This window comes from Morganella sp. Je.2.23, assembly GCF_051129855.1.
Lineage (GTDB): Bacteria > Pseudomonadota > Gammaproteobacteria > Enterobacterales > Enterobacteriaceae > Morganella > Morganella sibonii.
This window is the reverse complement of record NZ_JBCPSQ010000008.1, coordinates 57672-160843: the sequence shown is the minus strand read 5'-3', so window position 1 is coordinate 160843 and position 103172 is coordinate 57672. Positions and strand designations below refer to the sequence as shown.

The 103172-nt window shown below is 52.0% G+C and carries 87 protein-coding genes, 2 riboswitches and 1 other annotated feature (1 of these 90 only partly in view); of the genes, 54 read left to right on the top strand and 33 right to left on the bottom strand.

All coding sequences use genetic code 11. The features are described 5' to 3' along the window. On the bottom strand, positions 1-212 hold a 212-nt coding region (locus AAZR23_RS19130), incomplete at its 3' end, for a hypothetical protein (RefSeq protein WP_434694361.1). On the opposite strand from AAZR23_RS19130, the gene AAZR23_RS19125 reads away from it, so the two are divergent. Further along, positions 202-756 (top strand): recombinase family protein, encoded by a 555-nt coding sequence (locus AAZR23_RS19125; RefSeq protein ID WP_434694359.1) that lies wholly within the window; start codon positions 202-204, stop codon positions 754-756. The two genes, AAZR23_RS19130 and AAZR23_RS19125, sit on opposite strands and share 11 nt — an antisense overlap. Positions 757-798: 42 nt before the next feature. On the opposite strand, the gene AAZR23_RS19120 is transcribed toward AAZR23_RS19125, so the two are convergent. After that, positions 799-1083 (bottom strand): DinI-like family protein, encoded by a 285-nt coding sequence (locus AAZR23_RS19120; RefSeq protein WP_052928043.1) that lies wholly within the window; start codon positions 1081-1083, stop codon positions 799-801. Between the two features lie 49 nt (positions 1084-1132). Here AAZR23_RS19120 and umuD point away from each other — a divergent pair, with 49 nt between their 5' ends. The 4 genes from umuD (at position 1133) to trpR (ending at position 5923) form a co-directional block, all read left to right on the top strand. Then, the gene (gene umuD, locus AAZR23_RS19115; protein ID WP_052928044.1) at positions 1133-1549 is read left to right on the top strand and encodes a translesion error-prone DNA polymerase V autoproteolytic subunit; all 417 of its coding nucleotides are present in this window, start codon (positions 1133-1135) and stop codon (positions 1547-1549) included. Beyond that, positions 1549-2811, top strand: coding sequence for a translesion error-prone DNA polymerase V subunit UmuC (umuC, locus tag AAZR23_RS19110; protein WP_434694357.1), 1263 nt, complete (start codon positions 1549-1551; stop codon positions 2809-2811). Before umuD ends, umuC begins: the two co-directional genes overlap by 1 nt. 770 nt (positions 2812-3581) lie before the next feature. Then, on the top strand, positions 3582-5507 hold the full coding sequence (gene sltY, locus AAZR23_RS19105; protein WP_434694356.1) for a murein transglycosylase: 1926 nt from the start codon (positions 3582-3584) through the stop codon (positions 5505-5507). 110 nt (positions 5508-5617) lie between these two features. Beyond that, entirely contained in the window at positions 5618-5923 is a 306-nt protein-coding gene (gene trpR / locus AAZR23_RS19100; protein ID WP_004237105.1) for a trp operon repressor, read from the top strand. A gap of 1 nt (position 5924) precedes the next feature. Here trpR and AAZR23_RS19095 read toward each other — a convergent pair whose 3' ends face one another. After that, positions 5925-6788, bottom strand: a complete 864-nt coding sequence (locus AAZR23_RS19095) for a helix-turn-helix domain-containing protein (RefSeq protein ID WP_166706944.1) — start codon at positions 6786-6788, stop codon at positions 5925-5927. 169 nt (positions 6789-6957) lie between these two features. Here AAZR23_RS19095 and AAZR23_RS19090 point away from each other — a divergent pair, with 169 nt between their 5' ends. Next, the gene (locus AAZR23_RS19090) at positions 6958-7500 is read left to right on the top strand and encodes a GNAT family N-acetyltransferase (protein ID WP_434694353.1); all 543 of its coding nucleotides are present in this window, start codon (positions 6958-6960) and stop codon (positions 7498-7500) included. Between the two features lie 64 nt (positions 7501-7564). On the opposite strand, the gene yjjX is transcribed toward AAZR23_RS19090, so the two are convergent. After that, a complete protein-coding gene (gene yjjX / locus AAZR23_RS19085) occupies positions 7565-8101 on the bottom strand; it encodes an inosine/xanthosine triphosphatase (protein ID WP_004242112.1) in 537 nt (178 codons plus the stop codon). Between the two features lie 187 nt (positions 8102-8288). Here yjjX and gpmB point away from each other — a divergent pair, with 187 nt between their 5' ends. Beyond that, entirely contained in the window at positions 8289-8936 is a 648-nt protein-coding gene (gpmB, locus tag AAZR23_RS19080; RefSeq protein ID WP_107680494.1) for a 2,3-diphosphoglycerate-dependent phosphoglycerate mutase GpmB, read from the top strand. 73 nt (positions 8937-9009) lie between these two features. On the opposite strand, the gene robA is transcribed toward gpmB, so the two are convergent. After that, complete coding sequence (gene robA / locus AAZR23_RS19075) at positions 9010-9930, bottom strand: MDR efflux pump AcrAB transcriptional activator RobA (protein ID WP_166706946.1); 921 nt, start codon at positions 9928-9930, stop codon at positions 9010-9012. A gap of 211 nt (positions 9931-10141) precedes the next feature. Here robA and creA point away from each other — a divergent pair, with 211 nt between their 5' ends. Continuing rightward, positions 10142-10633 (top strand): protein CreA, encoded by a 492-nt coding sequence (creA, locus tag AAZR23_RS19070; protein WP_349417454.1) that lies wholly within the window; start codon positions 10142-10144, stop codon positions 10631-10633. Positions 10634-10711: 78 nt separating this feature from the next. Here creA and arcA read toward each other — a convergent pair whose 3' ends face one another. Then, positions 10712-11428 carry a two-component system response regulator ArcA gene (gene arcA / locus AAZR23_RS19065; RefSeq protein WP_004237112.1) on the bottom strand — a complete coding sequence of 239 codons (717 nt, stop codon included), beginning with the start codon at positions 11426-11428 and terminating at the stop codon, positions 10712-10714. A 615-nt stretch (positions 11429-12043) separates the two neighbouring features. Between arcA and thrL the strand changes: the two genes are divergently transcribed. The 4 genes from thrL (at position 12044) to thrC (ending at position 16914) form a co-directional block, all read left to right on the top strand. Further along, entirely contained in the window at positions 12044-12130 is an 87-nt protein-coding gene (thrL, locus tag AAZR23_RS19060; protein WP_127378175.1) for a thr operon leader peptide, read from the top strand. Continuing rightward, positions 12069-12187, top strand: a sequence feature (Thr leader region). (Overlaps the previous gene by 62 nt.) A gap of 29 nt (positions 12188-12216) precedes the next feature. Next, positions 12217-14676 (top strand): bifunctional aspartate kinase/homoserine dehydrogenase I, encoded by a 2460-nt coding sequence (gene thrA, locus AAZR23_RS19055; RefSeq protein ID WP_166706947.1) that lies wholly within the window; start codon positions 12217-12219, stop codon positions 14674-14676. Positions 14677-14679: 3 nt separating this feature from the next. Then, on the top strand, positions 14680-15612 hold the full coding sequence (gene thrB / locus AAZR23_RS19050; protein WP_434694349.1) for a homoserine kinase: 933 nt from the start codon (positions 14680-14682) through the stop codon (positions 15610-15612). 9 nt (positions 15613-15621) lie between these two features. Next, positions 15622-16914: a threonine synthase gene (gene thrC, locus AAZR23_RS19045; protein ID WP_434694348.1), complete on the top strand. Its 1293-nt coding sequence runs from the start codon at positions 15622-15624 to the stop codon at positions 16912-16914. A 91-nt stretch (positions 16915-17005) separates the two neighbouring features. Here thrC and yaaA read toward each other — a convergent pair whose 3' ends face one another. Then, complete coding sequence (gene yaaA / locus AAZR23_RS19040; protein ID WP_166706950.1) at positions 17006-17788, bottom strand: peroxide stress protein YaaA; 783 nt, start codon at positions 17786-17788, stop codon at positions 17006-17008. Positions 17789-18109: 321 nt separating this feature from the next. Here yaaA and tal point away from each other — a divergent pair, with 321 nt between their 5' ends. The 6 genes from tal to AAZR23_RS19010 all read left to right on the top strand — a co-directional run bounded on the left by tal (position 18110) and on the right by AAZR23_RS19010 (position 25382). After that, on the top strand, positions 18110-19063 hold the full coding sequence (tal, locus tag AAZR23_RS19035; protein ID WP_004237118.1) for a transaldolase: 954 nt from the start codon (positions 18110-18112) through the stop codon (positions 19061-19063). Positions 19064-19168: 105 nt separating this feature from the next. Then, a complete protein-coding gene (mog, locus tag AAZR23_RS19030; RefSeq protein WP_052926315.1) occupies positions 19169-19753 on the top strand; it encodes a molybdopterin adenylyltransferase in 585 nt (194 codons plus the stop codon). Positions 19754-19874: 121 nt separating this feature from the next. Next, positions 19875-21173 (top strand): MFS transporter, encoded by a 1299-nt coding sequence (locus AAZR23_RS19025; protein ID WP_434694345.1) that lies wholly within the window; start codon positions 19875-19877, stop codon positions 21171-21173. A gap of 327 nt (positions 21174-21500) precedes the next feature. After that, complete coding sequence (gene dnaK, locus AAZR23_RS19020) at positions 21501-23423, top strand: molecular chaperone DnaK (protein ID WP_107680754.1); 1923 nt, start codon at positions 21501-21503, stop codon at positions 23421-23423. Between the two features lie 102 nt (positions 23424-23525). Further along, a complete protein-coding gene (gene dnaJ / locus AAZR23_RS19015) occupies positions 23526-24671 on the top strand; it encodes a molecular chaperone DnaJ (protein WP_107680755.1) in 1146 nt (381 codons plus the stop codon). A gap of 132 nt (positions 24672-24803) precedes the next feature. Beyond that, a complete protein-coding gene (locus AAZR23_RS19010) occupies positions 24804-25382 on the top strand; it encodes a hypothetical protein (protein WP_434694342.1) in 579 nt (192 codons plus the stop codon). A gap of 12 nt (positions 25383-25394) precedes the next feature. On the opposite strand, the gene AAZR23_RS19005 is transcribed toward AAZR23_RS19010, so the two are convergent. Next, complete coding sequence (locus AAZR23_RS19005) at positions 25395-26237, bottom strand: DMT family transporter (RefSeq protein WP_218427360.1); 843 nt, start codon at positions 26235-26237, stop codon at positions 25395-25397. A gap of 252 nt (positions 26238-26489) precedes the next feature. On the opposite strand from AAZR23_RS19005, the gene nhaA reads away from it, so the two are divergent. Next, complete coding sequence (nhaA, locus tag AAZR23_RS19000; RefSeq protein WP_052926318.1) at positions 26490-27668, top strand: Na+/H+ antiporter NhaA; 1179 nt, start codon at positions 26490-26492, stop codon at positions 27666-27668. A gap of 90 nt (positions 27669-27758) precedes the next feature. Continuing rightward, entirely contained in the window at positions 27759-28688 is a 930-nt protein-coding gene (gene nhaR, locus AAZR23_RS18995; RefSeq protein ID WP_046894114.1) for a transcriptional activator NhaR, read from the top strand. Positions 28689-28749: 61 nt separating this feature from the next. Here the strand turns inward: nhaR and rpsT are convergent, their stop codons facing one another. Further along, positions 28750-29010 (bottom strand): 30S ribosomal protein S20, encoded by a 261-nt coding sequence (gene rpsT, locus AAZR23_RS18990; protein WP_015422441.1) that lies wholly within the window; start codon positions 29008-29010, stop codon positions 28750-28752. A gap of 351 nt (positions 29011-29361) precedes the next feature. Here rpsT and ribF point away from each other — a divergent pair, with 351 nt between their 5' ends. The 9 genes from ribF to AAZR23_RS18945 all read left to right on the top strand — a co-directional run bounded on the left by ribF (position 29362) and on the right by AAZR23_RS18945 (position 42708). Next, positions 29362-30306 (top strand): bifunctional riboflavin kinase/FAD synthetase, encoded by a 945-nt coding sequence (ribF, locus tag AAZR23_RS18985; RefSeq protein WP_166706954.1) that lies wholly within the window; start codon positions 29362-29364, stop codon positions 30304-30306. Positions 30307-30333: 27 nt separating this feature from the next. Continuing rightward, positions 30334-33147, top strand: coding sequence for an isoleucine--tRNA ligase (ileS, locus tag AAZR23_RS18980; protein ID WP_434694340.1), 2814 nt, complete (start codon positions 30334-30336; stop codon positions 33145-33147). 3 nt (positions 33148-33150) lie between these two features. Beyond that, a complete protein-coding gene (gene lspA / locus AAZR23_RS18975; RefSeq protein ID WP_434694339.1) occupies positions 33151-33672 on the top strand; it encodes a signal peptidase II in 522 nt (173 codons plus the stop codon). A gap of 222 nt (positions 33673-33894) precedes the next feature. Further along, complete coding sequence (fkpB, locus tag AAZR23_RS18970; protein ID WP_046894117.1) at positions 33895-34326, top strand: FKBP-type peptidyl-prolyl cis-trans isomerase; 432 nt, start codon at positions 33895-33897, stop codon at positions 34324-34326. Between the two features lie 112 nt (positions 34327-34438). Further along, positions 34439-35389 carry a 4-hydroxy-3-methylbut-2-enyl diphosphate reductase gene (gene ispH, locus AAZR23_RS18965; RefSeq protein ID WP_218427364.1) on the top strand — a complete coding sequence of 317 codons (951 nt, stop codon included), beginning with the start codon at positions 34439-34441 and terminating at the stop codon, positions 35387-35389. Between the two features lie 177 nt (positions 35390-35566). Continuing rightward, positions 35567-36382: a 4-hydroxy-tetrahydrodipicolinate reductase gene (dapB, locus tag AAZR23_RS18960; RefSeq protein WP_166706957.1), complete on the top strand. Its 816-nt coding sequence runs from the start codon at positions 35567-35569 to the stop codon at positions 36380-36382. A gap of 435 nt (positions 36383-36817) precedes the next feature. Further along, positions 36818-37957 carry a glutamine-hydrolyzing carbamoyl-phosphate synthase small subunit gene (carA, locus tag AAZR23_RS18955; protein ID WP_218427368.1) on the top strand — a complete coding sequence of 380 codons (1140 nt, stop codon included), beginning with the start codon at positions 36818-36820 and terminating at the stop codon, positions 37955-37957. A 15-nt stretch (positions 37958-37972) separates the two neighbouring features. Next, positions 37973-41200, top strand: a complete 3228-nt coding sequence (carB, locus tag AAZR23_RS18950; RefSeq protein ID WP_218427370.1) for a carbamoyl-phosphate synthase large subunit — start codon at positions 37973-37975, stop codon at positions 41198-41200. A gap of 206 nt (positions 41201-41406) precedes the next feature. Then, positions 41407-42708: a YadA-like family protein gene (locus AAZR23_RS18945; RefSeq protein WP_434694336.1), complete on the top strand. Its 1302-nt coding sequence runs from the start codon at positions 41407-41409 to the stop codon at positions 42706-42708. 311 nt (positions 42709-43019) lie between these two features. On the opposite strand, the gene dkgA is transcribed toward AAZR23_RS18945, so the two are convergent. The 3 genes from dkgA to AAZR23_RS18930 form a co-directional block, all read right to left on the bottom strand. Then, positions 43020-43844 (bottom strand): 2,5-didehydrogluconate reductase DkgA, encoded by an 825-nt coding sequence (dkgA, locus tag AAZR23_RS18940; RefSeq protein ID WP_434694334.1) that lies wholly within the window; start codon positions 43842-43844, stop codon positions 43020-43022. Positions 43845-43872: 28 nt separating this feature from the next. Then, entirely contained in the window at positions 43873-45030 is a 1158-nt protein-coding gene (gene yqhD, locus AAZR23_RS18935; RefSeq protein WP_046894124.1) for an alcohol dehydrogenase, read from the bottom strand. A gap of 180 nt (positions 45031-45210) precedes the next feature. Beyond that, the gene (locus tag AAZR23_RS18930) at positions 45211-45909 is read right to left on the bottom strand and encodes a DedA family protein (RefSeq protein ID WP_107680194.1); all 699 of its coding nucleotides are present in this window, start codon (positions 45907-45909) and stop codon (positions 45211-45213) included. 375 nt (positions 45910-46284) lie between these two features. Here AAZR23_RS18930 and exbB point away from each other — a divergent pair, with 375 nt between their 5' ends. Together exbB and exbD are read left to right on the top strand one after the other, a co-directional pair. Next, positions 46285-47193: a tonB-system energizer ExbB gene (gene exbB, locus AAZR23_RS18925; RefSeq protein WP_434694332.1), complete on the top strand. Its 909-nt coding sequence runs from the start codon at positions 46285-46287 to the stop codon at positions 47191-47193. Between the two features lie 6 nt (positions 47194-47199). After that, positions 47200-47622: a TonB system transport protein ExbD gene (gene exbD, locus AAZR23_RS18920; protein ID WP_046894127.1), complete on the top strand. Its 423-nt coding sequence runs from the start codon at positions 47200-47202 to the stop codon at positions 47620-47622. Positions 47623-47659: 37 nt separating this feature from the next. On the opposite strand, the gene AAZR23_RS18915 is transcribed toward exbD, so the two are convergent. Together AAZR23_RS18915 and AAZR23_RS18910 are read right to left on the bottom strand one after the other, a co-directional pair. After that, the gene (locus AAZR23_RS18915) at positions 47660-48838 is read right to left on the bottom strand and encodes a multifunctional CCA addition/repair protein (RefSeq protein WP_434694330.1); all 1179 of its coding nucleotides are present in this window, start codon (positions 48836-48838) and stop codon (positions 47660-47662) included. A gap of 31 nt (positions 48839-48869) precedes the next feature. After that, complete coding sequence (locus AAZR23_RS18910) at positions 48870-49487, bottom strand: TIGR04211 family SH3 domain-containing protein (protein WP_182106474.1); 618 nt, start codon at positions 49485-49487, stop codon at positions 48870-48872. Between the two features lie 228 nt (positions 49488-49715). Here AAZR23_RS18910 and AAZR23_RS18905 point away from each other — a divergent pair, with 228 nt between their 5' ends. From AAZR23_RS18905 to hldE, 3 genes are all read left to right on the top strand, one after another. Further along, positions 49716-50684 carry an inorganic triphosphatase gene (locus tag AAZR23_RS18905; protein ID WP_243846684.1) on the top strand — a complete coding sequence of 323 codons (969 nt, stop codon included), beginning with the start codon at positions 49716-49718 and terminating at the stop codon, positions 50682-50684. Between the two features lie 46 nt (positions 50685-50730). Then, a complete protein-coding gene (glnE, locus tag AAZR23_RS18900; protein WP_434694328.1) occupies positions 50731-53559 on the top strand; it encodes a bifunctional [glutamate--ammonia ligase]-adenylyl-L-tyrosine phosphorylase/[glutamate--ammonia-ligase] adenylyltransferase in 2829 nt (942 codons plus the stop codon). A 90-nt stretch (positions 53560-53649) separates the two neighbouring features. Next, positions 53650-55077 (top strand): bifunctional D-glycero-beta-D-manno-heptose-7-phosphate kinase/D-glycero-beta-D-manno-heptose 1-phosphate adenylyltransferase HldE, encoded by a 1428-nt coding sequence (hldE, locus tag AAZR23_RS18895; protein WP_434694326.1) that lies wholly within the window; start codon positions 53650-53652, stop codon positions 55075-55077. A gap of 46 nt (positions 55078-55123) precedes the next feature. Here the strand turns inward: hldE and ubiK are convergent, their stop codons facing one another. Beyond that, positions 55124-55384, bottom strand: coding sequence for a ubiquinone biosynthesis accessory factor UbiK (gene ubiK, locus AAZR23_RS18890; protein WP_046894132.1), 261 nt, complete (start codon positions 55382-55384; stop codon positions 55124-55126). A gap of 141 nt (positions 55385-55525) precedes the next feature. Beyond that, a riboswitch (FMN riboswitch) is annotated at positions 55526-55671 on the top strand. A 167-nt stretch (positions 55672-55838) separates the two neighbouring features. On the opposite strand from ubiK, the gene ribB reads away from it, so the two are divergent. After that, on the top strand, positions 55839-56492 hold the full coding sequence (ribB, locus tag AAZR23_RS18885; RefSeq protein WP_046894134.1) for a 3,4-dihydroxy-2-butanone-4-phosphate synthase: 654 nt from the start codon (positions 55839-55841) through the stop codon (positions 56490-56492). Positions 56493-56678: 186 nt separating this feature from the next. Next, positions 56679-57458: a 4,5-DOPA dioxygenase extradiol gene (gene ygiD / locus AAZR23_RS18880; RefSeq protein WP_434694323.1), complete on the top strand. Its 780-nt coding sequence runs from the start codon at positions 56679-56681 to the stop codon at positions 57456-57458. Positions 57459-57534: 76 nt separating this feature from the next. Here ygiD and AAZR23_RS18875 read toward each other — a convergent pair whose 3' ends face one another. The 3 genes from AAZR23_RS18875 to tolC all read right to left on the bottom strand — a co-directional run bounded on the left by AAZR23_RS18875 (position 57535) and on the right by tolC (position 61044). Further along, a complete protein-coding gene (locus AAZR23_RS18875) occupies positions 57535-58695 on the bottom strand; it encodes a glutathionylspermidine synthase family protein (protein WP_434694322.1) in 1161 nt (386 codons plus the stop codon). A gap of 5 nt (positions 58696-58700) precedes the next feature. Then, positions 58701-59375 (bottom strand): DUF1190 family protein, encoded by a 675-nt coding sequence (locus AAZR23_RS18870; RefSeq protein ID WP_107680186.1) that lies wholly within the window; start codon positions 59373-59375, stop codon positions 58701-58703. 304 nt (positions 59376-59679) lie between these two features. Then, a complete protein-coding gene (gene tolC / locus AAZR23_RS18865) occupies positions 59680-61044 on the bottom strand; it encodes an outer membrane channel protein TolC (protein ID WP_434694319.1) in 1365 nt (454 codons plus the stop codon). Between the two features lie 219 nt (positions 61045-61263). Here tolC and nudF point away from each other — a divergent pair, with 219 nt between their 5' ends. The 7 genes from nudF (at position 61264) to ftsP (ending at position 70196) form a co-directional block, all read left to right on the top strand. Further along, positions 61264-61902 carry an ADP-ribose diphosphatase gene (gene nudF, locus AAZR23_RS18860; RefSeq protein WP_052926330.1) on the top strand — a complete coding sequence of 213 codons (639 nt, stop codon included), beginning with the start codon at positions 61264-61266 and terminating at the stop codon, positions 61900-61902. Positions 61903-62009: 107 nt separating this feature from the next. After that, positions 62010-62843, top strand: a complete 834-nt coding sequence (gene cpdA / locus AAZR23_RS18855) for a 3',5'-cyclic-AMP phosphodiesterase (RefSeq protein ID WP_052926331.1) — start codon at positions 62010-62012, stop codon at positions 62841-62843. Then, positions 62843-63424: an esterase YqiA gene (yqiA, locus tag AAZR23_RS18850; protein WP_046894141.1), complete on the top strand. Its 582-nt coding sequence runs from the start codon at positions 62843-62845 to the stop codon at positions 63422-63424. Before cpdA ends, yqiA begins: the two co-directional genes overlap by 1 nt. 92 nt (positions 63425-63516) lie before the next feature. Next, entirely contained in the window at positions 63517-65412 is a 1896-nt protein-coding gene (gene parE, locus AAZR23_RS18845) for a DNA topoisomerase IV subunit B (RefSeq protein WP_166706970.1), read from the top strand. A gap of 41 nt (positions 65413-65453) precedes the next feature. Next, positions 65454-67715 carry a DNA topoisomerase IV subunit A gene (gene parC, locus AAZR23_RS18840; RefSeq protein WP_218427382.1) on the top strand — a complete coding sequence of 754 codons (2262 nt, stop codon included), beginning with the start codon at positions 65454-65456 and terminating at the stop codon, positions 67713-67715. Between the two features lie 79 nt (positions 67716-67794). Beyond that, on the top strand, positions 67795-68541 hold the full coding sequence (locus AAZR23_RS18835) for a 1-acylglycerol-3-phosphate O-acyltransferase (RefSeq protein WP_434694316.1): 747 nt from the start codon (positions 67795-67797) through the stop codon (positions 68539-68541). A 227-nt stretch (positions 68542-68768) separates the two neighbouring features. Further along, positions 68769-70196, top strand: coding sequence for a cell division protein FtsP (gene ftsP, locus AAZR23_RS18830; RefSeq protein ID WP_166706973.1), 1428 nt, complete (start codon positions 68769-68771; stop codon positions 70194-70196). Positions 70197-70251: 55 nt separating this feature from the next. Here ftsP and AAZR23_RS18825 read toward each other — a convergent pair whose 3' ends face one another. Both AAZR23_RS18825 and AAZR23_RS18820 read right to left on the bottom strand, forming a co-directional pair. Next, entirely contained in the window at positions 70252-71004 is a 753-nt protein-coding gene (locus AAZR23_RS18825) for a nucleotidyltransferase domain-containing protein (RefSeq protein ID WP_243846686.1), read from the bottom strand. An 11-nt stretch (positions 71005-71015) separates the two neighbouring features. Continuing rightward, complete coding sequence (locus tag AAZR23_RS18820) at positions 71016-71630, bottom strand: LysE family transporter (protein WP_046894146.1); 615 nt, start codon at positions 71628-71630, stop codon at positions 71016-71018. Between the two features lie 171 nt (positions 71631-71801). Between AAZR23_RS18820 and folA the strand changes: the two genes are divergently transcribed. Next, positions 71802-72296 (top strand): type 3 dihydrofolate reductase, encoded by a 495-nt coding sequence (gene folA, locus AAZR23_RS18815; protein ID WP_046894147.1) that lies wholly within the window; start codon positions 71802-71804, stop codon positions 72294-72296. 95 nt (positions 72297-72391) lie between these two features. On the opposite strand, the gene apaH is transcribed toward folA, so the two are convergent. The 6 genes from apaH to lptD all read right to left on the bottom strand — a co-directional run bounded on the left by apaH (position 72392) and on the right by lptD (position 79149). Further along, entirely contained in the window at positions 72392-73225 is an 834-nt protein-coding gene (gene apaH / locus AAZR23_RS18810; protein WP_434694314.1) for a bis(5'-nucleosyl)-tetraphosphatase (symmetrical) ApaH, read from the bottom strand. 6 nt (positions 73226-73231) lie between these two features. Next, a complete protein-coding gene (gene apaG, locus AAZR23_RS18805) occupies positions 73232-73609 on the bottom strand; it encodes a Co2+/Mg2+ efflux protein ApaG (RefSeq protein ID WP_004237169.1) in 378 nt (125 codons plus the stop codon). 10 nt (positions 73610-73619) lie between these two features. Further along, the gene (rsmA, locus tag AAZR23_RS18800) at positions 73620-74432 is read right to left on the bottom strand and encodes a 16S rRNA (adenine(1518)-N(6)/adenine(1519)-N(6))-dimethyltransferase RsmA (RefSeq protein WP_004237170.1); all 813 of its coding nucleotides are present in this window, start codon (positions 74430-74432) and stop codon (positions 73620-73622) included. Next, on the bottom strand, positions 74429-75427 hold the full coding sequence (gene pdxA, locus AAZR23_RS18795) for a 4-hydroxythreonine-4-phosphate dehydrogenase PdxA (protein WP_046894149.1): 999 nt from the start codon (positions 75425-75427) through the stop codon (positions 74429-74431). The genes rsmA and pdxA overlap by 4 nt, the downstream gene beginning before the upstream one ends. Further along, positions 75411-76709: a peptidylprolyl isomerase SurA gene (surA, locus tag AAZR23_RS18790; RefSeq protein WP_218427388.1), complete on the bottom strand. Its 1299-nt coding sequence runs from the start codon at positions 76707-76709 to the stop codon at positions 75411-75413. Before surA ends, pdxA begins: the two co-directional genes overlap by 17 nt. 70 nt (positions 76710-76779) lie before the next feature. Continuing rightward, entirely contained in the window at positions 76780-79149 is a 2370-nt protein-coding gene (gene lptD / locus AAZR23_RS18785) for an LPS assembly protein LptD (RefSeq protein WP_434694310.1), read from the bottom strand. 179 nt (positions 79150-79328) lie between these two features. On the opposite strand from lptD, the gene djlA reads away from it, so the two are divergent. Continuing rightward, positions 79329-80150 (top strand): co-chaperone DjlA, encoded by an 822-nt coding sequence (gene djlA / locus AAZR23_RS18780; RefSeq protein WP_046894152.1) that lies wholly within the window; start codon positions 79329-79331, stop codon positions 80148-80150. A 236-nt stretch (positions 80151-80386) separates the two neighbouring features. Here the strand turns inward: djlA and rluA are convergent, their stop codons facing one another. The 6 genes from rluA to thiB all read right to left on the bottom strand — a co-directional run bounded on the left by rluA (position 80387) and on the right by thiB (position 89941). Then, on the bottom strand, positions 80387-81037 hold the full coding sequence (gene rluA / locus AAZR23_RS18775) for a bifunctional tRNA pseudouridine(32) synthase/23S rRNA pseudouridine(746) synthase RluA (protein ID WP_046894153.1): 651 nt from the start codon (positions 81035-81037) through the stop codon (positions 80387-80389). 56 nt (positions 81038-81093) lie between these two features. Next, positions 81094-84000 carry an RNA polymerase-associated protein RapA gene (gene rapA / locus AAZR23_RS18770; RefSeq protein ID WP_434694308.1) on the bottom strand — a complete coding sequence of 969 codons (2907 nt, stop codon included), beginning with the start codon at positions 83998-84000 and terminating at the stop codon, positions 81094-81096. A 213-nt stretch (positions 84001-84213) separates the two neighbouring features. Beyond that, on the bottom strand, positions 84214-86589 hold the full coding sequence (locus tag AAZR23_RS18765) for a DNA polymerase II (protein ID WP_434694306.1): 2376 nt from the start codon (positions 86587-86589) through the stop codon (positions 84214-84216). Between the two features lie 60 nt (positions 86590-86649). Continuing rightward, a complete protein-coding gene (gene thiQ / locus AAZR23_RS18760; RefSeq protein WP_434694305.1) occupies positions 86650-87360 on the bottom strand; it encodes a thiamine ABC transporter ATP-binding protein ThiQ in 711 nt (236 codons plus the stop codon). Further along, complete coding sequence (gene thiP / locus AAZR23_RS18755; protein WP_434694303.1) at positions 87357-88967, bottom strand: thiamine/thiamine pyrophosphate ABC transporter permease ThiP; 1611 nt, start codon at positions 88965-88967, stop codon at positions 87357-87359. The genes thiQ and thiP overlap by 4 nt, the downstream gene beginning before the upstream one ends. Then, a complete protein-coding gene (gene thiB / locus AAZR23_RS18750) occupies positions 88943-89941 on the bottom strand; it encodes a thiamine ABC transporter substrate binding subunit (RefSeq protein WP_208323238.1) in 999 nt (332 codons plus the stop codon). The genes thiP and thiB overlap by 25 nt, the downstream gene beginning before the upstream one ends. An 81-nt stretch (positions 89942-90022) precedes the next feature. Further along, positions 90023-90131: riboswitch (TPP riboswitch) on the bottom strand. A 180-nt stretch (positions 90132-90311) separates the two neighbouring features. Between thiB and rppH the strand changes: the two genes are divergently transcribed. The 3 genes from rppH to lgt all read left to right on the top strand — a co-directional run bounded on the left by rppH (position 90312) and on the right by lgt (position 94106). Further along, the gene (gene rppH, locus AAZR23_RS18745) at positions 90312-90845 is read left to right on the top strand and encodes an RNA pyrophosphohydrolase (RefSeq protein ID WP_015422452.1); all 534 of its coding nucleotides are present in this window, start codon (positions 90312-90314) and stop codon (positions 90843-90845) included. A 9-nt stretch (positions 90846-90854) separates the two neighbouring features. Then, positions 90855-93101 carry a phosphoenolpyruvate--protein phosphotransferase gene (gene ptsP / locus AAZR23_RS18740; RefSeq protein WP_046894158.1) on the top strand — a complete coding sequence of 749 codons (2247 nt, stop codon included), beginning with the start codon at positions 90855-90857 and terminating at the stop codon, positions 93099-93101. A gap of 108 nt (positions 93102-93209) precedes the next feature. Beyond that, a complete protein-coding gene (gene lgt, locus AAZR23_RS18735; RefSeq protein ID WP_166706983.1) occupies positions 93210-94106 on the top strand; it encodes a prolipoprotein diacylglyceryl transferase in 897 nt (298 codons plus the stop codon). Positions 94107-94184: 78 nt separating this feature from the next. Here the strand turns inward: lgt and thyA are convergent, their stop codons facing one another. Further along, positions 94185-95120 (bottom strand): thymidylate synthase, encoded by a 936-nt coding sequence (gene thyA, locus AAZR23_RS18730; RefSeq protein ID WP_434694300.1) that lies wholly within the window; start codon positions 95118-95120, stop codon positions 94185-94187. A 500-nt stretch (positions 95121-95620) separates the two neighbouring features. Here thyA and AAZR23_RS18725 point away from each other — a divergent pair, with 500 nt between their 5' ends. The 6 genes in view from AAZR23_RS18725 to ptrA are tightly spaced (at most 10 nt apart) and all read left to right on the top strand, a layout consistent with a single transcriptional unit that may run on beyond the window. Beyond that, complete coding sequence (locus AAZR23_RS18725) at positions 95621-96100, top strand: prepilin-type N-terminal cleavage/methylation domain-containing protein (RefSeq protein ID WP_434694298.1); 480 nt, start codon at positions 95621-95623, stop codon at positions 96098-96100. Then, the gene (locus AAZR23_RS18720) at positions 96094-96681 is read left to right on the top strand and encodes a prepilin peptidase-dependent protein (protein ID WP_046894161.1); all 588 of its coding nucleotides are present in this window, start codon (positions 96094-96096) and stop codon (positions 96679-96681) included. Before AAZR23_RS18725 ends, AAZR23_RS18720 begins: the two co-directional genes overlap by 7 nt. After that, a complete protein-coding gene (locus AAZR23_RS18715; RefSeq protein ID WP_434694296.1) occupies positions 96656-97171 on the top strand; it encodes a YgdB family protein in 516 nt (171 codons plus the stop codon). The genes AAZR23_RS18720 and AAZR23_RS18715 overlap by 26 nt, the downstream gene beginning before the upstream one ends. Beyond that, on the top strand, positions 97164-97496 hold the full coding sequence (locus AAZR23_RS18710) for a prepilin-type N-terminal cleavage/methylation domain-containing protein (RefSeq protein ID WP_434694295.1): 333 nt from the start codon (positions 97164-97166) through the stop codon (positions 97494-97496). The genes AAZR23_RS18715 and AAZR23_RS18710 overlap by 8 nt, the downstream gene beginning before the upstream one ends. Positions 97497-97506: 10 nt before the next feature. Beyond that, positions 97507-100908 carry an exodeoxyribonuclease V subunit gamma gene (gene recC / locus AAZR23_RS18705; RefSeq protein ID WP_434694293.1) on the top strand — a complete coding sequence of 1134 codons (3402 nt, stop codon included), beginning with the start codon at positions 97507-97509 and terminating at the stop codon, positions 100906-100908. Then, on the top strand, positions 100892-103172 hold the 5' portion of the coding sequence (gene ptrA, locus AAZR23_RS18700) for a pitrilysin (protein ID WP_434694291.1). Its footprint extends 611 nt past the window's final position; 2281 of the gene's 2892 nt are visible here — the first part of the coding sequence; the start codon lies at positions 100892-100894; the stop codon falls past the right edge of the window. The genes recC and ptrA overlap by 17 nt, the downstream gene beginning before the upstream one ends.

The following is a 103172-nucleotide window of genomic DNA, read 5'->3' as shown; positions in this document are numbered from 1 at the left end:
TCACCTGATACAACCTGAACAGCCGTCGAGTCTTTATTCAGATAATTGCCCGTTGGCTGGAAGTTGTTGTCCACCTCTGTTTTTGAATAACTATAACCGACCTCCTGATACTTTTCCGGTAAACCAAGGTTTCCGGGAATGCAGCCATAACCGGATAAATCCGTAATAATCCCGCCATTACAGCAAACATGAGGGGAAACAATGGCTGTCATCGGCTATATCCGCGTATCAACAACTGACCAAAACAGCGATTTACAGCGAAACGCGCTCATCAGCATAAATTGCGATCAGATTTTTGAGGACAAAATGAGCGGTAAAACCGCCGTCAGGCCGGGACTGAAACGGGCATTAAAGGCCATTCAGCCGGGCGATACACTGGCAGTGTGGAAACTGGACAGGCTCGGGCGCAGTGTCAAAAACCTGATAGCGCTGATATCTGATCTGCACGAACGCGGCGCACACTTCCGCTCACTGACGGACAGTATCGACACCAGTACGGCTATGTGGCGCTTTTTCTTTCACGTCATGTCAGCACTGGCAGAAATGGAACGCGAACTGATAGTAGAGCGGACATTAGCAGGGCTGGCCGCAGCGAGAGCACAGGGCAGAGTCGGCGGAAGACCAGCGGCACTGACACAAAATGATCGGGAGCAAATCGGCCGTCTGCTGGATAAAGGATATTCCCGGCAGCAGCTGGCAATTATTTATGGTGTGGGGGTATCGACTATTTACCGGTATTTTCCGGCCACGGCGTAAATAAACAAAGCCGCGCTGGTGGACGTCCGGCGCGGCTGTCGCTTACTTATCAAAATATTCTACATCATCATAGACACTTTCCATTTCCGGCATCCAGCCGTCATCCTCCCAAATCTCCTGCATAAGCGTCTCCAGATCTTCTTTTTTGTCACCTTTCTTTAATCCGTCCACAGAAAAAGCAGTATTTGATCCCCATGCTATTCGTATATCAGATTCCTGATATTTTTGAGGAATACGATTTTTAATTTCATCACGTAGTGCGTCGAAAATACCAGCAGGTAAAGTATCTTTGAGTTTTCTGTCAAAAAGTACATTGATACGAAGCATAAATCATCCTATTATTACTGTGTATTTATACAGTAAATTAGGTTCTGAAATGAAACTTGTCAAGATCAACGACGATACAATTCTGACATTGCCTTTGTTCCTGGAGCATGTCCCCGCTGGTTTTCCGTCACCGGCAGCGGACTATATCGAGGACCGCATAAACCTGAACAGCGAACTGATCCGGCACCCGGAAAGTACCTATCTACTACGGGTCGAAGGCAGTTCGATGATAGATGCGAACATCTTTGACGGCGATGTGGTTATCGTGGACAGCGCGGTAACTGCGGCTGAAGGTGATATTGTGATTGCCAGTTTTGACGGAGAATTTACTGTCAAAAAATTACAGCTGTCACCGTCTCCCATGCTGATCCCGATGAATCCGGATTACCAGCCTATTGCAATCAGCAGTGAGCAGGATTTACAGATTTTTGGTGTGGTCACCTATATCATCCACAGGGCCCGGTAATGTTTGCGCTGGTAGATGTAAACAGCTTTTACGCCAGCTGTGAAAGAGTATTCCGGCCAGACCTGACAGGCAAACCGGTTATCGTCCTGAGTAATAACGATGGCTGCGTGATTGCCCGTTCAGCAGAGGCAAAAGCCCTCGGCATCAAAATGGGGGCGCTGTATTATGAATGCCGCGCTTTTTGTAACAAAAATAATGTGACAGTATTCAGTTCAAATTATGCGCTGTACGGTGATATGAGCAGCCGTGTGATGACGTTACTGTCATCCTTCGCACCCGCTACAGAGATCTATTCTATCGATGAAGCCTTTCTCGATTTAACCGGCATGACCAGGACATTCAGCCTGGAAGATTACGGACGTGAGATACAGGCTGCCATTCTGCAGAAAACACACCTTCCGGTCGGCGTTGGTATTGCACCGACAAAGACACTCGCAAAAATCGCCAACCACGCAGCAAAAACATGGAAAAAAACCGGTGGAGTTGTAGACATTTCGGATCCGCTGCGCCAGCGTAAATTACTGGCTTTGATACCGGTCGGTGAGGTATGGGGAATCGGCCGGCGCATATCGGCCAGACTGAACACGATGGGGATCCGCACTGCATTAGATTTGGCGAACGCCGCACCTGCGACTATCCGTAAAACATTCGGTGTTGTCACTGAGCGCACGCTGCGGGAACTGAACGGGGAACCCTGTATCGAGCTGGAAGAAGTCAGAAAGGTGAAACAGCAGATCCTCTGTTCCCGGTCATTCGGTACCAAAGTGACAGACATTGTCACCATGAGAAAGGCCGTGTGTGAATATGCCGAGCGGTCAGCCGAAAAACTCCGGGAAGAAAAACAACGCTGCCGGATGATCGGGCTCTTTGTGCAGACCAGCAGACACGCCAACGGGCCGGACTATGCGAACAGTGCAAACATTTCACTCGAGTATCCCAGCTGTGACACGCGGGACATCATCAATGCCGCCATGAGAGCACTGGATAGTATCTGGTGTGACGGGTACCGGTATTATAAGGCGGGCATTATCCTGTCTGACTTCACGGACTCAGCCGTAACTCAGTTCGATATGTTCGCCACCCGGCAGCCATTCAAAAACAGTGATGAGCTGATGAAGACCATCGACACGATCAATAACAGCGGCATGGGCCGTGTGTGGTTCGCTGGTAAAGGCAGTGATAGCGGTTACAAGATGAAGCGTGAAATGTTGTCACCGGCATACACGACAAATTTTAGTCAGTTGCCGGTGGTTAAAAGCTAATGGGGCACCAGTGGGGCAAAGAGTTGTCGCAAGTGCGCACGAATGTGCGGGTGTGTGATTTTAAACAATCTTCTTACTTGTTGATTTATATAGAGTGTGCGTAACTGTGCGGGCTGTTTAAAACATGGCTCAACATCGAATAAACGTATTGAGCCAATGTAGTCTACCTTTTTTCGTTGATGGGGCATCTGCGGGGCATTATGACTAAGTTTTACGTTTAGTTAAAGCCACTCCGGTGTCAGTATTGCCCGGTTGCCGGCAGTGACCGGCGGGTACAGCAGATCACGCATTCTAACATTGGCCTGATTTATTCTCACGATGATAGTGCCGGAGGCGGGATCCGTATCATAGCGGAACGGAACTGGTGTGATACCCCGCGCCGGAAGCTGCGGTTTTATAAAAAAAAAGACGACCGGAGTCGTCTTAAATATCTTCACTTCTTATAGATATAGAGTTCGGGTTCCTGCTTACCGCAGCAAGCAGTATTTCAAATTGTTATCATGATAATTTTTAAATTTAAAATATTATATATCAATTGAATCTCTGATGCCAGATTATACAACTACTTATTGGCGGGTAATCCATCATTTATGGCATAGGGAATACACAATATGAATAGTCAGACATATATTCTGAATAATATCATTTTTTAGTGTCTGGTTATCCGGTACAACGGTATGATTTGTGTCTGCTGAGCAGGGCACTTACACTGTGTATCAGGGTCTGAAGTATTCTACAGATAAACGGGATTAAGGAGACAGGAGCAGATTATGAGGAAATGTACATGGCCGGGCGTGGCGGCTCTCAGCATGCTGATGTTTTCAGCACTGGCGTCAGCGGATTCACTGAGTGAGCAGCGTCAGCGCTATCAGGATGTCAAATCTGCGTGGGATGCCAATAATATGGCGGAAGTGGAACGCCTGATGCCGTCACTGCGGGACTATCCGCTCTATCCTTATCTGGAATACCGTGAGCTGACACAGGATATGAGCCTGCTGACAGCCGGTCAGGTGAAAACCTTTACGGATACCCATCCGAATCTGCCGTCAGCGGCAAGCCTGAAAAATAAATTTATCAGTGAACTGGCCAAACGCAATGACTGGCAGGGGTTGATCAGCTTCAGCACCACCGTGCCGAAACCGGTCAGTGCGAAGTGTGATTACTATTATGCCAACTGGCAGACCGGAAACCGTCAGGTTGCGCTCGACGGGGCAAAATCGATCTGGCCGGCAGGTAATTCTCTGCCGTCCTCCTGCGACAAGTTATTTGATGTCTGGGATCAGTCGGGCGGGCTGACACCGGAGCGTATCCTCGAACGTATCAGTCTCGCGCTGAAAAACGGCAATTCCTCTCTGGTCAGTTATCTGGCAAAACGTTTACCTGCTTCTTATCAGACCATCAGTAATGGTCTGATTAATTTACAGAAAAATCCGGCATCGGTAGTGACATTTGCACAACTGAGCCCGACTGATTTTACCCGTCAGGCTACCATTTCTGCATTTTCCGCTTACGCCCGCAAATCACCGGATGCCGCCCGCGCGGATCTGAACAGTGTGGCGCGCGCCCAGAAAATGAATGACAGCGAGCGGCAGCAACTGAAAGATGCCATTGCATGGCAGTATATGGGAAGTGATGTCACTCCGGAGCAGGCTGCCTGGCGTGATGAGGTGATTCAGGAAACGGATTCGGTGACGCTGCGTGAACGCCGTGTGCGTCTGGCACTGAGCAACGCCGATGATCGCGATCTGGATCGCTGGCTGACCCGGTTACCGGCTGATGCGCAGCAGAAAGAGGAGTGGCAGTACTGGCGCGCCGTGCTGCTGGAAAAAGGCGGTAATAAAGCCGCTGCAGATGCCATTCTGGAAAAAATCACACAGGGACGCGGGTTCTATCCGATGGTCGCGGCACAGCGTCTGGGCAAACCGTATGTCATGATGGTTAATGCAGCGGATAAACCGGACAACACGATCAGTAATCTGCCGGAGATTCAGCGTATCCGTGAACTGCTGTACTGGCAGATGGAAGGGCTGGCCCGTACCGAGTGGCTGAACCTGGTCAGCAGCCAGACACCGGCACGCAAAGCGCAGCTGGCGCGTTATGCGCTGGAACAGGGCTGGGCGGATCTGAGTGTGCAGGCAACGATCAACGGCAAGCTGTGGGATCATCTGGAAGAACGTTTCCCGCTGGCCTGGCAGAGTGAGTTTGATGAATTCACACAGAATAAAAATATCAGCAAAAGCTATGCGATGGCGATAGCCCGTCAGGAAAGTGCCTGGAACCCGCAGGCGCGTTCACCGGTCGGTGCGACCGGGCTGATGCAGCTGATGCCGGCAACGGCAAGCCAGACTGTCCGCGACAACGGCATTACGGATTACAGCAATACCGCGCAACTGGTTAATCCGCGCAAAAATATTGAGATAGGTACGGCGTATCTCAACGGCGTGTATAACCAGTTTGGTCAGAACCGTATCCTGGCGAGTGCCGCTTATAACGCGGGTCCTAACCGGGTAACCCGCTGGCTGAGCAACAGCGGCGGACGGCTGGATGCGGTTGCCTTTGTGGAAACCATTCCGTTTGCGGAAACACGGGGTTATGTGAAGAATGTGCTGGCGTTTGATGTCTTTTATCAGAACTTCCTGAAAGGGCAGCGCCCGGCGGATGTACTGACCCCTTCTGAACAATCCATGCGTTACTGATAGTCCCTTTCCGGCCCGGTTCAGCAGAAGACAGCTGCACCGGGCTTGTGTTATTCTGGCTGTACTAGTTAACGGGTACTTTTTGTACTCACGATCCTATGGGGTGACACATGACAACAGACCAACTTCAGGACAGTGACTGGCAGCGCTTTGTCAGCCTGCTGCGCAACGCCTATTCACAGGATATTGAATCCCATCTTTTTCAGCTGCTGTTTACCCCTGATGAGCGCACGGCACTCGGAACACGCGTGCGGATCGTCGAGGAACTCCTGCGCGGTAAGATGAGCCAGCGTGAACTGAAAAGTGAGCTGGGCGTCGGAATTGCAACCATCACCCGCGGCTCCAACAGCCTGAAATATGCCCCGGAAGAGGTAAAAGCCTGGCTGGAGCAGGAGCTGCTCTCCGGTAAAAAATAGTTCAGGTATGCTGCCGCCGGTAAGCGGTCAGAGAAACGCCGGTCTCCCGCCTGAAATAGCGGCACAGATAAGACGGATCATTAAAATGCAGCTTATCTGCGATCTGCTCCGCAGAGAGCGTGCTGTACCGCAGCAGTGTTTTGATCTCCGGAACAACCCGGCGGTTGATCAGTGATTTGGGCGAATGATTAAAAAACGTTTTAGTCAGCTGTGACAGATAAAACGGCGTGATATTTAACTGCCGCGCATAGAACTGCACATCCCGGTGCTCCCGGCTGTGGCGGCAGATAAGCTCCCAGAACTGCCAGCACAGTGTCTCTTTTCTGCTGTATTTCTGTGTGGCGGCAAGGGCATCCGGCGGCATTCTTTCCGCTATCCGCAAAAACAGATTCTGTAAATGATTACGCTGCATGATATGCCGGTAAACCGGACTGTTGCGGGTGATGTCACGCATTTGTGCCAGCCACATCGACAGCAGCGGTTTTTCTGCCGGTAACGGAATACAGCGCGGATATTCATGCAGAAACAGAAACAGCGGGTTAGGCAGAACATAGGCGATTTCGGCTGAAAAGGTCGCCGGGATCAGACAGTAAAATACCCGGAAACCCCGTGAGCGTTTTTTCAGCAGCGCAATCGTGTCTTCCGCCAGCACCAGAATATCCCCCGCCCTCACGGCATGAGGTTTAAAATTCAGTGTCATATTCGCGTATCCCGCCCGGCAAATCAGCAGGGCAAGATAGGCGCTGCCGAACGTCAGTGGTACTCCGCCATGATCCGCCAGTGTGCTCTCTCCTGTCAGAAGCGTGTCTGTTTCTTCTGTTAATACCGGAACCAGTTCTGTCAGTTCGCTGTCATGAGTTGTCATTTTTGCCATCCTGAAACAGATATAAGCGAAAATTTATCACAATAGTTTTCAAAAGTACCGAAAGTGCGGAGGTTTGTTGCTTACCGGATAACCATCGTCAGTTTACACTGCCTGCCATCACAGAGAGAGCCGGTATGGCTGGATGTATAACTGAAGTAAGGTAAGCAGTATGAAATTAGAAACAGAACGTATGATTTTGCGCCCGTGGGCAGAAACCGATGCCGCAGATTTGTATGAAGTGGCAAAAGATGACCGTGTCGGCCCGATAGCAGGCTGGCCGCCGCACAGCTGCGTTGCGGAAAGTGCGGATATTATCCGTACCGTCTTTAACCTCGATGAGGTTTATGCCACAGAACTGAAAGAGAGCGGACAGGCGGTGGGATGCATCGGGATTCTGATCGGTGAAAACAGCAACTTTGATATCAGTCAGCGGGAAGGCGAAATCGCCTACTGGATTGGTGTGTCGTACTGGGGGCAGGGGCTGATTCCGGAAGCGGTCAGAGAGGTGATGCGCCATGCATTTGAAACGCTGGAGCTGGATGCGCTGTGGTGCGGTTATTTTGAAAACAATGAACAGTCGCATCGTGCGCAGGCCAAATGCGGATTCCGTCATCATCATACGGAAGAAAATAAATTCAATCAGTTCCTGAATGATTACCGGACTGAACATATCAGCCGTATTACACGGGAAGAGTGGCTGGCACAGCAGTAACGGTGCCGGAAAGGTCACCGGGCCGGTTATCACCGGTCCGGTTATTCAGATCCGGTTATTCAGATCAGGATTCTTTGGTATTCAGGGATTTATAAATCTCATGCTGAATAGGCACCAGCGCCAGGATAATCGCCTGCTCATAGACACTGGTCCGGGTCAGCGCACCGCCGGTGAAGAAACCGATCGCCCCGCCTTTTTGTCTGATATCTTCGACCCCGGTCAGGTCAGCCATTTCATCACCCAGTTCACGGCCTTCACGGATCCCCGCAAGAATTTTTTCCGGCAGCATCAGACTGGCGGAACGGGATTCCCCGCGCAGCTGGCGGTGTTCAATCACAATCCAGGCAAACGTCATATCGCCTTCAATACCCGCCTCAACACCAACCCAGAAATCTGCTTCCGGTCGGACCTGACGGGCGGCATTGACGCGCTGGCGGGCGCCGGTACGGGTTTCGGTATTCCCGATTGGCTGCTGCGGCACACTGCTGTCCACATTTACATCTTCAATATCAAAATTGCCGTTACCCAGTACCACTTCAAAAGCGGAACGGATAGCCTGAATTTTGGCCGGATTAGTCGTCGCTGCGATGATATGAAACATGATAATTAACTATCCACGTAATTTTGTTTGCCGCAGTATAGCGAATATTGACGGCTTTCCGCAGATTTTTTTAGACATGGCTGTGCAGTGAAATTGTTTCAGGGAAAAGCGTGATCCCGGGAATGTTTTTACGGTATGGTAGCGGGGTAATCAAACTTTCACACAGTAAAAGCAGAGATTGATAGTTATGTCACAGGTATTTCTTGTCCGTCACGGTGAAACTGAATGGAACGTTCAGCGCCGTATCCAGGGTCATTCTGACAGTCCGTTAACCCAAAGTGGTATCGATCAGGCGAAGCAGGTTGCCGCGCGTCTGAAAAATGAAGGTATCACCCACATTATCGCCAGTGATCTGGGCCGAACACAACAGACCGCAAAACTTATTGCGGATGCCTGCGGCTGTGAGGTGATTGCTGACCCGCGTCTGCGTGAGCTCAATATGGGCGTACTGGAAAAACGTCAGATTCATACCCTGACCGCAGAAGAAGAGAGCTGGCGTAAAAGTCTGCTTAACGGTGCGGAAGACGGGCGTATTCCGGAAGGTGAGTCTCTCGCGGAGCTGGAAAGCCGGATGCGGGCGGCGCTGGAAAGTACGCTGGATCTGCCGGAAGGCAGTAAAGTCCTGCTGGTCAGTCACGGTATTGCGCTGGGATGCCTGATTGGCTCTGTGCTCGGGTTGCCGGCTTATGCGGAACGCCGCCTGCGTCTGCGTAACTGCTCATTATCCGTTCTGGAATATCAGGAAAGCCCGTGGCTGGCGGATGGCTGGGTGGTTGAAACGGCCGGTGATACGACTCATCTGAGCCTGCCGTCGCTGGATGAAGTGCAGCGCTGAGTGATTCGGTGATATCAGACACCGCCGGGTGAACAAGACACCACCGGCGGCGGTGTTTGTTCTGCGGGAGTCGTTACTGCGGGTCACGTCTGACTGGAATATAGTATTTAAATTCCTCGATATGATGGCGCGGATCGGATTCATCCACATCTGCCACATCCGGATAGCGGATGTCAGTCCCTTTTCTCAGCTTATAACGCTCAATATCGTAGCCGCGGCGGCGGGTGATGCCCAGGTGCGGTACACACTGACCGTAAATGGTGAACAGAAATTCCTGCATCGCCCCGCGGTAAGGAACGCCATTGAAGGTAAAGCAGAGATATTCCCCGGCCGGCATTTCCATTTCCCTGACATTTTCCTCTGTGGTGAACGCGGCAAACTCGCTCTCAACAGCGGTGGTATAAGTAACCGTCTGCTCATCTTCCTTATCCGGATTGCGCGTTGTGCTGTACAGCCCGTAAACATAATCCGGAATGGTTTTCGCCACGGAAATATGATGCAGCCAGAATTCCTGACGCATATGCGTACAGGCGGTTGCCCAGTCCTCCAGACGGTGTGAACAACTGTGTTCAATACCGGTTACGGTACGCGCCGGCAGTGTGACAAACTCGTGTTCAGGCAGTGGCGTGTCATCCAGCCGGATGGCAGAGCAAATACCGTCAGAGCACCATTCGTCAAGACGGCGGTACAGTGCCGGTGTTTTATTAAACTGTTTCTTGAATGCGCGGGTAAAGGTTTGCTGAGAGTCAAAACGATACTGTAGTGCAATATCTAAAATAGGACGGGCTGTCAGCCGCAGCGCAATGGCTGCGCGTGACAACCGGCGGGCACGGATGTATGCGCCGATGGCCTCACCGGTGACGTCCTTGAACATACGTTGTAAATGCCACTTGGAGTAGCCTGCCTTCGCAGCGACGTTATCGAGGGAAAGTGGCTGATCTAAATGCTCATCTAACCAACGGAGTAAATCGCGAATGATGCTGGTCTGATCCATACATCTCCCTTATTGGATTGATGAAGTTCTGAAAGAGATATAACGAATTTATATTCTAACTTGAGTGATTATCAACGAGATAATCATTTACCAATTCTTACTTTTGGCCGGAAAAAATGTTTTAAGAACAGGGCGACTATCATAAACTGGTAACATGGATTATCTTTAAAATCATACAATTTTCAAATGATTTTCTTGGGCTATTAAGATTATGAATCAGACTCGCCAGTCTATACTGGGAATTATTACAGCTATTTCATTGAGTTCGTTATCCTTTTTGAGCCATGCTGAAGAAATCGGCTCTGTGGATACCGTATTCAAAATTTTGGGGCCGGACCACAAAATTGTGGTGGAAGCCTTTGATGATCCTGATGTGGAAAATGTTACCTGTTATCTGAGCCGGGCAAAAACCGGGGGGATAAAAGGCGGGCTTGGTCTGGCGGAAGATACCTCTGATGCCGCGATTTCCTGTCAGCAGGTCGGTCCGGTCACGGTCAGTGACAAAGTGAAAAAAGGCCGCAAAGATAAAGGTCAGGTGGTATTCCAGAAACGGACATCTATGGTATTCAAGAAGTTACAGGTGGTTCGTTTCTATGACGAGAAACGTCACGCGCTGATTTATCTGACCTATTCAGATAAAGTGGTCGACGGTTCACCGAAGAATGCCCTGAGTGCGGTCCCGATTATGCCGTGGACAAAGTAAGCGGATAGCAGGATCAACAAATCCCCGGTGACGCTGAGCGGCACCGGGAATATCGTATGATGTTACCGCAGCGGAAGATTACTCTTCGAGGTCGCCGCAGAACCGGTAACCTTCGCCGTGAATGGTGGCGATGATTTCCGGGGTATCCGGTGTGGACTCGAAATGCTTGCGGATACGGCGGATGGTGACATCCACAGTACGGTCATGCGGTTTCAGTTCACGGCCGGTCATTTTCTTCAGCAGTTCAGCACGGGTCTGAATCTTGCCCGGATTCTCACAGAAATGCAGCATTGCACGGAATTCACTGCGCGGCAGTTTGTACTGCTCGCCGGTTGGTCCGATTAATGAGCGGCTGTTGATATCCAGTTCCCAGCCGTTGAACTTGTAACTTTCCACACTGCGGCGCTCTTCGCTGCCACCGGCCAGATTCATGGTCCGTGACAGTAAGTTACGCGCGCGGATAGTCAGTTCACGCGGGTTAAACGGCTTGGTGATATAGTCATCAGCACCGATTTCCAGACCGAGGATTTTATCTACTTCATTATCACGGCCGGTTAAGAACATCAGTGCCACATTTGCCTGTTCGCGGAGCTCACGCGCCAGCAACAGACCATTTTTTCCCGGGAGGTTGATGTCCATGATAACCAAATTGATATCATGGTCTGACAGCACGTTATGCATCTCTGCACCGTCAGTGGCTTCATGTACCACGTAACCCTCTGCTTCAAAAATACTTTTCAGGGTGTTACGTGTGACGATCTCATCTTCAACAATTAAAATATGCGGGGTTTGCATAGTCGCTACCTAAATTACTTAGAATAATAAGAAATCTGATTATCTGTCCGTGTAACCTGTACCGGTATCGTTGTGGTTATGTCCGGTACATCACCACGAACAGAAAAAAATCTTGTTCAGACCGCATTTTAACAATCACTCAATTCAAAAAGTAAAGAATTGAAACGATTCGTACCAATATTAGTCTATTAACACCAATATAACAGCAACCCAATCATTTACCATCCGGAAATCTAACCTTTGTTGATACATATCAAAATCAATTGTAGCACGTTAACACTATTTTCAATTGTTAATTGCGGGTTTTAATGATTGTCAAATAAATAGAGCTACAATGTTAAGCATTATATCTGACTTGTCTGATTATTGTACATTTTTTTGCCGGATAAACCGCGAAAAACGTAACTTGCACGATAAAAGTGAAAAAATACAGAAATTCAGGGTTCTGTAAAATTAAATGCCGGTTGATGAGGCGATACCCGCGTTAATTTACCGTCATTTCTTTTTATTCTGATATGTGATCAGCTTCAAACTGTCTGATTCTGACGGCAAATATGAAGAATAATTTGACATCACACTGCCTTTCCTTTAACCGTAATAGGGTTAACCAGATAAATGACAGACAGGAACTCCATGCGTAATCACAGCCTGACCATGATTATTATTACGACCACCACCATTACCACCGGCGGTGCGGGCTGACGCATATCTGAAATCACGAAAAAAGCCCGCACAATTGACTGTGCGGGCTTTTTTTTTGGACTAAAAATGGCAGGAGCAGGTAACACATGCGTGTACTTAAATTTGGCGGAACATCCGTGGCAAACGCGGATCGTATACTGAACATCGCAGGAATCGCAGAGAAAAAACTCGCGCAGGGACAGCTCGCTATGGTGCTTTCGGCACCGGCGAAAATCACTAATTACTTAGTGGCGATGGTGGAGCAGACCGTCAGCGGGCAGGAAGCAAACACATTGGTACACGATGCCGCAGCTGTTCTCGGGGCGATTCTGGACGGGTTGCGTGATGCCGTGCCGGGCTTTGAATACGACCGGCTGAAGCACGAAACAGAGCAGGAAATCAGCCGGATCCGTCAGGTACTGCATGGCGTGTCATTGCTGGGGCAGTGTCCGGACAGCATCAATGCCAATATGATCAGCTGCGGCGAACGTTTTTCCATTGCCGTGATGGCATCACTGCTGAAAGCCCGCGGCCATAAGGTTACGGTGATTGATCCGGTGGTGAATCTGCTGGCGGTCGGCGGTTATCTGGAATCCACTGTTGATATCCATGAATCAACAAAACGTATTGCCGCACTGAATATTCCGTCGGATCACATCATTCTGATGGCAGGATTCACAGCCGGTAATGAAAACGGCGAACTGGTGGTGCTGGGGCGTAACGGTTCCGACTATTCCGCCGCGGTACTGGCAGCCTGTCTGCGCGCCTCCTGCTGTGAGATCTGGACTGACGTGGACGGTGTGTATACCTGTGATCCGCGTTTTGTGCCGGATGCCCGTCTGCTGAAAGGCATGTCGTATCAGGAAGCGATGGAGCTTTCTTATTTCGGGGCAAAAGTCCTGCATCCGCGCACTATCGCGCCGATTGCGCAGTTCCAGATCCCGTGCCTGATTAAAAACACGCTCAATCCGGATGCGCCGGGCACATTAATCGGTGACGGCCAGCGTGACGACAGCCTGCCGGTGAAGGGGATCACCAACCTGAATAACATGGCGATGTTTAACGTCTCCGGGCCGGGAATGAAAGGGATGGTCGGGATGGCGGCACGGGTGTTTACCGTGATGTCCCGCCGTAATATTTCCATCGTGCTGATTACACAGTCATCTTCCGAATACAGCATCAGTTTTTGTGTGGCGCAGAAAGACAAGGCACGTACTCAGCAGGCGCTGGAAGAGGAGTTTTATCTGGAGCTGAAAGAGGGCGTACTCGACCCGCTGGATGTGCTGGATAACCTGGCTATTGTCTCCGTGGTCGGGGATGGTATGCGGACACTCAAAGGTATTTCCGCCCGGTTCTTCTCGGCACTGACCCGCGCCAATATCAATATCATTGCTATCGCGCAGGGCTCGTCCGAACGCTCAATCTCTGCGGTGGTGGATAATGATCTTGCCGCTGCCGGAGTCCGCCTGTGCCACCAGATGCTGTTTAACACCGATCGCATTGTGGAAGTGTTTGTGGTGGGGACCGGCGGGGTCGGCAGTGCGCTGCTGGAACAAATCCATCGTCAGCAGGCACGGCTGAAAGCCAGAAACATCGATCTGCGGGTCTGCGGTATTGCCAACTCCAAAGCGATGCTGACCAATATGCGCGGCATTGATTTACAGGACTGGCGTCAGTCGCTGTCGCAGGCCAAAGAGCCGTTCAGTCTCAGCCGTCTGATCCGTCTGGAAAAAGAATATCACTTCCTCAATCCGGTGATTGTGGATTGTACCTCGAATGAGGAAATCGCCCTGCAATATGCGGATTTCCTGAAAGACGGTTTCAACGTGGTGACGCCGAATAAAAAAGCTAACACGCTGTCCATGGATTATTACCATGAATTGCGCCGTGCGGCGGCATCCTCAAAACGTCAGTTCCGTTACGACACTAACGTCGGTGCCGGGCTGCCGGTGATTGAAAACCTGCAAAATCTGCTCAATGCAGGGGATGAACTGGTGCAGTTCAGCGGCATTCTGTCCGGCTCGCTCTCCTTTATTTTCGGCATGCTGGATGAGGGGATGTCGCTGTCTGAGGCAACGGCGGCGGCTAAAGCCAAAGGCTTTACCGAACCGGACCCGCGTGATGATCTTTCCGGGATGGATGTGGCGCGTAAACTGCTGATCCTCGCCCGTGAAGCGGGACTCTCTCTTGAGCTGGCGGATATTGAGGTGGATTCTGTGCTGCCGCCGGATTTTGATGCCTCCGGGGATGTGAACACCTTTATGGCGAATCTGCCGTCACTGGATGCGGCCTTTGCTGCGCGTGTGGCGAAAGCCGCAGAAGCAGGGCGCGTTTTACGCTATGTTGGCATTATCGATCACGGCCGCTGTCAGGTGAAAATCACGGAAGCAGACGGCAATGATCCGCTGTATAAAGTGAAAAACGGCGAAAACGCCCTGGCGTTTTATACCCGCTACTATCAGCCAATCCCGCTGGTACTGCGCGGTTACGGCGCGGGGAATGATGTGACAGCGGCAGGGGTGTTTGCGGACGTGCTGCGGACAATGTCATGGAAACTGGGAGTGTAAAACGTGATAAAAATTTATGCACCGGCGTCAATCGGGAATGTAAGTGTGGGGTTCGATGTGCTGGGTGCGGCAGTGTCTCCGGTCAGCGGGGCGCTGCTTGGTGACTGTGTGTCCATCGCGAAAGCAGAGACGTTTTCACTCAGAAACAGCGGTCATTTTGCCGGTAAACTGCCGGTGAATCCGAAGCACAATATTGTATATCAGTGCCATGAGCGGTTCAGTGAGATCATTAATGACGATCTGCCGGTTGTCATGGTGCTGGAGAAAAATATGCCGGTGGGATCAGGGCTGGGCTCCAGCGCCTGCTCGGTGGTGGCCGCTCTTGTGGCACTGAATGAATACACCGGCAGGCCGCTGGATGAGATGTCACTGCTGCGCCTGATGGGCGAGATGGAAGGGCGCATCTCCGGCAGTGTGCATTATGACAATGTCGCACCTTGTTTCCTGGGCGGATTACAGCTCAATATTGAAACCGGCGACAGCGTCAGCCAGACGGTACCGGGCTTTGAACACTGGTACTGGGTGATGGCGTATCCGGGCATTAAAGTCTCCACGGCGCAGGCACGGGCGATTTTACCGGCCACCTATTCACGGGCGGATATTGTCAGCCACGGGCGCAACCTGGCCGGTTTTATCCACGCCTGTCACACCGGACAGGCCGATCTGGCCGCCGCCATGATCCGCGATGTGGTGGCGGAGCCGTATCGCCGTGAATTGCTGCCGAATTTTGATGCTGTCCGTGAGCAGGTACTTGCCCGCGGCGCGAAGGCATGCGGTATCTCCGGCTCCGGTCCGACGCTGTTTGCGGTCTGCGACAGTAAATCAGCGGCAGAGCAGGCAGCGGATGTCTTCAACACACAGTATTTGCAGAACAGCGAAGGGTTTGTCCATCTGTGCCGTCTCGATCTCAAAGGCGCACGTCAGATAAGTGCATAAAGGTAAAAAATGGAACTGTACAATTTAAAAGATGAGAGTGAGAAAGTCAGTTTTGCACAGGCGGTAAAACAGGGGCTGGGACGCGGACAGGGGCTGTTCTTCCCGCGTGAGATTCCGTTCTTTGATGCAACGGAAATGGATAAGCTGCTGGCTATGGATTTTGTCAGCCGCAGCACGGCCATTCTGCATGCACTGATTGGTGATGAGATTCCGGAAGCAGAGCTGGCAGCGCGTGTCCGTGCCGCCTTTGCTTTTCCGGCACCGCTCAGTCCGGTGGAGCCGGATGTGGCCTGTCTGGAGCTGTTTCACGGCCCGACACTGGCCTTCAAGGATTTCGGCGGGCGTTTTATGGCGCAGGCGCTGGCAGCGGTTGCCGGTGACAAGCCAGTCACCATTCTGACCGCCACCTCCGGCGATACCGGTGCAGCGGTTGCTCATGCTTTTTACGGCCTGAAAAACGTGCAGGTGGTGATCCTCTATCCGCAGGGAAAAATCAGCCCGTTACAGGAAAAACTGTTCTGTACCCTCGGCGGCAATATTCACACCGTGGCGGTGCAGGATGATTTCGATGCCTGTCAGGCGCTGGTGAAACAGGCGTTTGATGATGAGGAACTGAAACAGACGCTGCATCTGAACTCGGCAAACTCCATTAACATCAGCCGTCTGCTGGCACAAATCTGCTATTACTTTGAAGCGGTGGCACAGGTTCCGGCGGAAAAACGCGGTGAACTGGTGTTCTCGGTGCCGAGCGGCAACTTCGGTGACCTGACTGCCGGGGTACTGGCGAAAGCGATGGGGCTGCCGGTAAAACGCTTTATCGCCGCGACCAATGCCAACGACACGGTGCCGCGCTATCTGACGGACGGGCAGTGGAAACCGGCGGCAACCGTGGCAACGTTATCCAATGCCATGGATGTCAGCCAGCCGAACAACTGGCCGCGTATTGAAGCACTGTTTGCACGCAAAGGCTGGTCACTGAAAGACCTGCGTTCCGGCGCGGTAAGCGACGATGAAACCCGCGAAACCATGCGTGACCTGGCTGCGAAAGGGTATATTTCCGAGCCGCATGCCGCGATCGCCTATCGTCTGCTGCGCAGTGATTTGCAGCCGGGCGAGTACGGTATTTTCCTCGGCACAGCGCATCCGGCCAAATTCCTGGAGAGTGTGGAAGCGATTCTGGACAGGAAACTGCCGTTACCGGCGGAACTGGCTGAGCGGGCTGATTTGCCGCTGCTGTCTGCGGTATTACCGGCTGATTTTGCGGCGTTGCGGGACTATCTGCTGAAGACGGTGAAACCGTAACTTCCTGTCAATTGTCACCAGCATGATGATAACGGGTAAGAGAACAAAAAGCATACTGCGCCACGGATGGCGCAGCTGAATGACCCGGCTGTTATGCTGCGTGGTGTTCCGGCCGTGTAAACACCAGTTCCCGTTCACCGGACTGACTTTCATCAAAACGGTAACCGTCGAGATTAAACTCCGTCAGCTGAGACGGCTGGGTCAGGCGGTTCTGAATAATAAACCGGCTCATCAGCCCGCGTGCTTTTTTGGCATAGAAACTAATCACTTTGTACTTGCCGTTTTTCTCATCGAAGAAAACCGGTTTGATAATCACCGCATTCAGTTTCTTCGGATTTACCGCTTTAAAGTATTCATCAGAGGCCAGATTGACCAGTACATTATCACCCTGTGCAGCCAGCGCCTGATTCAGATTATCCGTAATAATATCCCCCCAGAACGTATACAAATCTTTGCCGCGCGGATTGGCGAGTTTTGTTCCCATTTCCAGGCGGTAAGGCTGCATCAAATCCAGCGGGCGCAGCACGCCGTACAGACCGGAAAGCATACGCAGGTGCTGCTGGGCGAAATCAAAATCGGCTTCACTGAAGGTCTCCGCCTGCATGCCGGTATACACATCCCCTTTAAATGCCAGAATGGCCTGACGGGCATTATCCGGCGTGAAATCCGGCTGCCATTCCCCGAAACGGGCGGCATTCAGTCCGGCCAGCTTATCACTGATATGCATCAGCGAGCCGATATCCGCCGGCGTCAGTTTGCGGCAGGTTTCTATCAGGGTTTCTGATTGTGCCAGCAGCTCAGGCTGAGTATGGCGCTCAGTGGCTAACGGGCTGTCATAATCAAGGGTTTTTGCAGGGGAAATAGTCAGCAGCATAGTCGGCTCCGGTCTGATGTTGTCATTCTCCGGTTACTTTAACAAAAAAAAGAGGATAACGGGCAAATCACTGTAATCGGTGGCGGCGCACAAAACAGGAAACGCTCCGGATAACAACGGAATAACGGCGGAGTAAAGGGGATGCGCCGGATTTTCCCTGCTTGCGCGGCGTGCTGTCCGTGATATTATCAAATGCAGTTGCGGCATATTGCCATCTGTACTCGTTATACTTCAGGGTTTCCGGGTGTTGACTACGCAAAGTTCACCGGCAGGCATCCCGAATTATTCCGGGTATCTTCTGACATAAGATGAGAGACGAAAATGACCGATAAATTAACTTCCCTGCGTAATCTGACCACGGTCGTGGCCGATACCGGTGACATCGAAGCGATGAAACTGTATAAACCACAGGATGCCACCACCAACCCTTCTCTGATCCTCAATGCGGCGCAGATTCCGGAATACCGTAAGTTAATTGATGATGCGGTAACCTGGGCGCGTGCACAGAGCGACTCACGTGAACAGCAGATTATCGATGCCGGTGACAAACTGGCGGTGAATATCGGTCTGGAAATCCTGAAACTGATTCCGGGTCGTATCTCCACCGAAGTGGATGCCCGTCTCTCTTATGACACGCAGGCAAGTATCGCCAAAGCAAAACGTCTCATCAAACTGTATAACGATGCCGGTATCAGCAACGATCGTATCCTGATCAAACTGGCCTCCACCTGGCAGGGTATCCGTGCTGCGGAACAGCTGGAAAAAGAAGGCATCAACTGTAACCTGACACTGCTGTTCTCCTTTGCTCAGGCGCGTGCCTGTGCGGAAGCAGGTGTGTATCTGATTTCTCCGTTCGTCGGCCGTATCCTCGACTGGTACAAAGCAAACAGCGACAAGAAAGAGTTCGCACCGGCAGAAGATCCGGGCGTGATTTCAGTAACTGAAATCTACAACTACTACAAAGAGCACGGCTACAAAACCGTGGTTATGGGCGCAAGCTTCCGTAACTCAGGTGAAATCCTGGAACTGGCCGGCTGTGACCGCCTGACCATCGCCCCTGCACTGCTGAAAGAGCTGTCAGAAGCGACCGGTGCGGTTGAACGCAAGCTGGAATACAAAGGCGAAGTGAAAGCGCGTCCTGCACCGCTGACAGAAGCTGAGTTCTACTGGGGCCACCACAGTGATGCGATGGCAACCGAGAAACTGGCGGACGGTATCCGTAAGTTTGCGGTAGACCAGGGCAAACTGGAAAAAATGATCGCCGATCTGCTGTAATCGTTATAATACGTCAGATTCAGGAGGCAGCCGGGAGGCTGCCTTTTTTGTTTCCGGCGGCAATGCTATGCTGTGCCCCGGAGTCAAAATGACGTTGAGGTGACTATGAACAATGTGTTGCGCATCGGTCTTGTCTCGGTTTCTGACCGCGCATCCGGTGGTATTTATGAAGATAAAGGCATTCCGGCCTTACAGGCATGGCTGGCAAAAACTATCACCACGCCTTTTCAGACAGAAACCCGCCTGATCCCGGATGAAGAAGCGATGATCAGCCAGACGCTGTGCGAACTGGTGGATGAATTCGGCTGCCATCTGGTGCTGACAACCGGCGGAACCGGCCCGGCGCGGCGTGATGTGACTCCGGATGCAACACTGGCGGTGGCAGATCGCGAAATGCCGGGGTTCGGCGAACAGATGCGCCAGATCAGCCTGAAATTTGTGCCGACGGCAATCTTATCCCGTCAGGTGGGCGTGATCCGCAATCAGTCGCTGATCCTTAATCTGCCGGGGCAGCCGAAAGCCATTGCTGAAACCCTGGAAGGGCTGAAAGATGAAAACGGTAAGGTGATCGTTTCCGGTATTTTTGCAAGTGTACCGTATTGTATACAGTTGCTTGACGGACCTTACATTGAAACCGATCCTGAAATTGTCGCGGCATTTCGTCCGAAATCAGCAATAAAGCCGCAGTAATACTGCGTTTTCAGCATAAAATAAAAAGTATTCCCCCGGGCACCTTTCTTGTCCTATGATGCGGTTATCCGTTTATGTAAAGTAAAGATAACAGTAATGTAAAGACAGGAAAGGTGAACCCATGGCACAGACCATTCCCCGGACACTCAACCGGCAGGATTATAAAACACTCTCTCTCGCGGCCCTGGGTGGCGCACTCGAATTTTACGACTTTATTATTTTCATCTTCTTTGCCGTTACCATCGGCAAACTGTTCTTTCCGCCGGATATCCCTGCGTGGCTGGTGCAGATGCAGACTTTCGGGATCTTTGCTGCCGGCTATCTGGTGCGCCCGCTGGGCGGCATTGTGATGGCTCACTTCGGTGATCTGGTCGGCCGTAAAAAAATGTTCTCTCTCAGCATCCTGCTGATGGCGGTGCCGACACTTTGTATCGGTCTGCTGCCGACTTATGAATCTATCGGTATCGCCGCGCCGTTACTGCTTCTGCTGATGAGGGTCATGCAGGGGGCTGCGATTGGCGGGGAAGTCCCCGGTGCCTGGGTATTTGTCTCCGAACATGTGCCGAAGCACCGTATCGGTATTGCCTGCGGCACGCTGACAGCGGGACTGACGGTCGGTATTCTGCTCGGTTCGCTGGTGGCGATGATGATGGCGACACTCTTTACTGAAGCGCAGCAACTGGCATGGGGCTGGCGTGTGCCGTTCTTCCTCGGGGGGATTTTCGGCTTTGTGGCACTTTATCTGCGCCGCTGGCTGGCGGAAACGCCGATCTTTCAGGAGATGAAACAGCAAAAAGCACTGGCGAAAGAGCTGCCGCTGAAAACCGTCGTGGTGAATCACAAAGAAGCGATAGTGATCTCCATGCTGCTGACCTGGCTGCTCTCCGCCGGGGTTGTGGTGGTGATCCTGCTGACACCGGCCTATTTGCAGACGGAGTTCGGCCTGGCAAAAGCAGTGGTGTCTGTTGCTAATATGGCGGCGATTCTGGCGCTGTGCGGCGGATGTCTGGTCGCCGGTTATCTGTGTGACAAACTGGGTGCGTCAGTGGTCTTTACCTTCGGCAGCCTGCTGCTGGCGGTCTGTACCGGCTATTTTTATCTGACCGCCGGTGAGCCGGGTACGCCGCTGTCACTGACCTACGGACTGGCCGGATTCAGTGTCGGCGTGGTGGGGGCAGTGCCGTTTGTGATGGTGAACAGCTATCCGGCGGAGATCCGCTTCAGCGGTATTTCGTTTTCCTACAATCTTTCTTATGCCATTTTCGGCGGACTGACACCGGTTGTGGTTACGCTGTTCCTGAAATGGACCCCGCTGGCACCGGCGTACTACATGCTGGGGCTCTCTCTGATCGGCCTGCTGCTGGGGCTGTATATGGGGAAAGCGGCGGTGCGTCAGCGGATGATGGTGTTCAGCTCCTGATAACATCCGCTTTTATGCTGTATCAATTATGCTGTTTTAATGCCGTGCTGATATGACTGTCAGCGCGGCATTTTTCAGTGTTTCATCATTTTCTTTTAAATAATCTGTTTTTTTTTCATTTTCCCCTTGATGAATGCATTTATGGCCCCATCTAGTTGTCATCGGAAACTGAAACTCAGTTGAATCCCCTTTAACGCTGCGGATGTCCGGTACCGTCAGGAAATGTTCCGGGTGACGGGTGAGTAAAAATTTTTTCTTGAAAAGTGAAAATTGAACCTCATATACATCGGTAGCGTAAGACGAACAGAATTATTCGGAGGCCTTTAAATGGGTAAAATTATTGGTATCGACTTAGGTACAACCAACTCTTGTGTTGCTGTAATGGATGGTAATCAGGCACGTGTCCTGGAGAACGCAGAAGGCGACCGCACAACGCCGTCAATCATCGCGTATACACAGGATGGTGAAATCCTGGTCGGTCAGCCGGCAAAACGTCAGGCTGTTACCAATCCGCAGAACACACTGTTTGCAATCAAACGTCTGATTGGTCGTCGTTTTGACGATGAAGAAGTGCGCCGCGATATGAACATCATGCCGTACAAAATTGTCGGCGCTGATAACGGTGACGCATGGGTGGAAGCGAAAGGCCAGAAAATGGCACCACCACAGGTTTCTGCTGAAGTCCTGAAAAAAATGAAGAAAACCGCTGAAGATTATCTCGGCGAACCGGTAACCGAAGCGGTTATCACCGTACCTGCTTACTTTAACGATGCTCAGCGTCAGGCAACCAAAGATGCCGGCCGTATCGCAGGTCTGGATGTAAAACGTATTATCAACGAACCGACTGCAGCGGCACTGGCTTACGGCCTGGATCGTGAAGTGGGTAACCGTACTATCGCGGTCTTCGACCTCGGTGGTGGTACTTTCGATATCTCTATCATCGAAATCGATGAAGTTGACGGCGAAAAAACCTATGAAGTGCTGGCAACGAACGGCGACACTCACTTAGGTGGTGAAGACTTCGACAGCCGCATGATCAACTATCTGGTTGAAGAGTTTAAGAAAGAACAGGGTATCGATCTGCGTAACGACCCGCTGGCAATGCAGCGTCTGAAAGAAGCTGCCGAGAAAGCAAAAATCGAGCTTTCTTCCGCACAGCAGACTGACGTTAACCTGCCGTATATCACGGCGGACGCGACCGGTCCTAAACACATGAACATCAAAGTGACCCGTGCAAAACTGGAATCACTGGTTGAAGATCTGGTTAAACGCTCTATGGACCCGGTCAAAGTTGCATTACAGGATGCCGGTCTGTCAGTGAATGACATCAATGATGTTATCCTGGTAGGTGGTCAGACCCGTATGCCGCTGGTTCAGAAAACCGTTGCTGATTTCTTCGGTAAAGAACCGCGTAAAGACGTGAACCCGGACGAGGCTGTGGCTGTTGGTGCTGCGGTACAGGGCGGTGTGTTAGGTGGTGATGTTAAAGACGTGCTGCTGCTGGACGTTACCCCGCTGTCTCTGGGTATCGAAACCATGGGCGGCGTGATGACTCCGCTGATCGCGAAGAACACCACTATCCCGACCAAACACAGCCAGGTGTTCTCCACAGCGGAAGACAACCAGTCTGCGGTAACTATCCATGTTCTGCAGGGTGAGCGTAAACGTTCCGGTGACAACAAATCGCTGGGTCAGTTTAACCTGGATGGTATTCAGGCAGCACCACGCGGTATGCCGCAGATCGAAGTCACCTTTGACATCGACGCCGACGGTATCCTGCATGTGTCCGCGAAAGACAAAAACAGCGGCCGTGAGCAGAACATCACCATCAAGGCCTCTTCCGGTCTGAACGAGGAAGAGATCCAGAAAATGGTACGTGACGCGGAAGCGAACGCCGAAGCTGACCGTAAGTTCGAAGAGCTGGTACAGGTTCGTAACCAGGCTGATCAGCTGGTTCACGCCACCCGTAAACAGATTGAAGAAGCGGGTGACAAACTGCCGGGCGACGATAAAGTGAAAATCGAGCAGGCGGTAAGTGAGCTGGAAATCGCAGCCAAAGGTGAAGATAAAGCGGCTATCGAAGAGAAAACGAAAGCCCTGATCGACGCCTCTGCCAAACTGATGGAAATTGCCCAGCAGCAGGCGCAGGCAGGTGCAGCAGGTGCTGATGCCGCGCAGGATGCAGGTAAAAATGATGATGTTGTTGATGCTGAATTCGAAGAAGTTGACGACAGCAAAGACAAAAAATAAGGCCCTTAGCGGGCGCGGTGATGACTGTTATTAATCACTGAAAACCGGCACGGGCGTTGAGGAAACTCTGCGCCCGTGTCTGTGTGTTAAGGGACAAAACGGATGGCAAAAAAAGATTACTATGAGGTGTTGGGCGTCTCGAAATCTGCGGATGATAAAGAGATTAAAAAAGCCTACAAACGCCTTGCGATGAAATATCACCCTGACCGTAATCAGGGCGATAAAGACGCGGAAGATAAATTTAAAGAAGTTAAAGAGGCTTACGAAATCCTCACCGACGCACAAAAACGTGCGGCTTATGACCAGTACGGCCACGCGGCATTTGAGCAGGGCGGTATGGGCGGCGGCGGCGGATTTGGCGGCGGCGGTTTCGGCGGTGCTGACTTCGGTGATATCTTTGGTGACGTCTTCGGTGATATTTTTGGTGGTGGTCGCCGTCAGCAACGCGCGGCACGCGGAGCAGACCTGCGTTACAACATCGAACTGACCCTTGAAGAAGCGGTTCGTGGTGTGACCAAAGAGATCCGTATTCCGACCCTGGAAACCTGTGATAAATGTCACGGCAGCGGGGCGAAAGAAGGTACTGAGCCGCAGGAGTGTCCGACCTGTCACGGTATGGGCCAGGTGCAGATGCGCCAGGGCTTCTTTGCGGTGCAGCAGGCGTGTCCGACCTGTCATGGTCGCGGCAAAATCATCAAAGACCCGTGCAGCAAATGTCATGGTCACGGACGTGTTGAACGCTATAAAACCCTGTCGGTCAAAATTCCGGCCGGGATGGACAGCGGCGACCGTATCCGTCTGACCGGTGAAGGTGAAGCAGGCGAAATGGGGGCTCCGGCAGGCGATCTGTATGTCGAGGTTCATGTCCGTCAGCACAATATCTTCGAACGTGACGGCAGCAATCTCTACTGTGAAGTGCCGATTGGCTTTACTGTTGCGGCGCTGGGTGGTGAGATTGAAGTACCGACACTCGACGGACGCGTTAAGCTGAAGATCCCGGCAGAAACCCAGACCGGCAAAATGTTCCGTATGAAAGGCAAAGGTGTCAGACCGGCGCGCGGCGGAATGCAGGGTGACCTGATGTGCCGTGTCGTGGTGGAAACTCCGGTGAAACTGAGCGAAAAACAGAAAGAACTGTTACGTGAGTTCGGTGAATCCGTTGATGGCCAGAGCGGTCAGGACAATACCCCGAAAGCAAAACGCTTCTTTGACGGCGTGAAGAAATTCTTTGATGACCTGACCAAATAAGTCACTGTCAGATAAGTTATATCAAAACCGGCCGGAAAATTTTTCCGGCCGGTTTTTTTGTGTGCTTTATACAAGCATTCAGCGCCGGTTTTTTTATTCTGTTTTAACCATTTATTCGTTAAGGCAAACAATATGAAAATCACCGGTCAGGCAGTATCTGTTACAGAATTAATTAAGGATACATCAGAAAAGTTCGGAAACGGCGGACTTCGTCGTTTTATCTCAGAGATTAAAAATTCGCAGGAACAACTGTTTGGCGATACATTCGAGCGGGCTGAACTATTAGGAACCAGAAACTTTGTTGTATTGAAGAATATGTTCGCATCTGACATTGGGGATATAACTCCTTTCAAAAATATCTCGGATGAAATTAAGGTGTACCGGGAAAGCCAGTCAGCTTTCTGCCGTTTCTTCAAAGGCCGTGTTCTGGATAAAATTCAGAAACAATGCACCAAAATTATTGAAATCAATAAGGAATGCAGCCGTTCCCCGGTATCGCTCCATGACGCAACACTGCCGGATTCCGCGGTTTATACTACCAAAGAGATTATGGGGAAACATAAGGATCTGGGACTTTTTGTGCTTGAGAAAAGCCTGCGCGCCGTAAAGTATGGTGCTCCGGTAAATCTGGCCGATCCGGATAAACGTACACAAGTTACAATACAGACCAGCGGTACAGTTGAGTTGCCGGTACCTCAGCCGGTCGTATGATAAAAAACCGGACTAACCGCCCAGTTTTGTCACAATTACTCCGGCCACAATAATACAGGCGGCCAGAATCCGGGTGGGTGTCAGTTTTTCTTTCAGGAAATACGCGGAGAGCAGTAGTGCGAACAGCACACTGGTCTCCCGTAACGCCGCGACAATCATGATCGGTGCTTGTCCCATCGCCCATATCACAATGCCGTAGCTGAAGATTTGCAGGATGCCGCCGGTCAGTCCGGGCTTGCTGTAACGCAGAAAATCACGGGTGAAGTGGTGGCGGTAACGGGCAAAACCCATGACGACCATCACCAGACCGTTCAGGGCGAACAGCCAGAAAATATAAGTCAGTGAATCTGTACTGCTGCGGGCACCGAAGCCGTCGGAAAGTGTGTAACAGGCCGTAAAAAAGGCGGTGATAACCGCATATATCAACCCGCTGCGGATATGCCCGGAAGCTCTGTGTCTGAGGGCGGGAAGAAGCACACCGGTAATAATCAGCAGAATACCGGCCAGAGAGAGCAGGGGCAGGTGTTCACCAAACAGGAGTACCGCAAACAGGGTCGTCAGCAGCGGGGCACAACCCCGGGAAACGGGGTAAATCTGGCTGAGATCACCCTTTGAATACGCTTTGCTCAGGCAGATGGCATAACCGATATGAAACAGGGCGGACAGTATCAGCCACTTTACGGCTGCCGGATCCGGCAGGCCCAACCAGAACAGGGCGGGAACAGAGACTGCACCGGACCAGATGGTCATCACTGCGATACCCAGGAAGCGATCCTGACCAAATTTAATCACTGCATTCCAGGATGCATGAAAAAAAGCAGCAAACAGAACAGCAATAAACAGCGTGGCGGACATGGGGTAACCCGTTTTATTCAGTGAACGGCAGTAACGATAGCAGAATATCTGCCGGAAAGCGGGGTTATACAATGCATTTCACAGAAATAAAAATGTTAATATATGGTTAATTTAAGCGGGTTTGTCAGGAAATTCCGTGATATAAGCCTCTTGTTATCAGTAATAACCGAGTTATTATTGCTGAATAATCTGCTTTTTTCGAGTTGATTGTTTGCATATTATTAACGCCGACAGTCTTAAAGGAGTTAACTCATGACCGCAATTATCCGACAGTTCTTAAAACTCGAAGCCGCAGGCGGCATACTGCTGATTATTGCCGCACTGATCGCGCTGGTAATGGCGAATACGCCGCTGTCAGCGGTGTATCAGTCGTTTCTTGATATTCCTGTTGCTGTAAAATTTGCGGCACTGGAAATTGATAAGCCCTTGTTATTATGGATTAATGACGCCCTGATGGCGATATTTTTCCTGGTCGTCGGGCTGGAAGTAAAAAGGGAGCTGATGGTCGGCTCTCTGGCCGGGCGCGATAAAGCGATGTTTCCTGCGATTGCCGCACTCGGCGGTATGGTCGCGCCGGCACTGGTCTATCTGCTGTTTAACGGCGGGGATGCCGCCGCCGCACAGGGCTGGGCGATTCCGGCCGCGACAGACATTGCATTTGCACTCGGCGTGATGGCTTTACTGGGCAAGCGGGTGCCGACAGAACTGAAAGTCTTTCTGCTGGCGCTGGCGATTATTGATGACCTCGGGGTTATCGTCATTATCGCGCTGTTTTACACCAAAACTGTCTCACTGACAGCACTGCTGCTGGCTGCGCTGATGGTGGTTGTACTGTGTGTGATGAACCTGCGCAACGTCAGTAATACCGCCGCCTATATGATTGCGGGGCTGATATTGTGGGTGTGTATTCTTAAATCCGGCGTACATGCCACACTGGCCGGGGTGATCGTCGGCTTCCTGATCCCGCTGCGGAGCAAAGATGGTGAGCACTCACCGTCAGAGGAGCTGGAACATGTGCTGCATCCGTGGGTGGCGTATCTGATCCTGCCGCTGTTTGCCTTTGCTAATGCCGGTGTCAGTATTCAGGGAATTTCATTCGACGCACTGATGGGAACACTGCCGCTGGGGATCCTGCTCGGCCTGTTTATCGGGAAACCGCTGGGGATTTTCACCGCATGTCTGATTTCGGTAAAACTGGGCTTTGCAAAACTGCCGGAGAGGATTACTCTTAACCATATATTTGCCGTATCGGTGTTATGCGGGATCGGTTTTACAATGTCTATCTTTATCGCGGGACTGGCATTTACCGGACTTCCTGAGGCATTTAACACCTACTCCAAGCTGGGAATTCTGATTGGTTCCACGATGGCAGCAGTTGTCGGGTTGTTCCTGCTCCATTCCGTGTTACCGAAGAAAACAGTCCGGCAGTAACCTGTGATTCACCGGCCTTCCCGGCCGGTGAATACAACAGAATTTCCGAGTTAAACATCAAAAAAAGATAAGGTCTGTCCGGGAAAAACTATGCGAGTCTCCCATTTAAACTACAATCACCTCTATTATTTCTGGCATGTCTGTAAAGAAGGTTCGGTGGTGGGGGCGGCAGAAGCCCTCTATCTGACCCCGCAAACCATCACCGGCCAAATCAAAGCACTGGAAGAGCGCCTTGATGGCAAGCTGTTTAAGCGCCAGGGACGCGGCCTGGTGCCGTCGGAGCTGGGCCAGCTGGTATTCCGCTATGCGGATAAGATGTTTATGCTCAGCCAGGAAATGCTGGATATTGTCACTTACAGCCGCGAATCCAATCTGTTGTTTGATGTCGGGGTCGCCGATGCGCTGTCAAAACGTCTGGTCAGCAAGGTGCTGGAAACGGCGGTGATGGAGCATGAACAAATCCATCTGCGTTGTTTTGAATCCACTCACGAAATGCTGCTCGAGCAGCTCAGCCAGCACAAACTGGACATGATCCTCTCCGACTGTCCGGTGGATTCCACTCAGCAGGAAGGGTTGTTTTCCGTGAAGCTCGGGGAGTGCAGTATGAGTTTTTACTGCCGCCAGCCCGCGCCGCAGAAGCCGTTCCCGGAATGTCTGGAAGAGCGCCGTCTGCTGGTTCCCGGCCGCCGCTCAATGCTCGGCCGTCAGTTACTGACCTGGATACGCAATAAAAACCTGGAAGTGGAAATTCTGGGTGAATTCGATGATGCGGCGCTGATGAAAGCATTCGGTATGTATCACAACGCGATTTTTGTTGCGCCGTCGCTCTACACGAAAGGTATTTTTGCTGACAGTGATATTGTCGAGCTGGGAACGGTGGACACTATCAAAGAAGAGTATTATGTGATTTTTGCTGAGCGCATGATCCAGCATCCGGCGGTTCAGCGGGTGTGTAACAAGGATTTCTCTGCACTGTTCAGCGGTTCGCAGTCAGCCGCGGATATCGGTCTGCCGGACTGAGGCAGAAAAAGGACATAAAAAAACCGGCGTGAGCCGGTTTTTTTATGTCTGCACAATCAGATTACATTGCTTTGATCTGAGCAGCCAGGTTCGCCTTATGACGGGCAGCCTTGTTCTTATGGATCAGGCCTTTAGCAGCGTGACGATCCACAAGTGGTTGCATGTCATTAAATGCGTTCTGAGCAGCTTCTTTGTCGCCGGCAGCGATAGCAGCGTAAACCTTCTTGATAAAGGTGCGCACCATAGAACGACGGCTAGCGTTATGCTGACGACGTTTTTCAGACTGAATGGCGCGTTTCTTAGCTGATTTGATATTAGCCAAGGTCCAACTCCCAAATATATTCTTCGAGGACAATACAAAGGTGGAGGAATATGCCTGCTCCGCTTTATTTTGTCAATGGATTTGTGCAAATATGCGTCGTTGTACAGCGACGCAAATGTACGTTGTGATGGGCGGGGATTTTATCAGTTTACTCATCGGGAATACAGCCCTTACGCGGAAAAAAGTCGTCTGAATGGTAAGATTCTGACGAAAAAAATGATTTTTCACTTTCCGCGCAGAGAGATGCCCCGCTTTTTGTGCAGAGAATTCGCGATTCAGCCGCATTAGTGGGTTAACCTGACGCGGCGGACAAGGTATAATCAGACTAATTTTGACTGTATTGAGCCGGCTATGGAGCTAATTCGCGGTACTCACAATATTCGTGCGCGTCACCATGGTTGCGTGCTGACTATCGGTAATTTTGATGGCGTTCATCGCGGACATCAGGCATTACTGTCACATCTGGCGCAGGAAGGAAAACGCCTGGGGCTGCCGTCGGTCGTCATGATCTTCGAGCCGCAGCCGCTGGAATTTTTTGCACCGGATAAAGCGCCGGCACGCCTGACCCGGCTGCGCGATAAGGTAAAATATCTTGCGCAGTACGGTGTGGACTACTTATTGTGTGTTAAATTCAGTAAACAATTCGCATCACTGACACCGGATGCCTTTATCTCACACCTGCTGGTTGAACAGCTGGGGGTGAAGTTTCTGGTGGTCGGGGATGATTTTCGTTTCGGAAAAAATCGTCAGGGCGATTTTAACGGGCTGTGTGAAGCGGGGAAACAGTATGGTTTCACGGTCCGCAGCACGGAAAGTTTTTGTGATAACGGCAAACGGATCAGCAGTACGGCCATCCGCCGTGCGCTGGAAAATGACGATCTGGCACAGGCCGAAGCATTGCTCGGTCACCCTTACCGCATCAGCGGACGGGTGGTTCACGGCAATGAGCTCGGGCGTACCATCGGCTTTCCGACCGCCAATATCCCCCTGAAACGTCTGGCCGCACCGGTACACGGTGTGTATGCCGTGGACGTATACGGCCTCGGGCCGCATCCGCTGCCGGGTGTGGCCAATATCGGCTCCCGCCCGACAGTACAGGGTAAGGGCCAGCAACTGGAAGTTCATCTGATTGATGCGTCTATGGATTTATACGGGCAGCATCCGGATGTGGTACTGCGCAAGAAATTGCGAAATGAACAGCGGTTTGCCTCACTTGATGAGCTGAAAGCGCAAATTGCGCGGGATGAGATTGCGGCAAGGGAATTTTTACAATCCAACCCCTCGTTATGTGTTTAACGGAATAATATTGGAACTGAGAATCGAATGAGTGACTATAAAAATACCCTGAATCTCCCGGAGACAGGGTTCCCTATGCGCGGGGACTTAGCAAAGCGCGAACCTGACATGCTGAAACGCTGGTACAAAGAAGGTCTGTATCAGGCGATCCGTAAAGCCAAAACCGGTAAAAAAACCTTTATCCTGCATGACGGTCCTCCGTATGCAAACGGCAGCATTCACATTGGTCACTCAGTCAATAAAATTCTCAAAGATATTATTATTAAATCCAAAGGCATGGCCGGTTTCGATTCCCCGTATATTCCGGGCTGGGACTGCCATGGCTTACCGATTGAACACAAAGTAGAACAGGTGATTGGCAAACCGGGTGACAAAGTCACGCCGGCTGAGTTCCGTGCCGCCTGCCGCGAATACGCAAAAGAGCAGATTGAAGGCCAGAAGGAAGACTTTATCCGTCTGGGCGTGCTGGGTGACTGGGATCATCCGTACCTGACCATGGACTTCAAAACCGAAGCGCACATTATCCGCGCACTGGCAAAAGTGATTGCCAACGGCCATCTGGTCAAAGGGGCGAAACCGGTTCACTGGTGTACCTCCTGTGCCTCTTCCCTGGCGGAAGCGGAAGTGGAATATTACGACAAAACCTCTCCGTCCATTGACGTGCGCTTCACTGCCGTTGATGCGGATGCCGTCTGCGCCAAATTCGGCGTGAAAAATGACGGTCTGCCGGTCTCTCTGGTTATCTGGACCACCACGCCGTGGACCTTACCGGCGAACCGCGCTATTTCTCTGAACCCGGAATTTGATTATCAGTTAGTCCGCGTAAATGACGAGCGCCTGATTCTGGCTGCCGATCTGGTGGAAAGCGTGATGAAACGCGCCGGTATCACCAGCTGGACTGTTGAAGCGGACTGCAAAGGCAGCGACCTGGAACTGCTGCGCTTTAATCATCCGTTTATGGGCTTTGATGTTCCGGCTATCCTCGGCGATCACGTCACCCTGGATGCGGGTACCGGTGCTGTGCATACCGCACCGGGCCACGGTCCTGACGACTATGTGATCGGCCAGAAATACGGTCTGGAAACCGCTAACCCGGTCGGTCCGAACGGCTGCTATGTCAGCGGTACCTATCCGTCACTGGATGGCGTGTTTGTGCTGAAAGCCAATGACATCATTCTGGAACTGCTGAAAGAAAAAGGTGCACTGCTGCACAGCGAAAATATCTCGCACAGCTATCCGTGCTGCTGGCGTCACAAAACACCGGTCATCTTCCGTGCCACACCGCAGTGGTTTATCGGAATGGATGTGAACGGCCTGCGTTCGCAGTCTCTGAATGAAATCAAAGGCGTGAAATGGATTCCGGGCTGGGGTGAAGCACGTATCACCGCGATGGTGGAAAACCGTCCGGACTGGTGTATTTCCCGTCAGCGCACCTGGGGCACACCGATGTCTCTGTTTGTTCACAAAGAGACTCAGGAGCTGCATCCGCGCACGCTGGAACTGATGGAAGACGTCGCCAAACGTGTGGAAGAGCACGGTATTCAGGCGTGGTGGGATCTCGACCCGCGCGACCTGCTGGGTGATGATGCCGATATCTATGAAAAAGTGCCGGATACGCTGGATGTCTGGTTTGACTCCGGTTCTACCCATTCTGCGGTAGTGGATGCCCGTCCGGAGTTCCATGGCAATTCTGCGGATATCTATCTGGAAGGTTCTGACCAGCACCGCGGCTGGTTTATGTCCTCACTGATGCTTTCCACCGCGATGAAAGGCAAAGCGCCGTACCGCGAAGTGCTGACTCACGGCTTTACCGTGGATGGTCAGGGCCGCAAAATGTCTAAGTCTCTGGGTAACACCGTCAGTCCGCAGGACGTGATGAACAAACTCGGTGCAGATATTCTGCGTCTGTGGGTGGCTTCTACTGACTACTCCGGTGAAATCGCCGTTTCGGATGAAATCCTGAAACGCTCTGCGGATTCTTACCGCCGTATCCGTAACACCGCGCGTTTCCTGCTGGCCAACCTCAATGGCTTCAATCCGGAAACCGATATGGTGAAACCGGAAGAGATGATTGTGGCAGACCGCTGGGCTGTCGGCCGTGCACAGGCTGCACAGGCAGATATCCTGAAGTCCTATGAAGCCTATGATTTCCATGAAGTGGTGCAGCGTCTGATGCAGTTCTGCTCAGTGGAAATGGGGTCGTTCTATCTGGATATCATCAAAGATCGTCAGTACACCGCGAAAAGTGATGGCCTGGCCCGCCGCAGCTGTCAGACCGCGCTGTTCCACATCGCGGAAGCACTGGTTCGCTGGATGGCACCAATTATGTCCTTCACCGCAGATGAAATCTGGAATGTGATGCCGGGCAAACGTCCGCAGTACGTCTTCACCGAAGAGTGGTATGACGGCCTGTTCGGGCTGAATGCACAGGAAAGCATGAATGATGATTACTGGGCAGTCCTGCTGGCAGTACGTGGTGAAGTTAACAAGGTACTGGAACAGGCCCGTGCTGATAAACTGATCGGCGGCTCGCTGGAAGCAGCCGTTACCCTGTATGCGGATGATGCCCTGGCGGCACAGCTGAACAGCCTGGGTAATGAACTGCGTTTCGTACTGCTGACCTCTCAGGCTGATGTGAAACCACTGTCTGCGGCACCGGAAAGTGCGGTAAACAGTGAGCTGGCCGGCCTGCGTATCGGCTTCGGCAAAGCGGAAGGCAGTAAGTGCCCGCGTTGCTGGCATTATACGACTGACATCGGTCAGGACAGTGAACATCCTGAACTGTGCGGCCGCTGTGTGACTAACGTAGCCGGAAACGGTGAAGAACGTAAGTTTGCCTGATAAATGAAAAAACCACTGTGTTCGACCGGATTACGCTGGCTGTGGCTGGCGGTCCTGGTACTGGTACTGGATGCTATTTCAAAGCAGCTGATTTTAGCGAATTACGGGCTGCATGAATCCACATCTCTGATGCCGTACTTTAATCTGACCTATGTGCGGAATTACGGTGCCGCATTCAGCTTCCTCGCATCTCAGGGCGGCTGGCAGCGCTGGTTCTTCACAGCGGTGGCTATCGGTATCTCCGTGACATTATTAGTGATGATGTACCGCACCAGTGCGCGCAACAAACTCAGTAATATTGCGTATGCACTGATTATCGGCGGGGCGATCGGCAATCTGCTCGATCGCCTGATGCACGGCTTTGTGGTGGATTACATCGACTTCTATGTCGGTGACTGGCACTGGCCGACGTTCAACCTGGCGGACAGCTGGATCATCATCGGGGCGGGGCTTATCATTATTGAAAGCTTTATCCCTGACGGTAAGAAAGGCGACAAACCAGAGAACAAGGCATCATCAGACTGATGACCCGGATATCCGCCGTCAGGCGGATATCCGGTCGTTGACAAACCTGCAGGGATTGGCAACGGCCGACAGAGGTTGTAAAAATAAACCAGGAAAATCAATTTATTGATTTTCGGCAGATAACACAAAGCAGGAAAAACCACGTTTTATCCTGCTTTGTCAGCAATCTCATATCCGCCGCCGGGCGGATATTTTTTATCTGATACAGAGAGTAATAATCATATGCAGGTTGCAGAACATCACAGCGTATTACTGGATTACACCCTGAAACTGTCTGACGGCTCGGTGGCGGATTCCACTGAGGCGCAGGGTAAACCGGCACTGTTCCGTCTCGGTGACGGCAGTTTGTCAGCGGCGCTGGAGCAGCAATTACTCGGTTTATCTGCCGGAGATAAAAAAACCTTCACACTGCCCGGTGAGGCGGTTTTCGGCAAACCTAGCCCGGATTTGATTCAGTTTTTCTCCGCCTCCGATTTCCTGGAAGCCGGCTTGCCGGAAACCGGCACGATCATGCTGTTTACCGCAATGAACGGCAGCGAAATGCCGGGAATTATCAAATCTGTCACAGAGGACTCCGTTGAAGTGGATTTTAACCATCCGTTGTGCGGGCAGGATGTGACGTTTGATATCAGCGTCCGTGACGTCACTGCCTGATACACAGAGCAATAATTAGCATTACGGTCCGGGGGATGGCTCTGGTATAGTAGCGCGCAAATGTTGAATTTTTGTTTTACTGCCCGTCCGGGCGATGGTTTGGAGGCTGAACGTGCGTATTTTACTGGCTAACCCGCGGGGGTTCTGTGCAGGTGTTGACCGGGCAATCAGTATTGTGGAGCGGGCGCTGGAGTTATACGGTGCGCCTATCTACGTCCGTCATGAAGTCGTGCACAACCGCTATGTGGTCAATGATCTGCGTGAGCGCGGTGCGATTTTCATTGAGGAAATTTCGGAAGTGCCGGATAACGCCATTCTGATTTTCTCCGCTCACGGTGTCTCGCAGGCGATCCGTCAGGAAGCACGTTCCCGCAACCTCACTATGCTGTTTGATGCCACCTGTCCGCTGGTCACCAAGGTGCATATGGAAGTCGCCCGCGCCAGCCGCAAAGGCAAAGAAGCCATTTTGATCGGCCACGCCGGGCATCCGGAAGTGGAAGGGACGATGGGGCAGTACAACAACCCGGAAGGCGGCATGTATCTGGTGGAATCCCCGGAGGATGTGTGGAAACTGACAGTCAAAGATGAGGAAAATCTCAGCTTTATGACGCAAACCACACTGTCCGTTGATGATACATCGGAAGTTATCGATGCGCTGAATGCCCGCTTCCCGAAAATCATCGGTCCGCGTAAAGATGATATCTGTTATGCCACGACTAACCGTCAGGAAGCGGTACGCGATCTGGCCGGTCAGGCGGATCTGGTGCTGGTGGTCGGCTCTAAAAACTCATCTAACTCCAACCGGCTGGCGGAACTGGCGCAGCGGGTCGGAAAACCCTCTTATCTGATTGATTCTGCTGATGACATCAATCCCGTCTGGCTGCGTGATGTCGATACTATCGGCCTGACAGCCGGGGCATCCGCACCGGATGTGCTGGTGCAGCAGGTGATCAGCCGTCTTCAGGAACTGGGGGCGGATGAGATCAGCCAGCTTGAAGGGCGTGAGGAAAATATTATCTTTGAAGTCCCGAAAGAGTTACGGATGGATATCAAAGAGGTCTGATACCGAAAAGCAGAACAGAGGTTCTGCTTTTTTTTGTCTGCTGCCCGGTGAATACAGTTTTACTGATAATCTGCGGGCTGTATTGTGATTTTCTGATGATAACGGCGGGTAACTGGTAATCCGGCCGGACAGCCGTTAATCTGCTGACATACAGACAGAAAACTGAGGATAACAAATATGAGTAAGTTACGGCTCGCGGTAGCGGGTGCAGGTGGCCGCATGGGACGCCAGCTGATTCAGGCAATTGCACAGAATGATGATGTGGTGCTGGGGGCGGCATTTGAACGCGAAGGCTCCTCACTCACCGGAACCGATGCCGGTGAGCTGGCTGGTATTGGCCGCAATGGTGTGCTCCTGACGGCTGACCTGAACAGTGAGAAAGATAATTTTGATATCCTGATTGATTTCACCCGCCCGGAAGGCACGCTGACACACCTGGCGTTCTGTACCGCTAACAGAAAGGGAATGATTATCGGCACCACCGGGTTTGATGACGCCGGAAAAGCCGCCATTGCACAGGCCGCACAACACATTCCTGTGGTTTTTGCGGCGAATTTCAGTGTTGGCGTCAATCTGGTGCTGAAACTGCTGGAAAAGGCTGCCAAAGTCATGGGCGACTATACTGATATTGAAATTATTGAAGCACACCATCGTCACAAAGTGGATGCTCCGTCCGGAACAGCACTGGCGATGGGAGAATCGATTGCCGGGGCACTGGGGCGTGACCTTAAGGATTGCGCGGTTTACAGCCGTGAAGGTTACACCGGCGAACGGGAGCGGAATACTATCGGATTTGCCACTGTACGCGCCGGAGATATTGTGGGTGAGCACACCGCGATGTTTGCGGATATCGGCGAACGTGTTGAAATCAGTCACAAGGCCTCAAGCCGGATGACATTTGCAAATGGTGCAGTTAAGGCAGCGGTATGGCTGAGTGATAAAAATAACGGTTTATTCACCATGAAGGATGTGCTTGATCTGGAAAATTTATAATAAAATATAAATTATAACAGGATGATAAAGCAGTGATATTTTTAGTTGTCACTGCTTTTGGTTCTGTTTTTTCTGTTTTTTATCAATAATTGTTATTTGTAAGTATCATCATCTATTTTCAGCGCTTTTTTATCTCTGTTTTTTCCTTTTTCATCCCTTTTTCCGGTTGTGAGCCTTTTTTTCAGTAATCTCATCATAAATTCAGCATAAATCTGATAATGAAGATGTTTTATCGCTGTCTTCCTGACTGTTTTGATCGTGATGAGTAAAAAAATATAAAAAAGTCGATTTTTTCTGGACAACTGCCCGTTCGATCTTTAGAATGCGCCGCAATTTGTCAAAAATTGGTTAAATTTTTATTTTGGCATTGCTTTATAGCCCCAATTCTGAATTAATATGCACTAATTGTGATTTATTATTCCTCCGGAGGGTGTTGTGTTTAAGTCAGCAATCCTGGTTCTGCAAGACGGAACCACATTTCACGGACGCGCCATCGGCGCAGAGGGTGCCGTTACCGGCGAAGTCGTTTTTAATACCTCGATGACGGGGTATCAGGAAATTCTCACCGACCCCTCTTATTCCCGCCAGATAGTCACTCTCACTTATCCCCATATTGGTAATACCGGCACTAACAGTGCTGATGAAGAATCCCCGGATGTGTATGCGCAAGGCCTCGTTATCCGTGACCTGCCGCTGACCACCAGTAATTTCCGCAGTGAAGAAAGCCTCTCTGAATACCTGAAACGCCGCAACGTCGTGGCAATCGCCGATATTGATACCCGCAAACTGACCCGCTTACTGCGTGAGAAAGGCGCTCAGAACGGCTGTATCATCGCCGGTGAACATCCGGACGCGGCACTGGCGCTGAAAAATGCACAGAGCTTCAGCGGGCTGAACGGGCTGGATTTGGCGAAAGAAGTGACGACCGCGCAACCATACAGCTGGACACAGGGTTCATGGACACTGGACGGCGGCTTACCGGCGGATAAAACCGCGGAAGAACTGCCGTTTCATGTGGTGGCGTATGACTTCGGTGCCAAGCGCAATATCCTGCGCATGCTGGTTGATCGCGGCTGCCGCCTGACCGTTGTACCGGCGCAGACCCCGGCAGAAGACGTACTGAAAATGGCCCCGGACGGTATTTTCCTCTCCAACGGCCCCGGGGACCCGGCACCGTGTGATTATGCGATTGACGCAATCACACGCTTCCTGGAAACCGATATCCCGCTGTTCGGTATCTGCCTGGGACACCAGTTACTGGCGCTTGCCAGCGGTGCAAAGACCATCAAAATGAAATTTGGTCACCACGGCGGCAACCATCCGGTCAAAGATATTGAAAATAATGTGGTGATGATCACCGCACAGAACCACGGTTTTGCGGTGGATGAGGCGACGCTGCCGGCCACACTGCGCGTCACGCATAAATCACTGTTTGACGGCACATTGCAGGGGATTCACCGCAATGATAAACCCGCATTCAGCTTCCAGGGTCACCCCGAAGCCAGCCCGGGCCCGCACGACGCCGCCCCGCTGTTCGACCACTTTATTGAACTGATGAAAAACGCCCGTCACTAATCAGGAGCAAAGAAAATGGCAAAACGTACAGATATCAGCAGCATCCTGATTTTAGGCGCCGGTCCGATTGTTATCGGCCAGGCCTGTGAATTTGACTACTCAGGCGCCCAGGCGTGTAAAGCACTGCGCGAAGAGGGTTACCGCGTCATCCTCGTTAACTCCAACCCGGCGACCATTATGACGGACCCGGAAATGGCGGATGCGACTTACATCGAGCCTATTCACTGGGAAGTGGTGCGCAAGATCATCGAAAAAGAGCGCCCTGATGCGGTTCTGCCGACGATGGGCGGACAAACCGCACTGAACTGTGCGCTCGACCTGGAGCGTCACGGCGTGCTGGCCGAGTTCGGTGTTGAAATGATTGGTGCGACAGCGGATGCGATTGATAAAGCAGAAGATCGCCGCCGTTTTGATATCGCAATGAAAAAAATCGGTCTGGATACAGCGCGTTCCGGTATCGCACATACCATGGAAGAAGCCTTTGCGGTCGCTGATGATGTCGGTTTCCCGTGCATTATCCGCCCGTCATTCACTATGGGCGGCACCGGCGGTGGTATCGCGTATAACCGTGAAGAGTTTGAGGAAATCTGTACCCGCGGCCTGGATCTCTCCCCGACCAATGAACTGCTGATTGATGAATCGCTGATTGGCTGGAAAGAGTACGAAATGGAAGTGGTGCGCGACAAGAATGATAACTGCATCATTGTCTGCTCCATCGAAAACTTCGACGCTATGGGTATCCACACCGGTGACTCTATCACCGTTGCCCCGGCGCAGACCCTGACGGACAAAGAATACCAAATCATGCGGAACGCCTCGATGGCGGTGCTGCGTGAAATCGGCGTGGAAACCGGCGGCTCCAACGTACAGTTCTCGGTCAACCCGAAAACCGGCCGTCTGATTGTTATCGAGATGAACCCGCGTGTATCACGCTCTTCCGCTCTGGCTTCCAAAGCGACCGGGTTCCCGATTGCCAAAATCGCCGCCAAACTGGCGGTCGGTTACACCCTCGATGAACTGTCAAACGACATCACCGGCGGCCTGACACCGGCCTCCTTTGAACCGTCTATCGACTATGTCGTGACAAAAATCCCGCGCTTTAACTTCGAAAAATTTGCCGGTACCAATGACCGTCTGACCACACAGATGAAATCTGTCGGTGAAGTGATGGCTATCGGCCGCACTCAGCAGGAATCCCTGCAAAAAGCTCTGCGTGGTCTGGAAGTCGGTGCAACCGGTTTTGACCCGAAAGTCAATTTGGATGACCCGGATGCACTGACCCGTATCCGCCGTGAGCTGAAAGAAGCCGGCGGCGAGCGGATCTGGTATATCGCGGATGCATTCCGCGCCGGTCTGTCTGTTGACGGCGTATTTAACCTGACCAACGTTGACCGCTGGTTCCTGGTGCAGATTGAAGAGCTGGTACGCCTGGAAGAGCAGGTGGCAGATGTCGGTATCAACGGCCTGACCCCGGAATTCCTGCGTCAGCTGAAACGCAAAGGCTTCGCGGATGCGCGGCTGGCAAAACTGGTCGGCGTAGCAGAAGCTGAAATCCGCAAACTGCGTGACAGCTATCAGCTGTGGCCGGTTTACAAGCGCGTGGATACCTGTGCCGCAGAATTTGCGACAGACACCGCGTATCTCTACTCCACCTATGAAGAAGAGTGTGAAGCGCAGCCGAACAACGATAAACCGAAAATTATGGTACTCGGCGGCGGACCAAACCGTATCGGTCAGGGCATTGAGTTTGACTACTGCTGTGTGCATGCGGCGATGGCGCTGCGTGAAGACGGCTATGAAACCATCATGGTCAACTGCAACCCGGAAACGGTTTCCACTGATTATGACACTTCTGACCGCCTCTACTTCGAACCGGTGACACTGGAAGATGTGCTGGAAATCGTGCGTGTCGAAAAACCGGCGGGTGTAATTGTCCAGTACGGCGGGCAGACTCCGCTGAAACTGGCGCGCAGCCTGGAAGCGGCCGGTGTGCCGGTTATCGGAACCAGCCCGGACGCGATTGACCGCGCGGAAGATCGCGAACGTTTCCAGCAGGCAGTCGTCCGCCTCGGTCTGAAACAACCGGCAAACGCCACAGTATCCAATATCGAGCAGGCGGTTGAGCGGGCAAAAGAAATCGGTTATCCGCTGGTGGTACGTCCTTCTTATGTGCTGGGCGGTCGTGCGATGGAAATCGTGTATGACGAAACCGACCTGCGCCGCTACTTCCAGAATGCAGTCAGCGTATCCAACGATGCACCGGTACTGCTCGACCGCTTCCTTGACGATGCGATTGAAGTGGATGTCGATGCTATCTGCGACGGTGAGCAGGTACTGATTGGCGGCATTATGGAGCATATCGAACAGGCGGGGGTTCACTCCGGCGATTCTGCCTGCTCGTTACCGGCTTACACGCTGAGTCAGGAAATCCAGGACGTGATGCGCGACCAGGTGAGAAAACTGGCGATGGAACTGCGTGTACGCGGCCTGATGAACACCCAGTTTGCGGTCAAAGACAACGAAGTGTATCTGATTGAAGTCAACCCGCGTGCGGCGCGTACGGTTCCGTTTGTCTCCAAAGCGACCGGGGTGCCGCTGGCGAAAGTGGCTGCCCGCGTGATGGCCGGACAGACTCTGGCGCAGCAGGGTGTGACAAAAGAAGTTATCCCGCCGTACTACTCGGTGAAAGAAGTGGTGCTGCCATTCAACAAATTCCCGGGCGTTGACCCGATTTTAGGGCCGGAAATGCGCTCTACCGGGGAAGTGATGGGCGTGGGACGCACTTTTGCGGAAGCCTTTGCCAAAGCGATGCTCGGCAGCTCTTCCTCACTGAAGAAAAAAGGCCGTGCGCTGCTCTCTGTCCGTGAAGGAGACAAAGCCCGGGTGGTGGATCTGGCAGCAAAACTGCTGAAACAGGGTTTTGAACTGGATGCTACACACGGCACTGCGATTGTGCTGGGTGAAGCAGGAATTAACCCGCGTCTGGTGAATAAGGTGCACGAAGGTCGTCCGCACATTCAGGACAGAATTAAAAACGGTGAATACGACTACATTGTGAATACCACCGCCGGACGTCAGGCGATTGAGGATTCCAAAGTTATCCGCCGCAGTGCCCTGCAATATAAAGTGCATTACGACACCACGATGAACGGCGGCTTTGCCACCACGCTGTCTCTGAATATGGACCCGACAGAAAGGGTTATTTCAGTACAGGAAATGCATAGCCTGATTACTAATAAATAAGGTAATTAATTAATATAAAAAAATCCGCTGCGGCGGATTTTTTTATTTACCCTGCAAATAAACAAGCAATTCACAGTAAGGAATAAAATTATTTAGTTAATTATTTTTTTTGTTTTTTCTTATGTTTAATTTCTGTTTATTCTTTTTTTCAGCGATTATCAGTATATTTTCATCAGATTAATTTTAACCAATATCAGGACGATCTTATGAAAAAAAACATCTTATCTTTAATTATTGCACCATTGTTTATTCATGCTGCAAATGCAGCAAGCACAGATGTTATACCGCTTCCATCTAACGATGTGATTGGTGAACCATTATTTGAATTTTCGCCAGATAGATCTATTGGTGATCGTGAGGTCGGAATTTCTGAATTAAAACAGGTAACAGAACATATAGGAACGCGATTTACCGAATCAAATGAAATTATTAAAGATATTAAAAAAAATAGTGATGAGAAAGACGACATATTAGAGAAAAAAATAACACATACGCATCAGGTGGCAACCAGCACCAGAAAATTAGTTGATACCTTCATTGATGATGCGGGGAAAAAAATAGTCCCTGAGCACATTAACCGTATGTTACCGGATGCGATTAAAAGTGAATTGTCACCGCTGGAAGCACGGACTGAATTTTTAGAGAATAAAACAGAAGATATAAATACAAAAACAAATAGCATGACTATGTTATTCAACGAAATTCCTGTCCTGATAAAACAGGAATTTGAGACTCATCAGAGTGATGTTGATACGCAGATTGAACGCCTTAGAAATATATCTCATCTTAATGATATAAATAGTCATGAAGAAAAAAGAAATGCAGCGTCAACAAAAGTCGTCACTCAGGCACTACTTGGTGCAACAGAAGAGCTGGAAACTGACGTTGACAAACTGAAAAATAAAGTCCGGGCAGTGGAGCTGCAGGCTGGTTTTGCAAAACATTCGGCGTATACCAGTGAGAAAGATATTCGCGAGAACAAGAATCAACTTAGTACTCAGTCCCGGGATATTGCAAAAAACAAAAAATTGCTCGAATCTGCCAAAGTCGTGACTTCCGTTATTACTGACGCTACCTTAGCGCTGGAAGGCGATGTGGATAAACTGAATACCCGTATCAGCAATGCATCAAAAAAAATAAATACCACCACAAATATTGCCAATCAAAACACACGGGATATTGCTCAGCAGAAAGTGAAAGTTGAGAAAAACACGCTGGATATCCTGAAAAACCGCCAGGATCTGCGCTCCCTGGAAAAGGATTTACGTGAAACCAACGAGCGTCTTGATAACGGCCTGGCGGCCAGCGCAGCACTGAATGGTTTATTCCAGCCGTACGGTGTCGGCAAACTGAATATCACTGCGGCTGTGGGCGGATATCAGTCCACTCAGGCTGTGGCAGTGGGAACCGGTTACCGGTTCAACGAGAACATCGCCGTGAAGACCGGTATGGCATACACCGGTTCGAACGATGTGATGTACAACATGGCAGTTAACCTTGAGTGGTAATGTCATGTCATTGTGACTGAAAGGTCATGTTTCATATACTCCTCCTTTCATATTGGCGTTTTAATTTTAATGAGTAGTTAATTAATTATGTGAATGACAGAGTCACTGAAATACAGATAATTAATCCTGCTATATTTGCCATACTTTGGGGAATACATATTGCGTTCGTGTATTTCCCCTTTTTTATTTATTCACAGAGTGTTTATTTATAGCGCACTTATTCAAAATATATTTATTTAAGAAATAATCTGTTAGATAAATAAAAGCCATCAGTATGATTTATACTGATGACTTTCAGGTAATAAAATAAATTAATTAAATTCTTTCGGCTCAGGCCCTAAACGGGTACCGGAATCCAGTAACTGAATTTGTGAAAGCTCTTCTTTCTCCAGACGGAAATCAAAGACATCAAAGTTTTCCTGAATCCGTGAAGGCGTGACAGATTTGGGGATCACAATTAACCCGCGATCCAGATGCCAGCGAATCACTATCTGCGCCGGGGTTTTCCGGTATTTCGCGGCTAACGCCTGAATAATATCGGTATCAAAAACACCTTCACCACCTTGTGCCAGCGGGCTCCAGGACTCGGTATGGATGGAATGAGTGGCATTCCAGGCCTGTAATTCACGCTGTTGCAGCAGCGGATGTAACTCAATCTGATTGAGTACCGGTTTCACACCGGTTTTGTGGATAATGCGCTGCAAATGCCCGATATCAAAATTACAGACACCGATACTGCGGGTCAGCCCGGTTTTCTGTAATTCAATAAGTTGCTCCCAGGCGGAAACATAGTGATCGTCTGCCGGTGCAGGCCAGTGGATCAGATAGAGATCCACATAATCGAGCTGTAACTTTTTCAGGCTCTCTTCCAGTGCTTTACCGGCGTGCTGCTGATCACTGTTCCACAGTTTAGTGGTGACAAACAACTCTTCACGGGGAACGGTGGTGGCTTTCAGAGCCTCACCGACACCTTCCTCGTTCTGATAAATCGCAGCAGTATCGATCAGCCGGTAACCGGTTTCCAGTGCACTCTGCACCGCAGAGCCGACGACGTCGTTCCCGGCTTTCCAGACACCCAGCCCCAGTTGCGGCATTAAGTGTCCGTCAGATAAGTTAACTAATGCGGGTTTATTCATATGGCCTCCGGTTAGTATTCATGGGGTATCAGACGGCAGCCCGGTAGATCCGTTCGCTGACTTCCGGCGTTATGTCCTTCTGCTCGCCCAGTGCGGTCTGACCGTGTTCGCTGAGTTTGGCAACCAGCTCAGGAATACGGCTGTCATCAATCTGATAATCAGAAAAGCGGGTTTTAACACCCAGTTCTTCAAAGAAAATGCGGGTCGCTTCAATAGCACATTCAATCCGGCTCTCTTCCGAACCGTCTGTCAGATGCCAGATACGCTCAGCGTACTGCAATAATTTTTCCCGCTTGGTTTTGCGTTTTTCCCGCAGCAGTGCCGGTAACACAATAGCCAGGGTTTGTGCGTGATCTAATCCGTACAGTGCGGTAATTTCATGTCCCAGTGCATGCGTTGCCCAGTCCTGCGGCACACCGGCACCAATCAGCCCGCTCAGTGCCTGGGTCGCTGCCCACATCACATTGGCGCGGCTGTCATAATCTTCAGGATTGGCCAGTACTTTCGGGCCTTCCTCAATCAGAGTCAGCAGAATACCTTCGGCAAACCGGTCCTGAATTTTGGCGTTCACCGGATAAGTCAGGTATTGCTCAAGGGTGTGAATAAAGGCATCGACCACACCATTGGCGGTCTGGCGCGGCGGCAGTGTGTAAGTGGTCTGAGGATCAAGAATAGCGCACTTCGGATGCACCAGCGGGTGACCGAAGGATTGTTTATCCCCGGTTTCACGGCGGCTGACAACAGAAAAACAGTTGGTTTCAGAACCGGTGGCAGGGAGTGTCAGTACACAGGCAATCGGCAGTGCACTCCGGATATTGCGGCCTCCGGTGGTGATGATATCCCACGGCTCACCCGGATAATCCACCGCGGCGGCGATAAATTTGGTGCCGTCGATAACGGAGCCGCCGCCGACTGCCAGCAGGTAACTGATGTCGTGCTCACGGATATACGCGATAGCTTTTACCAGTGTTTCATAGGCCGGGTTCGGCTCGATTCCTGAAAACTCATGAACCTCATAGCCATCCAGAGCGGCCAGTACCTGATCGTAAACACCGTTACGCTTGATACTGCCGCCGCCGTACAATATTAATACTTTGGCATCTTTCGGAATTTCACTGCTCAGTCTGGCGATTTGGCCTTTACCGAAATGAATTTTGGTCGGGGTGAAAAGCGTGAAGTTGTTCATTATTTCTCCGGTTAAGATTAGGAAAAATGAAGCGGATAACTAATCGGCTGATAACCATTTAGCTGGTAACTATTAGCGGATAACTATTAAGTGTAGTGTAAATCAGGGCGGGTGTGGTAGCGAACCGGATCGTGCTTTCCGGCAGGCAGGCAGAAAAAAGCTCCCGAAGGAGCCATCATCTTATTTTTTATGAGTGCGGTGACGTCTGCGGTTCAGCAGAGCCCGGCGTCTGCGGTAGTGACGGAACAGCAGATACAGTGACGCAATAATACCGATAATCAGGAAAAAGACCGGGATCAGCAGCAGGGCTGTCATCACCGTTTTTTCGTGTGCTTTGACAAACGGAATCTGATTGAGCACATAGCCGAAGGTGGTAATAATCGCCACCCAGAGAAAACCGCTCAGCCAGTTAAAAAACTGAAAACGGCGGTTCGGCAGTGTGGAGAGTCCGGCCAGCATCGGCAGCAGAGTACGGACGAAACCGAGGAAGCGGCCGATCAGCAGCGCATACAGGCCGTGGCGGTTAAACAGCACTTCGGCTTTCTGATGATAATTTTTCGGGATCTGCGTCATCCAGCGCCTGACGGTTTTGGTATCACTCAGCCAGCGCCCCTGAATAAAACCGAGCCAGCTGCCGATACCGGCGGCGGCGGTCAGAATCACCAGTGTCGGCAGGAAATCCATCACTCCCTTTGCAATCAGTGCGCCTGATAAAATCAGCAGGGTATCCCCGGGCAGAAACGCGGTGGGCAGAATGCCGTTCTCCAGCACAATAACCGTGAAGAGGATAGCGTAAACCAGCCAGAGGACTTCGGGATTAGAGAGAGTGGTAAAATCGTGAGACCAGAGTGCACTCACAATCTCTGATAAACTAGACATTAGATTTCCTGTAAAACGAGATCCGGAACAACGATACAGACAGTGTATCGCAAAAATTGTTCACCCGTTTGATTTGATCGGGTTTTTCTTCTGATTAACGAAAGGTATAAAGGTGGGCGGATTATCAAACCGGCCTGTATATTTTTTATGCGTTTTATCGGTAATCTTGCCGGTTGGTTTACGGTAAACACTTAGCGATCTGTGTGGAATTTCCCTCCGGGACGGCATTTTTTTGGTAAACCTTAATGATAATTACTATCAAATTGCTCAGGGTTTGATATGATCAGCGGGTTTCGTTTTTGGGTAGCGATGAATAACACGATTTATTTTTTGCTGAGAAAAAGTTCATAACAAAAGAGAGTTGAAGGCCAACTGATGCGTAATTTGACCGTTTCTGTGCTATTGGCATTATGTTTAACCGGCAGTGCATTTGCAGATAACACTGCTGCTGTCACACCAGCGACAACAACACCTGTCACCGCGCCGGCAGCAACAGCCGGTCAGCCTGCTCAGACACCTGAACAACCGGCGGTACCTGCAACTGCGGCAGAAGTTCCTGTTCAGGAAATCAGTTCAGCTCCGGCAGACGGTAACCGTGGTTTTGCGGCAGAACTGTCCGTGATTTCCATGTATCGGGGCGCAGATATGATCGTTAAATCGGTTATGATCGGCCTTATTATCGCTTCAGTGATTACCTGGGCTATTTTCTTTGCCAAGGGGGCTGACCTTATCGTTTCCCGCCGCCGTATCCGCCGTGAAGCCGACGCAATAAGCGGCGCACGTTCGCTGGATGAAGCCGCGGCTATTGCCGATACGTTCGGGAAAAAGAGTGTTACCCGGATGCTGATACTTGATGCTGTGAATGAGCGGACTGCATCAGAAAAAAGCCGTGACCTGAGCGGTATCAAAGACCGTGTGACCTTCCGTCAGGAGCGCATCGTGGCGGGTGTTGCCCGTCATATGGGGCGCGGTAACGGCTATCTGGCGACTATCGGGGCTATCTCACCATTTGTCGGTCTGTTTGGTACCGTATGGGGTATCATGAACAGCTTCATCGGTATCGCCCACTCGCAGACCACCAACCTCGCGGTGGTGGCACCGGGGATCGCAGAAGCACTGCTGGCAACGGCATTAGGCCTGGTTGCGGCAATTCCGGCTGTGGTGATCTACAACATCTTTGCCCGTATGATTTCTGCTTACCGCGGGGATCTGGGGGATACCGCAGCACACACTATTTTATGGCTGGGCCGTGATCTCGACCTGGCAGACAGCAAAGCAGGGTAATATCTGATGGCAATGCGTCTTAACGAAGAGTTGGATGACAGCGGCGAATTGCATGAAATTAACGTCACACCCTTTATTGATGTGATGTTGGTTCTGCTGATCATCTTTATGGTGGCAGCACCGCTGGCGACCGTTGATATCAAAGTGAACCTGCCGGCCTCAACGGCAAAACCACAGCCGCGTCCGGAAAAACCGGTCTTCCTGACGGTGAAAGCGGATAACCAGCTGCTGGTGGGCGAACAGGAAGTCACAAAAGAAACACTGGCTCAGATCCTGGATCAGACCACGGAATCCAATAAGGAAACCACGATCTTCTTCCAGGCAGATAAAACGGTCGATTATGAAACGCTGATGGGCATTATGGATGCTCTGCGTAAAGCGGGATATCTGAAAGTCGGGTTAGTGGGTATGGAGTCTGCGGAGAAATAGCCGCAGACTGATCAGCCTGAAATAAAAAAGCCGTTCATCATGAACGGCTTTTTTGTTGCCACTCTCCGACGGCCTCTGCACGGCGGCGGGTGAGCTCCGCTTTGATATCCGCACCTTTGAAGCCGACCTCAATAACCGGTTTGACGGCAACGTTCTGTGCAAGAGTGAAGGCCTCCGCCAGTATATGCCCCTGCGGGTAATCTGTTGCTTCCGGTGCTATCCGGCTGCGGTAATCTGCTTCACAAAGGACAGCCAGCTGTGTGATGCGTTCCGGTTTACGCCAGGCATCCAGGGAATCAAACAAAGCAATAATATCGTCTGCGGTCAGCTGACCGATATCATGAACCGTCCGGTAATGACAGGTGGCAAGCAGAGCCAGATCCCGTGCCGGGTTCGGCACCCGCAGGCGCTCTGACAGTTGCTGAATGGCAGACGTTCCCTCTCCGGTACTGTGGCAGCTCAGATAAAGACACAATGCGGCAAAGCGGATATCGGTGCTGTTTGTCAAAAACACTGTCCGGCGCAGAAGTCCGGCTGTCAGGATGTCATAACCGGTCTGGCCGTCAGTGGCACAGAACAGGGTTTCCAGTTCCGGAAACAGTACAGTCAGTGCACCGCAACGGCGCAGTACAGAAAAGTAGATATCCGGACACGCGCTGCTGAGGGCTTTTTCGGTCTCTTTCCAGACCCGTTCTGCCGTCAGGTGTGCAAGCTCTCCCTGTTGTGTGATGGCAGACATCAGCTCAAGGGTTTCCGGTGCAATCACAAATCCCTGCGGTGCAAAACGGGCAGCAAAGCGCGCTACCCGCAGGACACGCAGCGGATCTTCCGTGAACGCCTCAGAAACATGGCGGAGAATACGGTTTTTCAGATCATCCGCCCCGTGATACGGGTCATACAGTGTACCGTCAGCCGATTGCGCCATGGCATTGATGGTCAGATCACGGCGCTGCAAATCATCTTCCAGCGTGACATCCGGCGCACTGTAACAGGCAAAACCGGTGTATCCGGCGCCGGTTTTCCGCTCTGTCCGTGCAAGGGCATACTCCTCACGGGTACCGGGATGGAGAAAAACAGGAAAATCGCGCCCTACCTGCTGATAGCCGCGTTCCAGCATGATGTCAGGAGTCGCGCCGACAACCACCCAGTCTCTGTCCGAGACAGGCAGACCCAGCAGTGCATCGCGGACTGCGCCGCCGACCAGATAGATATCCACATTTTTCTCCGTACTGCGCTTACTGTGAGTCTCAGTTCATCCAGCGATCTTTTTTCTTCCGGCGCGGAATCATATGCGGCAGCAGCAGACCCAGCAACAGACCGGCACCGGCCACACCGCCGCCGTACATAAACCACTGCAGAATAATATCGCGCTGTTTATCATCTAACTGCACACTGATGGCATCCAGTTTTTTCTTTGCGACCACAACCTGATTACGCAGGCTGTCATTCTCTTTTTTCAGGTTATTGATGATATCATCACTGGCAGCCACGCGGTTTTGCATATCTGCCGTTTTGTCGTTCCAGGTGCCGTCGATATTGGCGAGTTTGCCGCGCAGTGTCTGAATCTCTTCTTCCATGGCAGGAACGCGCTCTTTCAGGCTGGGTGTGGTGCTCAGCAGCTCTTTCGGTAACCAGACATCGCGGTTTTTGCTGTCACGGACCCGGACAAAGCCGGTTTCATTATTGACATCAAGCATCGTGACTTTTTCACCGGAATTGAGTGAGCCGGCGATGCGGTAGCGGTTGCTCGGGCCGCTGTGAACATAGGTGGAGAGATCGTCGGAGACGTAACGGGTTTCTTCAGCATGTGCGGTAATGCTGACAGTTGCTGCAAACAGCAAAGGGAGTAAGGCGAGTTTTTTCATCGTCATCAGCTTTATCAATCGTTGGTTATGAATATCATACTAATGAGTTAAGTGTGCGGGTGCAAACGTTAAACAGCCATGAGATTACTCTTAACCGCGGAATAAATGACGGGATAAAGTGGATAAACAGCGAAAAATCCGGCTGGTGATAACAAATCAGGGTCATTTTTATGACGAAAGCAAGGCCGGGCTGATGATAAATAACAGTACAGGATGGCGGGAATGTCTATGAGCGATTACGAAACAGAACTGAAATTTGCAGTAAAACCGGAGGCGATTGCCGCCGTTATCACCGGACTGACAGCCTTTCCTCATCAGCATTTCCGTGCTGTCCGCCTGACTAACAGCTATTTTGAAACAGCGGATGATACGTTGCGGAAGTGGGATATGGGCCTGCGTATCCGGGGATGTGATACTGAATATGAAATGACCCTGAAAACAGCCGGTAATGATATCGGCGGGTTACATCAGCGTCCTGAATATAATATTCCGCTGTCCCGGCCGGAACTGGATTTAGCCGCACTGCCTGCGGAAGTCTGGCCGCCGGAAACGGATGTTGCGGCGCTGCAATCATCACTGCGTGCCCGCTTTACCACAGATTTTGCCCGTGAAAAGTGGCTGCTGACGGTGAATAACAGTGTGGTGGAAGCCGTGCTGGATCAGGGCAGTGTGGTTGCCGGAGAGGCGGAATGCCCGATTTGTGAATTTGAGATGGAGCTGAAAGCGGGCTCTGCTGCTGATCTACTGACGGCGGCAAAAGCGCTGGCGGAATTACCCGGACTGCGCCTTGCCGGGCGCAGCAAAGCCGCGCGCGGTTACTGGCTGGCACAGGGCGCCCCGGTACCGGTATTACCGGAGCTGTTTACGGATTGGGAGCCGCAGACTCCCCTGACGGATGTGGTCGTCCGCCTGATCAAACAGTGGCAGAGCCTTGAAGAAGCCTGGCTGCTGAATGCGGACGGTGCGTTACCGGCGCTGCGGCAGACGATTTCCCTGCTGCTGACAATGGCTGACCGGTATCCCGGCGCGGTGCCTGATTTTGTCCGTGACTGCCCGCTGCCTGACGTCGCCGCCGCACTGGCATCAGCGGATGCAAAACCTGAGGATGTCTGTTTCAGTCCGCTATGGTTGCAGTGTAAACTGGCTTTCACGCAATGGGTTTTTGCACTGTGGATGGCGGCTCCCGCCATGCCATAACCGGGTTTTGAACTGCAATGTGAATCTGATAACAAAAGGAACATTGATGCTGCCGCTGACCCCGATACTCCGCCAGATTGCTGAGCGGGTAACCACCCGGCTTGATACCGGCACGGCGCCGTACTCTGAACAGGAAGAGATAATTTTTGCCGGCAGTGATTTTGTGGCGGAGCAGTGTATCCGCCATCCGGACTGGTTATCTGCTTTGCGCAACACCCCGCCGCAACCGGATGAATGGCGCAATTATGCCGCCCGGCTGGCGGAGATGATGACGGATGCCACGCAGGAAGAGGATGTGATGCGGGTGCTGCGTCTGTTTCGTTATCAGATGCTGATGCGTATTGCGGTGATGCAGCTCCTGCGCCGGAGTACGACAGAAGAGACGCTGCGCCAGATCAGCGAGCTGGCGGAAGTTCTGATTATCGCCGCCCGCGACTGGCTTTATCAGCGTTGTTGTGCGGACTGGGGCACGCCCTGTTCGCCGGACGGCAGTGCGATGCCGCTGCTGATCCTCGGAATGGGAAAACTGGGCGGCGGTGAGCTGAATTTCTCCTCCGATATTGACCTCATTTTTGCTTATCCGGAAAACGGTGTCACACAGGGGGGCCGCCGTGAACTGGAAAATGCGCAGTTCTTTACCCGCCTGGGACAAAAAATTATCAGAATGCTGGATCACACGACGGCGGACGGTTTTGTTTACCGCGTGGATATGCGTCTGCGGCCGTTCGGCGACAGCGGGCCGCTGGTATTCAGTTTTTCCGCTCTCGAAGATTACTATCAGGAACAGGGGCGCGACTGGGAGCGCTATGCGATGGTCAAAGCGCGCATTCTCGGTCGTGATGATTCTGCTTACAGTGAAACGCTGCGCCGGATGCTGCGTCCGTTTGTCTACCGCCGTTATATCGATTTCAGTGTGATCCAGTCGCTGCGTAATATGAAAGGCATGATTGGCCGCGAAGTCCGGCGGCGCGGGCTGACAAACAATATCAAGCTCGGTGCCGGGGGGATCAGGGAAATAGAGTTTATCACCCAGGTCTTTCAGCTGATCCGCGGCGGACGTGAACCGGGGTTACAGACACAATCCCTGCATGCGGCGCTGGCAGAAATTGCCCGGCTGGGGCTGCTTGGTGAGGAACAGGTCGTGCAGTTGCTGGATGCCTATGCTTATCTGCGGCGGCTGGAAAACCTGTTGCAGGCCATTAATGACAGCCAGACACAGACGCTGCCGGACTCGCCTGTTGATCAGGCGCGGCTGGCTCAGGGAATGGATGCCGCTTCGTGGGCGGATCTGGAAACGGTGCTGAACAGCAAAATGGCGGCAGTACATCAGATTTTTACTGATCTTATCGGCGAGGATGATGAGGAAAGTGACGATGAAACCGCGTTACAACCTTTTATCTCGTTGTGGGAGAGTGAGCCGGAACTGAGTGATATTACCTCACTGTTTCAGCTGAACGAAGACGATGCCGCACAGTTTCTGACCGGTTTACAGGGGTTCCGTCAGGATCTCGGTAAGCGGACCATCGGGCCGCGCGGGCGGGATGTGCTCGATCAGCTGCTGCCCAAACTGCTGGCGAAACTGGTATCACAACCGGATGCGCAACGGGTGTTACAGCGTCTGACGCCGCTGCTGCTCAGTATTGTCAGCCGGACAACCTATCTGGAGCTGCTGCTGGAATCTGATGTGGTGCTGACGCACGTGGTGCGGTTGTGTGCGGCATCCCCGATGATAGCTGTGCAACTGGCACGCCATCCGCTGCTGCTTGATGAACTGCTGGACCCGGCATCGCTCTATCAGCCGTTACCGCTGAATGCGTACCGTGATGAGCTGCGTCAGTATCTGATGCGGGTTCCGGAGGAGGATGAGGAACAGCAGCTTGAAGCACTCCGCCAGTTTAAACAGGCGCAGCTGCTGCGGATCGCGGCAGAAGATATCACCGGCGTACTGCCGGTGATGAAAGTGAGTGATCACCTGACCTGGCTGGCGGAAGCGATGATCGCCGCAGTGGTGCAGCAGGCGTGGGGGCAGATGGTCAGACGCTACGGAGAACCCGCACATCTGACCCGCGGCGGGGATAAAGGTTTTGCGGTGATCGGCTATGGCAAGCTGGGCGGCTGGGAACTGGGTTACAGTTCGGATCTCGACCTGGTGTTCCTGCTGGATTGTCCGGAAGGCACACAAACTACCGGCCCGCGTGAAATCGACGCGCGGCAGTTCTATCTGCGTCTGGCGCAGCGCATTATGCATCTGTTCAGCACCCGTACGTCATCCGGTGTGCTGTATGAGGTGGATGCCCGTCTGCGTCCGTCCGGGGAGGCCGGGATGCTGGTCAGCACTTTGGAGGCATTCGCGGATTACCAGCAGAACAGCGCCTGGACATGGGAACATCAGGCTCTGATCCGTGCCCGCCAGGTGTATGGCGATGAGGCGATTGCCGCCCGTTTTGACGGCATCCGCCGTGATATTCTGTGCCGTCAGCGTGATAACGCGCAACTGAAACAGGATGTCCGTGAGATGCGCGAAAAAATGTATCAGCATCTCGGCAGCCGTGACGACAGTGTATTTAACATCAAAACTGATCCGGGCGGGATCACGGATATTGAATTTATTGCCCAGTATCTGGTTCTGCGTTTTGCGCCGGAAAATAAGGCGCTGATCCGCTGGTCTGATAATGTCCGGATTTTTGAACTGATGGCAAACTATGATGTGATGCCGGAAGAGGAATCTCTGCGGCTGACCGCAGCTTATATTATGATGCGCGACAGGCTGCATCATCTCTCGTTGCAGGATAAGTCCGGTGTGGTACCGCTGACCGAATTTGCCGCAGAGCGCGAATTTGTCCGTGCCCGCTGGCTGCACTGGCTCGGGGAATAAATACCGGCGGCCGTACGCGGATTTTCTGTCCGGTGGCCGGTTTGTGATATTATCAGCAATAATTTCGTTATTCATAAGGTGGAGCAGGGAATGAAAGTAACACTCCCGGATTTTCAGAATGCCGCAGTTTTAGTTGTCGGTGATGTGATGTTAGATCGTTACTGGCACGGGCCGACCAGCCGGATCTCCCCGGAAGCCCCGGTGCCGGTGGTTAAAGTCACTGAAATTGAAGAGCGTCCCGGCGGCGCGGCAAACGTGGCTATGAACATCGCCTCTCTGGGAGCGAATTCCCGCCTCGTGGGTCTGACCGGTATTGATGACGCCGCCCGCGCACTGACCGAGCGCCTGAATGATGTCAAAGTCCGCTGTGATTTTGTCGGCCTGCCGACACACCCGACGATCACCAAGCTGCGCGTGTTATCCCGCAGCCAGCAGCTGATCCGCCTGGATTTTGAAGAAGGTTTTTCGGATGTCGATCCGCAGCCGATGCTCGAACGTATCGCACAGGCGCTGCCGCACATCGGCGCACTGGTGCTGTCTGATTATGCCAAAGGCGCGTTGGCGCATGTGGAAGAGATGATCGCACTGGCCCGTAAATCCGGCGTGCCGATCCTGATCGACCCGAAAGGCACCGATTTTGCCCGTTATCGCGGCGCAACCCTGCTGACACCGAATATGTCAGAGTTTGAAGCCGTGGCCGGAAAATGTACCGATAATGCCGATATCGAAGAAAAAGGCCTGAAAGTTATCCGTGATTTTGATTTACAGGCACTGCTGGTGACCCGCTCCGAGCAGGGCATGAGCCTGCTGCGTCCGGGACAACCGGCTCTGCATTTGCCGACACTGGCTCAGGAAGTCTTTGATGTGACCGGTGCCGGGGATACGGTAATCGGTGTGCTGGCAACCTCGCTGGCGGCCGGGAAAACCCTGGATGAATCCTGTGCGCTGGCGAATGCGGCGGCGGGTGTCGTGGTCGGTAAGCTGGGGACGTCCACGGTTTCACCGGTTGAGCTGGAAAATGCCGTACGCGGCCGCAGTGATAACGGCTTTGGTGTGATGACCGAAGAAGAGTTGCATCAGGCCGTGGTGGATGCCCGCCAGCGCGGCGAGAAAGTGGTGATGACCAACGGCTGCTTTGATATTCTGCACGCCGGACATGTTTCTTATCTTGCCAATGCCCGCAAACTGGGAGATCGCCTGATTGTGGCGGTGAATAGTGACGCTTCCACAAAACGCCTGAAAGGCGAAAGCCGTCCGGTTAACCCGCTGGATCAGCGCATGATTGTGCTCGGCGCACTGGGTGCTGTGGATTGGGTGGTACCGTTTGAGGAAGATACGCCGCAGCGTCTGATTGCCTCTGTCCTGCCGGATGTGCTGGTAAAGGGCGGGGATTACCGTCCGGAAGAGATTGCCGGCAGTGAGGAAGTGTGGGCTGCTGGCGGCGAAGTGAAAGTTCTCAATTTTGAGGATGGCATTTCCACCACCAATATCATCAATACTATCAATAAATCAAAGTAACAGACTGATTATTCAGGAGATACGCATTGCGTATCTCCTGTTGGTGTTACTCGCCGCCTTTTTCTGCCAGGCGTGCTTCCAGCTCCGCCAGACGTTTTTCCATCTGCGACAGCTTTTCACGGGTACGCAGCAGCACCTGTGTCTGCACATCAAACTCTTCGCGGTTGACTAAATCCAGCTTACCGAGCTGTGATTGTAAAACAGCCCGCATCTTTTTATCGATATCCGCTCCGATCTCCCGCACACCTTTCGGCAGCGCGCTTTGCAGCTGTGTGGCAATCTGTTCAATTTTTTTCGGGTCAATCATGATTTTTCCTTTCTGAGCCGGAGGATCGTTATGCCGCAAATAGTAACCTGTTACGGGATTCTGAACCAGTCTGAGTTCTCATTTTGAGCCCCCGGTAAAAATAACTACTGGCCGGGATGATTTATCGGGGGTATAGTGATCACGCTATCTCAGGGCGGGGTGAAAGTCCCCACCGGCGGTAAACATTCCAGTGCGAATGAAGCCCGCGAGCGCTTCACCCAGGTGAAGGTCAGCAGATCCGGTGTAATTCCGGGGCCGACGGTTATAGTCCGGATGGGAGAGAGTCAGCATCAGCCGGGCGAAATCCGCCCGTCCGATCGCATATCATCAATTATCTGTGCTGGTAAAAACCTGCTGCGGCATGGTTTTATGACATGGCTTTATGATATGTATGCAACTCCTAAGATGCCCTGGTTCTGGTAATCATTTTTAATTACGATGAGGTTTATTTACCATGAATCAGACGCTGTTATCAGATTACGGCAATCCGATTGAACGTGCAGAACGTGCCATTGCAGCTATCCGTCAGGGACGGGGCGTTATGGTACTCGATGATGAAAACCGCGAAAACGAAGGCGACATGGTGTTCGCCGCCGAAACCATGACCGTTGAGCAGATGGCACTGACCATCCGTCACGGCAGCGGTATTGTGTGCCTGTGCCTGACTGACGAACGCCGTCAGCAGCTTGACCTGCCGATGATGGTGGAGAACAACTCCAGCCAGTTCAAAACCGGCTTTACGGTGACGATTGAAGCCGCTCACGGTGTGACCACCGGGGTTTCTGCGGCAGACCGCATCACCACAATCCGTGCCGCAGTCGCGGATGGCGCTGTACCGGCGGATCTGAACCGTCCGGGGCATGTGTTCCCGCTGCGTGCGCAGAATGGCGGAGTATTAACCCGCCGCGGTCATACCGAAGCGTCTGTTGACCTGGCGACCCTCGCCGGTCTGAAGCCGTACGGTGTGCTGTGTGAACTGACCAACGACGACGGCTCAATGGCCCGTGCACCGGAAGTTATCGTGTTTGCAAAACAACATGATATGCCGGTCGTGACGATTGATGACCTGGTTCAGTACCGCGAACAGTTAATGGCGAAAGCGGGCTGAAATCACTGACAGGGTCAGTAACTGAACAGACTGAAATCCTGAGAATGCCGCTGCTGACACAGCGGCATTTTTGTATCTGCGTACCCGTCATATTTTTTGAACAACTTCATCATGATTACCCTGCGTGATAAATCCCGGAATGGCATACACTGATCTCAGTGAACAATTTTTTGTGTGAGGTCAGCAATGAAACGATTACCGGCTCTGTTTGCAGGTCACGGCAGCCCGATGAATGTCCTGGAAACCAACCGTTATACTGAAACCTGGCGGCAACTGGGAGAACAGATGCCGCGCCCGTCCGCCATTCTGGTGATTTCCGCACACTGGTATACGCAGGGGACGTGGCTGACATCGGCTGCGCATCCGCGCACTATCCATGATTTTCGCGGTTTCCCGCAGGCACTGCATGAAACGGAATATCCGGCTCCCGGCTCAGCGGCGCTGGTAGCGCGGGTGAAAGATCTGCTGAATGATGACAATATCGGGGAAGATCACGGTGAGTGGGGGTTAGATCACGGCAGCTGGGGGATCTTAGTTAAAATGTATCCGGAAGCGGATATCCCGGTGGTACAGCTCAGCCTCGACGGCAGCAAACCGGCGCAATGGCATTACGATACCGGCCGTAAGCTGGCTGCGCTGCGTGATGAAGGGATACTGGTGCTCGGCAGCGGTAATGTGGTGCATAATCTGCGTGAGATGGACTGGCAGAATGCGCAGGCCGAACCGTATCCGTGGGCAGTGAGTTTTAATAATTTCGTGCGTGATAACCTGGAGAGCGACACCCGGCCGCATCCGCTGGTGAATGCACTTGAGCGCGAAGACGGTAAACGGTCGAATCCGTCGCCGGAACATTATCTGCCGCTGCTCTATATCCTGGGTCTGCGGCAGGGCAGTGAACCGGTTACTGTACCGGTGGATGGTATTGAATCCGGCTCACTGAGTATGCTGACAGTCAAAGTCGGCTGACGATTTCTTTTCGTTATAAAAAATCCCCGCGATACCGGATATCGCGGGGATTTTTGTATCAGCCAGAGACTATTCGTCAGTCAATAATGACATGCGGATAGAAACGGGAGAGATCCTGGGTGATAAGCTCTTTATCTTCACGGATACAGATCCCGGCAGATTCATCATTCACCAGCCAGCTGCCCACGAGGGTATAGCTGTCGCCGAATTTCGGCAGGGGATGGAACTGCTGGACAATCATACCCTCTTCACCGTAAGGGCCGTCCGCTGCGGCAATTTCTTTGCCGTTTTCGATAATACGGATGTTGGCACCTTCGCGGGAGAACAACGGCTTGATAACGTAGCTTTCCATTTCCGGATACGGTTTATCCGCAAAATAGGCTGGCAGCAGGTTCGGGTGATCCGGGAACATTTCCCACAACATAGGCAGCAGGGCTTTGTTGGAGATAATGCTCTTCCAGGCCGGTTCCAGCCAGCGTACACCGGCATCCGTCAGCTTGGTGGAGAAAATCTCCCGCATCATAAATTCCCACGGATAGAGTTTAAACATATTGCTGATAATCTGATCCTGAAGATCAGTAAACTCACCGCGATCGCCCAGCCCGATATCTTCAATAAACAGAAAATCAGTGGTGACACCGGCTTCCTGCGCACAATCCTGTAAATACTGGATGGTGCCGCGATCTTCCACAGAATCCTGACAGCAGGCCATATGCAGATAACGGAACCCGTACTCTTCCGCCAGTACACCGAAACGCTCAATCAGCTTTTCCTGAATACCGTTGAACTGATCGGCATTCTCCGGCAGGTTTCCTGCGGCGATCTGGTCTTCCAGCCAGATCCACTGGAAAAAAGCGGATTCGTACAGCGACGTTGGTGTATCCGCATTGTTTTCCAGTAACTTCGGCGGGTTAACGCCGTCATAAGCCAGATCCAGGCGGGAATAGAGCGACGGCTGACGGGTTGCCCATGACTCACGCACGAAATCCCAACAATGTTTCGGGATTTGAAAACGGGCCATCAGCTCGTCACTTTGAGTGACTTTATCCACCACCTGAAGACACATCTGATGCAGTTCGTTAGTCACTTCCTCGATTTCATCGATTTGTGCCAGAGTGAACTGGTAACAGGCATCTTCTGACCAGTACGGTTCGCCGTACATGGTATGAAAATGAAAGCCGAATTCCCCGGCTTTCCCGCGCCAGTCAGGGCGCTCGCTAATCGGTACGCGTTTCATGCAAATCAGCCGCCCATTGAACGGGAAGATGAACTGCTGCCGGATGAGCGCTGCATCGTGTTTTGTTTCGCCACGCTGTCACCGAACCCGCCACGCGTGGTGGTGGTTGTGGTGGCCGGTTTTGGTGCCATGGCAGTTTTCGGCACGGTCATGCTGCGCCCGCCGGTGGCGGAACCGTAGTTCTTGCCGGTGGCATCAACAAATTTACCGTTAGCCGGGCTTGCCGGGTTACGGGAGGTAAACAGCGGCTGTGAGGCTGCTGCACCACCGCCCATCATACGGCCCATCATATAACCGGCCATCAGCGGCATCCAGAAGCTGCCGGAAGCCTGGGCAGGCTGTTGCTGCTGGCTGTTGTTTGCCAGCTCAGTGGGTGCCTGAGTACACTGGGCTTCACCGAATTCCGCCACACAGTCTTCACGGGTGGCATATTTCGGGGCGGTTTTTGCCGCTTCTTCCAGTGCGTTGTTATAAGCAGTGGTGCATTCACCGGCCTGTGACGGGTTAGCGGCGGAGCACTGCTCTGCAGTGGTGTAGAGCGCAACGGTTTCATCGGCTTCATCGCAGGCGGTTAACATCAGAACAGCGCCGACAGCAGCCGCAACAGGTGCCAGGCGGTATTGACGCCAGGTTTTGCGGAAAGCGTCGCGGTTAATATTCTTGGTGCGTTTCATTGTCATCGTTGTAATATCCGGAAACGGTTTCATGGAGAGGTAATAACTGTCTAGGATAGGGGAAAACTGTGTGAAATTAAAGCAATAATCTGCTTTTTGCATCTGATGTGAATTAAATCGGTTTAACAGAAAAAAAAGATACCGGTATCGCGGTATTTTTACCGACAAAATGTGTCCGTCAGGCGTAATTATATTGCGGATTACGCGATATAACCTGATATTTCACTGCCCGGCAGAAATATTGTCCTTATACACAGTAAAAGCATAAAAAAACCCGCCGGAGCGGGTTTATCGTCATATCGTATGAAGATCAGCGGGCAGTGTTTGTCACTGACGCCGGCGATGTGGAAATTGCTTTGCCCAGCACCTGGTTAAGGCGCAGGATATCGTCTTCATTCAGTGTGCCGCGTGCCTGGCTGATATAAAGCTGGTTAATCAGATAGTCATAACGGGCGTTGGACAGGCTTTTCTTCGCATCATACAACGTGGTGGTGGCATTCAGCACATCCACAATCGTACGCGTACCCACCTGATAACCGGCTTCGGTTGCATCCAGTGAGCTTTCCGCAGAGGTTACGACCTGTTTATAGGCGTTCACGCTGCTGATTGAGGCGTTGATGTTGTTGTACGAAGAACGGGTGGTCTGAATAACCTGACGCAGTGTGGCTTCCAGTTTTTCACTCGCAGCAGTGTAACCGTATTGTGCCTGATCAACCTGTGATGAGACACTGCCGCCGGTGTACAGCGGAATACTGACGTTCACACCGATGGAGCTCTGGCCTGCATAGCTGTTATTCGGACGGCCGTTAGGATAGCCGTTGCCGCTGTAGTCTGTGTTGGTGACTCCGGTACTGGCTGTCAGACCCACGGTCGGATAGTGACCGGATTCTGCCAGACTGATCTGCTCTTTTGCGAGGTTACGGTTCAGTGTGGCACTCAGCAGGTTCAGGTTACGTTCCTGTGCTTCTTTCAGCAGGGCTTCGATAGCATCCGGGGCATTGGTTTTAAAGCGGTTCACATCCAGGGACGATAATTCGCTGTAATAAATACCGCTCACCTGACGCAGCGCTTCGATGGCGTTTTCGACATCGTTACGGCCGGCCACTTCCTGCGCCAGAACGCTGTCGTAGTTGGCACGGGCGTTCTGCACGTCAGTAATGGCTACCAGACCGACGTTGAAACGCTGAGTGGTCTGATCCAGCTGGCGGTAGACTGCTTCTTTCTGTGCCTGTACGTATGACAGGGTATCCAGCGCACGCAGCACGTTAAAATAGGCAACGGAAGTATCCAGAATCAGTTGTTGCTGGGCACTCTGAAATGTGATGTCGCTGATCCCGGCAGTTTGTTCCTGCAGATTCAGCTGACGCCATTTACTCATGTCAAAAATGGTCTGGGTCAGTTTCAGCTGTGCATTTAGTGCATTACTGTCCTGGTTATTGTTGTCGCGATAACCGCTGGTATAGTCATAACCTCCGCCTAAACCTAACTGCGGCAGTAACGGACTGCGGGCTTCGTTAATTTTTTCAAAAGCCTGGTTACGTTCCGCCTGAATCTGACGGAGGGTCGGGTTGGTCTCTTTCGCTTTTTGATAAACCTGCAGGAGGTCTTCAGCCTGGGTGACAGAGCTGAAACCTGCCACACTCACAGCAATGAGAAGAGAAAGCAGTTTCTTCATTAGGATTCCTTTTTGCACAGCGCTAATCTGTCAGTTGCCTCACGGGAAGCACCAAATGGCTCTAATTCTAGCAGAGTCCGCTCGCTAATAAAGGTAGCCGTTTGTGCCTTCTGCGTTAAATTAGCTTAACTTTACCTCAACGGGCAGAAAATTTCTTTATCTCAAATGATGAAAAATGCCTTTATCATACAGAATTGATTTACCGGCGGAGAAAATAGTATGAAACACACATCCGGATTTCCTTTTACGTTCAGTTGTGATGACGTGGAGATAATCAGTCAGAAAACTCTGTTTTCCGGATTTTTTAAGATTAATGAATATCGCTTCCGGCACCGGTTGTTTGAGGGCGGCTGGAGCCCGGAAATCCGCCGTGAGGTGTTTGAGCGGGGAAATGCCGGTGTGATTTTGCCGTATGACCCGATCCGTGATGAAATCGTACTGATTGAACAAATCCGTTTACCGGCAATCGAAAGCAGTCAGACTCCGTGGCTGCTGGAGGCGGTCGCCGGGATGATCGATAAAAGCGGGGAATCCGCCGAAGATGTGGTGCGTCGTGAGGCGGAAGAAGAAGCCGGGCTGAAAATCGGCCGCTGTACCTTTGCGCTGAGTTATCTTTCAAGTCCGGGGGGCACATCCGAACGGATGTATGTGTATATCGGTGAGGCGGATACCACCTCAGCGGGCGGGGTACACGGGCTGGCACAGGAGAACGAGGACATCCGTGTTCATGTGGTCAGCCGTGAACAGGCGTATCAGTGGGTTGAAGAAGGTGTGATCGATAACGCAGCAACTGTCATTGCAATTCAGTGGCTTACATTGCATTATGAACGCATACGCACAACGTGGCGGGACAAATAATCCGGATTTTTTTATGTGCAACCGGGGAATTGTGTGCGGGATTGCAGATCTTCTTCGCCGAAACACTTATCATTATATGTTAGTTGTTAAAATCACAAGGATATCGATTGGAAATCCCGTTGCACTTGCCCGTAGCTGACGGCGCTGCGGTCAGAATTTTACAGATTACCGATACGCACCTTTTTGCCGGCGAAACAGACACGCTGCTGGGAATTAATACCCTGAACAGTTACCACGCCGTACTGGATGCTATCGCAAAACAGCAGTTACCGGCTGACCTGATTGCAGCCACCGGTGATCTGGTTCAGGATCAGACCACCCGGGCCTATCAGCGGTTTACGGACGGTATCGCCCGTTTACCGGCGCCGTGTGTCTGGCTGCCGGGGAATCACGATTATCAGCCGTCCATGGCAAAGGAACTGGCCGCCGCGGGGATCTCTTCCTCCAAACAGGTGCTGCTCGGTGAACAGTGGCAGATCCTGCTGCTCGACAGTCAGGTTCAGGGCGTACCGCACGGCGAACTGAGCGATGACCAGCTTATCTGGCTGGATAACTGCCTGGCGCAGCAGCCGGGCCGTCATACTGTTGTGATGCTGCATCACCATCCTCTGGCCTCCGGCTGTACCTGGCTTGATCAGCACAGTCTGCGCAACTCACATATGCTGGCAGAGGTTCTGACCCGCTATCAGAATATTGATGCTATCCTGTGCGGGCATATTCACCAGGATATGGATGTCATGTGGAACGGCATCCGCATACTGGCCACGCCGTCAACCTGTGTCCAGTTTAAACCGCACTGCACTAATTTCACGCTGGACACCGCCGCTCCGGGCTGGCGTTATCTGGAACTGACCACCGGTGACAATCCGTCCCTGAGTACACAGCTGTTCCGGCTGGAAACAGACGAATTCAGCCCCGATCTGGGTTCGGACGGTTACTGATGGCGACGCTCCTTTATCTGCACGGCTTCAACAGTTCTCCGTTGTCAGAGAAAGGGACAATGCTGAAAACGTGGCTGGCGGAACACTATCCGGAGATCCGGATGTTACAGCCGCAAATTCCCTGCTATCCGGATGAAGCCGCACTGTTTCTGGAGGATCTGATGAACTCGCTGGCCGGTGAGAATACCGGTATTGTCGGGTCGTCGCTGGGCGGGTATTTTGCCATCTGGCTGTCGCAGGCGTTTGATGTTCCCGCGGTGGTGGTTAATCCGGCGGTGTATCCGTTTGATTTGCTTCAGGACTATCTCGGGGAAAATGAAAACCCCTATACCGGTGAGCGTTATACGCTCGAACCGCATCATATGCAGGATTTACGGGCGATTTTTGCCGATCCTGTTGAATCACCGGATTTGATCTGGTTGTTACAGCAGACCGGCGATGAAGTGCTGGATTACCGTCAGGCTGTCACCCGTCTGGTGGCATGTAAACAGACGATTGAATCCGGCGGAAACCACGCATTTACCGGATTTCAGCGTTTTTTTCCGCAGATAGTTGAGTTCCTCGGCCTTACCCGCCAATGAAAAATCGTATTTAAATTTATCAGGGACTGGTATTATCGCCAGTATCATTCACGTATTTTGTTTATTTTTTAGCGAAAAACCGATAATCCAACATGACGCAATCATCATATAACGCAGAGGATATTGAAGTCCTCAGTGGTTTGGAGCCTGTCCGCCGCCGTCCGGGTATGTACACGGACACGACGCGCCCGAATCACCTTGCTCAGGAAGTTATCGACAACAGCGTCGATGAGGCTTTAGCCGGTCACGCTAAATCTGTCGAAGTTATTTTACATAAAGATCAGTCTGTTGAAGTCATTGACAACGGGCGCGGCATGCCGGTGGATATCCACCCGGAAGAGAAAGTGTCTGCGGTCGAACTGATCATGACCCGCCTGCATGCGGGGGGGAAGTTCTCCAATAAAAACTATCAGTTTTCCGGTGGTCTTCACGGGGTAGGTATTTCCGTGGTCAATGCGTTGTCAAAACGCACTGAAGTGACTGTCCGCCGTGACGGACAGGTTTATCAGATTGCCTTTGAAAATGGTGACAAAGTCAGTGAACTGGCTGTCATCGGGCAGTGCGGCAAACGCAATACCGGCACCAGTGTACATTTCTGGCCGGATGAGCAGTTTTTTGACAGTCCGCGCTTCTCTGTCTCCCGGCTGACACACCTGCTGAAAGCCAAAGCCGTGCTGTGCCCGGGTGTTGAGATCCTTTTCAAAGATAATGTGAACGACACCGAACAGCGCTGGTGCTATCAGGATGGTCTGACCGATTACCTGATGGAGAACGTCAACGGTCTGGTGACCCTGCCGGAAGCACCGTTTACCGGTAAACATGCCGGGGATAATGAACAGGTGGACTGGGCACTGCTGTGGCTGCCGGAAGGCGGTGAACTGCTGACCGAAAGCTACGTCAACCTGATCCCGACCCCGCTGGGCGGAACCCATGCCAATGGTCTGCGCCAGGGGCTGCTCGACGGCATCCGCGAGTTCTGCGAATTCCGCAATATCCTGCCGCGCGGCGTGAAGTTATCCGCTGACGATATCTGGGAGCGCTGTGCCTATGTGCTCTCCGTGAAAATGCAGGATCCGCAGTTCGCAGGGCAGACTAAAGAACGCCTGTCATCACGTCAGTGCGCGGCGTTTGTCAGCGGCGTGGTAAAAGATGCTTTCAGTCTGTGGCTCAATCAGAACGTGCAGGCTGCGGAACAGCTGGCGGAACTGGCGATTGCCAGCGCCCAGCGCCGTCTGCGTGCCGCGAAAAAAGTGGTGCGCAAAAAACTGACATCAGGCCCGGCACTGCCCGGCAAACTGGCGGACTGCTCATCCCAGGATCTGAACCAGACTGAACTGTTTCTGGTGGAAGGAGATTCGGCAGGCGGCTCAGCCAAACAGGCGCGAGACCGGGAATTCCAGGCGATTATGCCGCTGCGCGGTAAAATACTGAATACCTGGGAAGTGTCGTCGGATGAAGTACTGGCCTCTCAGGAAGTGCATAATATTTCTGTGGCTATTGGTATCGACCCGGACAGCGACGATTTAAGCACTCTGCGTTACGGTAAAATCTGTATCCTCGCGGATGCGGACTCGGACGGACTGCATATTGCCACGCTGCTGTGCGCGCTGTTTGTGCGTCACTTCCCGGCGCTGGTAAAAGCCGGCCATGTTTACATGGCAATGCCGCCTCTCTATCGTATTGATCTTGGCAAGGAAGTGCATTATGCCCTTGATGAGAGCGAAAAAAATGCGATTCTGGATAAATTAAGCCGCAAACGCGGTAAACCGAATGTGCAGCGTTTTAAAGGGCTGGGGGAAATGAACCCGGGTCAGTTGCGTGAAACGACCCTGAATCCGAATACGCGTCGTCTGGTACAGCTCACTATTAATGAGGAAAACTATCAGGAAACGATGTCGGTGATGGATATGCTCCTCGGGAAGAAACGTGCGGAAGATCGCCGGAACTGGTTGCAGGAAAAAGGCGATCGGGTGGAATTGGATGTGTGATGTCACCCGTGACGGCACAAAAGGTCAGAGGAACAGAGTAAATGAGTGAAATTACTCATGACGGTGTGGAGCGCCAGCCGCTTCATAATTTTACAGAGAATGCCTACCTCAACTATTCCATGTACGTCATCATGGACAGGGCACTCCCTTTTATCGGTGACGGCTTAAAACCGGTTCAGCGGCGTATTGTGTATGCCATGTCTGAACTGGGGTTAAGCAACTCCGCCAAATACAAAAAATCTGCCCGTACCGTCGGTGACGTGCTGGGTAAATACCATCCGCACGGCGACAGCGCCTGTTATGAGGCGATGGTACTGATGGCGCAGCCGTTCTCTTACCGTTACCCGCTGGTGGACGGACAGGGGAACTGGGGGGCGCCGGATGATCCGAAATCCTTCGCGGCCATGCGTTATACCGAATCGCGCCTGTCGAAATATGCGGAAGTGCTGCTCAGTGAACTGGGACACGGCACCGCAGACTGGGTGCCGAACTTTGACGGTACGATGCAGGAGCCGAAAATGTTACCGGCACGCCTGCCGAATATCCTGCTCAACGGTACTACCGGGATTGCGGTCGGTATGGCAACCGATATTCCGCCGCATAATGCCCGCGAAGTCACGGGTGCACTGCTGGCACTGATCGACAAACCATCACTGTCTCTTGAGGAGGCGATGACGTTTATCCCGGGCCCGGATTATCCGACAGAAGCGGAAATCATCACCGGACAGGAAGATATCCGTAAGATCTATAAATCCGGCCGCGGCTCTGTTCGTATGCGTGCGGTATGGACAACGGAAGACGGTAATGCGGTGATCACCGCATTACCGCATCAGGTGTCCGGGGCGAAAGTGCTGGAACAGATAGCCGCACAGATGCTGGCAAAAAAACTGCCGATGGTGGAAGATCTGCGCGATGAATCAGATCATGAAAACCCGACACGGCTGGTGGTTGTGCCGCGCAGTAACCGGATCGATCTTGAGCAGGTGATGACACATCTGTTTGCCACCACGGATCTGGAAAGAAGCTACCGTATCAACCTGAATATGATCGGTCTGGACGGACGTCCGGCGGTCAAAGGGCTGATTGAGATCCTCAATGAGTGGCTGGTTTACCGCCGCGAAACGGTGCGCCGCCGCCTGAACCACCGGCTGGAAAAAGTGCTGCGCCGTCTGCATATCCTCGACGGTTTACTGCTTGCGTATCTCAATATTGATGAAGTGATTGATATTATCCGTTCAGAAGATGAACCGAAACCGGTGCTGATGGACCGCTTCGGGCTGAGTGATACTCAGGCGGAAGCGATCCTGGAGCTGAAATTACGTCATTTGGCCAAACTCGAAGAGATGAAAATCCGCGGCGAGCAGGATGAACTGGCCAAAGAGCGCGATAAATTACAGGCAATCCTCGGCTCTGAGCGTCGTATGAATACGCTGCTGAAAAAAGAACTCGAAGAAGACGCGAAACAGTTCGGTGATGATCGCCGCTCCCCGCTCAATGAGCGCGAAGAGGCGAAAGCCATGAGCGAACATGACATTCTGCCGTCTGAGCCGGTGACGGTTGTGCTGTCGCAGATGGGCTGGGTGCGGAGCGCCAAAGGTCATGATATCGACCCCGCCGGTATGAACTACAAAGCGGGTGACAGCTTCCTCGGCGCGGCACGGGGTAAAAGTAATCAGCCGGTGGTGTTCCTGGATTCCACAGGGCGCAGTTACTCGCTCGATCCGCTGGAACTGCCGGGAGCCCGTGGTCAGGGTGAACCGCTGACCGGTAAACTGACACCGCCGCCGGGAGCTGTTTTTGAACAGGTGCTGATGAATGATGAAAATCAGAAGTACCTCATGGCTTCGGATGCCGGTTACGGGTTTATTTGTACCTTCAGTGACCTGGTGGCGAAAAATAAAGCCGGGAAACTGCTGATCACGCTGCCGGATAATGCGAAAGCGATGACGCCGATTGAGGTGAATGACGAGGAAAACGATCTTCTGCTGGCGGTATCGCAGGAAGGACGGATGCTGCTGTTCCCTGTCGGTGATCTGCCTCAGTTGTCAAAAGGGAAGGGGAACAAGATTATCTCCATTACCTCTGCTGCGGCCGCCGCCGGTGAAGATGGTCTGGCGCATCTGTTTGTGATCCGGCCGGATGCCAGTGTGACACTGCATTTCGGCAAGCGTAAACTGACGCTGCGTCCGGAAGATCTGCAGAAATTCCGTGCTGAGCGCGGACGCCGCGGTACAGCACTGCCGCGCGGTATGCAGAAAAAGATCGAACGGATTGATATTTCTGAGCCGGAGCCGAAGGTGTAATCTCCGGCATTAACAGCGATACTATTCACGGGGCAATGATTGCCCCGCTTTTCTTAAAAGGCCATTTTGCGGGGGACGCATGTTAGCCATTTTACGTATTATCATCGTTATTTTTTATTGTATTTTCGGCAGTCTGGCCGGCATTCTTATCTGTCTGACCAGCCCGCGTAACCCGAAGCATGTGATGACTTTCGGCCGCATGTACGGCAAGCTTTCCCATGTTTTCGGTATTAAAATGGTGTACCGCATTCCGGAAGAAGCGAAGCATTACGGCTCCTGTGTATATGTGGGTAATCACCAGAACAACTATGACATGATCACCATGTCCAATGCGGTACAGCCGCGCACGGTGACTGTCGGTAAACGCAGCCTGATCTGGATACCGTTCTTTGGTCAGCTGTACTGGATTTCGGGAAATATCCTGATTGACCGGGGTAACCGCAGCAAAGCACATAACACGATTACCCAGGTGGCGGATCAGATTAAAAAGCGTAATATCTCTGTCTGGATGTTCCCGGAAGGCACACGCAGCCGCGGGCGCGGAATGCTGCCGTTCAAAACCGGTGCTTTCCATGCGGCGATGGCAGCCGGTGTGCCGGTAGTGCCGGTGTGTGTATCCACCACTGAGGGGCGCATTAAGCTGAACCGCCGGAATAACGGTGTGGTGATTGTGGAAATGCTGCCGCCGGTCGATACGTCAAAATACACCCGCGAACAGGTGCGTGAACTGGCAGAGGACTGCCGCCAGATGATGATCAAACGTATCGCAGAGCTGGATAAGGAAGTGATTGAAATGGAAAAACAAAAAGGCCGCAAAGGCGCTTAATCCCCGTGATTATTACGTCATGCATACAATACTGGCCTTATTATTTTGCAACTTATCATAGATAAGTTTAGGAATTGCTCTTCATCCGCTATATCATACGCTTAACACTCCGTTGTTAAGCGTATGCCTTTCATTAAAGATAACACGGATGTCTCTGTCTGCTCCCCGGCATACGGGTGTTCGGCACAAATCATAAAAATCATGAAAACGTTTTTTTCGGAGATGCTATGACACTGAGTCGGCGCCGGTTTATTCAAGCATCCGGCTTAGCTGTGTGTTTAGGTTCACTGCCTCTGTCTGTCCGTTCGGAAGACGAGGGCGGCAGCCAGCCGTTGCCTGTTCCGCCGTTGCTGGAAAGCCGCAACGGGCAGCCGCTGTTTCTGACGATGCAGCGTACACACTGGTCATTTAACGGTAAAAACCAGGTCAGTGTCTGGGGGTTTAACGGCCGTTATCTCGGGCCGACCGTGCGTGTCCGCAATGGCGATGATATCAAAATGATATACAGCAACCGCCTGTCTGAACCGGTATCGGTCAATGTCAGCGGACTGCTGGTGCCGGGAACCGTCGCCGGAGGCGCCGCACGTCTGATTTCACCGAATACTGAGTGGTCACCGGTGATCCCGGTACGCCAGCCGGCAGCAACCTGCTGGTATCACGCGAATACCCCGAACCGGATGGCTCCGCATGTCTATAACGGGCTTGCCGGGATGTGGATTGTGGATGATGAGGAAAGCCGCAGTCTGCCGTTACCAAAAGAATACGGTGTTAATGATTTCCCGCTGATCATTCAGGATAAGCGTCTGGATTCCTTCGGTTCTCCGGAGTACCGCACAGAAGATGGCGGTATGTTTACCGGTGACCGGCTGATCGTCAACGGAGCGGAAGATCCGTATCTGGAAGTGTCAAAAGGCTGGATCCGGCTGCGCATGGTTAATGCTGCCAACGCGCGCCGCTTTGAGCTGAAACTCAGTGACGGCCGTCCGTTCTATATGATCGCTTCTGATCAGGGCCTGCTGCCGTCACCGGTGGCAGTTGAAGTGCTGTCCCTGTCGCCGGGTGAACGGCGCGAAGTACTGATCGATATGTCAAAAACAGAAACGCTGACAATCACAGCCGGGGAATCCGCCACCCTGACAGAGCGTTTTAAAAGCCTGTTTGAGACATCAGACACGCTGGTGAATACCAATGTCCTGACGATTCGTGCCACCGGCCTGATTTCGCTGGTGACAGATAATTTACCGGCCACGCTGATTCAGGACCCGACACAAATCACAACCGGTGTCCGTAACCGCGATGTGGCACTCAGTTTGTCACCGCCGGGCATTAACGGTGCGATGTGGGATATGAGCCGCACCGATATCCGTACGCAGCAGGGTAACTGGGAGCGCTGGGTTGTCACAACCGATACACCGCAGCCGTTCCATATCAGTGGTGTCCGCTTTAAGGTGATCAACCATAACGGCCAGTCTCCGCAGCCGCAGGATTACGGCTGGAAAGACACGGTCTGGGTTGACGGGCGAAGTGAATTACTGGTGCAGATGATGCAGCCGTCTTATTCCCACTTCCCGTTCTTCTATTACAGCCAGTTCCTGGAACAGGCTGACAGAGGGGTTGTCGGGCAACTGGAAATTGAGCAATCCTCTCAGTATTAAATGACGATAAATAAAAAAAGGCTGAATATTTATTCAGCCTTTTTTATTTGGTTTTTCAGCGGCTCAGCAGCCGTTTTTCTTCATCCCGCAGCCAGCGGGAGAAGGTGCCGGCAACGGCGATAAACTGAATAATCCCGGTATCCGGTTCTTCGGTCTGTCCCAGCAGGAAGGTGATCGCGTGGCGTTTTCCCGGATACAGCGCAATGGCTTTTCCGGCCATCTGCGGCAGCGGCAGCGGGTAAGTGCAGGTTTCATAATCATTCCACACCAGTGCCGTGGCACGCAGCAGACGCCGCGCTGTTTCACGTTTGATCCGGCGGATTTCAGCCAGCGGCGGGCTTTTCTGTAACTGCATCAGATTGGTGCGGACCAGTACCGGAAAATCCCCGTTAATACCATGAATAATCTCACGATTAAGTGTCACGACCGGCAGTTTCAGAGTCAGGTCATCACCCCAGACCGGCAGACAAAAATGCGCCAGCCAGTAAGACCAGACCGGTTGCTCTTCCGCGGACGTGGCTTCTGACAGCAGGCCGGTATCAAATCCTATTTTTGATACACTGCTGTGTCGGCTGGTCAGCGCTTTATCAAGACAACGGAGAATGGTTTTTTCAGCCGCACTGAGTGGCCGGTGCAGAACCAGAGTCAAATCCAGATCAGAACGGCCCGGAACAGCGCGGCCTTCCGCCACACTGCCGTAAACATAGATACTGTGCAGCACGCCCGGCAGAGCGGTGCACAGGGAGTGTATTGCATCCTGTATGACGTCCTGAAATTCCGGCTGAAAAGTGTATTTATCTGTTTTCATTATCATTATCATCAGCTCATTGCAACCCGGACGCCAAAGCCAATCAGGACGACGCCAAGTACTTTATCGATATATTTCTGAATCCTCGCCAATCCGCGGCGTACCGGGGCACTCTGAATCAGCAGCACCAGAGATGGCCAGTAAACCACTGCCAGTCCCATTACAATAGCAGCATACCAGAGTTTTTCACCAAATCCGGAATGGATATCCAGTACCTGAGTAAAAATAGCAAGGAAAAACAGCGTCGCTTTCGGGTTCAGCAAATTACAGAGAAATCCCTGCATAAAGGCTTTCTTAAAGGAGACGTGCTGATGTGAGCCGTCTCCGGCATCAAGAGTATGTCCGGCCCGGGCCAGAAGGCTGTTGATCCCTATCCATATAAGATAAGCCGCGCCGGCATATTTGAGGATCATGAACAGCCACGGCGTTGTGGTAATGATCACCGCAAGCCCCGCCACGCAGTAGGTCATGTGAACGGCGATCGCGGACAGCACACCCAGTGCGGTCATCATTGCGGCAGCGCGCTGATAGCGGGCTGCGTTTTTCACAATCAGAAAGAAGTCAGGGCCCGGTGAGATCATACCGAGCGCGGCGATGGTGGTAACCATCAGTGTGGCGTCATACATGTGCTATATCCTTGCCGAAAAAGACCTGAAAGCAGAGTAAAAGTATGACCCACATTCAAGAGTGAAGACAAATAAATTATTTGTATTGATGAAACACTGAATTCAGTCGACGGAATTGAGTAGTTTACGTATAGTGACGACAAAATTTCTCTCAGCCCTAAGGTGAAATGAATGAACATTAGCTTGATCGCTGCTTTAGCTATGGATCGGGTTATTGGCATGGAAAATGCGATGCCATGGACACTGCCGGAAGACCTGGCATGGTTTAAACGTAATACGGTCAATAAACCGGTGATCATGGGTCGTGTGACTTATGAATCTATCGGCCGTCCTTTGCCGGATCGCCTCAATATCGTGCTCAGCCGTACGCCGGGCGACGATGATCGCGTGGTCTGGGCTAAGTCTGTGGAAGAAGCACTGGCAATTGCACAGAAAGAAACTGACGGCGAAATCATGGTGATGGGTGGCGGTAAAGTTTACGGACAATTCCTGCCGCTGGCAGACCGTTTATACCTGACACATGTTGATGCGGAAGTCAGCGGAGATACTTACTTCCCGGACTATGAGCCGGATGAGTGGGACTCCGTGTTTATGGAATATCATGATGCGGATGAAGCAAACTCTCACGGTTTCTGCTTTGAAATCTTAGAGCGCCGCAAGAGCTGATTAATCAGTTGATTCGTATTATTTCATAAATAATATTAATACAAAAAAGCAGAGCCACCGGCTCTGCTTTTTTCTTGTCTGTGCCGGATACCCGGTCAGTCATCATCGTCATCCCGCACGGCAAAAGATTCCTGCCAGAAATAGCAGCGATCTTCCCAGCGCAGCATAGTCAGCTGTCCGCCCCAGCAACAACCGGTATCCAGCGCATAAATACCGCGTGGCGCGCCTTTGCCTTCCAGTGACGCCCAGTGACCAAAGGCCACACTGTAGCCTTCCGGCAGTTTTGACGGCAGGGCAAACCACGGTTTCAGCGGTGCGGAAACCTGATCCGGTTTATCCTTGCAGACCATATCCAGTTGTCCGCCGGGGAAGCAGTAGCGCATCCGGGTCAGTGCATTGGTGGAAAAACGCAGACGCGGCAGGCCCGTCAGGGAAGGTGACCAGTCATTCGGCAAATCACCATACATGGCATTAATAAACAGCGGGTAGGTATCACTGCTGAGAACGGCTTCCACTTCACGCGCACAGGTGACAGCGGTTTCCAGATCCCACTGCGGGGTGATCCCGGCGTGAGCCATGATCAGTTTTTTCTCATGATCGACCTGTAACATCGGCTGGCGGCGCAGCCAGTTGATCAGTTCATCCAGATCCGGTGCGCTGAGCAGTTTATTCAGATGATCGCGCGGTTTGTTACGGCTGATCCCTGCGTAGATCCCCAGCAGGTGAAGATCATGATTGCCGAGCACCAGCCTGACACAGTCTCCCAGGCTTTTGACATAACGGAGAACATCCAGTGAATCCGGGCCGCGGGCGACCAGATCACCGGTCAGCCACAGAGTGTCAGCCTGCGGATCAAAATCAGCCTGAGCCAGTAATGCGCGAAGTTCACGGTAACAGCCGTGAACATCGCCGATAAGATAGGTTGCCATAGAGAATCAGTGAATAAAGGTTGGTATTGCGAGCCGGAAAACAGGGATTTCGCTGATGAAATCCGCACCCTCGTGATCTACCATAGTGTAGTAACCTTCCATGGTGCCCAGCGGTGTTTCCAGGACTGTGCCGCTGGTATAACGATACTCTTCACCGGGCCGGATCACCGGTTGTTCACCGATGACACCTTCCCCCTGAACTTCTGTCTGGCGGCCTTCACTGTTGGTTATACGCCAGTAGCGGCTGATAAGCTGCACAGGATCACGACCCAGGTTGCGGATAGAAACGGTATACGCAAAAACATAGCGTTCCGCATCCGGTTCAGACTGACTTTCGATATAGACACTCTGAACCTGAATACAAATTCTCGGGTCGTTATTCATGATGAATCCCCTATGAGGCGGGATGTTCCGCCAGGTAATTGGCCATCAGACAGTATTGCGCAACACTGATATTCTCTGCACGGGTGGCCGGATCAATACCCAGTTCAGTCAGGGTTTCCGGACTGAACAGATCACCTAAGCTGTTGCGGATCGTTTTACGGCGCTGGTTAAAGGCCTGAGTGGTCACCCGGCTGAGCAGTGCGACATCTTTCAGTACATACGGATTTTCGCGGTGCGGGATCAGGCGGACAACGGCTGAATCAACTTTCGGTGCCGGGCGGAATGCCGTCGGCGGCACATCCAGAACCGGTACGACCTGGCAGTAGTACTGCGCCATAACACTCAGACGGCCGTATGTTTTGCTGCCCGGACCGGCAACCAGACGGTTAACCACTTCTTTTTGCAGCATAAAGTTCATATCACTGATTGCGTTAGTGAAAGTGAACAGATGAAACATCAGCGGCGTGGAAATATTGTACGGCAGGTTACCGAACACACGCAGCGGCTGACCGCGCTCCTGTGCCAGCGCCGTGAAATCCACGGTCATGGCATCCTGCTGAATAATGGTCAGTTTGCTTTGCAAAAACGGATGGCTGGCCAGACGGGCGGCCAGATCACGGTCAATTTCAATGACCGTCATTTTGTCCATGCGATCGGCGACCGGCTCAGTCAGTGCAGCCAGTCCCGGCCCGATTTCAACAATCGCCTGGCCGGGTTGCGGGTTAATCGACGCGACAATGCTGTCGATAATAAATTGATCGGTTAAGAAGTTCTGCCCGAAACGTTTACGGGCAAAATGCCCCTGATGGACTCGTGTATTCATTGACTGTTTTTAATCATTGTAATCGCTAAATTTAATGCGGTGATAAAACTACCCGCATCTGCTTTGCCGGTACCTGCCAGTTCCAGGGCTGTGCCGTGGTCGACAGAGGTCCGGATAAACGGCAGTCCCAGCGTGATATTCACGGCACGGCCGAATCCCTGATATTTTAGCACAGGAAGGCCCTGATCGTGATACATGGCGAGCACGGCATCCGCGCGCTCCAGGTATTTCGGCTGGAACAGGGTGTCTGCCGGCAGCGGACCTTCCAGGGAAATACCCTGTGCCCGCAGCTCATCCAGTGCCGGGATAATGGTGTCGATCTCTTCATGTCCCATATGACCGCCTTCCCCCGCATGCGGGTTCAGACCACAGACGATGATATGCGGCTGCGCAATACCGAATTTGGTGCGCAGGTCATGATTGAGGATGGTGATCACTTCATGCAGGCAGGTGCGGTCAACCGCCGCCGGAACCTGCAGGATTGGCAGATGTGTGGTGGCCAGTGCCACCCGCATTTCTTCCGTGGCCAGCATCATCACCACCCGCTTACAGTGGCTGCGGTCGGCGAAAAATTCAGTGTGTCCGATAAACGGGATCCCGGCATCGTTAATAATGCCTTTGTGCACCGGTCCGGTGATCAGTGCACCAAATTCACCCTGCAGACAGCCGTCACAGGCGCGTGCCAGAGTTTCTGTTACATAAGCCGCATTTGCCACATTCAGCTCACCGGCAACCGCCGGGGCTTTCAGTTCAGCAGGCAGAATGGTCAGTGTCCCGGCGCGCTGCGGCTGACAGGCGGTATCCGGTGAATAAGGTTCAAGGGTGAGCGGCAGTGACAGGGCGTGTGCGCGTTGCTGCATCAGTTGCGGGTCGGCACAAACTACCAGTTTTACCGGCCAGTCGCGCTGTGCCAGCGCGACTGTCAGGTCAGGACCAACCCCGGCAGGTTCGCCGGGGGTAATAACGACAGGTTTCAGCTTATTTGTTACTGCCATCTGAAATTTCCACGTAAGCGCCGGCGCGCTGTTCCTGCATCCAGCTTTGTAATTCTTCACTGAATTTACGGTTAAACAGCATACGGTAGGCGCGATCTTTCTGAGCCGCTTCGGTCTTATCCACGTTGCGGGTATCTTCAAGCTGGATCAGATGCCAGCCGAAAGATGAACGGACAGGCTGACTCAGTTCGCCTTTTTTCAGTTTCATCAGTGCATCACGGAAAGCAGGGTCGTAGATATCAGGCATTGACCAGCCCAATTCACCACCACGCAGGGCAGAACCCGGATCTTCTGAGAATTGTTTTGCCGCAGCATCAAAGGTGGTTTTACCGCTTTTCACATCAGAAGCAATCTGCTGCAGTTTGCTGCGTGCCTGCTCATCGGTCACTATCGGTGACGCTTTGATCAGAATATGGCGGGCTTTTACTTCAGTCACAGAAATCGGCTGATTGTTTCCGCGGACTTCATTCACACGCAGAATATGGAAACCGACACCGGAACGTACCGGCCCGACAATTTCACCGCTTTTGGCAGACTGAAGACGTTCAGCAAACAGACCCGGCAGTTCCTGTAAACGGCTCCAGCCCATGTTACCGCCTTTCAGCGCCTGCGGATCGGCAGAATAGGTAATCGCCAGTTTACCGAAGTCCGCGCCACGCTGAAGTTCATTCATAATGGTGGTGACTTTTTCTTTCGCGGTATTCATCTGCGCTTCTGTCGGATTTTCCGGCAGCGGGATCAGGATGTGGCTGATGTTCAGCTCAGTATCCGCAGCATTCTGGGTACTGATCAGGTTTGCCAGGGACTCAACTTCCTGAGGCAGAATTACCACACGACGGCGGACTTCATTATTACGGACTTCCGCCATCATCATTTCTTTACGGATATCGCTGCGGTATTTGTCGTAGCTCATACCGTCGCGCTGCAGACGCTCTTTCATCTGGGCCGTCGTCATATTGTTCTGACGGGCGATATCTTCGATAGCACCATCAACAGCCTGGTCAGGGATAGTGATTTGCATCTGTCCGGCCATCTGCATCACGATGTTGTCCATGATAAGACGTTCAAGAATCTGCTGACGTAATGTTGCCTGATCAGGAATCTGCTGACCGGCATTGCGGGCATTCATCGTGACAGTCTGAAGCATATTGTTGACATCACTCTCCAGAACCACACCGTTATTGACCACTGCCGCGACTTTATCAAGCTGCTGCGGTGCTGCAAATGATGCTGTGCTTGCCGTGAACATCAGGCTGAGAATGAGTGTTCTCCAGTTTTTCATAAGTATCCCATCATGTTTCGTATCGCCGTACCACCGGTACGGCATGTGAAAATTGTGTCAGCTCAGGCGGTTAAAATGCCGGGACATACGGCAGAATACCACGTTCAAGCATTTTCTGACTGCCCAGACTGTAATTGCTGCTCATACCGCGTAATTCGATATTAAACGTGATTTTATTGTCGTATTCACTGGCATCATTTTTCCAGTCGATAATCTTACGTTCGTAACCGACGTTTGCCGCCCAGCAGCAGGTATTATATTGCAGACCGACTAACTGGCTGGCCGGCTGGCTCTCTTTGGTGTCATAGTAATACTGACCGACAAAGGCCCACTGCTCGGCAACCGGCCAGCTGGCGACGATACCGACCTGAGAGATACCTTTCTGGTTCGGGGGCGTAACATAACCTCCGCCATACTGAGTATGCTGGCGCATTGCCTGAATATAGTCACGGTCCACATAGCGGTAGTTCAGCTGAATCAGACGCTCTGCATCCTGGCGGTACTCCATCGTGGCATTCGACATGGAGACACTGCCCAGGCGGCGGTCATACTGGATACCGCCTTTCAGACCCCAGTTGTCGTTATAACGCCACATGGCATCTCCGGCCCAGACCATCGAGCCGGTTTCATCTTTTTCATCCACAACCGTTTTTTGAGAATCACCGGTACGCGGACGTTCAAAGTAGTAGATTTGACCCACAGAAACATTAAATCGTTCAACTAATTCATCATCATAAATCCGGCTGGTTACCCCGGTGGTCACCTGGTTGGCAGAGGCAATACGATCCAGACCACTGTACATACGGTCACGGAACAGGCCGCTGTAGCTGGACTGCATCAGGGTTGAGTCGAAGTTATTGATGTTATCCTGGTTTTTATACGGGACATACAGGTACTGCGCACGCGGCTCTAATGTCTGGGTGAAGCTCTCATTAAAGAACATAGGCCGCTCGAAGATCATCTTCGCATCAGCTTTAAATTGCGGCAGCACACGGGTAACATTTTTTTCCAGCCCGGCGTTATTCGGTGTATCAGGAATGTCCTGATCATAATGGGTCGCCATCAGCTTCGCTTCGGTATTGAAGCTGGCCCAGCCGTTAGACAGCGGCAGATTAAGGGTTGGTTCCGCATGCAGACGGGTGGCATCCGGATTATTTTTACCCACGCTGGTAAAGCGGGCGACCTGACCATAGGCGCGGAAATCAAACACACCGAGGTTGTTTTTATAATAGTTGAGATCCAGCTGCGGTTCGGCACGGTAGGATGTCGCGTTATCATTATTGGTCAGGATCTGGAATTGTTTGGCCGTAACGGTGGCATTCCAGTTTGACTTGCGGATACCTACTGCCAGTTTCTGTGTGGCATAGCCGTCAGTGGAGTTACCGTAAGCGGATGTAAAGTCAGTAAAATAGCGCGAATCGCTGACCTTGGTGTAGTCAGAAGAGAACCACCAGTCCTGTGCGAATGAGCCGTTGTGACCCCAGTAGAATAACCAGCGGTCATTCGAATCACGTTTCGCCCATTCTGCATTACCACCGGCGTTTTTATCTTTCTTGTACTGTTCATCATCCAGCAGGAAATCGAATGCCAGTGTGCCTGAACCGAACTGAGTCAGGTAACGGAATTCGTTATCCATTTTCAGACCACGTTTACTGAAGTAATGCGGTGTGAAAGTGGCGTCATAATTCGGGGCAATATTCCAGTAATACGGCAGGGTAAATTCCAGGCCGGATGATTTGGAATAGCTGCCGTTCGGGATCAGAAAACCGGAGCGGCGTTTATCACCGATCGGTAACTGGAGATACGGGCTGTAAAATACCGGAATATTGGCGACGCGGAAGCGGGCATTCCAGATTTCCGCAACCTGCTCTTCCCGGTCAATAATGACTTCAGAGCCTTTGACGCTCCAGCTGTCATTGCCCGGCAGACAGGAGGTAAAGACCCCGTTTTCGAGGATGGTATAACGGTTGTCGCCGCGGAGTTTCATTTTGTCGGCATCACCGCGACCCTGGCGGCCGACCATCTGATAATCGCCTTTCTCAACATCAGCATCGTTATTGTTGAGATTCATCCGGGCTTCAGGGCCTTTCAGACGAATTTGCGGATCAGAATAGCGGACATCACCGGTCGCTGTCGCAATGCGCACAGGATCAGTTTCTTCGCCGCTCTGAGTGACTTCCACTTCATTCGCTTTCAGATTCTGGTTACCTGAGCGGATATCGACACCACCGGTATATTTTACCGCACGCGGATATTCGCCTGACATACCTTCTGCAGTGATATTGACAGGAAAATCACCGGCTTCCCCGTCAACAACCGGCTCGTCATACACCGGAACGCCCAGCATACATTGCTCGGCAAGAGTGGCGGCTTGTGCAGCCTGACTGTATAGCGCTGCCCAGATAATGGTGGCCAGCAGGGTTGGATAACTCTTCTTCATAAGTATGTCTGCAATTCCGTCCTCGGTAGCACATTGCCCGAACGCCAAAAGCCTAATTTACACGAAAAAAGAGCGTGCGTGAAACACGTTCACGTATCCAAATGGCGTTAGGCATCGTACAGAATGGGTAGTATGATAATGCAAAATTGCGCCAGGGGCATTGTTGAATTGAGGAGTATATGCACTATTTGGGAAAAATCATCGGAATTTTATTAGGTATGGCATCCGGGGCCGGTTTTTGGGGCATTTTTCTCGGTTTTCTTATTGGTCATGCGATTGATAAAGTCCGCAGTCAGCAATTGGGTGGCTCATTCAGCAACAATCAGTCCAGACAGGCACTCTTTTTCACTACCACTTTTCAGATCCTCGGGCATCTGACCAAGTCAAAAGGTCGTGTGACAGAATCGGATATCTATCTGGCTACTGCGCTGATGGATCGCATGCAGCTGCACGGCAGTGCGCGGACGCAGGCTCAGAATGCGTTCCGTGAAGGTAAAGCGGCCGGTTTCCCGCTGCGTGATGCATTACGTCAGTTACGCCGTGCCTGCTACGGGCGGGCGGATTTGCTGCGTATGTTTCTGGAAATCCAGATCCAGGCGGCATTCGGTGACGGCGAACTGCATCCGAACGAGCGGCAGGTACTCCTGGTGATCGCCGAAGAGCTGGGTATTCCGCGTCATCAGTTTGAAAATGTGCTGGCAATGATGCAGGCGCAGATGCACGGCGGGGCACAAAGCGGCAATTGGCAGCAGCAGTCTCAGCAGGGCTATTACCGTGATCAGACCGCCGATCTCGCCGCCGCTTACCGGGTGCTGGGCGTGAATGAAAGCGATGACAGTACCGTCATTAAACGCGCCTACCGCAAGATGATGAGTGAACATCACCCGGATAAACTGGTGGCGAAAGGGTTACCACCGGAAATGATGGAACTGGCGAAAGAGAAAGCGCAGTCTATTCAGGCAGCATATGATCTCATTAAAAAAGAGAAAGGCTTTAAATAATCCGGTATAAAACGGTTTTTAAGGTGTAAAACATGTTGCAGGGAAAGTGCAGGGCGGATCATATTCTTTTCATATAATTGCTATAAAATATAAATGCAGTTGAAAAATTACGTAAATATTTTATTAAATATGTTAAGGATATGATCCATGGCCAATACCCGTGTTCTTATCGGAGTAGCGGGATTAGCACTTTGCCTGATTCTTGCCTCAATGAATTCGGTGACCGTGTTAATCCACTAAAAATCTGATTTACAAGTAAAATGCATCGGCCTGCCGTTTGCCGGATGTGTGACAGACAGCGCCTCTGCATGAAGCTGCAGCCGGGGCGCTGCGGCTCTTGCCTCATCATGGGCATAAAAACGGTCACCAAGAATCGGATGTTCCAGTGCCAGCATATGCACCCGCAACTGATGAGAGCGTCCGGTGACCGGAAACAGCCTTACCCGAGTGGCATTTTCCTCATATTCCAGTACTTCATAACCTGTCTGTGCCGGTTTGCCGGTTTCAAAACACACTTTCTGCTTCGGCCGGTTCGGCCAGTCACAAATCAGCGGTAAATCCACCATGCCGGTTTCCGGCTCCAGCCGCCCCCATACACGGGCGACATAGGTTTTTTTCGGCTCCCGTTCACGGAACTGCCGTTTAAGCTCCCGCTCAGCCGCTTTGGTCAGTGCAACCACAATAATACCGCTGGTGGCCATATCAAGGCGATGAACAGATTCGGCAGAAGGATAGTCACGCTGAATGCGTGTCATCACACTGTCTTTGTGTTCCGGTGCCCGGCCGGGAACGGAAAGCAGTCCGCTTGGTTTATTCACCACAATGATACTTTCATCCTGCCAGAGGATATTCAGCCAGGGATCGGCGGGAGGGTTGTAGGGTTCCATTAACATGGGGATCACCAAATCAGAGACCCGGCAGACGGTATCTGCCGGGATACAGGTTACTGATGCGAAACGACAATCAGGCGGATAGCATCAAGGCGCCAGTTAGCATCATCCAGATGTGACAGGATCTGCTGACGTTCTTCTTCAATGGCATCAAGCTCATCATCACGGATGTTCGGGTTAACCGATTTCAGTGCCAGCAGACGGTTGTGCTCCTGAGTAAGGTGCTGATCTGCCATCGCTTTCGCTGCGGTAATCCGCTCACGGGCTTCACCGGCAACGACATCTTCGGACAGACGCAGAACCTGATGCACTTCGTTTTGTACCGCATTGACAAACTTACTGCCGGTATGGCGGTTCACGGCATTCAGCTGACGGTTAAAGCTCTCAAATTCCACCTGCGATGCCAGGTTATTGCCTTTTACGTCCATCAGCAGGCGCACCGGTGTCGGCGGCAGGAAGCGGGTCAGCTGCAGGTTTTTCGGCGCCTGGGCTTCCACCACATAAATCAGCTCTGTCAGCAGCGTGCCGACCGGCAGGGCTTTATTTTTCAGCACGGAGACCGCGCAACTGCCGGTATCGCCGGACAGAATCAGATCCAGACCGTTGCGGATAATCGGATGTTCCCAGCTGATAAACTGAGTGTCTTCGCGGGACAACGCCTGCTCACGTTTAAAGGTGATGGTGCAGCCGTCTTCCGGCAGACCAGGAAAGTCCGGTACCAGCATATGATCAGACGGTGTCAGGGCAATCATGTTATCGCTGCGGTCATCCTGATTGATACCGACAATATCAAACAGATTCAGGGCAAAGGTCACCAGTTCGGTATCTTCATCCTGATCCGCGATTTCAGCGGCCAGCTCATTACCGGCTTCGCCGCCGTTGGAATGCATTTCCAGCAGGCGGTCACGACCCTGTTCCAGTTCCTGTTTCAGAGCATCATGGGTTTTACGGCATTCGGCGATAAACTCATCAAAACCACTGAGATCAGCCGGATTTGCCATCAGGTTAATCAGTTTGTCGTAATAGCGGTCATAGATGGTGCGGCCGGTCGGGCAGGTATACTCAAAGGCTTCCAGACCTTCATGGAACCAGCGCAGCAGCACAGCCTGCGCGGTATTTTCCAGATACGGAATACTGATCTGAATATCACGTTTCTGACCGATACGGTCGAGACGCCCGATACGCTGCTCCAGCAGATCCGGGTTAAACGGCAGGTCGAACATCACCAGCTGGTTGGCAAACTGGAAGTTACGGCCTTCAGAGCCGATCTCGGAACAAAGCAGTACCTGCGCGCCTTCCTCTTCGGAGGCAAAGTAGGCCGCTGCCCGGTCGCGTTCCAGCAAAGACATATTTTCATGGAAAACAGCAGCATGAATACCTTCACGCTCACGCAACACCTGTTCCAGTTGCAGGGCGGTTGCGGCCTGGGCGCAAATTACCAGTACTTTTTCATTGCGGTTTGCCAGCAGGAAGCCGAGCAGCCATTCGACACGCGGGTCGAAGTTCCACCAGGTGGCATTTTCGCCTTCAAATTCCTGATAAATCTGCTCCGGATAGAGCATCTCACGGGCTTTGATCTCGGTGGTTTTCTTGCTGCCCATGATCCCGGCCACTTTAATCGCGGTCTGGTACTGTGCCGGCAGCGGCATTTTAATCGCTTTCAGTTCGCGGCGCGGGAAGCCTTTCACACCATTACGGGTGTTACGGAACAGCAGGCGGCTGGTGCCGTGTCTGTCCATCAGCATGCTGATAAGCTCACGGCGGGCATTTTCACCATCTTCAGTATCTGTATTGGCGGCTTTCAGCAGCGGCTCAATATCCTGTTCGGCGATCAGATCGTGAACAGCATTCTGCTGGTCTTTGGTCAGCGGTGCGCGGTCGAGCAGCAGCGTGACAGCATCGGCAACCGGCTGATATTTCTGCTGTTCATCAACAAAGGTTTCAAAGTCATGGAAACGGTTCGGGTCCAGCAGACGCAGGCGTGCAAAGTGACTCTCCATGCCCAGCTGTTCCGGGGTGGCGGTCAGCAGCAGTACAGACGGAATGCTTTCCGCCAGGGTTTCAATCACCTGATATTCGCGGCTTGGTGCGTCTTCACTCCAGACCAGATGGTGTGCTTCATCCACCACCAGCATATCCCATCCGGCTTCAGCAAGGTGCTCAAAACGCGGCTTGCTTTTGCGGACAAAATCCAGTGAGCACAATACCAGCTGTTCGGTTTCAAACGGATTGTCACTCTCATGCTGCGCTTCGGTATAACGGCTGTCATCGAACAGCGAAAAACGCAGATTGAAGCGGCGCAGCATTTCCACCAGCCACTGGTACTGGAGGCTTTCCGGTACGACAACCAGGACACGCTCGGCACGTCCGGCCATTAACTGCTGATGGATAATCATCCCGGCTTCAATGGTTTTACCCAGACCGACTTCGTCCGCCAGCAGAACACGCGGCGCGTGGCGTTTGCCGACTTCATTGGCAATAAACAGCTGATGCGGGATCAGGCTGGCGCGGATGCCGCGCAGGCCGCTGGTGGCACGGCGGTATTCTTCGCTCAGAAATTTGCGGGCACGATAGCGCAGCGCAAAACGATCCATGCGGTCAATCTGACCGGCAAACAGACGATCCTGAGGTTTATTGAAAGTCAGTTTGCTGTCGAGAAACACTTCGCGCAGGCGGACATTATCTTCACCGGTATCAGTACGTTGTCCGATATAGGTTAATAATCCGTCGCTCTCTTCAACGGCGGTCACACTGAGCTGCCAGCCTTCGTGACTGGTGACGGTATCTCCTTCGTTAAACATCACACGGGTGATAGGAGCATCGGCTGCGGCATAGAGACGGTTTTCACCGGTAGCAGGGAAAAGAAGGGTGATCATCCGGGCGTCGACAGATACAACTGTACCTAATCCCAGCTCGCTTTCAGTATCGCTTATCCAGCGTTGACCAAGAGTAAACGGCATATTTTTGGCTCGATTCTGTTATTCAGGGCTAATTAGACAAATGCTGTGGATATCATTACCGGTGATACAAAAACGGCGTTGTATTCACCGGAAAAAAACACCGCCAGTCAGAACAGCAGCGTCAGCTGCATCATCCTGCTCCGGTGTTAAAAGCAGTAAAGGGGCGCTATGTTAATCCATAAGATCCGCATCGTCACCTGTAAAATGGCAAAATTAAAACGGCATCAATAATTGCCCGGTCAGCAATGTGGTGAAGTCATCCTCCAGGAAGGGCAGAATGGCATCGGCAATCGGCATCAGCTGTTTATTAATGTAATGCTCATAGTCCGGTGGTGCTGTCAGAATCTCCAGCGGCTGCGGTCCGGCGCGGGTAATGATATAGCTTATCCCGGCCCCGCGCTGATACTGTGGCGGACGCTTCATGCGGACATTATACTCGTCCGCCATCCTGGCTGCTTTGACATGAGGCGGCACATTACGCTGATAATCCGCCAGCGGGCGGCGCAGGCGTTTGCGGTAAACCAGCCGGTCGTCGTAGCGGCCGGCGAGTGTGTCACGGACATAATCGCGGATAAACTGCTGATACGGCAATTTATCGAAAATCAGCCGGTACAGGGTTTGCTGGAAATGCTGTGCCAGTGGTGTCCAGTCACTGCGGACCGTTTCCAGCCCGCGAAAGACCATTTTATCCCCGGAAAGCCCTGCATACCGTTTTTTGCTGCCGAGGTCTGTTCCGCGGATCGTCGGCATCAGAAAACGGCGGTAGTGGGTTTCGTACTCGATTTCCAGAGCTGAGGCCAGCCCGTATTCATCCTGTAAATGCGTCTGCCACCACTGATTGATCTCTTCTACCAGCCAGCGTCCGATACGTTGCGCATCCGCTTCAGTGTGAGCACTTTTCAGCCAGACAAAGGTGGAATCCGTATCGCCGTAAATGACCTGATAACCCAGGGATTCAATAATGGTGCGGGTTTTGCGCATGATATCGTGCCCGCGCATGGTGACGGAGGACGTCAGGCGCGGATCATAAAAACGGCATCCCGCAGCCCCCAGTACACCGCAAAAGGCATTCATAATGATTTTCAGTGCCTGTGACAGCGGTTTATCCCCGGCCAGTTTCGCCATATCCCGCTCATGCCAGATGCGGTTGACGATATCCGGCAGACAATTTATTTCCCGCGAAAAATACGCGCCTTTAAATCCCGGAACCGCCTGTTCCGGCGCGGAAAGACCTTCGATCATACCAACCGGGTCAATCAGAAAGGTGCGGATAATGGAGGGATACAGGCTTTTGAAATCCAGTACCACCACAGAGTCATATAGTCCCGGGGCGGAATCCATCACAAAACCGCCCGGAATCGGTTCTCCGGGTTTTTCGCCGGGATCAGGTGCGACATAGCCTTTACGGTGCATCGGCGGCAGATAAAGATGAGTGAAGGCCGCGACAGATCCTCCCATGCGATCCGGCGCCAGGCCGGTTACCGCTGCCCGTGCCAGCAGGAATTCTGTCAGATGGGTGTGCTCAAAAATCCTGGTGACCAGACGGCAGTCCTGCAGGTTATAGCGCGCCAGTGCCGGTTTATCTTCGCGGAAACGGCGGTTGATCTCATCCATGCGGTCATACGGAGAATCACTGTCTTTGCCCTCACCGAGCAGTGCCTGAGATACCGCTTCCAGACTGAAGGACGGGAACTGCCAGGTGGCTGCTTTCAGCGCATCGATGCCGTCAATAATCAGCCGGCCGGGCGCTCCGGCAAAAAATTGTCCGGGTTTGAAACCATGCTCCCGCCAGGAGAGCGGGGCGTTGTTACGGCCGAAAATCAGCGGGATCTGATACTTCTCTGCATGGCGCTGTAAAATGCGCAGATCAAACTGGATCAGGCTCCAGCCGATTATCATGTCCGGATCATGCTCTGCCAGCCACTGATTCAGGCGGTGAAGCAGATCCGGGCGGCGCGGGACATATTCCAGCGTGAAATCCGGATTGGTCAGCGGTGTGCCGTTTTCCGGGCCGAGCATAAAAACAGTGTCAGCTCCGCAACCGGAGAGCCCGATCGAGTAAAGATCACCGAATTCAGTGGTTTCAATATCCAGAGACACGATTTTCAGCGGCGGGCGGTAATCCGGATGCGGCTTCATCAGAACATGGCCATCCGCCTGCGGCTGTACCCAGACAGCAGCGGTGATAAATCGCTCCATCAGGTAGCGCTCACAGGGGCGGATATCCGCTTCATAAAGGCGGAGATGCTGTTCGCCGAGTTGTTTTTCCAGCTGTTGTAACTGGCGGTACTGACGACAGTAAACGGCGCTGACATCATCCTGATGAAAATCACGCAGCGGACGCGCTGCCAGTGTGGCGCCGGGGATGTTATTAATCAGCGGACGGCTTTCCGCCAGTTCCCGGTGCGGGACAAACCCGACAGCCTGTTGCAGCGGAACAGAGACATGCCGTGGCCCGTTATCCGTCGCCAGCCAGTAACTGACCGCAATACCGCGCGGGGTATCAGACCAGTGACGGGTCAGAATAAAACCGGCTTCCGCCGGTGCTGCCACCTGACGGGAGGGGAAACTGTTGTGCCCTGCCATCATTGTTGTCCGTTCCGCTGAGAAAAAATAACTATAGCAGAATGGTGTGGATATATACAGTATTTAAGGTGCGGTTTGCGGGCGGATACCGAGGATTTGTGCCTGCGGAACGTTACCGCTGACCAGTGCGGCGGTACTGCCGTCAAACGCAATGGTGCCGTTATCCACGACCATTGCACGGGGGGCAATTCTGGCCGCGTCATCGGTATTGTGGGATACCATCATCAGTGTCAGCTGCCGTTCTTCGCAGATGGTTTCCAGCAGTGTCAGCATTTCATTGCGCAGCGCCGGGTCCAGTGCGGAAAAGGGCTCATCCAGCAGTAAAACCGGTTGGGAGCGCACCAGGCACCGTGCCAGCGCCACCCGCTGACGCTGGCCGCCGGAAAGCTGTGACGGCAGACGCCGGAGCAGTGGTGTCAGTGAAACCTGTTCAGCGATGTGTTCCAGTTGTACTTTCTGCGCCGCATTCAGTTTCATTCCGGGATGAAAACCGAGAGCGATATTCTGCTCTGCGGTCAGGTGAGCAAACAGATTATTTTCCTGAAACAGCATAGATACCGGACGCCGGGCGGGCGGTGTCCGGGTGTGATCTTCGCCATTGAGCCGGATAGTGCCGCTTTCGGCAAACTGAAAGCCGGCAATCAGTGACAGCAGTGTACTTTTACCTGCCCCGCTCGGGCCGAGGATGGCAATTTTCTCTCCGGCAGTAACTGAGAAATCAAAATTCATTGTCTGTTGCTGATAGCGGTAATGAATATGATCAAAATAAATCATGGGCGTTTCCCCGGCAGACGTTCCAGAATGGTAAACAGCCCGAAACAGAGTAAAAACAGGATCAGTGCGGTGACAGCGGCATCCGCATTGCGGTAAGCGCCGATCTGCTGATAAAGATAGAACGGCAGTGTGCGGAAATCTTCATTACCGAACAGGGCTATCACACCAAAATCCCCGACAGACAGTACACTGGCAAATGCGACCGCCTGTGCCAGCGGGTTACGCAGCGCCCGCAGTTCAATCAGTTTCAGCCGGTTAAATCCTGTGATATTCAGAGAGAGACAAAGCGGGTTATAGCGCTCAGCCAGGTCGCGCATCGGATTATCCAGTACTTTCAGTGCATAAGGAACAGCCATCAGCGCATTGGTCAGAATGACCAGCCCGTAAGGGAGAGCCCCCAAATCTGTGGTGCCGGTCGTACTGTTGAGCAGCAGGAAAAAGCCGGTGGCCAGCACAATTCCCGGCATCGCGAGGATCACCAGCCCGGAGAGCTCCATAGCTTGTCCCGCTCTGACTGCCTGCCGCAGCCGTAATTCACGGCTGCTCCACAGCAGCATCATGGTGAGCAGCACACAGATAAACCCCGAGGCCAGCGCAATACCGAGTGAGGTGAAAAATGCCCGCCACAGCGCCGGTTGCTGCAATACCGGCAATAATCCCGGGTTCAGGCCGTCAGCGACAATGGCAAAAAACGGCGGCAGCAGAAACAGCAGGGCACAGAGGATAATCAGGCCATCAGCCAGTCTGCGCGGCAGCGTGTCCTGCGGATTGCGCCATTGCAGTGATTGGGTAAAGCCGACAGAAAAGTGGCCGGAAAGACGCTGGCTCAGCAGTACCAGCCCGATGCAGCATACCAGCTGAATCAGTGCCAGCAGCGCAGCACGGCCGATATCAAAGTCATAATTCAGTGCCTGATAAATGGCCAGTTCAATAGTGGTGGCCGCAGGGCCGCCGCCGAGTGCAAGCACTGTGGCAAAACTGGCAAAACAGAGCATAAAAATCAGCGCGGCGGTCGGCAGTAACTGACGCCGCAGATAAGGCCATTCCACAATCCGGAAATGCTGCCATTCATTCATATTGAGCTGAGCGGCGAGCTGTCTCTGTTCCGTGGCTATATTATCGAGCTGCTGATACAGCATCCGGGTGGCAAGCGGCATATTAAAGAAGATATGCGCCAGCAGAATGCCCTGTAATCCGTACGGGGAGAAGGAATAGTCCAGATCCAGAAAACCGGAAATATGTGCCAGCCAGCCGTTGCGTCCGTAAACCGATAAAATACCGAATACAGCCACCAGCACAGGCAGCACCAGGGTCATTGCGCACAACCGCAGAAAAACGCCCCGCCCCGGAAAACGGCGGCGCCAGAGTGCCCGGGCCAGAAAAACAGCCGGAATAACAGACAACAGGGCAGATAAAAAAGCCTGCCAAAAGGTAAAGCGGACAACATGCCACAGGTAGCTGTCATCCCAAATCTGCTGCCAGTCCGTATCCGGTGTGTTAAACCACAGCGCCCCGAAGGCACTGACCGCAACAACCAGCAGGAGACCGGACGCCAGTGCGCCCGGTATCAGATATGCGCCAATCAGCGACTGACTGCGTTTTGCCATATCCGTATCCACTGATTGCGCTCTTTCGCCACTTCTTTGGCGTCAAATTCCAGCGTTTTGACCGGTTTCGGCATTTTGTCGTAAACCGGCGGCAGCGGCATATCAATCACAGGATACATCCAGTTGGTGGTCGGCAGGGTTTTCTGGAAATCCGGGGTCAGCATAAACTGCATAAACTGCTCCGCCAGTGCCGGGTGTTTTGAGGAGGCCAGTACACCGGCCATTTCCACCTGAAGGTAATGTCCTTCCTCAAACAGTGCCGCGGCATAATTGTCTTTGTTATCCGCCAGCATGTGATAACCCGGCGACGAGGTGTAACTCAGCACCAAATCCGCTTCCCCCTTCAGGAACAGACCGTAGGATTCACTCCAGCCTTTGGTGACCGTCAGGGTTTTTTTCGCCATTTTAGCCCACTGCGCTGCCACATCATCTCCGTAGAGATTTTCCATCCACAGCAGTAATCCCAGCCCCGGTGTGCTGGTGCGCGGGTCCTGATAAATAATGGTCAGCTTCTGATCGCTGTTAAGCAGCTCTTTCATGCTTTTCGGCGGGTTAGGCAGTGTGTCTTTGTTGTAGATAAAAGCAAACCAGCCGTAATCATAAGGAATAAAGGTTTTGCTGTCCCATTTGACCGGCAGCACCAGTTTTGACTGATCAACATTGCTTTCTTTAAACAGACCGGTATCCAGTGCGGCCTGCATCAGGTTGTTATCCAGTCCTAAGATGATATCTGCCTGTGATTTTTTACCTTCCATCCGCAGACGGTTCAGCAGTGTCACGCCGTCACTCAGACCGACGAGTTTTAATTCACAGTCGCATTGTGCCTCAAAGTTTTTCTTAATTTCCGGCCCCGGCCCCCACTCAGCCACAAATGAGTCATAGGTATAGACAGTCAGAACCGGCTTGCTGTTATCTGCCGCCGCCTGGAAAGAGAACAGTGCGGTAAGACCGCCTGCAATAATGTGTCTGGTCAGTTTATGTAACACTTTGCGCTCCTGTAAGAGAAGGATTGGCAAAGGATCTGAGTGCAGCGTGATGGTAACAGACTGTGCTGTCAGCAGTGGCGGCTCAAATCCCTACGCCGGTATTAACCGGATCAGGTTCCTCGGGTGTTATCTCAGCAACACCGGCCGGAAAGCCGTTGCTGCACCCCGTTGAGAGAGGAATAGTGTAGTGTTTTTCCCGGGAATTTGCCACCGCCCGCAACCGTTAATACCGTATGTTGCTTTTCATCCGTCAGAGCCGGAAATGCGGCGGGCTGAAGGATTTTGAGTGCAGAGGTTTACCCCATGATGGGAGTGTGAAACAATTGGCTATCTTTCAGTTTTTTTCTGAGGTAGTCGAGTGATTGATGATGATGGCTACCGCCCGAATGTCGGGATTGTAATTTGTAATAAGGAAGGCCAGGTTTTATGGGCCCGCCGCTACGGACAGCACTCGTGGCAGTTTCCTCAGGGAGGTATTAATCCCGGCGAGTCACCGGAACAGGCCATGTACCGTGAGTTGTATGAGGAAGTTGGTTTAACGCGTAAAGATGTGCGTATCCTGGCGGTAACCCGCAACTGGCTGCGCTACAAATTACCCAAACGTTTGGTGCGTTGGGATACCAAACCGGTTTGTATCGGCCAGAAGCAGCGCTGGTTTTTACTGCAGCTGCTCTGCGAGGACAAAGAGGTCAATGTGACCCGCAGCAAGTCGCCGGAATTTGACGGCTGGCGCTGGGTCACCTACTGGTATCCTGTTCGTCAGGTGGTCTCTTTCAAACGCGATGTGTACCGCCGCGTCATGAAAGAGTTTTCTTCCGTTGTGATGCCTGCCAACAGCGAAGCGACGGCTGTCCGGGCACCGTTTCCCTATCGTCGCCGGCGCCAGAATTAGGGGGAACGGATGCTGACGCGTTTACGTGAAGTGATTGAAAAAGTGGCTGCCGCCGCTGATCTCGCGGAAGCGCTGGAGCTTCTGGTTAAAGAAACCTGTCAGGCGATGGGAACAGATGTCTGTTCTATCTACCTGGCAGATAACCAGCATCAATGTTTTTATCTGATGGCAACGCAGGGGCTGAAAAAGCCCCGCGGCCGTGCTGTCAGTCTTGCTTTCGGTGAAGGTGTCGTCGGTCATGTCGGCCGCCGCGCCGAGCTTATCAATATTGCGGATGTCCGCGAACACCCCGGTTTTAAATATCTCCCTCAGGTAAAAGAAGACAATCTGCGTGCATTTCTCGGTGTGCCGGTGGTTTACCGCCGTCAGTTACTGGGCGTGCTGGTGGTCCAGCAGAGAGAAAAGCGCCTGTTCAGTGAAACGGAAGAATCCTTTATTGTCACCCTGGCGATGCAGCTGGCGGTATTGCTGGCGCAGGCTCAGACCAAAGGACTGTTCGGGCAGTTCCGTCAGACACGGATACAGGCTATCCCGGTTTCCTCCGGGATTGTGATGGCCTATGGCTGGGAAGATCGCTCGCAGCCTGTGCTGGAACATGTTTCGGAGGCATCGGCGCTGGATCGCGTACAGGAACGTGCCCGCCTGAATAAAGCGCTGGAGGATGCCACGGCGGAGTGCCGTCGTATCAGCAAGCGTTTTAATGCTGCATCACAAAAAGAGAGTGCGGCGATTTTCGACCTCTACTCCCATCTGCTGAACGACCTGCAACTGAAAAAGGGGTTGTACAGCATGGTGGAGCAGGGCTTTGTGGCGGAATGGGCCGTTAAAACGGTTATTGAACAATTTGCGGCCCGGTTTGCCGGGCTCCAGGACAGCTATATGCGGGAGCGGGCCGCGGATTTGCGTGCGCTCGGTCAGCGGCTGTTGTTCCATCTGGATGATAATTTTACCGGCAGCAACCAGTGGCCGGAACGTTTTGTGCTGGTGGCCGATGAACTGAGTGCCAGCCTGCTGGCGGAACTGCCGCAGGAACAGCTTGCCGGTGTGGTGGTACGTGACGGGGCAACACATTCTCATTCCGCTATTCTGGTCAGGGCAATGGGAATTCCGGTAATCATGGGCGCAGATATTCAGCCGGAACTGCTGCACAACCGCCTGTTGATCCTCGATGGCTACCGGGGCGTGGTGTATATCGAACCGGAGCCGCTGATAGCGCAGGAATTCCGTCAGATTATTGAACAGGAGCAGGTTATCAGCCAACTGGCTGAAGATGAACTCAGCCGTTCCGCCGCACTGAAAAGCGGTGAACGGATCTCTGTTCAGCTGAATGCCGGGCTCAGTCTGAAATATGAGCAGAAAATCGTCAAAAGTATTGACGGTATTGGCCTGTACCGCACGGAAATACCGTTTCTGGTGCATAATGGTTTTCCGTCAGAAGAAGAGCAGAAAATCCGCTATCAGGATATGCTGCAACTCTTTGCCGGGAAACCGGTTGTATTGCGGACACTGGATATCGGTGCGGATAAACAACTGCCGTACATGCCTATCAGTGAGGAAAATCCGTGTCTGGGCTGGCGCGGCATCCGTGTGATGCTGGATCAGCCGGAGATTTTTCTTATCCAGCTGCGTGCTATGCTGCGGGCTAATATCGGGCTGAATAATCTGAAGATATTATTCCCGATGATTTCCGGGCTCGCCGAGGTTGAAGAGGCTATCCGCCTGCTTGACCGCGCCTGTGAGGAAGTCTCGGCACTGACCGGGGAAACGGTGAAACGTCCGCCGGTGGGCGTGATGCTGGAAGTACCGTCATTGTTATTTATGCTGCCGGAACTGAAACAGTATATTGATTTTATTTCTGTCGGCACGAATGATTTAACGCAGTATCTGCTGGCGGTTGACCGGAATAATACGCATGTTGCGCCACTCTATGACTCGCTCCATCCGGCGGTATTGCGTATGCTGCATTTTGTCCGGACAGAAACCACACGGCTGGGAATTCCGGTCTCTGTCTGCGGGGAAATGGCAGCAAATCCGTTAGGTGCAATGATCCTTATTGGTTTAGGATATCGCCGGCTGAGTATGAACGGGCGGAGTATCCCGCGTATTAAGTATCTGTTGCGGCATCTGGATGCCGCAGCGCTGGAGCCGCTGATGGCATCATTGCTGGATGCACAGACAGCGGCTGAGATCCGTGAAAAATCGGAACTGTTTATTGAGAGCAAGGGACTGGAACAGCTTATCCGCGGCAGTGCTTAACCGCACATCCCGCGTAATAAGGCGGTTCCGTCCTTATAGTCATATATCCCGGTCTGCGGCGGGCAGAGCAACGCCTGCGGCCGGATACAACACACAGTGTGAGGTACGATGAGTAACACTTATCTGGCATTTCCGGATTTTGATCCTGTTATTTTTTCTGTGGGGCCGGTGGCGTTACGCTGGTACGGGCTGATGTATCTTGTCGGGTTTGTGTTTGCCATGTGGCTGGCCAACCGGCGGGCAGATAAACCGGGCAGCGGCTGGAAACGCAGTGAAGTTGAAACACTGTTATATGCCGGATTTGTCGGGGTTTTCCTGGGCGGCCGTATCGGTTATGTTCTGTTTTATAACTTCCCGCTGTTTGCGGAAAACCCGCTGTATCTGCTGAAAGTCTGGGACGGCGGTATGTCATTCCACGGCGGCCTGATGGGCGTTATTATCGCAATGTGGTGGTTTGCCCGCCGCACGAAGCGCCATTTCTTACAGGTCGCTGACTTTGTGGCACCACTTATTCCGTTTGGCCTTGGTATGGGGCGTATCGGTAACTTTATTAACGGCGAATTGTGGGGGCGTGTGACACTCGATACGCCATGGGCCATTCTGTTCCCGACCTCTTACAGCGAAGATGTGAAACTGGCTGCGGCTGACCCTTCTCTGATGCCGGTACTCGAGCAGTATGGTGTGTTGCCGAGACACCCGTCGCAATTGTATGAAATGCTGCTTGAGGGGATTGTCCTCTTTATCATTCTGAATGTGTTTGTCCGCAAATCCCGGCCGATGGGAAGCGTGTCCGGACTGTTCCTGATCGGTTACGGTCTGTTCCGTATTATTGTGGAATTCTTCCGCCAGCCGGATGCCCAGCTCGGTTTATTCAGCGGGATCAGTATGGGGCAGATTCTGTCTGTACCGATGATTATTGTGGGTGTGCTGATGATGGTATGGGCATACAAATGCCCGGGTAATAAAACACGGAGTGACAGCGGAAAACAGAACGCGCCGGAATAGATCTGACTTTAGTGAGTGACAAAAAAACTGCATCGTAACCGATGCAGTTTTTGTATCCGGAGCCGTTTAACTGTTTGCTCAGACAGAAAACGGATATTTAATCGGATCGTGGTGCTGGTAATCTGTCACCGTAAAGTCATCGGTGGTAACCCATGTCATCAGATCATCCAGTGTTTTAATCTCAGGATTAATATGAAGTTTCGGTGATGCAAACGGTTTACGTGCAATTTGTACATCACGCATTAATTCTAATTGATCTTCATATAAATGCAGATTAACCACTTTGTGATAAACCTTGCCGCATTTCAGTCCGGTTATCTGAGCCATAATGGCAAGCAGGAAATAACATTGCGGTGCATTGAAAACATAACCCAGTGCATAATCACAACTTCTCTGATAACTGTTTAAATATAATGTTCCGTCAAGAACAGAGAAATGATGCATAAACATACATGGTCTCAGGCAACCCTGATCAAATTCACCCGGATTCCAGAAAGAGATAATTTCACCGCGGTCATCAATTCCTTTTTTTAAATTATCATATACTTTGCGAAGTTGATCGAAGGTATTTTTTCTCAGTTCATTAATCAGGTTATTAACGCCTTCTTTGTCTCCGGCATCACTTAATGATAATAATAAATCATATTGTGCGTCTGTCGGGGATATTTTCAGCTGACGTCCCTGAACACCATAAACACGGCCCATATCATCCTCACCTTTACGGTTCGGGTTTGCCAGCCAGTCGGCGTTTTCATTTGCGTTGGCGTTCCAGGTATTACAGCCGATGTCTCTGAACTGTGAGGCATTGTCATATCCGCGTAAGTAACCCAGCATTTCCGCAATAGCAGCTTTCCAGAATGCTTTGCGGGTGGTTACCAGCGGGAACTCATTTTTGTCAACGTGGTAAGTGAAATCGGCATTAATAATTGTCAGACATCTTTTACCTGTCCGCTTATTTTCAATCCATTTCCCTTCCTCCAGAATCCGCTTTGCAATGTCTAAATATTGTTCCACTTTTGTTTTCCTGTTGACGCAGTATATGATCTCAATATTATAGCACTGTTTTTATTCATTTCATATAAAATAATATTTCGTTGGTTTTATTAAAATGATTTTTATTATTTTTATTAATTTAATTAATGATAAATATGTATTAACTTTATTTTATAATAAGTGATTATTTATATTAAAAGATACGGGGTAACAATAATATCCGGGTCACCGGCACTGAGGGTGAGCTGTCTTAAATACAGTGCCGGTGATCGGTTTTTATATTGGGTAATATCCGGATTGTTAAAGAGCAGCGATATCTGCTCTTTTTAGCGTCTTCGTTTTTTTCACACCAGACTTTTTTTCAGGAAGATGATTTTTTTCTGCATAACAGGAAGAACGGATGTGTATTTGCAGTGCCATGCAGATATTTTTTCCTGTTGTATCGCATATTTTCAGGTTCTGCCTTTGCGGAAGTGGTAAACGCGTTATTTTTTCAGCAGGGAAAGGAAACGGATGACCACATGCAGAAATACATGCGAAAAGAGCGGGGGATATCGCTGATGGAAGTCATTATTGTTTTATTTATTATGGCATTACCAGTTTCATTTGTTCATATGTCATGGGAAAGCTACAGAGAACGGCGTTATCTGACAGAAACAGCGGCATTGTTTCATCAGTATCTCAGCAGCCATAAACTGAAAGCAACGTATCTGAATGAAACCCGGAAAATAGCCGTTATTTTCGGTGAAAAAAGCCGGGCCTGTCATCAGGTATCCGCAGCGCAGTGCGATAGTGATACAGAAGCGTTCATTCCTGCACCGGGCGTCCGTATTGTTTCCGGCACCACGGATACGGTGCAGTTCTGGGGAACCCGGCATACCGCCTCTGCCGCCGGTTTTGTACTGGAAAATCCGCAGGGACAGATAAAACTGATTATCTCGGCTCCCGGCCGTATCCGGTTGTGTACACCGGGGCGGCTATCCGGTGTGCCGTCATGCTGAATAAAATACGGGAGCAGGGATTCCTGTTATTTGAAATGCTGGCGGCGATGGCTGTCAGTACGATTATCCTGGTCACGGCAGCCCGGTTTTTTCCGGCTCTGGGGCAGGATGTACTGAATACATACCGGCAATATAAGCTGGATACCATTATGCGGGAAACGCTTCTGAGGCTGGAAAAAGATCTCCGGCGGACAGCCTTCTGCCGGGGGCATTGTCAGGGCAATCCGCTGCAGATTGCGGCGAAGCCGGGCGAGACAAAGAGCAGTTGCATTATAGTTGCTTACGATCTCAATCATAATGGCCGCTGGGAACGTAATGTCCGGAAAACCGGAGAGCATTTTGGTTACCGTCTGAATAAACAGGCAATTGAATGGACACGTAATGCCCTCAGTTGCCGGGAATCCGGCTGGGAAAAAGTCACCGATAACCGCTATGTGGCTGTTTCCCGGTTTTTGGTCACACCGGTGAAATTGTACGGAAAAAATGGTCTGCGCTTAACCCTGACACTTACCGGGCTGGATATGCCTTTAATACAGCGAACCGGAGAAAGCCTGATTGTTATGCCGAATTACCACCTGTAATCCCCGCAGGGAAAAAGCGGATCGCTCAGCGGGAAATACGTTGCTGCTGATGATAATGCTGCTGCTGGGGATCTCACTGATGATGTTATCTGTTTTGCATCGCTTTTATCAGACAGAGTGGCGTAACAGTCAGGATGAAATTGAATTTTACCGTGCGGATGCCGGTGCGGCGTCTGCTCTGGAGTGGGGACTGACGCAGGACTGGTCGCGGAAAATATTGAATGAAACGTCGTTTTACTGCCGGACAGCACCGGACCCGGCGCTGAAAAGTTGTTTGCGGCGGCTGAGAGCAAATAAGCTGTTATTGCAGGGCAGCCGGTTTTCTTCCCGGTTTGCACAAAATATCACGCATTATCAGTTGGTCAGCGCCGGGGAAGAAGGCGACAGAATGATATTAACGGCTCTGCCGCAGGGCTGGAGTGATTTTTGCCCGCCGGATTTAAAACCCGGTTGTAACCGGCACAGGGATACAGGAGAAAATAATGAATGAGCGCGGAATGTCGTTACCGGAAGTGATGCTTTGTGCCTTTATCTTTGCGATTCTGATTACCGGATTATTACGCTATTATCAGCTGCTGCACAGCGGAAAACACAGGCAGTACACGGATGTCAGTACGGTACGTCATCTGCATCAGATGATGCGCTTTACCACCGATCCCGGGGTATTACGGCAGATGATGCAGGTACATTTGTCTGCCCGGCAGAAATGGGAAAGTGAACAGGAAAATGTGTCACCGGGCTGTATTTCCGTTACTATCGGGCTGGTCTCCCCGGGAGAGCGCCGGTTAACCGCCGGAAGATGGCAATGTATGTAAGGACAGGACAATGTTTACGGTTTATCACTCCAATGATCTGGATCTGCTGAAAGACCTGATATGCCATATTATTGATAATGATAAAATCAATGATCCTTTTTGCCCTGAAACCGTGCTGGTGCAAAGCCCCGGCATGTCTCAGTGGCTGCAAATCAGTCTGGCGGAAAAACTGGGGATTGCCGCAAATATTACGTTTCCGCTGCCCGCAACGTTTATCTGGGATATGTTTACCCGCGTCTTGCCGGGTATTCCGAAAGAAAGTGCTTTCAGTAAAGGGGCGATGACCTGGAAACTGATGTCACTGCTTCCGCAGCGTCTGGATGATCCGGATTTTTCCCCGCTGCGCCATTACCTTGATGATGACGGCGATAAACGCAAGCTGCATCAGTTGTCCGGCCGTATTGCGGATTTATTTGACCAGTATCTTGTCTACAGGCCGGACTGGCTGACTGCGTGGGAAAATAATGAGCTGATTGACGGGCTGAGTCAGAATCAGTCCTGGCAGAAATGCCTGTGGCGGGATCTCCAGACTCTGACCCGCAGCCTGGGTCAGCCGGAATGGCACCGTGCCAATCTTTACCAGCGTTTTATTGACGTACTCAATGAAGGTGATCCGGCGGTGGTTGCCAATCTGCCGCCACGCCTGTTTATCTGCGGTATCTCTGCGTTACCGCCTGTCTATCTTCAGGCGTTGCGGGCGCTCGGACAGCATACCCATATCCATCTGATGTTTACCAATCCCTGCCAGTATTACTGGGGCGATTTACAGAGCCCGTCAGCACTCCGGCGTATGCTGGCACGCAAGCCGCAAAGCTATTGGGATAAAAAAGCCGTCAGCTGGTTTAAATCGGATGAGGATGCACCGTCACTGTTCGATTTTGAGGCTGACGGAGAGCAGAATACCGGTAACCCGCTGCTGGCGTCATGGGGACGTCCCGGCCGGGATAACCTGTTTTTTCTGGAAGATATTGAAGAAATCCATGCGATTAAAGCCTTTGTCGATCGTCCGGCAGATACACTGCTGTCCGCTGTTCAGCAGGATATCCTGAACCTGGAAGACGGCAGCGTGGTGGGAAAAAACAAAGAGGAATTTGCCACCAGCGAAGGGCGGCGGGTGATTGCGGATAATGACCGTTCTCTGACATTTCACTCCTGCCACAGCCCGCAACGGGAAGTGGAGATTCTGCAGGACTATTTACTGAATCTGCTGGAAAACGACCCGTCACTGACTCCCCGCGATATTATTGTCATGGTGGCGGATATCGACAGTTATTCCCCCTATATTCAGGCGGTTTTCGGGCAGGGGAACGAAAACCGTTATCTTCCGTTTGCGATTTCAGACCGCAAAGCCCGGCAGGCACATCCGGTATTACAGGCGGTACTGACTTTGCTGGAATTACCGCAGAGCCGCTTCACTTCAGAACATGTTCTCAGTTTGTTGGAAGTCCCGGCTGTGGCACAGCAGTTCGGGCTGGATGAGAGCGACCTGCCGCTTCTGCGCCGCTGGGTCAGCGGATCGGGTGTCCGCTGGGGGCTGGATGATCAAAATATCGAATCTTTCTCACTGCCGGTTTTTGGCCAGAATACCTGGAAATTCGGACTGGAGCGCATGCTGCTGGGCTATGCAATGGCAGAGGATGAAGGCACCTGGCGCGGGATCCTGCCTTATGATGAAGTTTCCGGCATGTCTGCGGACCGGGTCGGGCAGCTGGCTGCATTTATTGATACTTTGCGGCAGTGGCAGAAAAAACTGAGTGAACAGCGTACACCGGCACAGTGGCGTGAAACCGGTTCTGAGTTGTTGTCCGCATTTTTTATGACGACACCGGATACCGAACCGGTACTCAGTATGGTACTTCAGCAGTGGCAGCAGGTGCTGGAACAAGGCGTTAAAGCCTGTTATGACGGGGATGTTCCGCTTTCACTGATCCGTGATGAACTCTCTCTGCGGCTGGATGACGAAAAAATCAGCCAGCGTTTTTTATCCGGTGCTGTCAATTTCTGCACACTGATGCCGATGCGTTCTGTTCCGTTTAAGGTGATTTGTCTGCTGGGTATGAATGATGGTGTCTATCCGAGAACAATTCCGCCGCTGGGATTTGACCTGATGGCAGAAAAAAGCCGCCGGGGTGATCGTAAACGCCGCGATGATGACCGTTATCTTTTCCTCGAAGCGCTGGGGTCAGCAAAAGAATATTTATATATCAGCTATATCGGCCGATCTATCAGAGATAACGAAGAGCGTAACCCGTCAGTACTGGTCAGTGAACTGCTGGAATATGCAGGGCTCAGCTTCTGTCTGGAGAAAAATCGCTTTGCCGATCTGGATACCAGCCGGAAATCACTGGAAAATCATCTGATTGTCCGGCATACCCGCGTACCGTTTGCAGCAGACAACTACAGAGAAGGTGCTGAGTTTCAGAGTTTTGCACCCCAGTGGTTACCGGCTGCATTGCGGCAGGGGGAAGCGCAGGGTGCATTTAATGTCTCTGTTCAGTCAGAAGTGGTGACCGGCATCACGATTGATCAGTTACTGCGCTTTTACCGGCATCCGGTCAGGGCATTTTTTCAGCAGCGTCTGAATGTGCATTTTGAGATTGAAGATGTGGCACTGCCGGAGGAAGAGCCGTTCAGTGTCGATAATTTACAGCGTTACGGATTTAACACCAGGTTGCTTGATACGCTGGTGGACGGTGAGCCGGAAGAGAAAGTCTTCCGGCTGCTGAAAGCGGCAGGGGAACTGCCGGCCGGGGCGTTTGCACAGGTTTACTGGGAAGAACAATTACAGGAAATGGATGTTCTGGCGGAGAAAATCCGCAATGCACGGATGGCGTCTGATACTGAGTCATTTCATGATGTTATCGGGCCTTATACTTACAGCGGGCAACTGGCGGGTGTTCAGGAAAACGGATTACTCCGCTGGCGCCCGGCAGCACTGACCGCGGCGGACGGCCTGCGTTTGTGGATTGAACACCTGACTTACAGCCTGAGCGGACGGCAGCAATACAGCCGGATGTACGGGCGGGGAGATACGGTGTGGATCTTTGAACCGCTGACGGCGGAGCAGGCCCGGGATTATCTGCGCCCGCTGCTGGATGTGTTTGTCCGCGGGCTGAATGAGCCGCTGCCAATCTTTGTCAAAAGCGGCTGGGCATGGCTGACCACACTGGCGGATGAAAACACCGGTGAACTCTCTGATGATGAGGGACTCCAACATAAAGCCGGTTTACTGCTGCTGCAGACATTGCAGGGGGGATACCAGTTTACCGGCGAGGCGGAGGACGATTATGTTGTCCGTGCATTCCGCCATTTTGATGAAACACTTATGGACGCAATAAAGCAATTTTCACAACAACTCTTTTTGCCGATGTTTCAACATCAGAAAAACAGGGAGAATGAGGCTGATGCCTAAACAACTAGTGCAGTTTATTTTTATGCTGCTTTTCTTTTTTACCGGTGCCAATGCACTTGCCCAGAACAACTGGCAGGTTCTGCCCGGAGAAATTGAGAAAAGCGCCAACGATCCGCGTCAGTATCAGGCTATCACCCTGAAAAATAATATGACGGTTCTGCTGATTTCAGATAAAACCGCCCGTAAATCAGCGGCGGCAGTCAGTCTGGCTATCGGCAGTATGGATGAGCCGAAGAGCCAGGCGGGTCTTGCGCACTATCTGGAGCATATGGTGCTGATGGGCTCGAAACGCTTCCCGGAACCCGGGAACTTCAGTGACTATCTGGCGAAGCACGGCGGAAGCCATAACGCCAGCACCGGCTCCAACTATACCGATTTCTATTTTGAAGTTGAAAATAATGCCCTGAAAGGTGCAACAGAACGGCTGGCGGATGCGCTGGCAGAGCCGCTGCTGGACCCGGTGAATGCCGATAAAGAACGTAACGCGGTCAACGCTGAACTGACCATGGCGCGTTCCCGCGACGGGCACCGCATGTATCAGGTACGGGCGGAAACCTGGAACCCGGCACATCCGATCTCCCGTTTTTCCGGCGGAAACCTGGAAACGCTGAGGGATAAACCCGGCAGTATCCTGCATGAAGAGCTGCTGAAATTTTACAATACATACTACTCATCCAACCTGATGAAAGCCGTGATCTACGGACCGGAGTCTGCGGAAGAGCTGGCTCAGCTGGCAAATGATACGTTCGGTACGATTCCGGATCGTCATGCGGCAATTCCGGAGATTACCGTACCGCTGATCACGGCAGCCGAACAGCAAAAAATTATTCACTATGTACCGGCACAACCACAGAAATCGCTGGATTTTGAGTTTGTTATCGACAACAACAGCAAAGATTTCCGCAAGCAGACAGATACCTACATTGCGTATCTTCTGGGAAGCCGCAGTGAAGGTACTCTGGCGAACTGGCTGATCTCAAACGGGCTGGCGGAGAATGTCAGTGCATCGGCATCTTCTTCACTGGCGCGTAACCAGGGCGTGTTTATTATCTCTGTGTCGCTGACAGATGAGGGTATGGCAAAACGGGATGAGATTACTGCTGCTGTTTTTGCGTACCTGAATCTGATTAAAGAAAAAGGGATTAATAAAGATTACTTTGATGAAATTGCCCGTGTAAATATGCTGGCGTTTCGTTACAACTCGGTTGTCCGTGATATGAACTATGTTGAATCACTGGCAAACACTATGATGGATTATCCGGTAAAAAATATCCTGAATGCCGGTTATCTGGCCGATGACTGGGACCCGGCTGCGATCAAAGCCCGTCTTGCGGATTTAACACCGGAAAAAGCCCGCGTCTGGTATACCAGCCCGCAGGAACCAAGCAACAAAAAAGCCTATTTTGTTGATGCCCCTTATCAGGTGGATGCGGTGACTGCCGCGCAGCTGGATAAATGGCGCAAATCTGAAGGTGATTTCCGTTTCTCTCTGCCGGCACTGAACCCGTTTATTCCGGATAATTTTGATCTGATTAAGCAGCAGGAACAGACTAAGCCGGTACAACTGACCGATTCGGCAAAACTGCGTCTGTTCTATATGCCGAGCCGTTATTTTTCTGACGAACCAAAAGCCATTATTGCGCTGGAACTGCGCAACCGGAATACCGGCAGAACAGCCAAAGATTTTGTGACCGGTTCGCTGCTCAGTTATGTCAGTGAGCTGAGACTGAATCAGCTCAGCTATCAGGCCGGTGTGGCAGGAATGGGCATCAGCATCAGTGAGGATGACGGACTGAATATCAGCGTCAGCGGCTATTCCCAGCATCTGCCGGAATTACTGACCACGGCGGTGACTGAATATCAGTCCTTTACCCCGACCGCATCTGAGCTGGCACAGGCGAAATCCTGGTATCGTGAGCAGGTCGCGGTATCGGATAACGGCAAAGCGTATGAGATGGCAATGCGTCCGTTCAGCCGCCTGAAAGCGGTACCGTATTTTGAAGATAAAGAGCGCCTCGCCGCACTGGATACCATTACGGAAAGCGACATCACACAGTTCCGTGACCGTCTTATCCGTGAAGGGGCGCTTCAGATGTTTGTGTTCGGTAATCTGACGGCACCTCAGGCAGAGCAGATTGCATCGAAAGCTCAGGCGCAACTTGGCTCTCAGGGGACGGAATGGTGGGTGGGGGATTACTATGTGATTGATAAAGCCCTGAAACCAAACTTCGACGAAAAAGCCAACAGTACCGATAACGCGCTGG

What these genes read in the sequence shown, in the direction of transcription:
- AAZR23_RS19125 (WP_434694359.1), top strand. Translation starts at nt 202, where the DNA reads ATGGCTGTCATCGGCTATATCCGCGTATCAACAACTGACCAAAACAGC.
- AAZR23_RS19120 (WP_052928043.1), bottom strand. Translation starts at nt 1,083, where the DNA reads ATGCTTCGTATCAATGTACTTTTTGACAGAAAACTCAAAGATACTTTA.
- umuD (WP_052928044.1), top strand. Translation starts at nt 1,133, where the DNA reads ATGAAACTTGTCAAGATCAACGACGATACAATTCTGACATTGCCTTTG.
- umuC (WP_434694357.1), top strand. Translation starts at nt 1,549, where the DNA reads ATGTTTGCGCTGGTAGATGTAAACAGCTTTTACGCCAGCTGTGAAAGA.
- sltY (WP_434694356.1), top strand. Translation starts at nt 3,582, where the DNA reads ATGAGGAAATGTACATGGCCGGGCGTGGCGGCTCTCAGCATGCTGATG.
- trpR (WP_004237105.1), top strand. Translation starts at nt 5,618, where the DNA reads ATGACAACAGACCAACTTCAGGACAGTGACTGGCAGCGCTTTGTCAGC.
- AAZR23_RS19095 (WP_166706944.1), bottom strand. Translation starts at nt 6,788, where the DNA reads ATGACAACTCATGACAGCGAACTGACAGAACTGGTTCCGGTATTAACA.
- AAZR23_RS19090 (WP_434694353.1), top strand. Translation starts at nt 6,958, where the DNA reads ATGAAATTAGAAACAGAACGTATGATTTTGCGCCCGTGGGCAGAAACC.
- yjjX (WP_004242112.1), bottom strand. Translation starts at nt 8,101, where the DNA reads ATGTTTCATATCATCGCAGCGACGACTAATCCGGCCAAAATTCAGGCT.
- gpmB (WP_107680494.1), top strand. Translation starts at nt 8,289, where the DNA reads ATGTCACAGGTATTTCTTGTCCGTCACGGTGAAACTGAATGGAACGTT.
- robA (WP_166706946.1), bottom strand. Translation starts at nt 9,930, where the DNA reads ATGGATCAGACCAGCATCATTCGCGATTTACTCCGTTGGTTAGATGAG.
- creA (WP_349417454.1), top strand. Translation starts at nt 10,142, where the DNA reads ATGAATCAGACTCGCCAGTCTATACTGGGAATTATTACAGCTATTTCA.
- arcA (WP_004237112.1), bottom strand. Translation starts at nt 11,428, where the DNA reads ATGCAAACCCCGCATATTTTAATTGTTGAAGATGAGATCGTCACACGT.
- thrL (WP_127378175.1), top strand. Translation starts at nt 12,044, where the DNA reads ATGACAGACAGGAACTCCATGCGTAATCACAGCCTGACCATGATTATT.
- thrA (WP_166706947.1), top strand. Translation starts at nt 12,217, where the DNA reads ATGCGTGTACTTAAATTTGGCGGAACATCCGTGGCAAACGCGGATCGT.
- thrC (WP_434694348.1), top strand. Translation starts at nt 15,622, where the DNA reads ATGGAACTGTACAATTTAAAAGATGAGAGTGAGAAAGTCAGTTTTGCA.
- yaaA (WP_166706950.1), bottom strand. Translation starts at nt 17,788, where the DNA reads ATGCTGCTGACTATTTCCCCTGCAAAAACCCTTGATTATGACAGCCCG.
- tal (WP_004237118.1), top strand. Translation starts at nt 18,110, where the DNA reads ATGACCGATAAATTAACTTCCCTGCGTAATCTGACCACGGTCGTGGCC.
- mog (WP_052926315.1), top strand. Translation starts at nt 19,169, where the DNA reads ATGAACAATGTGTTGCGCATCGGTCTTGTCTCGGTTTCTGACCGCGCA.
- AAZR23_RS19025 (WP_434694345.1), top strand. Translation starts at nt 19,875, where the DNA reads ATGGCACAGACCATTCCCCGGACACTCAACCGGCAGGATTATAAAACA.
- dnaK (WP_107680754.1), top strand. Translation starts at nt 21,501, where the DNA reads ATGGGTAAAATTATTGGTATCGACTTAGGTACAACCAACTCTTGTGTT.
- dnaJ (WP_107680755.1), top strand. Translation starts at nt 23,526, where the DNA reads ATGGCAAAAAAAGATTACTATGAGGTGTTGGGCGTCTCGAAATCTGCG.
- AAZR23_RS19010 (WP_434694342.1), top strand. Translation starts at nt 24,804, where the DNA reads ATGAAAATCACCGGTCAGGCAGTATCTGTTACAGAATTAATTAAGGAT.
- AAZR23_RS19005 (WP_218427360.1), bottom strand. Translation starts at nt 26,237, where the DNA reads ATGTCCGCCACGCTGTTTATTGCTGTTCTGTTTGCTGCTTTTTTTCAT.
- nhaA (WP_052926318.1), top strand. Translation starts at nt 26,490, where the DNA reads ATGACCGCAATTATCCGACAGTTCTTAAAACTCGAAGCCGCAGGCGGC.
- nhaR (WP_046894114.1), top strand. Translation starts at nt 27,759, where the DNA reads ATGCGAGTCTCCCATTTAAACTACAATCACCTCTATTATTTCTGGCAT.
- ribF (WP_166706954.1), top strand. Translation starts at nt 29,362, where the DNA reads ATGGAGCTAATTCGCGGTACTCACAATATTCGTGCGCGTCACCATGGT.
- ileS (WP_434694340.1), top strand. Translation starts at nt 30,334, where the DNA reads ATGAGTGACTATAAAAATACCCTGAATCTCCCGGAGACAGGGTTCCCT.
- lspA (WP_434694339.1), top strand. Translation starts at nt 33,151, where the DNA reads ATGAAAAAACCACTGTGTTCGACCGGATTACGCTGGCTGTGGCTGGCG.
- fkpB (WP_046894117.1), top strand. Translation starts at nt 33,895, where the DNA reads ATGCAGGTTGCAGAACATCACAGCGTATTACTGGATTACACCCTGAAA.
- dapB (WP_166706957.1), top strand. Translation starts at nt 35,567, where the DNA reads ATGAGTAAGTTACGGCTCGCGGTAGCGGGTGCAGGTGGCCGCATGGGA.
- carB (WP_218427370.1), top strand. Translation starts at nt 37,973, where the DNA reads ATGGCAAAACGTACAGATATCAGCAGCATCCTGATTTTAGGCGCCGGT.
- AAZR23_RS18945 (WP_434694336.1), top strand. Translation starts at nt 41,407, where the DNA reads ATGAAAAAAAACATCTTATCTTTAATTATTGCACCATTGTTTATTCAT.
- dkgA (WP_434694334.1), bottom strand. Translation starts at nt 43,844, where the DNA reads ATGAATAAACCCGCATTAGTTAACTTATCTGACGGACACTTAATGCCG.
- yqhD (WP_046894124.1), bottom strand. Translation starts at nt 45,030, where the DNA reads ATGAACAACTTCACGCTTTTCACCCCGACCAAAATTCATTTCGGTAAA.
- AAZR23_RS18930 (WP_107680194.1), bottom strand. Translation starts at nt 45,909, where the DNA reads ATGTCTAGTTTATCAGAGATTGTGAGTGCACTCTGGTCTCACGATTTT.
- exbB (WP_434694332.1), top strand. Translation starts at nt 46,285, where the DNA reads ATGCGTAATTTGACCGTTTCTGTGCTATTGGCATTATGTTTAACCGGC.
- exbD (WP_046894127.1), top strand. Translation starts at nt 47,200, where the DNA reads ATGGCAATGCGTCTTAACGAAGAGTTGGATGACAGCGGCGAATTGCAT.
- AAZR23_RS18910 (WP_182106474.1), bottom strand. Translation starts at nt 49,487, where the DNA reads ATGAAAAAACTCGCCTTACTCCCTTTGCTGTTTGCAGCAACTGTCAGC.
- AAZR23_RS18905 (WP_243846684.1), top strand. Translation starts at nt 49,716, where the DNA reads ATGAGCGATTACGAAACAGAACTGAAATTTGCAGTAAAACCGGAGGCG.
- glnE (WP_434694328.1), top strand. Translation starts at nt 50,731, where the DNA reads ATGCTGCCGCTGACCCCGATACTCCGCCAGATTGCTGAGCGGGTAACC.
- hldE (WP_434694326.1), top strand. Translation starts at nt 53,650, where the DNA reads ATGAAAGTAACACTCCCGGATTTTCAGAATGCCGCAGTTTTAGTTGTC.
- ubiK (WP_046894132.1), bottom strand. Translation starts at nt 55,384, where the DNA reads ATGATTGACCCGAAAAAAATTGAACAGATTGCCACACAGCTGCAAAGC.
- ribB (WP_046894134.1), top strand. Translation starts at nt 55,839, where the DNA reads ATGAATCAGACGCTGTTATCAGATTACGGCAATCCGATTGAACGTGCA.
- ygiD (WP_434694323.1), top strand. Translation starts at nt 56,679, where the DNA reads ATGAAACGATTACCGGCTCTGTTTGCAGGTCACGGCAGCCCGATGAAT.
- AAZR23_RS18875 (WP_434694322.1), bottom strand. Translation starts at nt 58,695, where the DNA reads ATGAAACGCGTACCGATTAGCGAGCGCCCTGACTGGCGCGGGAAAGCC.
- AAZR23_RS18870 (WP_107680186.1), bottom strand. Translation starts at nt 59,375, where the DNA reads ATGACAATGAAACGCACCAAGAATATTAACCGCGACGCTTTCCGCAAA.
- tolC (WP_434694319.1), bottom strand. Translation starts at nt 61,044, where the DNA reads ATGAAGAAACTGCTTTCTCTTCTCATTGCTGTGAGTGTGGCAGGTTTC.
- nudF (WP_052926330.1), top strand. Translation starts at nt 61,264, where the DNA reads ATGAAACACACATCCGGATTTCCTTTTACGTTCAGTTGTGATGACGTG.
- yqiA (WP_046894141.1), top strand. Translation starts at nt 62,843, where the DNA reads ATGGCGACGCTCCTTTATCTGCACGGCTTCAACAGTTCTCCGTTGTCA.
- parE (WP_166706970.1), top strand. Translation starts at nt 63,517, where the DNA reads ATGACGCAATCATCATATAACGCAGAGGATATTGAAGTCCTCAGTGGT.
- parC (WP_218427382.1), top strand. Translation starts at nt 65,454, where the DNA reads ATGAGTGAAATTACTCATGACGGTGTGGAGCGCCAGCCGCTTCATAAT.
- AAZR23_RS18835 (WP_434694316.1), top strand. Translation starts at nt 67,795, where the DNA reads ATGTTAGCCATTTTACGTATTATCATCGTTATTTTTTATTGTATTTTC.
- ftsP (WP_166706973.1), top strand. Translation starts at nt 68,769, where the DNA reads ATGACACTGAGTCGGCGCCGGTTTATTCAAGCATCCGGCTTAGCTGTG.
- AAZR23_RS18825 (WP_243846686.1), bottom strand. Translation starts at nt 71,004, where the DNA reads ATGAAAACAGATAAATACACTTTTCAGCCGGAATTTCAGGACGTCATA.
- AAZR23_RS18820 (WP_046894146.1), bottom strand. Translation starts at nt 71,630, where the DNA reads ATGTATGACGCCACACTGATGGTTACCACCATCGCCGCGCTCGGTATG.
- folA (WP_046894147.1), top strand. Translation starts at nt 71,802, where the DNA reads ATGAACATTAGCTTGATCGCTGCTTTAGCTATGGATCGGGTTATTGGC.
- apaH (WP_434694314.1), bottom strand. Translation starts at nt 73,225, where the DNA reads ATGGCAACCTATCTTATCGGCGATGTTCACGGCTGTTACCGTGAACTT.
- apaG (WP_004237169.1), bottom strand. Translation starts at nt 73,609, where the DNA reads ATGAATAACGACCCGAGAATTTGTATTCAGGTTCAGAGTGTCTATATC.
- rsmA (WP_004237170.1), bottom strand. Translation starts at nt 74,432, where the DNA reads ATGAATACACGAGTCCATCAGGGGCATTTTGCCCGTAAACGTTTCGGG.
- pdxA (WP_046894149.1), bottom strand. Translation starts at nt 75,427, where the DNA reads ATGGCAGTAACAAATAAGCTGAAACCTGTCGTTATTACCCCCGGCGAA.
- surA (WP_218427388.1), bottom strand. Translation starts at nt 76,709, where the DNA reads ATGAAAAACTGGAGAACACTCATTCTCAGCCTGATGTTCACGGCAAGC.
- lptD (WP_434694310.1), bottom strand. Translation starts at nt 79,149, where the DNA reads ATGAAGAAGAGTTATCCAACCCTGCTGGCCACCATTATCTGGGCAGCG.
- djlA (WP_046894152.1), top strand. Translation starts at nt 79,329, where the DNA reads ATGCACTATTTGGGAAAAATCATCGGAATTTTATTAGGTATGGCATCC.
- rluA (WP_046894153.1), bottom strand. Translation starts at nt 81,037, where the DNA reads ATGGAACCCTACAACCCTCCCGCCGATCCCTGGCTGAATATCCTCTGG.
- rapA (WP_434694308.1), bottom strand. Translation starts at nt 84,000, where the DNA reads ATGCCGTTTACTCTTGGTCAACGCTGGATAAGCGATACTGAAAGCGAG.
- AAZR23_RS18765 (WP_434694306.1), bottom strand. Translation starts at nt 86,589, where the DNA reads ATGATGGCAGGGCACAACAGTTTCCCCTCCCGTCAGGTGGCAGCACCG.
- thiQ (WP_434694305.1), bottom strand. Translation starts at nt 87,360, where the DNA reads ATGATTTATTTTGATCATATTCATTACCGCTATCAGCAACAGACAATG.
- thiP (WP_434694303.1), bottom strand. Translation starts at nt 88,967, where the DNA reads ATGGCAAAACGCAGTCAGTCGCTGATTGGCGCATATCTGATACCGGGC.
- ptsP (WP_046894158.1), top strand. Translation starts at nt 90,855, where the DNA reads ATGCTGACGCGTTTACGTGAAGTGATTGAAAAAGTGGCTGCCGCCGCT.
- lgt (WP_166706983.1), top strand. Translation starts at nt 93,210, where the DNA reads ATGAGTAACACTTATCTGGCATTTCCGGATTTTGATCCTGTTATTTTT.
- AAZR23_RS18725 (WP_434694298.1), top strand. Translation starts at nt 95,621, where the DNA reads ATGCAGAAATACATGCGAAAAGAGCGGGGGATATCGCTGATGGAAGTC.
- AAZR23_RS18720 (WP_046894161.1), top strand. Translation starts at nt 96,094, where the DNA reads ATGCTGAATAAAATACGGGAGCAGGGATTCCTGTTATTTGAAATGCTG.
- AAZR23_RS18710 (WP_434694295.1), top strand. Translation starts at nt 97,164, where the DNA reads ATGAATGAGCGCGGAATGTCGTTACCGGAAGTGATGCTTTGTGCCTTT.
- recC (WP_434694293.1), top strand. Translation starts at nt 97,507, where the DNA reads ATGTTTACGGTTTATCACTCCAATGATCTGGATCTGCTGAAAGACCTG.